A 114,470-nucleotide genomic window follows, 5' to 3' on the forward strand; every position below is an offset into this window, starting at 1 on the left:
CAGCATGTTCAGGGCCATCATCGCGCACACCTCCTGACGCACGGCCAGACTGTGGCGGGTAATACTCATCTTCACCCGCAGGGCGTGCGTTCCTTCCGGAGTTGCCAGGGCGAAGTTGAGATGCTCTTCATCCAGCCCGCCAACGAACAGCGCCAGCCCCGCGAAATGCTTCACTCTGCGCTCGGACGCCCAGCGCGCGGTCTGCGCGAGCGTCTCCTGCTGGAACGGCACCACTTCGCTGGCCAGCAGCGGCGCACCCGCCCGGGTCAGCTGGAGCGCCAGCAGCCCGCCGGTAAACTGCTCGCTTAGCGTCACGCTCAGCTGACGAGACTGCAAATGGCGGGCGATCTGCGCCGGCAGCCCTTCCGTGCCTTCGAAAATCAGGCTTTCCCCGGCGACGCGCTGCACTTCGGGCCACAGCGCCAGCATGGCGGCTTTCTCAGACGCCGGTCCGGTCAGCTTCAGTTCAATAATCGGCATCGAGGAGCGATAGCCCATCGACACGCCGGGAGGCAATTGCAGATGATCGAGGCTCTGGGCCAGATCGCTCTCCGAGCGGCCAAACGTGGTCAGACGCAGGCACAGCGGCGGTTCCGGCAGGGTAAAACGGTCGCGCAGGCGCGGCAGGATCTGCTGCTCGACCATCACCTTAAATTCCGACGGCACGCCCGGGGTGAAGAACATCAGGCAGCGGTTCAGCTGAACGGCAAACCCGCAGGCGGTGCCGACCGGGTTATCAATCAGCTCCGCGCTGGCGGGGATCTCGGCCTGCTTGCGGTTGCTGGGGGCCATCACGCGGCCACGATCGGAGAAGAAACGCTCCATCTGCGTCAGCCACGCGTCGTGGAGAACCAGGCCTTCGCCTTTGGCGGTGGCGGCAGCCAGCGCGCTGAGATCGTCACTGGTCGGTCCCAGCCCGCCGTTCACAATCAGCACGTCGCAGCGTTCGCTGCGCTCGCGCAGAACGTTGACCAGCGACTCAAGATTGTCACCCACGGTGTTGCGGCGCGTTAACGGTAATCCTTGCTCAAAGAAGAGATCGGCGAGCCAGGCGGCATTGGTATCAATGATTTGCCCATGCAGCACTTCGTCGCCAGTGGATAACATTTCCACGTTTATCATTGTGTTCTCCCATTTCAATGGTCAAAACACTATAGCGCAATCGAAGACCGGGGGAAGAGAGAAACTGGCGCGACAAAACGCCGCGCCGAGAGGATCAGAAACCTGCGCTAACGCCAACGTACGGGCCGTCTGCCAGAGCGTTGTCGCGGTTGCCGTCTTTACCGGCCAGGTTCAGATAGCGATAGCCCGCTTCGATGGTGATCGGACGCATGATGGTCCAGCGCGCGCCGGCGTTAGCTTCCTGATAGCTGTCGATACCGCTGGAGAGGGAATCCGGAGAGTAGTAGTACTCACCGAACAGGCCAAAGCTGTCGCCAATTTTCCACTGCAAGCCGCCGCCCACTGCCGCCGCGTAACCTTCGTCACCGTCGTTCGGGTTGGTGTAGATCCCTTTACCGCCAACGGTCGCCAGGAACGGGCCGAGAGGAACGTTGAAGCCGAGGCCCAGGCTTGCCGCATCGCCGTCGTCGTCGTTATGCGTCCAGCCGCCGGTCATTGCCAGACCTGCGCTGTCCGTGCCAAGACCGAAGCCCAGGTGGGTATAGTCCTCGCCCGCCGAGCCGTTGAAGGAAATAGCGTTGGCCGCCGCCGATACACACATCAGGCCTAAGCCCATTAATGCCACTTTTTTCATTGTCGTGATCCCGCACAATTTATTCAGAGATGTCCAAAAACCGCGAGATTTTAACCTGACTTTCAGGGGGATCAATGGACTCTGCGTGCGTCGGGCAATTAGTTTGTAACGATTTGATAATATCGACATTTACATCATCAACAAAAAGCGCATTTTCACGCACAGCCCGCCCAGATTTTCACTGGGCATCAGCTGGAGATGGCTGCGGTGAAGACGGGCAATGTCGTTGGCCAGCGCCAGACCAATGCCGGACCCGGCGGCATCGCCCACGTTATCCAGCCGATGAAACGGCAGCATGGCCTGGGCGATCTGATCTTCGGCAATCCCCGGTCCGCTGTCCTCCACGCTCAGCTCAACGGCATCGTTATCCGTGCGCAGGTACACCGTGACGATGCCCTGCTCAGGCGTGTATTTGATCGCGTTCTCCAGCAGGTTGGCGCAGAGTTCGCCCAGCAGCACGTCATCTCCCTCAATCATTACCGGCTGCTGTACGCCGTCATAACCGAGGTCAATAGCCTTGCTGCGCGCCTGCGCCAGCCGGGAAAAGCAGCTGTTTTGCACCACCTGAACCAGATCGACAGGGACAAACTGTCGCTCACCCTGCTCTTTTCGCTTCACCGCTGAAAGCTGTAGCAGCCTCTCGGTCAGCACGATGGTGTTATCCAGCGTCACGTTCATTGCCCGTAAACTTTCCTGCCACAGCGCCGGATCGTTACGCGTCAGGGCAACGGACACCTGGGTTTTCAGCACCGCCAGCGGCGTTTTGAGCTGGTGCGAGGCATCGGCATTGAAGCGCGCCTGCCGCGAAAGTACGCCGCGCAACCTGTCGATATAGCGGTTAAATGCCACAATCAGCAGCCGCGTTTCCGACCAGGGCAACAGCTCCGGCAGCGGGGCCAGCAGCCCTGGCTCGCGGCGCACCATCAGCGAGGAGAGCTGGCGCATCGGGCGCAGCACGCGGCGAAGCAGCCAGGCGGTTAAAATCAGCGTCAGCAGCACCAGTAGCCCCTGCGACACAAGCGAGGAAAACAGCAGCTGCGTGGCGAGATAGCGCCGCGACTGCAAGGTTTCGGCGACGTATATCTCCGCCATGCCGAACACGCTGTCTTCGTTAACCGGCTGGAGCAGCTTCGCCACGCGGATCGCCTGCCCGCGATACTCGGTATGATAAAACCAGGCCAGCGCAGGATAGTGGGTGGTGCGCGACGTGGAGGGTGGCATATTTGGCAGATCGTCATAGCCGGAGATCGTCCGCCCGTCAGGATCAACGACCTTGTAATAGAGGCGATCGTTCATGTTCAGCTCAAAGCTGTCGAGCACCACCCAGGGCACGTTTACCTGGAGCTTGCCGTTGTGCACCACCAGCCGCTCTGACACCGTGCGCGCCGAGGATAACAGCGTGCGGTCATAGGCCTGCGTTGCCGCCTGTAGCGCGCTAACGTAGCTGTTAAAGGCCGACAGCCCCCATAACAGCAGCAGCGGCAAACCCAGAAAGAGCAAAAGTTGCAGGTAAAGCGACTGCGGCTTAACCCACTTCATCGCCGCACTCCAGCACGTAGCCCAGCCCACGGAGCGTGGTGATCCGCACGCCGCTGCCGGTCAGCTTCTTGCGCAGGCGGTGAATATAGAGATCGATGCTCTCGGGGCTAACGTCGTCGTTCAGGCTGAACACCTGGTCGAAGAGCTGCTGTCGGGAAACGGGACGGGACCGGCGGTGCATCAGCACCTTCAGCAGAGAGAGTTCGCGCGGCGTGAGGGAAAGGGGTTCATCGCGCAGCAGAAAAAAGCCTTCATCATCGTACTCCAGCTCCCCCAGCCGCTGGCGCTCCTGGGTTCGCCCTTCACTGCGGCGCAGCAGCGCGCGCAGGCGGGCATCGAGTTCTTCCAGCTCGAACGGCTTCGGCAGATAGTCATCCGCCCCGGCATTCAGCCCTTTCACCCTGTCCGCCACGTTGCTGCGGGCGGTAAGAAACAGCACGGGAAGCGTCTGCCCGCGCTTTCTCAGGCGATGCACCACCTCCAGCCCGTCGAAGCCGGGCATGCCGATATCAAGAATGGCGACGGCATAGTTTTCCCCCTGCAAAAGGTGGTCGGCCGCCCGCCCGTCGTTGACGCAATCCACGGCAAATCCGTTCTGTACCAGCGCTTTCTCCAGCCAGTGAGCCAGCTCACGATTATCTTCCGCCAGTAAGAGACGCATATCACATCCTGTAAAGTTGGTGTCGCAGTGAAAGGGAAATGAAAGGTTATTGTTTTAACAATCACGCAACGGAACCGCTACAAGGTGGTTCACATAATCAGAAAAAAGACACCCGTACCCGTACTCCCGGTTCTCCGGCGTGAGGATAAACGATGAAAAAACAATTACTTTCTGCTGTTGCTGCAAGCGTATTGCTGTTGAGTGCCTCTGTCGTCCAGGCGCAGGAGGCGCCGTCCCGCACCGAATGTATCGCCCCGGCCAAACCCGGCGGCGGCTTCGACCTGACCTGCAAGCTGATTCAGGTCAGCCTGCTGGAGACGAAGGCCATCGAAAAACCGATGCGTGTCACCTACATGCCCGGCGGCGTGGGCGCGGTAGCCTATAACGCCATTGTTGCGCAGCGCCCTGCCGAACCCGGTACCGTCGTGGCCTTCTCCGGCGGCTCGCTGCTGAACCTGTCGCAGGGGAAATTTGGTCGTTATGACGTGGATGATGTGCGCTGGCTCGCCACCGTGGGCACCGATTACGGGATGATCGCCGTTCGCGCCGATTCTCCCTGGAAGTCCCTGAAAGATCTGCTGAGCGCCATGGAAAAAGATCCGAACAGCGTGGTGATTGGCGCGGGCGCGTCTATCGGCAGCCAGGACTGGATGAAAGCCGCGCTGCTCGCGCAGCAGGCCAAAGTGGATCCGCACAAGATGCGCTACGTGGCCTTTGAAGGCGGCGGCGAGCCAGTGACGGCGCTGATGGGCAATCACGTGCAGGCGGTATCGGGCGATCTCAGCGAAATGGTGCCCTACCTGAGCGGAGATAAGATCCGCGTGCTGGCGGTCTTCTCGGAAAACCGTCTGCCGGGCCAGCTGGCGGACGTCCCAACCGCCAAAGAGCAGGGTTATAACCTGGTCTGGCCGATCATCCGCGGCTTCTTTGTCGGGCCAAAAGTGACCGACGCCGAGTACCAGTGGTGGGTGGATACCTTCACAAAACTCCAGCAAACCGACGAGTTCAAAAAACAGCGCGATCTGCGCGGACTGTTTGAGTTCAACCTGAACGGCAAGCAGCTGGATGAGTACGTGAAAAAACAGGTGAATGACTACCGCGAACAGGCGAAAGCCTTTGGCCTGGCGAAATAACCGGAGGCGCTATGAGCGATCGCATTTTTGCCGGGATATGGCTGCTGCTCTGCATTGGCGGGCTGTTCGTCGCCTGGCAGATCCACAGCGAATACAGCTATGAACCCGTAGGGCCACGCCCCTTCCCCGTCGGCATTGTCGGCCTGATGCTGCTCTGCTCGGTGGCGCTACTGCTGCGCCATCCGGACACCGTAGAGTGGCCGCCACGCCGCACCCTGCAACGTCTGCTGGTGATGGTGATTGTCCTGCTGATGTACGCGTGGGGCTTTGAGTGGCTCGGCTTCCCGATTGCCACTGCCCTGCTGACGATGGTGATTGGCATGCTGTTTAACGCCTCGCTGCCCGCGGCGGGGATCTCCGGGGTCGTACTGGGCATTTTGCTCTGGTACGCCTTCGACCGCCTGCTGGACGTGACGCTGCCGCTCGGCGCATGGTTTAACTAACGGAGCACGCTATGGATACCTGGATCTATCTCTCTCAGGGGTTCGCGGTAGCGATGACCCCGGAAAACCTGGTGATCGCCCTGATCGGCTGCTTCGTCGGGACCATCGTCGGCCTGCTGCCGGGCCTTGGCCCGATCAACGGCGTGGCGATTTTACTGCCGCTGGCCTTTGCCCTGCACCTGCCTGCGGAGTCGGCGCTGATCCTGCTGGCGACGGTGTACATCGGCTGCGAGTACGGCGGACGAATTTCGTCGATACTGCTTAACGTGCCCGGCGATGCCGCCGCCATTATGACCGCGCTGGACGGCTACCCGATGGCGCAGCAGGGACGCGGCGGCGTGGCGCTCTCAATTTCCGCCGTCAGTTCGTTCTTTGGCTCCCTGATCGCCATTGGCGGCATCATTTTGTTCGCGCCGGCGCTGGCCCAGTGGTCGCTGGCGTTTGGTCCTGCCGAGTATTTCGCGCTGATGGTATTCGCCATTGCCTGCCTCGGCAGCATGATGGCGCAGAACCCGCTTAAGTCATTTTTATCTGCGCTGATTGGCCTGGGGTTAGCCACCGTCGGCGTGGATGCCAACACCGGGGTTTACCGCTTTACCTTCGACAGCGTACACCTCTCCGACGGCGTGCAGTTTATCGTCGTGGTGATTGGTCTGTTCTCCGTCTCAGAAATCTTGCTGATGCTGGAGCATACCAGCAGCGGGCAGACGCTGGTGCGTAAAACCGGACGTATGCTGTTCAATGCCAAAGAGGGGGCGCAGTGCGTGGGTGCTACCCTGCGGTCGTCGGTGATCGGTTTCTTTGTCGGCATTCTGCCCGGCGCCGGGGCAACCATCGCCAGCGCCATCACCTACATGACCGAGAAGAAGCTGAGCGGTAACAGCGACGGCTTCGGCAAAGGCGATATTCGCGGCGTGGCGGCGCCGGAGGCGGCCAATAACGCTTCGGCCTGCGGTTCGTTCATCCCGATGCTGACCCTTGGCGTGCCGGGTTCAGGCACCACGGCGGTGATGATGGGCGCGCTGACGCTCTATAACATCACCCCGGGGCCGGCGATGTTTACCGAGCAGCCGGATATCGTCTGGGGCCTGATTGCGGCGCTGCTGATCGCCAACGTGATGCTGCTGGTGATGAACATCCCGCTGATCGGCCTGTTTACGCGCATGCTGACCATTCCCCTGTGGTTCCTGGTTCCTGCCATCGCCGCCGTCTCTGCGGTTGGGGTGTACGCGGTGCACAGCACCACCTTCGACCTGGTATTGATGGTGCTGCTGGGGATCCTGGGCTACATCTTGCGCAAAATGCACTTCCCGATGTCGCCGCTGATTTTAGGGTTTGTGTTGGGGGAAATGCTGGAGCAGAACCTGCGCCGCGCGCTCTCCATCAGCAACGGCAACATGGCGATCCTGTGGGAGAGCAGCGTGACGAAGATCCTGCTGGCAATGGCGATTATGGTGATTGTCGTGCCGCCGGTGCTGCGCTGGGTCCGTCGTCGCCAGCACAAACCGCAGCCGGATATCGGCTGATTAGCCCCTTAACAGGGCATTGACCCACTGCCTTAACGCCTGGCGGGAGATTTTAATCCCGCCATTTTTCAGTTCTGACGGCAGCGCCAGCCAGTGCACCGGCTGCTCAAAGCGCGCCAGCCTGCCCTGAACCCACTCTGGCAACAGCGTGATATCCGTGCCCGGCGCACATTCCACTACCGCCACCGGCCGCTGCCCGTACTCGGCATCGTCCAGCGGAACGACAAACGCCTGGCTTACCTGCGGATGCGTAACGATGACGCGCTCCAGCGCTTCCGGCTGGATCCCTTCTCCGCCGCTGAAAAAGAGATTGTCCATGCGGCCCAGAACGGCCAGGCGGCCGTTATGCCACTCACCGCGATCGCGGGTGGCGAACCAGCCCTGCTCGTTGACCAGCGGCAGTAACGCGCCGTCCCGCCAGTAGCCCACCGCCATGCTTTCTGCCCGGATCCAGATTTCACCGTTTACCACCTGCACCTCTCTGCCCGGCAGCGCGCGGCCCACGTCCGGCGCGCCGTCAGCCTCCTTGGCGCAGACGGTGGAGGCGAACTCGGTCAGGCCGTAGCCGCAGTAGGTGCGAATACCCTGCTCGCGCGCCTGTTCGGTCAGCTCAACGGGGATTTCCGCCCCCCCGAGCAGCACGGCCTTCAGCGCGACGGGATGGTGTGAATTGAGCAGCCGCCACAGCTGCGTCGGCACCAGCGAGGCGTGGGTGCAGCCCTGGAGCGCCTGCTCCAGAGGCTGTTTTTCGCGCACGGTGAGGCGGCCTCCGCCCTGCAACCAGCGCCACAGAATCCCCTGACCGGAGACGTGAAACAGCGGCAGGGACAGCAGCCAGTCGTCATCACCGCCGTAAGGCATCAGGGACAGCACGCCTCGTGCGCTGGCAAGGTGGGCAGCACAGGTATGCACTGCCGCTTTTGGCAGGCCGGTGGAGCCGGAGGTGAGCGTCATTGAGGCCAGACGTTCAGCTCTCCACGCCACGCTGGCAAGCTCCTCGCCCTCTCTCAACGCCAGCGCGGGCAGACCGTCATACTCACCGTTAAGCACCAGCGCAAAGCGCAACGTCATCTGCGGCAGGAGAACGTCCAGCAGCGGGCGGGGAAGCTGAGGGTTTACCGGCAAAATGCGGGCGCCGCACTGAAGCAGGGCCAGCCAGGCCAGCAGCGTGCGCGGATGGTTGTGGGCGAGGAGCATGACGCCGTCGCCCTCCCTGACGCCCTGAGCCTGAAAACCGGCGGCCAGACGATCGATACGCTCGCACAGCTGAGACCAGTTGTGCGTGACTTCGTCTAAACGCAGCGCGGGTTTATCACCACTCCGGGCGCGCCAGTGCCGCCACGGCCAGTCGTTAAAGCTCATCGCAACGGCTCCAGCGCCCCGACGTCAAGGCACGGTAAGGTGCTGTCCGGCCACGGGCGAAGCAGCTGCGCCTGCATCAGGCTCAGCGTATCAAGGCCGGGTACAGTCTCTGGCGTTAACCAGGCGGCAATGCGCGCCAGCTGCGTCAGCCCGAGGCTCGATTCTATGGACGAGCTGATCACCGCCGTCATCCCCAGCGCATGGGCCGCTGCAACCTGCTCGCGCACCTTGTCGAGGCTGCCGGTCAGCGTTGGCTTAATCACCACGGCGCTGACGCCCGGCTCGGCGGCAAACGTGAAATCGGCTTCGCGAAGGCTCTCATCCCAGGCGATAGCAATGCCGGTTTCCCGGGCAAAGGCGCGGGACTCGTCGCGCGTTTTGCACGGCTCTTCGAGAAACGCGATGCGGCTGCGGTACGCCGGGTTGACGTACTTCGCAAACTGCTGCGCCTTCAGCGGCGTCCAGGCGCGGTTGGCGTCCAGGCGCAGGTGTAGATCGGGAATGGCTTCCAGCAGCAGGTTGACAACCATCCCGTCGCGCACCGCTTCGTACAGGCCGACCTTAATTTTCGCCACCTTCTCGCCCGGCATCGCGGAGAGCAGCGCGAAGAGTTCATCCGGATCGCCGGTACAGAGCGGCGCGGCGCGATAGTTCGCCGCGTCCGGCAAACTGCCGTCCAGCTCGGCCAGCGCACAGCTGATGCCGAACGCGGCGGAAGGAACGTCCGGCAGTGCCGGAGCCACTCCCTCGCGCCATTGGTGCGTCCAGGCCATCAGCGCCGCCTGCGCCTCGTCCAGCGTTTCCAGGCTAAAGCCCGGAAGCGGGGCGATTTCGCCCCACCCTTCCCGCTCGCCCTGCCGGAGGTGCACAAAAAGTCCGTCACGGGTTTTTAACCGCCGTTCACGCAGCACCACGCCCGCGTCCATCGGTATCTGCCAGCGGTAAACCTGCGCGCGACGCATTACGGGTTCCGTTTGTATTTGCTGAAGTCTGGCTGGCGTTTTTCGTTGAACGCGTTGCGCCCTTCCTGACCCTCTTCGGTCATGTAGAACAGCATGGTGGCGTTACCCGCCAGCTCCTGAAGGCCCGCCTGACCGTCACAGTCCGCGTTCAGGGCCGCCTTCAGGCAGCGCAGCGCCATTGGGCTGTTTTGCAGCATTTCGCGACACCAGCGCACGGTCTCTTTTTCGAGATCGGCGATCGGCACCACGGTGTTAACCAGGCCCATATCCAGCGCTTCCTGTGCGTTGTACTGACGGCACAGGAACCAGATTTCGCGGGCTTTTTTCTGGCCGACGATGCGCGCCATGTAGGAGGCGCCCCAGCCGCCGTCGAAAGAGCCCACTTTCGGGCCGGTCTGGCCGAAGATGGCATTTTCCGCCGCGATAGTCAGGTCACACATCATGTGCAGCACGTGACCGCCACCGATGGAATACCCTGCCACCATCGCCACGACCGGTTTCGGACAGGTGCGGATCTGGCGCTGGAAATCCAGCACGTTCAGGTGGTGCGTGCCCGCATCATCCTGGTATCCGCCGTAGTCGCCACGCACTTTCTGATCGCCGCCGGAGCAGAAGGCTTTCTCGCCTTCCCCGGTCAGAACGATGACGCCGATATTGTCGTCGTAGCGGGCATCCGCCAGCGCCTGGATCATCTCTTTGACGGTCAGTGGACGAAACGCGTTGCGCACCTGCGGACGGTTGATGGTGATTTTGGCGATACCGTCGGCGGATTTGTGGTAACGAATGTCGGTGTAGCCTTCGGAGCAGTCCTGCCATTCAACCGGCGCGTAGAGCATGTTTTCATCAGGATAGATCATAGCGTGTCCTTTGTTCGATGACGCAGTATCTGAGCCAGACTCGCGGCAACCGCATCCGGGTTCTCCCGGTGGGCGTTGTGTCCGGCATGGGGGATAGCATGGCGCGTGGCGTTGAGTTCAGCGGCAAGGGCTTTGAACTTCTCATCACGTTCGCCATAGAGAAAGTAAAAAGGAAAATCACGCGCGGTGAGCGCGGGACGTAAATCAGGCTGAACGGCAAGCGAGGTGGCTTCCAGCATATCAGCCAGCCTCGGGCCGTTGTTCCGGCTGCGCAGCGCGATCAGCGCCTTGCGCTGTTCCTCCGTAAGGGAGGAAAAGACCGGCTGTTGATACCAGTCTGTAAAGACAGCTTCCAGCGGCTCGCTGCGAAAACGTGACGCCCAGCGTCGGTCAGCGATCAGCCGCGCCTGACGCGCATCGGTATCTTGCAGGCCAGGGTGTCCACCCTCCACAATCACCCCGTCTAACCCCGCCGGGTGCTGGCAGGCATGAAACATCGCAATGCGGCCGCCGAGGGAGTACCCCACCAGCCAGTAATTTAGTATGTTGTAACTAATAAGGGTGTGCGTGAGCAACTCGCTCATCTCTGCAAACCCCGCCACGCCCGTCTCCGCGGAACCACCGTGTCCGGGCAGGTCAAGGTAGAGCCGGGGATAGTCATCCAGCGACGCCCCAACGGTCTGCCACTCGCGACAGTCGCCGGAAAAGCCGTGCAGGAAAACCAGCCAGGGGTAGCCTGGTTTTCCGCGCTGAGTGACGCCTGCGAGGATCACAGGTGGCTCACCTGCGCCAGCAGATGTTGCAGCTTCTGCGCGCCGTCCGAATCGTTAACCACCAGCTCAATCAGCGTTGCGCCGGGCTGTCGCCAGGCGGCGTTCAGCGCCGTTTCCAGCGCGTCCCAGCTTTCCGGGCGATGGTACTTAAGGCTGAACATGGCGGCGGCGTGTTCGAACTGCACGTTTTGCGGCATCAGATAGAAGCGCTCACGTTCGCTTTGCGGAGTGGGCAGTAGGGAGAAAATCTGCCCGCCGTTGTTGTTAACGACAATCAGCACGAAAGGTGCCGACGCCTGGCGCAGGAGCGCCAGCGCGTTGAGATCGTAGAGGGCTGAGAGATCGCCCACTATCGCCAGCGTGGATTTCGCGCTGGCCCGCTGTACGCCCGCCGCGGTGGAGATCAGACCATCAATGCCGCTCGCCCCCCGGTTGCTGTACACCGGGTAACCTGCGGGCAGCTTCGAGAAGGCGTCAATCAGGCGCACCACCAGGCTGTTGCCGACAAAAAGTTGCCCCTGCTCGGGAAGGTATTTGCGGATACGGTGCGCCAGACCGGCTTCACTGAACGCCTCGCACTGCGCTTTGGTGAGCTCCCACGCCTGACGCGAAAGTTCGGGGATCTCAACCGCCCAGGGCTTACGTTTTTCTGCCGGATGAAGCTCCAGCCAGCGCTCAACGTCGCTGACCAGCCTGCGACCGCGATGGTGCGCCGGGTCAAGGCGTCCTTCGAGCGGATCCACCAGCCAGTACTCTTCCGGCGTGCAGGTGGCCTGCCACTGGAGCAGGCGCTTGCCCGTCAGGCTCGATCCCAGCTGGACGACAATCTGCGCCTGCGCAAGCTCGGTGACCGCCTTCGCGTTCCCCAGCCAGAGGTCCGCGCAGGGCAGCGGCTGGCCCGTCTGGGAAAGCACGTCGCCAATCAGCGGCCAGCCAAGCGTGTGTGCCCACTCCGCCGCCAGCCTGCCTTCCGCCGCGCTCATCCGCCCGGCAATGACCACGCCGCGCTTCTGACGCCAGAAGAACCAGTCGCGCTGTTTCGCGCTTTCCAGATGCGTCTGCTCGCGCAGCCACGGTTTTTCGCTTTCCCACCAGTCGCCGAGCTGCTGCTGCCAGGCGAGGCCGGTATCGTTCATTTCGCCGTACAGCGGCTCGGCAAACGGGCAGTTGATGTGCAGCCCGCCGCTGCGCAGCGCGTTCATGGCGTGGTCGAGAGTGGAGACCAGCCAGCTGGCAGGAATATCCTGCGTGGGGCGCGGCAGCGAAACCGTCCGTGACGGATGCGAGGCAAACATGCCGGGCTGACGAATCGCCTGGTTAGCGCCGCAGTCAATAAGTTCAGGGGGACGATCGGCGGTGAGTAAAATCAGCTTTTCGCCGGTTAACCCCGCTTCAATCAGCGCCGGATAGAGGTTCGCCACCGCCGTGCCGGAGGTGACTATCACCGCCACGGGCGCTTTGCTGACTTTCGCCAGGCCGAGCGCCAGATGACCGAGTCCACGCTCGTCAAAATGGGTGTGATGAATAAAAGCCCGGTTTTCCGCCGCAGCAAGGGTGAGCGGCGTGGAGCGAGAGCCCGGGGCAATACACACGTGCCTGACGCCATGCCGGGTCAGGGCTTCAAGGATCACCGTCGCCCAGCGTCGGTTAAAAGAACTTACTGACATGAGATTGTCCAGTATCAAGAATGCGACACAGTATAAATAATAGAAAAAGTCAGAATTTTGATATGAATCGGGATTGTACGAATCAGTATTAATCCTTCAGGAGAAGGGAACGCAGCCCGGCGGCTTTGTTTTCGATCTCCTGCCACTCCTGTTCCGGATCAGAGCCGCTGACGATGCCCGCCCCCGCATAAAGACGCAGCGCGGCGTCGTGAACGCGTGCGGAGCGTAATGCCACGCAGAATTCACTTTGATCGACCGACAAATAGCCCGCCGATCCCGCGTACCACTCCCGGTCAAACGGCTCCACCTTCTCAATAAATTCTCGCGCCGCCTGACGCGGCAGCCCGGCCACCGCCGCCGTCGGTTGCAGAATATTCAAACACTGCTCGTCGTCAGCGTGTTTGAGTTCGGTCCAGATACAGCGGCGTAAATGCTGCACCTTGCGCAGACGCAGCACCTGCGCAGGCAGGATCTCCAGCGTCCGGGTCTGGTGCTGAAGACGCTGGCAGATATCTTCCACCACCAGCATATTTTCCCGCTGATTTTTGTCGTCGTTCATCAGCCAGTCCCCCAGACGCTGGGCCTGCTTATCGTCAGAATGGCTGGCAACGGTGCCTGCCAGCGCTTCGGTGCGCAGCAGCGTGCCGCGTCGCCGCCACAGGCGCTCGGGGGTCGAGCCAAGAAACGCGTTGTCGGCATCGAAGACCATGCAAAAATGATAGCAGTTGAGGTTCAGCGCGCGGCTGGCGGCCATCAGCGCAATGGCGTCTACGGGCTGCCGGCACTGCACATCGGTGGCGCGTGCGAGCACCACTTTCTCGACGTCGCCGCGAGCAATGGTATCCGTTGCCTGACGGATCAGCGCCAGCCATTCCGGTTTTTCTGGATGATGGGTTTCCTGCTCAATCTGAACGGACAGCGGGCGGATCGGCGCGGCGTCGCGCAGGTTATCGACAAAATTCAATGCCGCACGGGCATCTTCGCGCAGCGAGGTTTCGCTCCACAGTTGCAGGCGCAGCGTGGCGACCCCGGCAGACCTTCGCCAGAGAAGACGCGGTAAAAACAGCGTGCCCTGCGCTGGGTTGAAAGCGTTCAGGCCGCAGATACGGGTGTCATTTGCCACGGCATGGGTGTGCAGGAACCGGGAAGCCGAGGCCAGAGAATCAAAATGGGCGAGGCTTCCGAGCGCGGCAAGTTCTTCATCACCGCTGCGCTGTTGCCAGTAAAACTGGGGATAGCTTCGCTGCACGCCCAGCCAGGCCAGGGGATCGAAGGCATCGTTTAACGGGAAAGAGACGTCGAAATGACGGAAACCGGGTGTATCAGGCAACGCTTGCGCAAGCTGGGTGCGCAGGCTTTGCAGCGCGAGGAAAATCGAGTGCACGCGAACCTCTCCCTGTTAAAACCTTATATTATACGGGGTACTGACAATAAATAGCAGTACCCACGTGTAGGGAGGGGTTTAGCGGCTTAACGGCGGGCTAACAGCAGACCCAGCACCAGCCCTACGGCCGCACCGACGCCAATACCCTGCCATGGTTTTTCATGCACATAATCGTCGGCACGATACACCGCCTGTTTGGCGCGGTAGTAGTAGTTGTCGGACGCGTTACTGACGCGGTTTTTAACGTCATGCAGCGCCTGCTCGGCGCGGGCTTTAAGCTCAATGTACTTCTGATCGGCAGGATCGCCTGACGAGCGCAGCACTTCTTCCAGCGTTTCGCTTAGCAGCGTCAGGTCGTCGTCTGCTCGGGTTTCCCAGGATTGAAATGACATATTTTTCTCCATGTTAGTACACCAGTCCGATAACTATAGACAACGTCTCGCTATTGCGCCTGTTTCGCTTCGCGCGCCATGCCAACATGGGGGATGCCATCTTCGTCATAAATCCCGGTGACCGCGCTAAAGCCAAAATGGGCATAGAAAGATTGCAAATGCGCCTGTGCGCCCAGGTATAACGCCTTGTCTGGCCACTGTTTTTGGCATGCTTCCAGCGTCTTTTCCATCAGCTGATAGCCCAGCTTTTCACCGCGCGCGCTGCCGCTGACGATGACGCGGCCAATGACGACAGGGTCAAAATCGTCGTCGCTTTTCAGAATCCTCGCATACGCCACCAGCTCGTTATTCCGCCAGCCGAGGATGTGCCGGTTCTCGCCGATTAAGTCATCGCCGTCGATATCCTGATACGGGCAGGTTTGTTCAACCACGAAGACTTCGCAGCGCAGCTTGAGCAGGGCGTAGAGTGACTGCACGGTCAGTTCGCTGTGGTGTAGATCTTGCCACTGGATCATGTGTTTCTCCTTCCTGGGGTTCATCACGTTATACTAAACCTCTTCCCATTGGGCAAAGGGCTGATTGCGTTATGGAACTGATTTTTCTGGGTACGTCCGCCGGCGTGCCAACCCGCTCACGAAACGTGACGGCAATTCTGCTGGATCTTAAGCATCCTACCCGGGGTGGGCTGTGGCTGTTTGACTGCGGTGAGGGCACGCAGCACCAGCTGCTGCACACCTCATATCACCCAGGGAAAGTGGATAAAATATTTATTACGCATCTGCACGGCGATCATCTTTTCGGCCTGCCGGGCCTGCTGTGCAGCCGTTCAATGGCGGGTAACGCCAACCCGCTGACGATTTATGGCCCTGCGGGCATTCAGGAATTTGTTGAAACCACGCTGCGCCTGAGCGGCTCGTGGACCGACTATCCGCTGGAGGTGATTGAGATAGCCGAAGGCCAGGTGTTCGACGACGGTGATTATCGGGTGCACGCTTACCCGCTTAACCATCCGGTGGAATGCTACGGCTATCGCATTGAGGAGCACGATAAACCCGGCGCGCTGAACGCCGCCGCGTTGCGGGCCGATGGCGTCAGGCCCGGCCCGCTGTTCCAGCGCCTTAAGCTTGGTGAAACCGTCACGCTGGAAGACGGGCGCGTCATTAACGGTCAGGATTACCTCGCGCCGCCGCAGCCGGGCAAAAAACTGGCTATTTTTGGTGATACCGCCCCCTGCCCTTCGGCGCTTCGGCTTGCCGGGGGCGTGGACGTGATGGTGCACGAGGCGACGCTGGAAGCGGCGATGGAAGAGAAAGCCAACAGCCGGGGGCACAGCTCAACGCGTCAGGCGGCGCGGCTGGCGCGTGAGGCTGGCGTTGGGAAACTGATTGTCACGCACGTCAGTTCACGCTATGACGTCCACGGCTGTGAAAGCCTGCTGGCAGAGTGTCGGGAGGTGTTTCCCGCCTGCGAGCTGGCGGAAGATTTCGCTCAGGTCAGCGTTTAGTCCTTTATTTTTCCCTCAGGATGCCGATAACGATTAAAAGGCCTGCATTTCTCTTGAGGGTAGAATGGATAATTTCCAGAAAGATATTGATGACAGGGCGAATCTCACCCTGTCCAACCGTTTTGAACTGTTGCTGTTCCGTCTTGGCACCTCTCTTAACGAAAATAAATCCGAGCTGTTCGGCATCAACGTGTTCAAATTGCGCGAAATTGTGCCGATGCCGACCTTCACCAAACCGGCGGGCATGAAGTCGCCGCTGATGGGGATGGTAAACATTCGCGACCAGGTGATCCCGGTGATCGATCTGGCCGCCGTCGCTGGCTGCAAGCCAACCACCGGGCTGAACATTCTGCTGATCACCGAATATGCCCGCAGCGTGCAGGCCTTCGCCGTGGAATCGGTGGAGAACATCATGCGTCTTGACTGGAAGCAGGTGCACGCCGCCGAAACCGCCGTCAGCGGTCGCTATATCACCAGCATTGCCTGCCTGGATGACAAGACCGACACCAACGATCTGGCGATGGTGCTGGACGTGGAACAGATCCTGTATGACATCACCCCGGCGAATCACGATCTGCACGCCACCCATCTGGAAACCACCAAATTCAACATCAAGCCAGGCTCTGTCGCGATTGTTGCAGAAGACTCGAAGGTGGCGCGTTCGATGCTGGAGAAAGGATTGCAGGCGATGGAGATCCCGGCCCAGCTGCATATCACCGGCAAAGACGCATGGGAGAAAATCACCCAGCTGGCCGCGCAGGCGCAGGCTGAGGGCGTCCCCGTCACCGACAAGATCGCTCTGGTATTAACCGACCTCGAAATGCCGGAGATGGATGGCTTTACGCTGACGCGCAAAATCAAAACCGACCCGATTCTGAAGGATATTCCGGTGGTGATCCACTCGTCCCTTTCCGGCAACGCCAACGAAGATCATATTCGCAAAGTGAAGGCGGACGGCTATGTGGCGAAGTTTGAGCTGAACGAGCTGTCGTCGGTGATTGAGGAAGTGCTGGAGCGGTCGATGAAGAAAATTGACGGGCCGTTAATTAGCCGGAAGCAGCTGGCTTAGTCGGGTGGCGCTACGCTTACCCGACCTACAAAACCCGCAGGCCCTGCAAGCGTAGCGCCGCTGGGCAATAAAAAACCCGCCGAGGCGGGTTTTTTGTTTTTACATCAGCGGCATCGCGCGCTGAACAATCTCAATCAGCGGCTGCGGATAGATACCGAAGATCAGCACCAGCAGCGCGGAGATGAGCACCACAATCCCGCCGGCGCTGTACTGCCAGTTGGATGGTGCATCGCGGTTAAGCTGCTGAGGCGCGCTCAGGTACAGGCTCACCGCTACGCGCAGGTAGTAATAGAGACCAATCGCGGAGCCGATAACGACACCGGCAGTCAGCCACCACAGACCCGCCTGCACACCGACGGCCAGCACGTAGAACTTACCGATAAAGCCCAGCGTCATCGGGATACCCGCCAGCGAGAGCATCATCACGGTCATTACCGCCGACAGAATCGGACGGTGCCAGAAAAGGCCACGGTAGGAGAACAGGGAATCTGCATCCGGACCACGGTACGGGCTGGACATCAGGCTCACCACGCCGAAGGCGCCGAGGCTGCTGAACAGGTAACCGGCCAGATACACACCCACGGTTTCCATCGACATCTCACCGCTTTGCAGCGCAATGAGCGCCACCAGCAGGTAGCCCAGATGGGAGATAGAGGAGTAGCCCAGCAGACGCTTGATGTTGGTCTGGCTCAGCGCCATCAGGTTACCGAAGATGATGGACACGAACGCGATAATGCCCAGCACCACGCGAACCGCTTCGCTGTCACCCACCGGCGCGTACAGGAACAGACGCATAACCACGCCGAAGATAGCGATTTTACTCGCCGTCGCCAGGAAGGTAGAGACCGGTGCAGGCGCACCCTGGTATACGTCTGGCGTCCACAGGTGGAACGGCACCAGAGAAAGCTTGAAGCCAAGGCCAACAATCATCATGCCCAGACCCGCCAGCAGCAGCGGCTCGTGCATCATGCCGTCGCCGAGGCTCTTGCCGAGCGCCATGAACGAGAGGTTACCCGTCTGCGCGTACAGCAGCGCAATACCGAACAGCAGGAACGACGACGCGGCAGCAGACAGAATGGTGTACTTGATTGCCGCTTCCAGCGAGCGTTTCTGGCGGAAGGCGTAACCAATCAGGCCGAACAGCGGCAGTGAGATCAGCTCAATACCGAGGAACAGCGCGGCCATGTGGTTCGCGTTCGCCAGCAGAATGCCGCCCAGCGCGGCAATCAGTACCAGCAGGTAAAACTCTTCTTTGTTGTCGTTGTAACCTTCCAGCCACGGGTAGGCAAAGGTACAGGTTGCCAGGCTCGCCAGCAGCACCAGACCGGTGTAGAGCATGGCGTAGCCGTCAACGCGCATCAGCGGCGTGACGTCCATCGCGCCCGCCTGGCCAACAAACCAGAGGGAGACTAACGCAGCGTTCAGACCCAGAACGGACAGGGTCGCATTCAGGAAGTGATTGCGTCGCCACGCAATGGAGAGCATCACAACCACCACCGTCAATCCGACGATCAGCAGCGGTAGCAGCGCGATCAGTTGTTGTGGAGTTATTGTCATGGCGAATTACGGCCTTGTAGTAGAAGCAGAATTAACAAACCACTGCTGGATGTTACCCATCGCGCTGTGCGAGGTATCCAGAATCGGCTGCGGATAGAAGCCCAGCAGCACCAGCAGTACGACCAGCAGCAGGATGATGAACAGCTCACGCAGCGACATCCCCGGCAGTTCTTGTGCAGCAATTTCGCTCTTCGCTTTACCGAAGTACGCGCGGTGCAGCATCGCCAGCGAGTAAACGGACGCGAACACCAGACCGAAGGTAGAGATGACGGTAATCATCGGAACCACCTTGAAGCTGCCGAACAGGATCATAAACTCGCCGACGAAGTTACCGGTACCCGGCATACCCAGCGTTGCCACCGCGAAGAACATGGAGAGCGCAGGCAGCCATTTCATTTTGCCCCACAGGCCGCCCATCATGCGCATGTCGCGGGTATGCAGACGCTCGTAGAGCTGACCGCACAGGATGAAGAGACCGGCTGCGGACAGGCCGTGCGCAATCATCTGGATCACCGCACCCTGGTACGCCAGCTGGCTGCCGGTGTAGATGGCAATCAGCACGAAGCCCATGTGGGAAACGGAGGTGTACGCAATCAGACGTTTGATGTCGTACTGCGTGAAGGCCATCCACGCGCCGTAGAAGATACCGATCACGCCCAGCCACATGGCAATCGGCGCGAACTCTGCGGAGGCGTTCGGGAACAGCGGCAGGGAGAAGCGCAGCAGACCGTAGGCCGCGGTTTTCAGCAAGATACCCGCCAGGTCAACGGAACCCGCCGTTGGCGCCTGTGAGTGCGCGTCCGGCAGCCAGCCGTGCAGCGGTACTACCGGCATTTTCACCGCGAAGGCGATGAAGAAGCCCAGCATCAGCAGGTATTCCACGCCGTGGGACATCGGGGTCTTCAGCAGATCTTCATAGTTGAAGGTCCAGACGCCGGTGGCGTTGTAATGCACAAACACCAGCGCCAGGATGGCAATCAGCATCACCAGACCGCTCGCCTGGGTATAGATGAAGAACTTGGTGGCCGCCGTGATACGCGTTTTACCGTCGGAGGCCTTGTGGCCCCACAGCGCGATCAGGAAGTACATCGGCACCAGCATCATCTCCCAGAAGAAGAAGAACAGGAACATGTCGATGGCCAGGAACACGCCGATTACGCCGCCCAGGATCCACATCAGGTTCAGGTGGAAGAAGCCCTGGTATTTTTCGATTTCTCGCCAGGAACACAGTACCGCCAGAACGCCGAGCAGACCGGTCAGTACCACCATCAGCAGCGACAAACCGTCAATCGCAAGGTGGATCGTGATACCGAAACGGGGGATCCACGGCAGAATGAACTCAGACTGCCACTGCGGAAGGCCCGCAGACTGAGTCAGTGAGTAGCCACCCTGCAACCACAGTTGCAGGCCAAGCGCGAGCGTCAATCCCATGGTGATCAGCGCGATCCAGCGCGGCATCTTCACGCCAAAGCGTTCAGTCTGCCAGCACAGGAAGCCGCCGATGAAGGGAATTAATATTAGCCAGGGTAGTAACATGGCGATTTATATTCCTTTTTAAGGCCCCCAACAGGGGCCTGATTTTCAACGAATTCGAATAAAATTCACTTAACGATCAACGCAACACCATCAGCAGCGCCAGTACAACAACCGCACCGATGCTCATGGACGCCACATACCAGCGCAGATAACCGTTCTCGCTGAACAGCAGGCCTTTACCTGCAAAGCGAGAGAGGATCGCCGGGATATTCATCAGGCTGTTCAGTGGATCGCGCTTCAGCAGCCACGCAATGCCCAGGAACGGCTTCACGAAGATCATGTCGTACAGCCAGTCGAAGCCCCACGCGTTGTACCACCAGGTGCCCAGCAGACGGCCCGGCGCGCTGTTGGCAACGGCCGTCACCAGCGTGCGTTTGCCCAGCCACAGCCAGGCGGCAATCAGGATGCCCGCAATTGCGACCACGCCAGAGGTGATTTCAAGCGTCAGAACGCGACCGTGCTCAAGCTCGGTTGTCGCCGGCAGTACGCCCTGCAACGGTGGCACAATCATCGCGCCAACGAAGGTGGAGAGGACCAGCAGCACAATCAGCGGCAGGTGGTGGGTGATCCCCTTCCCTGCGTGAGCGTGAATTTGTTCTTTACCGTGGAATACGATGAAAATCATACGGAAGGTATACAGGGAGGTCATGAACGCACCGACCAGACCTGCAACCATCAGATTGATATGACCATTCGCCATGGCGCCCGCAAGGATTTCGTCCTTACTGAAGAAGCCCGCGGTAATCAGCGGCAGTGCCGCCAGCGCCGCGCCGCCTACCAGGAAGCAGACATAGACCAGCGGGATGGACTTACGCAGTCCGCCCATTTTGAAGATGTTCTGCTCGTGGTGGCAGGCCAGGATCACCGAACCGGATGAGAGGAACAGCAGCGCTTTAAAGAACGCGTGCGTCATCAGGTGGAAAATGGCTGCGTCCCACGCCTGAACGCCCAGCGCCAGGAACATGTAACCAATCTGGCTCATGGTGGAGTACGCGAGAACGCGCTTGATGTCGGTCTGAACCAGCGCGGCAAAGCCTGCCAGCACCAGCGTAACCGCACCGACGATACCCACCAGATGCAGAATTTCCGGGGTCATCAGGAACAGGCCATGGGTACGCGCAATCAGGTAGACACCGGCGGTAACCATGGTCGCGGCGTGGATCAGCGCGGAGACAGGGGTTGGACCCGCCATCGCGTCGGCCAGCCATGTCTGCAACGGCAGCTGCGCGGATTTACCCACGGCGCCACCCAGCAGCATCAGCGTTGCCCACCACAGCATGTTGTTGCCTGCTTCGAAGTGCGCCGGCGCCAGTTCCACCATTTCGCGGAAGTTCAGCGTGCCCAGTTCGTTGTAGAGAATGAACAGCGCGAAAGCGAGGAACACGTCACCCACGCGGGTCACGACGAACGCTTTCATGGCCGCTGCGCCATTCTTCGGATCGGTATAGTAGAAACCGATCAGCAGGTAAGAGCACAGGCCCACGCCTTCCCAGCCCAGATACATCAGCAGCAGGTTATCGGCCAGCACCAGAACGACCATGCTGGCGATAAACAGGTTGGTGTAGGCGAAGAAGCGGGAGTATCCCTCTTCACCGCGCATATACCAGGAGGCGAACATGTGGATCAGGAAGCCCACGCCGGTGACCACGGAGAGCATGGTCAGAGACAGACCATCCAGCACCAGGTTAAAACCGATGTTGAAGTTACCGACCGACATCCAGTTCCACAGCGGTACGCTGTAGGCCTGACGCCCGTTGTTAAAGAAGTCGATACCCGCATACGCTGTGACCAGCGCCGACAGGCCGATAGCGCCAATGCCCACGGTCGCGGACAGATTCTCAGACCAGCGGCCGCGAGAAAATGCCAGCAGCACGAAGCCAATCAGCGGAAAAATAATGGTTAAGGCAAGCATGTTCATCCACGCAACTCACTTACTGAATCGATGTTCAGGTTCTGGCGGCGACGATGGAGCTGTAGCAACAGCGCCAGGCCAATACTCGCTTCAGCAGCCGCGAGGCTGATGGCGAGAATGTACATCACCTGACCATCGGTCTGGCCCCAGTAGCTGCCGGCGACCACGAAGGCCAGCGCGGAAGCGTTAATCATGATTTCCAGACCGATCAGCATAAACAGCAGATTGCGGCGGATAACCAGACCGGTTAAGCCCAGAACGAATAAAATCGCAGCGAGGATCAGTCCATGTGTTAAGGGGATCATGCGCGTTCCTCCGTTTTTCTTTTCGCGCGGTCGTCAGTGCGGTTGCTCAGCACCTCGCCAGCACGCTCTTCGCGGCCAACGTGGAAGGCCACAACCAGACCCGCCAGCAGCAGCATTGAGGCCAGCTCAACCGCCAGAACGTACGGTCCAAACAGGGTGATACCCACGGCTTTCGCGCTGATTGGCGTCCCGTCGATCCCCTGGTCGTTGACGCCCAGAATGGCGTAAACAATGACCGCCAGCATAATGGCCGACAAAATTGCCGGGCCGATCCACACCTGCGGTTTCAACCACTGACGTTCCTGCTCAATTTCAGAGCCGCCCAGGTTCAGCATCATCACTACGAACACGAACAGCACCATGATGGCCCCGGCGTAGACGATGATTTCCAGCGCACCGGCGAAGTGCGCGCCCAGCGCAAAGAACACCCCGGAAATGGCCAGCAGCGAAATGATCAAGTACAGCAGCGCATGCACCGGATTGGTGTGCGTGATCACTCGCAGCGTAGCCAGGATGGCGATAAGGCCACAGATATAAAAAGCGAATTCCATTGCCCTCTCCTTACGGTAACAGGCTCTTGACGTCGATAGGCTTAGCTTCGTTCTCTGCTTCGCCTTTATCTTTGCCGTCGATTGCCATACCCGCCATCCGGTAGAAGTTATATTCCGGGTATTTGCCCGGACCGGAAATCAGCAGATCCTCTTTCTCGTACACCAGATCCTGACGCTTGTACTCACCCAGCTCGAAGTCCGGAGTCAGCTGAATCGCCGTGGTTGGGCACGCTTCTTCACACAGACCGCAGAAAATGCAGCGTGAGAAGTTGATGCGGAAGAATTCCGGATACCAGCGGCCGTCTACCGTCTCCGCTTTTTGCAGAGAGATACAGCCCACCGGACACGCTACCGCACACAGGTTACAGGCAACGCAGCGCTCGGCACCGTCCGGGTCGCGCGTCAGCACGATACGGCCACGGTAGCGCGGCGGCAGATATACCGGCTCTTCCGGGTACATCCGGGTTTCGCGTTTAGCAAACGCGTGCAGGCCGATCATCCAGATACTGCGTACCTGGGTGCCGAAACCTACCAATAATTCTTTTAAGGTCATGATCTCAAAGCCCCTTATGGCTGCTGCCAGAGAATGACAGCCGCCGTTACCAACAAGTTGACGAGCGTCAGCGGCAGGCACACTTTCCAGCCGAAGGACATTACCTGGTCATAACGCGGACGCGGTAAGGACGCACGAATCAAAATGAACATCATCATGAAGAACGCGGTTTTCAGCGCGAACCAGATGAACGGCGGTAAGAACGGGCCATGCCAGCCACCAAAGAACAGCGTTACCATCAACGCGGAAATGGTGACGATACCGATGTACTCGCCCACGAAGAACAGACCGAACTTCATGCCGGAATATTCAATGTGGTAACCGTCGGCCAGTTCCTGTTCGGCTTCTGGCTGGTCAAACGGGTGACGGTGACACACCGCCACGCCCGCGATAGCAAAGGTCACAAAACCAAAGAACTGCGGGATAACGTTCCAGATGTCGGCCTGGTTGTTGACGATGTCGGTCATGTTGAATGAACCGGCCTGCGCCACAACGCCCATCAGGGAGAGCCCCAGGAACACTTCGTAGCTCAGCGTCTGCGCGGAAGCACGCATCGCGCCCAGCAGCGAGTATTTGTTGTTACTGGACCAGCCTGCAAACAGCACCGCGTAAACCGCGAGGCCTGCCATCATCAGGAAGAACAGAATGCCGATGTTCAGGTCAGCGACAACCCAGGTCGGGCTGACGGGAACAATAGCAAACGCCAGCAGCAGCGAGGTGAAGGCGATCATCGGTGCCAGCGTAAAGATCACGCGGTCCGAGAAGCGCGGAACCCAGTCCTCTTTGAAGAACATCTTGATCATGTCCGCCACCAGCTGGAGTGAACCACCCCAGCCCACGCGGTTCGGTCCGTAACGGTTCTGGAACAGACCGAGAAGACGACGTTCACCAAAGCTCATGAACGCGCCGCAGGTGACGACCACCAGCAGAATCACAACCGCTTTCAGAATGCTCAGCAGGATATCGATAAGATCCGGTGTTAACCAACTCATGCTTTTGCCTCCTGAAGGTTATCAAGATGCGCACCCGCCAGAACCGGCGCGATGCCAGGCATCCCCATCGGCAGACCCACCTGCCCTGCTGACAGACGTTCAGAAATAATCAGCGGCAGGCTGATGGTCTGGCCGTCGTAGCTAAAGGCAATGTTCGCACCCGCGTTCACGCCAAGCTTCGCGGCATCCGCCGGGTTGAGCTTGATGTACGGCTGCGGCATACGCTGCTGGAATACCGGAGAACGCTGGGACATTTCATCGCTACCGAACAGGTGGTAGTACGGCGCAATACGCCACTGACCTTCCTGAGCCTGGAAGCTCGCCGGAACGGTAGTGAAGAAGTCCAGACCGGTTTCGGAGGCTTCAATCAGACGTACGCCCGGATCGCCGTGGCGCAGGTGACCGCCCACTTCAGCCTGGAACTTGTTCCATGCCTGCGGGGAGTTCCAGCCCGGTGCCCATGCAAACGGGATTTGCGAACGCGGCGCAGACGGCTGGTTGTTCCCTTCCATCGAGAAGGCAAACATGGTGTCTTTATCCTGCGGCTGGCGCGGTTCGTGCACGCTGATGTTGGCGCGCATCGCGGTACGACCGCTGTAGCGGTGCGGTTCACGCGCCAGTTTCTGACCGCGAATGCGGAAGCTTACGTCAGGCGCGGCGTCTTTAATGCCCGCCAGCTGAGGCAGTTTCTCAACAACCGCGTCGATAACGTGGTCGAGCTGCGTCCAGTCCACTTCACGGCTCTGCACGGTGCTGTGCAGGGAGTGCAGCCAGCGCCAGCTTTCCAGCATCACGGTGTTGCTGTCGTAGTACGCCGGGTCATAAACCTGGAAGAAACGCTGTGCGCGGCCTTCGTTATTGATAACCGTACCGTCACTTTCTGCAAAGCTTGCCGCAGAGAGTACCAGGTGCGCTTTGTCCATGATCGCGGTGCGCTGATGGTCAATGACCATCACCAGCGGCGCTTTGGAGAGCGCTGCGTCAACGCGTGCGGCAGACGCGTGGCGATGCAGGTCATTTTCCAGCACCACAACGGCGTCAGCGGCACCGGATTCCAGTTCGCTTAACGCTTCTTCCAGCGAGCCGCCGCCAATCATGCCCAGACCGATACTGTTTACCGCACGGGCAATCATGGTCACACCGACGTCAGCGCCGCGGCCTTTCAGGGCTTTGGCAACGTTCGCGGCGGCCTGAATGATTTCAGCGCTTCCGGCGTTGGTACCGGAGATGATCAGCGGTTTTTTCGCACCTGCGAGGGCCTGAACAATCACGTCGACCTTGTTTTGCAGGTCGCGATCCAGTTCAACGGCCGGAGAGTTGCTGTCCAGCGCGTGGGCAATGGCAAAGCCCAGTCGCGCCTGGTCTTCAACCGGCGCGCAGTAGGTCCACGCGGCGATATCGTCCAGACGGGTGTTGTCAACGTTAGTTACAAACAGAGGATGTTTCGCGCGCTGGCCGATGTTGAGGATCGCCGCAATCTGCCAGTCAGCCACTTTCTGCGCCGCTGCCATTTCACGTGCTTTACCCTTCACCGCCTGACGAACCGCCAGAGCCGCGCGGGCGCCGGTCTGCGTCAGGTCTTCACCCAGCACCAGAACCGCATCATAGGATTCGATTTCGCGCAGCGCAGGCGTATGAACGCCGCCTTCACGCAGCACCTTCAGCACCAGCTGGAGACGTTCCTGCTCGCCCTGAGCGATACCGGTATAGAAGTTTTCCGCACCCACCAGCTCGCGCAGCGCAAAGTTGCTTTCGATGCTGGCGCGCGGGGAGCCGATGCCGATCACTTTCTTCGACTGGCGCAGAATATCTGCCGCGCCCTGCATCGCCTGCTCGGCGTTGAGGGTGATAACGTCGTCGCCACGGCGCTGAACCGGCTGACGCGGACGGTCTTTCAGGTTCACGTAGCCATAGCCGAATCGACCGCGGTCGCAGAGGAAGTAGTGGTTAACGGTACCGTTGTAACGGTTTTCGATACGACGCAGTTCGCCGTAACGCTCGCCCGGGCTGGTGTTACAGCCGAGGGAACACTGCTGGCAGATGCTTGGCGCAAACTGCATGTCCCATTTACGGTTGTAGCGCTCGGAGTGGGTTTTATCCGTGAATACGCCGGTCGGACAGATTTCTACCAGGTTACCGGAGAATTCGCTCTCGAGCGTACCGTCTTCCGGACGACCGAAGTAGACGTTGTCGTGCGCGCCATACACGCCCAGATCCTGACCGTCTGCGTAGTCTTTGTAGTAACGCACGCAGCGGTAGCAGGCGATGCAGCGGTTCATTTCGTGCGAGATGAACGGCCCCAGATCCTGGTTACGGTGGGTACGCTTGGTAAAGCGATAGCGACGGAAGCTGTGACCGGTCATGACGGTCATATCCTGAAGGTGGCAGTTACCGCCCTCTTCACAAACCGGACAGTCGTGCGGGTGGTTGGTCATCAGCCACTCCACCACGCTTTCACGGAACTGTTTGGCTTCTTCGTCATCAATCGAAATAAAGGTGCCTTCGGCGGCTGGCGTCATACAGGACATCACCAGGCGACCACGCGTGTCTTCCGCGTTTTGATATTGCTTCACCGCACACTGGCGGCAAGCACCGACGCTGCCCAGCGCCGGATGCCAGCAAAAGTACGGAATATCGAGGCCAAGAGACAGACAAGCTTCCAGCAGGTTGTCCGCCCCGTTGACTTCGTATTCTTTGCCGTCTACATGAATCGTAGCCATTAGCATGCTTCCAGTTGGCTCAGTCGAAACCGAGCGTTAATCAAAATTCTTGTCGTTACCAGCGCGCTTTCAGCAGGTTCGGCTGAATACCATTGATCGAATGGGTATTGCTGAACGGCTGCTTGATGCCTGCTTCGAATTCGTCGCGGAAATATTTAATCGCGCTTTGCAGTGGCTCGACGGCACCCGGTGCGTGGGCGCAGAAGGTTTTACCTGGCCCCAGGAATCGACACAGTTGCTCAAGTGTCTCGATATCGCCCGGCTGACCTTCGCCACGCTCGATAGCACGCAGGATCTTCACGCTCCACGGCAGACCGTCACGGCAGGGTGTACACCAGCCGCAGGACTCACGGGCGAAGAACTCTTCCAGGTTACGCACCAGCGATACCATGCCGATCTCGTGGTCGACGGCCATCGCCAGCGCCGTACCCAGACGGCTGCCCGCTTTACCAATGCTTTCGAACTCCATTGGCAGATCAAGGTGGGCTTCGGTCAGGAAGTCCGTCCCCGCCCCGCCCGGCTGCCAGGCTTTGAATTTCAGGCCATCGCGCATGCCGCCTGCGTAGTCTTCAAGAATTTCGCGTGCGGTGGTGCCAAACGGCAGTTCCCAGACGCCAGGGTTCTTCACGCGCCCGGAGAAGCCCATCAGCTTGGTACCCGCATCTTTGCTTGAGGAGATGCCCTGATACCACTCCACGCCGTTCGCGAGGATAGCCGGGACGTTACACAGGGTTTCGACGTTGTTGACGCAGGTCGGTTTACCCCATACGCCGGAGCTTGCCGGGAACGGTGGCTTGGAACGCGGGTTCGCACGGCGACCTTCCAGGGAGTTAATCAGCGCGGTTTCTTCCCCGCAGATATAACGCCCGGCACCGGTGTGCACGAACAGCTCGAAGTCAAACCCGGTGCCCAGGATGTTTTTACCCAGAAGGCCGGCTTCGGTGGCTTCGGCAATGGCGCGACGCAGGTTTTCAGCCGCTTCGATGTACTCACCGCGCAGGAAGATGTAGCCACGGTACGCTTTCAGCGCGAACGCGGAAATCAGCATGCCTTCCACCAGCAGGTGCGGCAGCTGCTCCATCAGCAGACGATCTTTATAGGTGCCCGGCTCCATTTCATCGGCGTTACACAGCAGGTAACGGATGTTCATGGATTCATCTTTTGGCATCAGGCTCCACTTCAGACCGGTGGAAAAGCCCGCACCGCCGCGCCCTTTCAGGCCAGCGTCTTTTACTGCGTTTACGATCTCATCCGGCGCCATGCCGCCAAGGGCCTTACGCGCGCCGGCATAGCCGTTTTTGCTCTGGTATTCGTCGAGCCATACCGGCTGTTTGTCATCACGCAGACGCCAGGTCAGCGGATGCGTCTCAGCAGTACGAATTACAGTTTTCATTTGTACTGCTCCAGCAGGTCAGGAATCGCTTCCGGCGTCAGATGGCTGTGAGTGTCCTCATCAATCATCATGGTCGGCCCCTTGTCGCAGTTACCCAGGCAGCAGGTTGGCAGCAGAGTAAAGCGTCCATCGAACGTGGTCTGGCCCGGCTTGATATTGAGCTTTTTCTCAATCGCAGCCTGAATGCCCTGATAGCCGGTAATGTGGCAGACGACGCTGTCACAGTAGCGGATCACATGGCGGCCTACCGGTTGACGGAAGATCTGGCTGTAGAACGTGGCTACGCCCTCTACGTCACTTGCCGGAATGCCCAGCACTTTTGCGATCTCGTAGATCGCCCCATCCGGCACCCAACCACGCTGTTTCTGTACGATTTTCAGCGCTTCAATGGACGCCGCACGCGGGTCTTCGTAGTGGTGCATCTCGTGCTCAATAGCGGCACGCTCTGCTTCACTCAGCTCAAAAGCCTCGGTTTGTGGTTGTTGATTCTCGTGCATAATTAGCGGTCCACATCTGACATAACAAAATCGATACTACCCAGATACACAATCAGGTCGGAGACCAGACTGCCGCGAATGGCGGCCGGGATCTGCTGCAAGTGCGCGAAGCTTGGCGTACGCACGCGGGTACGGTAGCTCATGGTGCTGCCGTCACTGGTGAGGTAGTAGCTGTTGATACCCTTGGTCGCTTCAATCATCTGGAAGGATTCTTGTGCCGGCATGACCGGGCCCCAGGAAACTTGCAGGAAGTGGGTGATCAGGGTTTCGATATGTTGCAGCGTGCGCTCTTTCGGTGGCGGCGTCGTCAGCGGGTGATCCGCCTTGAACGGGCCTTCCGGCATGTTGTTGAGGCACTGCTCAAGAATGCGCAGGCTCTGGCGCAGCTCTTCCACTTTCAGCATTACGCGGGTGTAGCAGTCGGAAACGCCGCCGCCCACCGGGACTTCAAAGTCGAAGTTCTCGTAGCCAGAGTAAGGACGGGCTTTACGCACGTCGAAATCAATACCGGTCGCGCGCAGGCCTGCACCTGTGGTCCCCCACTCCAGCGCTTCTTTCGCGCCGTAGGCCGCAACGCCCTGAGAACGGCCCTTCAGGATGGAGTTACGCAGCGCGGCTTTCTCGTAAGACGCCAGACGTTTCGGCATCCAGTCGAGGAATTCACGCAGCAGGCGGTCCCAGCCGCGCGGCAGATCGTGCGCCACACCGCCGATACGGAACCAGGCCGGGTGCATACGGAAGCCGGTAATCGCTTCCACCAGATCGTAGATTTTCTGACGATCGGTAAAGGCGAAGAAGACCGGGGTCATCGCGCCAACGTCCTGAATGAACGTGGAGATGTACAGCAGGTGGCTGTTAATACGGAACAGTTCAGACAGCATCACGCGAATCACGTTAACGCGATCCGGGACGGTGATACCTGCCAGTTTCTCAACGGCCAGCACGTAAGGCATTTCGTTCACGCAGCCGCCGAGGTATTCGATACGGTCGGTATACGGAATGTAGCTGTGCCAGGACTGCCGCTCGCCCATCTTCTCAGCACCACGGTGGTGGTAGCCGATGTCAGGGACGCAGTCGACAATCTCTTCGCCGTCAAGCTGAAGAATAATACGGAATGCACCGTGCGCAGACGGGTGGTTCGGACCGAGGTTGAGGAACATGAAGTCCTCGTTTTCGGTACCGCGCTTCATGCCCCAGTCTTCCGGCTTGAAGGTCAACGCTTCCATCTCCAGATCCTGCTTGGCTTTGGTCAGCTCAAACGGGTCGAATTCGGTGGCACGTGCCGGGTAATCTTTACGCAGCGGGTGGCCGGTCCAGGTCTGCGGCATCATGATGCGCGTCAGGTGCGGGTGGCCGTCGAAGGTCATGCCGAACATTTCCCAGGTTTCACGCTCGTACCAGTTAGCGTTAGGGAAAAGTTTGGTGATCGTCGGCAGATGCATGTCGTTTTCAGACAAGGCCACCTTGAGCATGATATCCGTGTTGCGGTCTATTGATATCAGGTGGTAGAAAACGGAAAAATCCGCAGCAGGGAGGCCCTGGCGGTGCGTTCTCAGACGTTCGTCCATGCCGTGTAAGTCAAACAGCATGACGTAAGGTTTTGGCAATTTCTTGAGGAAATCGACAACTTCCAGTAATTGCTCACGCTTCACCCAAACAACGGGTACCCCGGTGCGGGTGGCCTGAACAGTAAAGGCATCCGGCCCAAAACGGTTGCGCAGTTCGCCAATGACGGGGTCATCGAGATGATCCCGGGTCTGCCAGGCAGCTTCTTGCGCGGTTAAGTCGGTCATATTGTTCACCATTGCAAATGGTCCGTGGTGACTGTTAAGCCTGGCTTCGCGCTATTTGAGTAGTGATATGCGAAGGTATTCTCCAGGCCCACAGGCGCAAATTAAATTTCGTCAGGCGTACGCAGGTTGGTGACGGCAATACGTTCACCACGTTTACGCTCGCGCTCGGACTGCATGTTCGCGCGATAGACACCCTGATCGCCAACAACCCATGAGAGTGGGCGGCGTTCTTTACCGATTGACTCCTGGAGCAGCATCAGCGCCTGCATGTAGGCCTCTGGACGCGGCGGGCAGCCCGGGATGTAAACGTCCACCGGAATGAACTTATCAACGCCCTGCACAACGGAATAAATGTCGTACATACCGCCGGAGTTTGCACATGCACCCATGGAGATAACCCATTTTGGCTCCAGCATCTGGTCATAAAGACGCTGAATAACCGGTGCCATTTTGGTAAAGCAGGTCCCGGCCACCACCATCAGGTCAGCCTGACGTGGAGAAGCACGCAGTACCTCGGCCCCAAAACGCGCAACGTCATGCACCGCAGTGAATGACGTCACCATTTCAACGTAGCAGCAAGAAAGGCCAAAGTTGTAGGGCCAGATGGAGTTCTTACGACCCCAGTTGACCATATCGTGCATAGCATGCTCGAGCTTGCCCATGTACACGCTTTTGTTGACTTCTTGCTCCAGGGGGTCAGTTACGATCTCCTGTTTTTGCAGGGGGTAACGGTCATTCTCACCGTTAGGATCTATGCGGGTGAGCGTATAATCCATCTTATTGCCTCGCTGTTACTGCTGACGATTAGAGATACTGTTTTCCGGGTTGATGTGTTCACGGCGTGAACGCACAGGTGTCCAGTCCAGCGCGCCAATACGCACCAGATAAACCAGACCGGCCAGTAACACTAAAATGAAAATTGCGGCCTCGACAAAGCCCACCCAACCACTTTCGCGAATGGAGGTCGACCACGCGAAGAGGTAAAGCGCTTCCACGTCAAAAATGACGAAGAACATGGCTACCAGGTAGAACTTGGCAGACAGGCGTAAGCGAGCGGTACCTACGGAATCAATACCTGATTCGAAAGGTGTGTTTTTGTGCCTTGCGCGGGCGCGACCGCCCAGGAACCAGCCGCCGACTAACATCAGGCAGCACAGGCCAATGGCTACAATAAGAAAGATTGCGAATGCCCAGTGATGAGCGATGACTTCTGTGGATGTTGACATACTCATTGCTTACTCATCAAAAGTGATACCGACGACACTGCTCTTGCTGGCAGATGGGCATCACATCGATTCATGGGGAGGAACAAAATAACCTTACACTAACTGTCAGAAATGAGACATAGACAGCAAAATGATGGGGTTTTTTACTCCTATCTATAACCTTTTGTCAACTTTAACAAAGGTTTCTTCACATTAAATTACATCGAGCGATTCTCATTAACATTTGGTGCCCTTTAACCCTGGTGGCCAGGTGACTTTACGTCAAATGCATCTTGTTGAATCGTGTCCGTTTTGGAAGTAAAAAAAATAACCCTCCTATTTTGACAGGATTTGCCAACGATTCCTCCCCCTAAATAGGAGTATTTTCTTGATCTGAGACACGCTTTTGTTAATTCAATCAAAAAAACAGCAACATATTTCCTGTTTTTTTAACATCGGCAGGGTATGAGGGAAGATAGAACAGCTATTGTTTACATATTAATCAAAAGTATTTGTCTTATTGATAATTAAGCGCTATTTCACTTATCCACACACCTCCCGCGGTTATGAATAGCAAAAAAAACCACTCGCATGAAAAAATCATGCGAGTGGCTCTTTTTTACACTTACATTTTGTTACGAGAATTTTGAGGAAACGATCACTCAAAATCCCCTTCCACGATCAGCGAGTCATCCCCTCCTTCAGGAGTAGCATGCGCGTACTGCCATGGATTGTGGTAGTTTTGCATTGCTTCGAATACCACCTTTGCCAGCTCGTTGTTGCTGCCGGCGTTATGGCACAGCATGTACTCCGTATCCGGCAGCGAGGGAAGCCCCTCTGATTTGCCCAGCACGCGCAGGTCGGGGCTCATCATCTCAACCGGACGGGCCGTTACGCCAAGCCCGGCCTTCACCGCCGCTCGCACTGCGGGCAACGTGGACGCCACGTACGCCAGACGCCAGGGGATACTGGCCTCGTTGAGCGCAGCAAGCACCATATCGCGGAACGGACTGGGATCGTCCAGCAGAACCAGGGGTATGGGCTCACCTTGTTGCAATACGTACTCCGCGGCACAGTACCAGTGCGTAGGAGAAGTACGCAGCGTCAGGCAGTCAAACTGACCGGGTCGATGCGTGGTGACCACCAGGTCAACCTCGTTCTCTTTCAGCATCTCAACCATGAAGGCATTGCGTTTAACGCTAACGTCCAGGGCAAGCTTCGGATAAACCGAGCTAATTCGATTGAGAAGGAAAGGTAAAATGGTATCTGCTGATTCATCTGACGCCCCTAATGTTAACACTCCCTGAAGATTGCTAAACATTAATGACATACAGGCTTCATCATTAAAGCGCAGTATCTTTCTGGCATAACCCAGAAGCTGAATACCATGTTCTGTTAAAAGCTTATTACGTCCATGGCGCGCAAAAAGCTCTTTACCAACCAGTTGTTCCAGTCGCTGCATTTGCTGACTTACGGCGGACTGGGTACGGCATACTGCGGCAGCAGCTGCTGCAAAAGTGTTGAGATCGGCGACCGCAACAAACGTTCTCAGCAGATCGAGGTCGAGATTCATTATCGGACGATTTGCATTTATCATATCTTTTCACTTTCAGGTTGCTCGTGCGGAGCTGCCCGGGTTGAAGCTGTGTGTAACGGTTAAGCAATTCCTTCTGAAGTGTTTCCCTCGCATCCCGGCCCGGCAGACTGCCTGACAGATAGTTATTGTACTGTGGTATATCAACAGTCAGAAATCACGTTTCATGACGTTATTTTTATTCTCTTGCGTTCAGGTTATTTCGTTGTGTGCAGGTAGATGTAAATTCCATAAAGAGTAAGACATGTTTTCTGCCATCTATATCGCAGCGTTGCCAACGTCGCAAGATGTGACTTACCCAATCGGCCAGAGATAACTTTAACAATAACAATCGATTAATACAGGAAAGCAGAATCCGATATACGTAACAGGCCTATCGCTCTGCTGCATTCCCGAAACACATCTTAACCCAAATCCACTATATTTATAAGTCTTATTGCACTAATACGGATTTAACGCCAATGATAAGCAACTACACTCTTTTTATTAAAATTAACGAAAGTTGCATTTTCGTCGTTAATAATAAATAAAGTTTAATTTAGATTCAGGCCAATCATTAATAACCCTTAACATTAATTTCACATGAGTAACTTTTAACCTGGCTTTGCTAATATGGCAATCTGTATCTGAGCATTCAGGTTTTACGAATGGTCACTCAGAGGGACTACTGCCTCAGCCCGGATCGTCTTTTTATTTACCCAGAATAATATTAATACTTATATGCTATTTTCAGCATAAAAAACCCAACAATAAGCGTAATCACGGTGATTTCAGGCACAAAATCACTCCGTCATTAGATTAAGCGATCACAGCGGCGCTGCCCGACTGGACAAAATCTTCTTCTGTGCGCCCTTCAAAACGAGGCGCGGTGGGAGTACATTGTTCCGTGCTGCTTCCACGGCAGGAAGTTGCAATAATAGCGAAAAGGTTAAAGGTTCATGTCCCCTATCGAAAAATCCAGCAAGCTCGACAACGTCTGTTACGACATCCGTGGCCCGGTACTCAAAGAGGCAAAACGCCTTGAAGAGGAAGGCAATAAGGTTCTGAAACTCAACATCGGCAACCCCGCGCCATTTGGTTTTGAAGCGCCGGATGAGATCCTGGTGGATGTGATCCGTAACCTGCCAACGGCACAAGGCTATTGTGATTCAAAAGGCCTTTACTCCGCCCGTAAAGCCATTATGCAGCACTATCAGGCTCGCGGAATGCGCGACGTCACCGTTGAAGATATCTACATTGGCAACGGCGTCTCGGAACTGATCGTTCAGGCGATGCAGGCGCTGCTGAACAGCGGTGACGAAATGCTGGTTCCCGCGCCGGACTATCCGCTGTGGACTGCTGCCGTATCGCTCTCCAGCGGTAAAGCGGTACATTATCTTTGCGACGAATCCTCTGACTGGTTCCCGGATCTGGACGACATTCGCGCGAAAATTACGCCTCGCACGCGTGGGATTGTGATCATCAACCCGAACAACCCGACGGGCGCGGTCTATTCAAAAGAGCTGCTGATGGAGATCGTCGAGATCGCCCGCCAGCACAACCTGATCATCTTTGCTGATGAAATCTACGACAAGATCCTGTACGACGCGGCGCAGCACCACTCTATCGCCGCGCTGGCGCCCGACCTGCTGACCGTCACCTTTAACGGACTGTCTAAAACCTACCGGGTTGCCGGTTTCCGTCAGGGCTGGATGGTGCTGAACGGTCCGAAAAAACATGCGAAAGGCTACATTGAAGGGCTGGAGATGCTGGCATCCGTGCGTCTGTGCGCCAACGTACCGGCACAGCATGCGATCCAGACGGCGCTCGGTGGCTATCAAAGCATCAGCGAGTTCATCGTCCCGGGCGGCCGTCTGTATGAACAGCGCAACCGCGCATGGGAATTGATTAACGACATCCCGGGTGTTTCCTGCGTGAAGCCAAACGGCGCGCTGTATATGTTCCCGAAAATCGACGCGAAGCGCTTTAATATTCACGACGACCAGAAAATGGTGCTCGACTTCCTGTTGCAGGAAAAAGTGCTGCTGGTTCAGGGTACGGCGTTTAACTGGCCGTGGCCGGATCACGTGCGTATCGTGACCCTGCCGCGCGAAGACGATCTTGAGATGGCCATCAGCCGCTTCGGGCGCTTCCTCTCCGGGTATCATCAGTAACTGGCCTTTCTGCCGGGTGGCGCTGCGCCTGCCCGGCCTGCACCATCCGCAAATTTGCATCTTCCCTCCCCTCCCCGCACAATGAAGTCTGTCGCAGTGAAGACATAAGGTAACCTATGAGTCAGAGTCATTTTTTTGCCCACCTCTCCCGCCTGAAACTCATCAACCGCTGGCCGCTGATGCGCAACGTACGTACTGAAAACGTGTCAGAGCACAGTTTGCAGGTTGCCATGGTCGCGCACGCGCTGGCCGCGATTAAAAACCGCAAATTCAACGGACAGGTGAATGCCGAGCGTATTGCCCTGCTGGCGATGTACCACGACGCTTCGGAAGTGCTGACCGGGGATCTGCCCACGCCGGTAAAATACTTCAATTCGCAGATTGCGCAGGAATATAAGGCCATCGAGAAGATTGCCCAGCAGAAGCTGATCGACATGGTACCCGAAGAGCTGCGTGATATCTTCGAGCCGCTGATCGACGAGCATCAGTACACGGATGAGGAAAAATCCCTGGTCAAGCAGGCCGATGCGCTGTGCGCCTACCTGAAATGTCTGGAAGAGCTGTCCGCCGGGAATAATGAGTTTCTGCTGGCGAAATCGCGCCTGGAGAAAACGCTGGAATCCCGCCGCAGCGAGGAGATGGACTACTTTATGCGCGTGTTTGTGCCAAGCTTCCATCTGTCGCTGGATGAGATCAGTCAGGATTCGCCGCTGTAATTTATTGCTCAGCGGCGCTGCGCTTGCAGAGCCTACGGCCGGGTAAGGCGTAGCCACCACCCGGCGATGTTCTCAAAACGGGAATAACACCGGAATCAGCACCACGCATACCAGCATCACCAGAACGGTGAACGGCACGCCAATCTTCACGAAGTCGCTGAACTTATAGTTCCCCGGCCCCAGCACCAGCGTATTGACCGGAGAAGAAACCGGCGTCATAAACGCCGCGGACGCCGCCATCGCCACCATCATCGCAAACGGATACGGCGAAACGCCCATGGATTTCGCCATCGCCAGCGCAATGGGCGCCATCAGCACCGCCGTGGCGGTATTGGAGATGAACAAACCAATGGTGGCACACATGACGAACAGGCAAATCATCATCAGGTACGGGCCATACCCCCCGCCCGCATCCATCAAGCCTTTAACGATCAGGTCTACCCCGCCGGTTTTCTGAAGCGCCAGGGCAAACGGCATCATCCCGACAATAAGAATAATGCTCGGCCAGTGAATCGCCTTGTAAGCGCTTTCGGCGTCGATACAGCGGAATTTGCCCATCAGCAGACAGGCAATTATCGCCGCCACCGGGTTAGGGATCTCGTCGGTCAGCATCAGCGCGACCATCAGCACCAGACAAAAAATCGCGTGGGGCGCCTGGCTGTGCGCCGGGGATGCATCGCTCTCTTCAATCGGCATGTTCAGCACCACAAAGTCGCGGCCTTTCTGCCCGAGCTGGCTAATCAGCTTCCAGTTGCCGACCACGAGGAAAATATCCCCCAGCAGGATCGGCTCATCCACAACCGCCCCTTCAAGGGCCACGCCATCGCGCTTCAGGCCCACCACGTTCAGCCCGTAGCGGGTACGAAAGCCGATTTCGCGCACGGTTTTGCCCAATAATTCTGATTCGGGGATCAGGGAGACCTCGGCCATCCCCACATCCAGCGCCTGGTCGGAGAAATACTCGCCGCGCAGCACCATCGGCTCCAGCAGCTGCTCGCTACAGAACTCTCGCAGATCTACGTCCGCCGTGGACATATCGATCAGCAGGACGTCACGCGCGCGGAACTCTGATACCCCGTTCACGTTAACGATCACCCGACGAAAACGACGCCAGCGCTCAACCCCGATGACGTTCGCGCCGTAGCGTTCGCGTAGCTTAAGATCATCCAGCCGCTGCCCCACCATCGGCGATCCCGGGCGGATGGCCAGACGCCGGGCGCGCCCGGTCAGACGGTACTCTTTAATCAGATCGCGGAAAGAGCGCCGCTTCCAGCCCTCTTTGGCTTTGTCCTGCCTCTCCCCTTTCAGCGCGAAACGGGTCAGTAGCATATAGATAATGCCCATCACCAGCACCACCAGGCCGATCGGCGTGACGCTGAAAAAGCTAAATCCTTCAAGCCCCTCACGGATCAGCTCGCTGTTCACAACGAGGTTCGGGGGCGTCGCGACCAGCGTCATCATGCCGCTGATGAGCCCGGCGAAGCTTAACGGCATCATCAGCCGCGACGGAGAGATCTGCATTCTCATGCAGACGCTCAGCACCACCGGAATAAAGATGGCCACGACCCCCGTTGAGCTCATAAACGCGCCCAGCCCGGCAACCGTCAGCATCAGGTAAATCAGCATTTTGGTTTCGCTGCTGCCCGCCACCTTAACCAGCCACGACCCCATCATTGTCGCCACGCCGGTGCGGACCAGCCCGTCGCCGATGATAAACAGGGCGGCAATCAAAATGACGTTGGGATCGCTAAACCCGGAAAAGGCTTCCGGCAGGGAAAGCGTACCGCTCAGAACAAACGCAACAATCACAAACAGGGCGACGGCATCCATGCGCACCTTGCCCGTGGCAAACAGAATGATGGCGATTAACAGCAGGCTCAGGACCCAAATCAGTTCACCGTTCACAACATGTCCTTGTCAGTGGAGGAGAAGCCATTCTGCCATAAAAAAAGCCCCGGTAATGCGGGGCTAAATCATGGGATTACATTTTTAGCGAGACGGTTACGATCCCGTCAGAGGCCTTCGAGACGTCGATGGCGGTCAGGGTGTTAATCACAAAATCCGCCTCCTCCAGCCGGGGGGAACCCGCCGGTACGTTAACGGCAATGACGTGGCTCCCGGCATTCAGACCGGCCAGAACGCCTGCCGCCGCGTCTTCCACCACCACGCACTCCGCAGGGGCAAGGCCCAGCAGTTCAGCGCCGAGCAGGAACGCATCCGGTTCAGGCTTGCCGCGCTTCACGCGCTCAGCGGTAATGAACACGTCCGGCGTCGGTAAACCGGCCGCCTTATGACGGGCATGCGCGACGGGAATCGAGCCGGAGGTGACGATAGCCCACGGGATCTGCGCTTCATTCAGGTGCTCAAGCAGTTCGCGCGCACCGGGCAGCGCGGTAATGCCGTCGGTGTCGGTGGCTTCTATCTGCTCCAGATAGCTGAACTCCGCCTGAATTTCTTCCTCAGAACGTCCCGCCAGGAAGTGCCGCAATGAGGTAATGGCCTGTTTGCCATGGATAAAATTCAGTACGTCCTGATGGTCGATGCCGTGCCGGTCGGCCCAGTGGCACCACGAGCGTTCCACCACCGGCAGCGAATCCACCAGCGTACCGTCCAGATCAAACAGAAAACCTTTACACTGCACACGCACCTCCGTCAGGCATTAATGATTTGTTGAATTTCGTTGCTGCTTAAATGGTACTGACGCGGACAGGCGTGCCACGCGCTCAGCATACGTTGATATTTATCCCACATGGGAGTCTGGGCGTTGAAGCCGTGCGTACCCGCATCAAAATGGGTGTAGCGCCCTTCAGTATTCACCATAAAGCGCACATAGCTCAGATAGCGCGCTTCCGTCGCGGCATCAAAGCCCAGGAACGTCACGCGGCGCTCGTCAATGGACTGCCGATCTTTCAGGTTGGTCCAGGACACATGCAGCGCGTGGTACATCTCCATGATGTCGATAACGATACGGCAGGTTTCCTCTTTCAGCTCGCCAAATTCGCGATCCAGTTCGCGCATTTGCAAGCCAAAGCCACGTTCGACAATGGTTTGCAGGCGGCTGTAGCGCGCAGCGTTATCGGGATCAAGCATAGTCATCATCTTGTACTGGTTAGACAAAATCAGACGTTGAGCATGGGTCATTTCCATCTTTCGACTCCTGTAGCGCATTGCACTGTAAAAAAAAGACACGGTAACTGACTGTTACTGTGCCTTCTTTTGGTCGTCGTTTCGATGATCAATCACAAGTCATCGAGGAATGTTTTATCAAGCTGTTTAAACGCGCGCTTTAACGTGTCCGCCAGCGCCTGATAGTCCGGCTTGCCTTCAACCGGGGCGAGCGCCTGCCCGGCCTCCTCCAGTTTTCCACGCACTTCATAAAACCAGTGTAAAATAGAAGGCGGAAGTGGCGTGACGGAACGTTTACCTAACCACCACAACCCCTGCATCGGCAGGCTTAACGCAAAGAGCGCCGTCGCGACGGCAGGCCCAAGCTGTCCACCTAATGCTATCTGCCAGCACAGGGTAAAGACGGCAACAGGAGGCATAAAGCGGATCGCATAGCGCGTGGCGCGGATGGTACGGTTCTCAATAAACATCGGTGCCAGGCGCTTTTCCATCGGCCACGTCTTAGCGTAATGCTGTCCCCGACGAAACAGACTAAAAAAATTTACGGACGGGATTTCGGGTGTCGACATGGCTGTACCTCAACTTCACATATAAAAATTAAAATTTTCGTGCAAAACCACAACAGGCTATGACAACGTTCAAAATATTTTGTCATCGCTACCCCGTATCGGGTATCCTGTGCCAGCCTGATAGGGCCGTAGACGAGAAGCGTTAACTCGTCAAATTATCGCATATTATGCCATTGTCTGAAAAATGTTCAAAATGGCTTAAAATCATAGGTATTTCTTCCATCCTGCCAGAATGTTCGTTTGGCATGATGTTAATCATAAACGTCTGGGTCAGCTTGCGTTACGCTTTTAGGCTCATTGACGTTTTTTTAGCCACGTATCAATTATAGGTACTTCCATGTCGAGTAAGTTAGTACTGGTTCTGAACTGCGGTAGCTCTTCACTGAAATTCGCCATCATCGATGCGCTCAACGGTGACGAGTACCTCTCTGGTTTGGCCGAATGTTTCCATCTGCCTGAAGCACGTATCAAGTGGAAGATGGACGGCAGCAAACAAGAAGCGGCTTTAGGTGCAGGCGCCGCTCACAGTGAAGCGCTGAACTTTATCGTTAACACTATTCTGGCACAAAAACCAGAACTGTCTGCTCAGCTGACTGCGATTGGTCACCGTATCGTCCACGGCGGCGAAAAATACACCAGTTCCGTGGTGATTGACGACTCTGTGATCCAGGGCATCAAAGACTCTGCGTCTTTCGCACCGCTGCATAACCCGGCTCACCTGATCGGTATCGCTGAAGCACTGAAATCCTTCCCGAATCTGAAAGACAAAAACGTGGCCGTGTTTGACACCGCGTTCCATCAGACCATGCCGGAAGAGTCTTACCTCTATGCCCTGCCGTACAGCCTGTATAAAGAGCACGGCGTACGTCGCTACGGCGCACACGGCACCAGCCACTTCTATGTGACTCAGGAAGCCGCAAAAGTACTGAACAAGCCGGTTGAAGAAGTCAACATCATCACCTGCCACCTGGGCAACGGTGGTTCTGTTTCTGCTATCCGCAACGGCAAGTGTGTTGACACCTCTATGGGTCTGACCCCGCTGGAAGGTCTGGTGATGGGTACCCGTTCCGGTGATATCGACCCGGCGATCATCTTCCACCTGCACGACACCCTGGGCATGAGCGTTGACGACATCAACAAAATGCTGACCAAAGAGTCTGGCCTGCTGGGTCTGACCGAAGTCACCAGCGACTGCCGTTACGTTGAAGACAACTACGACAGCAAAGAAGATGCTAAGCGTGCAATGGACGTTTACTGCCACCGTCTGGCGAAGTACATCGGTTCTTATACCGCGCTGATGGACGGTCGTCTGGACGCGGTTATCTTCACCGGCGGCATCGGTGAGAACGCGGCAATGGTACGTGAGCTGTCCCTGGGCAAACTGGGCGTACTGGGCTTCGAAGTCGATCACGAGCGTAACCTGGCTGCCCGCTTCGGCAAGTCTGGCTTCATCAACAAAGAAGGCACCCGCCCGGCTATCGTTATCCCAACTAACGAAGAGCTGGTCATCGCGCAAGACGCGTGCCGCCTGACTGCCTGATTCCACACCGCCAGCAATGCTGGCGGTGCTGTTTTGTAGCCCGCCCAACGCGGCGGTAACGAAAGAGGATAAACCGTGTCCCGTACTATTATGCTGATCCCTACCGGAACCAGCGTCGGCCTGACCAGCGTCAGCCTCGGCGTGATCCGCGCTATGGAACGCAAAGGCGTTCGTCTGAGCGTCTTTAAGCCTATCGCCCAGCCTCGTGCCGGTGGCGATGCGCCAGACCAGACCACCACCATCGTGCGTAAGAATTCCAATCTTCCTGCGGCTGAACCGCTGAAGATGAGCCACGTTGAGTCTCTGCTCTCCAGCAACCAGAAAGACGTGCTGATGGAAGAGATCATCGCCAACTACCACGCTAACGCGCAAGACGCGGAAGTGGTGCTGGTTGAAGGCCTGGTCCCGACCCGTAAACACCAGTTTGCCCAGTCCCTGAACTTTGAAATCGCGAAAACCCTGAACGCAGAGATCGTTTTCGTGATGTCCCAGGGTACTGATACCCCAGAGCAGCTGAAAGAGCGTATCGAACTGACGCGCAGCAGCTTCGGCGGTGCGAAAAATACCAGCATCACCGGCGTGATCGTTAACAAACTGAACGCACCGGTTGATGAACAGGGCCGTACGCGTCCTGACCTGTCCGAAATCTTCGACGACTCATCCAAAGCGAAAGTTATCAAGGTTGACCCGGCTAAGCTGCAAGATTCCAGCCCACTGCCTGTTCTGGGCGCGGTGCCATGGAGCTTCGATCTGATTGCCACCCGCGCAATCGATATGGCGCGTCACCTGAACGCTACCGTGATCAACGAAGGCGATATCAACACCCGCCGCGTGAAGTCCGTGACCTTCTGCGCGCGCAGCATTCCGCACATGCTGGAGCACTTCCGCGCAGGTTCCCTGCTGGTGACCTCCGCAGACCGTCCGGACGTGCTGGTTGCTGCCTGCCTGGCGGCGATGAACGGCGTGGAAATCGGTGCAATTCTGCTGACCGGCGGCTACGAAATGGACGCGCGTATCAGCAAGCTGTGCGAACGTGCGTTCGCGACCGGCCTGCCGGTCTTCATGGTGAACACCAACACCTGGCAGACCTCCCTGAGCCTGCAAAGCTTCAACCTGGAAGTGCCGGTTGATGACCACGAACGTATCGAGAAAGTTCAGGAATACGTTGCGGGCTACATCGACGCAGACTGGATTGAATCCCTGACCGCGACCTCCGAGCGCAGCCGCCGTCTGTCTCCTCCAGCCTTCCGCTACCAGCTGACCGAGCTGGCGCGTAAAGCGGGCAAACGCGTGGTTCTGCCAGAAGGCGACGAACCACGTACCGTTAAAGCGGCGGCCATCTGTGCTGAGCGCGGTATCGCGACCTGTGTACTGCTGGGTAATCCGGATGAGATCAACCGCGTTGCGGCGTCTCAGGGCGTTGAGCTGGGCGCTGGCATCGAAATCGTTGACCCAGAAGTGGTGCGCGAAAGCTACGTTGCCCGTCTGGTTGAGCTGCGTAAGAACAAGGGCATGACCGAAGCCGTTGCGCGCGAGCAGCTGGAAGACAACGTCGTGCTGGGCACGCTGATGCTGGAGCAGGACGAAGTTGACGGTCTGGTTTCCGGTGCGGTTCACACCACCGCGAACACCATCCGCCCACCGTTGCAGCTGATCAAAACCGCACCGGGCAGCTCTCTGGTTTCCTCCGTGTTCTTCATGCTGCTGCCTGAACAGGTTTACGTTTACGGCGACTGCGCGATCAACCCGGATCCAACCGCAGAGCAGCTGGCAGAAATCGCTATCCAGTCTGCTGACTCCGCGACTGCCTTCGGTATTGAACCGCGCGTAGCGATGCTCTCCTACTCCACCGGTACCTCTGGTGCAGGCAGCGACGTAGAGAAAGTCCGTGAAGCAACCCGCATTGCGCAGGAAAAACGTCCCGATCTGATGATCGACGGCCCGCTCCAGTACGATGCTGCCGTCATGGCTGACGTGGCGAAATCTAAAGCGCCAAACTCGCCGGTTGCAGGTCGCGCTACCGTGTTCATCTTCCCGGATCTGAACACCGGTAACACCACCTATAAAGCGGTACAGCGTTCAGCAGACCTGATCTCCATCGGGCCAATGCTGCAAGGCATGCGCAAACCTGTGAACGACCTGTCCCGTGGTGCGCTGGTTGACGATATCGTCTACACCATCGCGCTGACGGCGATCCAGTCTTCGCAGCAGCAGCAGTAATGTTAAAAAGCCCGGTGGCGCTAGCGCTTACCGGGCCTATGGTTTTGTAGGCCGGATAAGCGAAGCGCCATCCGGCAAGAAAGGCGACCACTTAACCGGTCGCCTTTTTTATTACAGCAGCTCCCGCGCCGCCGACACAATGTCATGCGCCGTCAGGCCATACTCTTTTTGCAGGAAGTCCTGCGTGCCCACCTGGCCATAACGTTCCTTCACACCTACCCGACGCATAGGCACCGGACAGGTTTCCACCAGCACTTCCGCCACCGCCGATCCCAGCCCGTTGTGAATGCTGTGGTTTTCGCAGGTCACAATACGCCCGGTTTTCTCGGCGTAGTTTTTCACCAGCATCCGATCGATGGGCTTCAGGGTAAACATGTCGATGACCGCTGCGCTTACCCCCTCCTGTTCAAGCTGGCGCGCCGCCTCCAGCGCTTCCGCCACCATAATGCCGTTAGCAATTAGCGTGATATCGCTTCCCTCGCGCAACACGTTGCCCTTGCCGATGGTGAAGGTTGAGCCCGGCGCATAGACGCTCGGCGCCTGCTTGCGGATGGTGCGCACCCAGTAGAAGCCTTCCAGGTCGATAAGCTGACGCAGCACGTCGTCGAACATCACCGCATCGGTGACTTCCAGCACCACAGAGTGCGCCAGACCGCGCACGATGCCCATATCCTCGAACGACATGTGCGTCCCGCCGTTGTGGCAGGCCGTCACGCCCGCATCCGAGGCAATCACCTTCACGTTATTGCGCTGGTAGTCCAGGGACATAAACAGCTGGTCGAAGCAGCGACGGCTGGCGAAGGCGGTAAAAGTGTGCACGAACGGCTTACGTCCGGTGAGCGACAGCCCGGCGGCCGTTCCGATCACGTTGGCCTCCATAATGCCGCAGTTGATGACGTGCTGTGGATAATCCCGCGCTACGCCGTCCATCGCCATCGAACTCATCAGGTCCGCCTCGAGCGCAACGATCTCGCTCCCGGCCTCAATCTGCCTGGCCACAAAGCCCGCGTAGACCTTCCGCATCTCAACCGAATCTTTCTGTCCTGCCGGTGCAACCTTAATCATGTGAAGCCTCCAGTTGGCGAATCGTCTCGTTGAGCGCCGCTTTGCTCTCCTCGGTTAATCGCAGGTGATGCGAATTACTGAGCTGTTCCAGGTACGGCACCCCCTGCCCTTTGATGCTGTCGAGGATCACCACCCGCGGACGCGCATCGGCCTCAGGGATCGGTGAAGTCACCTTCAGCAGTGCCGGAATGTCGTCCCCTTTGACCGTCACCACGTCAAAGCCAAAGGCGCGGAATTTGCCCTCAAGGTCGAAGGCACAGATGATTTCGTCCAGTTCACCGTCGAGCTGCTGTTTGTTCCAGTCCACGAACACGGTCAGGTTGTTCAGTCGATGGTGAGCGATAAACTGGAAGGCTTCCCAGCACTGGCCTTCGTTTAGCTCCCCGTCACCGACGATGCAGAACACGCGGTTTGGCCTTCCTGCCAGCTTGTGCGACAGCGCCATGCCGCTCGCAATCGAGATCCCCTGCCCCAGCGAACCGGTGGTGGCATCCACGCCGCAGGTTTTCAGGCGATCCGGGTGGCTGGGCAGACGCGTTCCGTTCTGGTTCAGCGTGCTCAGTTCTTCAACCGGGAAGTAGCCCTTAATCGCCAGCGTGCTGTAGAGCGCCGGGCCCGCATGGCCTTTCGACAGCACAAAGTAATCGCGCTCTGGCCAGTCCGGGTCGGCCGGATCTATTTTCATCACTGCGCCGTACAGCACCGCCAGCGTTTCAACGACTGACATGCTGCCGCCGTAGTGGCCAAAGCCCAGCTGCGTCAGGGATTTCAGGGTCTCAAGACGGATCTGACGCGCCAGTTCGGTTATCTCATTCTCATTCATGATTTGGCTCCGGGGTTTTCCTGCGCGTTACCGCCCGCAGGTTTGTTTTTAGCGAAGATGTTGTAAGCCACCAGCAGTGCGAACAACACAACAACCAGTCCGGTGATGGCAAGCGGCGACAGGAAGCGCGCAAGATTGCCGAGCACAATCCCGACCGCACCAAAATCAGCGTCCGAGAAGGTGGTATTCGCAAAGCCAATCGCGCCCAGAACAGGCAGCAGGAGGACCGGCAGGAAGGTGATCAGCAGGCCGTTGGCAAACGCGCCAATCATCGCCCCGCGACGTCCGCCGGTGGCGTTTCCAAACACGCCCGCCGTCGCACCGGTGAAGAAATGCGGCACCACGCCCGGGAGGATCAGCACCCAGCTAAACTGACCGCAGATCAGCAAGCCCACAATCCCGCCGAGGAAGCTGAACAGGAAGCCAATCAGCACCGCGTTTGGCGCATAGGGGTAGACCACCGGGCAGTCCAGCGCAGGCCGCGCGTTCGGCACCAGTTTTTCAGAGAAGCCGGTAAAGGCCGGGACGATTTCCGCCAGAATCAGGCGCACGCCTTGCAGGATGATGAAGACGCCTGCTGCGAAGGTGATCGCCATGATAATGGCGTACACCAGGTAGTTTTGCCCGCCGCTGAAGGTGGACTCCACGTACTCGCGCCCGGCGCTCACCGCCATGATCAGGTAGATAATCATCATGGTCAGGGAAATTGAGATCGAGCTGTCACGCAGGAAGCTGAGGTTCTTCGGCAGGTTCATCTCTTCGGTGGAGCGCGAGCCTTTGCCGACCCTGCTGCCAATCCAGCCGGACAGCACGTAGCCCAGCGTACCGAAATGACCGAAGGCGATCTCATCGTTGCCGGTGATACGCTTCATATAGCGCTGCGCAATCGCCGGGAAGAAGGCCATAATCAGGCCGAGGATCAGTGAACCGGTAAAGACCAGCCCTACTCCCTCGAAGCCTGCGACCGTCAGGATCACGCCGATCATGCACGCCATGTAGAAGGTGTGGTGCCCGGTCAGGAAGATATACTTCAGGCGGGTAAAGCGCGCGACGATAATATTCGCCACCATCCCGAAGGCCATAATTAGCGCAGTCGAGGCACCGTATTTTTCCAGGGCAATGGATACAATCGCTTCATTGTTGGGAATAATGCCCTGAATATTAAAAGCGTGCTCAAACATACCGCCTAACGGATTTAAAGAGCCTACCAGCACGGTGGCGCCACCGCCCAGAACAATAAAGCCAAGAATGGTTTTAATCGTGCCTTTTACCACATCAGAAAAGGCTTTTTTCTGCGCGACAAGACCAATTAAGGCAATTAACCCTACCAGGACTGAAGGGACTTTTAAAATATCAACAACGAAATTCAGCGTTTCAAGGATAAACATATCCACCTCGCCTAATCAGGATTATTGTCTTTCGAACCAGTCGCGCAGCTGCGCTTCGAGTTCGTTGATATCGATAATATTGTTGATGACTACCAGCTGGCTTTCCGGCACGCTGGCGCTGGCCGCAATGTCTTTCGCCATCACAAACAGGTCCGCCGCGCCCGGCGTGGCCGAGGAGAGGTCGGAGTGTTCCACCTCGGCCTCAATCTCCAGTTTTTTGAGCACCTTTTTAATATTCATTTCGACCATAAAACTGCTGCCCAGGCCGGAGCCGCAAATAGCCATAATTTTCATTGTTATCCCCTTTTTTAAGTAAAGTACGCCCCATCACGCTGACGCGTAATGTTGAGATGAAACGGATTAAAGAATTAAATCAGAAGCGGTCGATGATGGTTTTTATCTCCTCCAGCGTGTTCGCCCGGTGTAATTCAGCCATATCTTCGTCGCTGGAAAATAATTCCGCTAACGCCGAAATCATTTCGATATGGCTATGTTTGTCCGGCGCCGCCAGCATTACAATCACATCGACGGGGTCAAACTCACCGGCACCAAAAGAGACGCCCTGTTTCAGTTTTAATAATGACAGGCCGAGACCTTTCGCCCCCTCTTCCGGCCTTGCATGCGGCATTGCCAGGCCGGGAGCCAGTACATAGTAGGGTCCAAGCGCGTGGTGCTGCTCGATGATCGCCGTGACGTATTCCGGCGCAATCACCTGCAAATCCAGCAGCGGTTTCGCGCACAGCTCCAGCGCCTGCGGCCAGTTTTCAACGCTATCCTGTAGCGTTATGGTTGTATCATATATCCACTTTTTGAGCACTTTTCACTCTCGCTAAAGCCCAGACATGGGCAAACTCTATTCAACCCATCAATCAATGACTGCGATCGCGATCACAAAGATAGCGCTACCAATAACTAACATGCAGAACTGTGATAGCGCTATCAAATTGCTATCATGGTGTGAAATCACAGCAAAAAAAGGGATTTAAGGCGTATACTGCCTGTCACGTAAAATAAGGATGAAACTGACTCACGTCCTGTCAGCAGGAAGATGTATGTCTTTAACCCGAAAACGCCGCAGTACCGGAAAAGTAACGCTCGCGGATGTCGCGCAGCTTGCCGGCGTAGGCACGATGACCGTTTCCCGTGCTCTCCGCACGCCCGAACAGGTTTCCGATAAACTGCGTGAAAAAATTGAAGCTGCGGTGCAAGAGCTGGGTTACATGCCCAATCTTGCCGCCAGCGCGCTGGCATCAGCGTCGTCATGGACGATTGCGATGGTTGTTCCCAATCTTTCCGAAGCTGGATGTTCCGAGATGTTCGCCGGGCTACAGCATGTGCTTCAGCCTGCGGGCTACCAGATCATGCTGGCGGAATCTCAGCACCGGCTTGAACAGGAAGAGAAACTGCTCGAAACGCTGCTGGCATCGAATATCGCCGCGGCAATATTGCTTAGCGTTGAACACTCCGATACCGTGCGGCACTGGCTTAAAAACGCCTCTATCCCGGTGATGGAAATGGGTGCGATGCGTGCCGATCCGATTGATATGAATATCGGGATTGATAATGTCGCCGCCATGTATGAACTCACAGAAATGGTGATCCAGCGCGGCTACCAGAATATCGGCCTGCTGTGTGCTAACCAGGAGCAGTGGATTTTTCAGCAGCATTTGCAGGGCTGGTACAAGGCGATGCTGCGCCACCACATGTCGCCGAACAGGGTGATTAATGCCGCCATGCCGCCAAACTTCTCTACCGGCGCGGCGCAGCTGCCCGAGTTCCTGCTGGCGTGGCCGGAGCTGGACGCACTGGTGTGCGTATCCGATGAGCTCGCCTGCGGCGCGCTGTATGAGTGCCAGCGTCGGCGCATCAAAGTGCCGGACGATTTAGCGGTGGTGGGCTTTGGCGACAGCGACGTCAGCCGCGTCTGTCAGCCGCCGCTGACGACGATGGCGGTGCCGCATCGCAAGATTGGTATTGAAGCCGGGAAAGCGTTACTGGAACGACTGAACGACGGGGGCTGGCGCGACCATAAGCCCATCGCGTCCAGCCTGTGCCTGCGGGAAAGCTGTTAAGGCTTACTCAGCCTCTTCCTCTTTCTCCGCTCTATTTTCCGGTTTAGCGGATTCGTTTTTGGCGTTGCGGGTCATCCACAGCGCCAGTGCTTTTAAGGAATCCGGCGTAAACTCGTCGCAACGCGCGGTGATCTCTTCCGGCGTCATCCAGCTGACTTCGCTCACTTCCTCTTCCTGCAAGGCGAAAGGCCCATGGGAAACGCAGCTAAACAGCCCGCCCCAGACGCGGCAATGCTCATCTTCAAAATAAAACTGGCCGTGCTCGGCAAACGGCACGCCAGCGATACCTAACTCTTCTTCCGCTTCACGACGCGCGGAATCCAGCAGCACTTCATCGGCCTGCACGACGCCACCCGCTGTGGCATCCAGCATACCAGGAAGAAAATCTTTGGTGTCGGTGCGACGCTGGACCAGAATCTTGCCCATGCCGTCATGAACAACGATGTACGTCGCGCGGTGACGCAGACGCTCCGCACGCATTTGTTCGCGGCTGGCCTGCGCGATCACTTCATTTTCTTCGCTGACAATGTCAACCCATTCAGTACTTGCCAAATGATTCTGCTCCACCATCGGGAAACCTTCTCGTCTAAGCGCTCTTTCGGCGCGTTTGCAGTTGAGGTGTAACTTACGGATTAATCGCTATCTGTGCAATAACTTGCTGATCATTAAGTGCTATAACGCTTAATGTACCGTCTTCGTACATGCCGTAGCTTGCCGGGTAACCGCCCTTTGGAATGCTGACGGACCCGGGGTTGAAGTAATAAATGCCTTCACGTTTTTCCGCCACCGGAATATGAGTATGGCCAGAAACCAGGACATCGCCAGCGGCGAGTGACGGCAGGTTATCCGGGCCGAACAGGTGCCCATGGGTCAGGAACAAACGGCTGTTTTCCATCAGCACCTGTTGCCAGGGAGCGGTGATGGGAAAGTGCAGCAGCATCTGGTCAACTTCACTGTCACAGTTGCCGCGCACGGCGATGATGCGCGAAGCGTGCTGATTCAATTTTTCCGCCACCTGCGCCGGGGCATAGCCTTCCGGCAGCGCATTGCGCGGGCCATGGTTTAATACATCACCCAGGATGACCAGCCATTGCGCCCCGCTTTGGGCAAACAGCGAAAGCACGCGTTCGGTCGCGGGCAGCGATCCATGGATATCCGACGCAAACATCAGTTTCATCAGTTACTCCTCCGAAAATCAGACTGCCCCTATCATACCTCAAGCGCCTCGTCCGATCAGCCCGCGCGCTTAGCGGAGAGTGCCACATAGCGCTGCACCGACGCGCGTTGCCACTGGAACCCGGCATAATCCACCAGCAGCTGCGGGACGGCATCTCCGTTGAGGATCAGGCGATTGAGCATCAGCGCCAGATCGGCGTCGGCAATACACCACTCGCCAAACAGGTTCGGACTGCCGTGAGCCAGCAGCGAGGAGGCCGTCTCAATCAGCTTTTGCGCGCTGGCTTCCCCCTCCGCGCTGAGCGCCGGCTTTTTGACGCCGGCGAAGACCACGTCCGTGGAGCGCTCGACGCGAATCGGCACCAGATCGCTGCGCAGCCACGCCTGGATCTGACGGGCGCGGGCGCGCTTTTGCAGATCGTGAGGATAGATGCGTTCCCACTCTGGCGGAGCGAAGCGATCTTCCAGATACTCGTCAATCGCCGAGGATTCGCTCAGCTCAAAGCCGTCAATCTCCAGCACGGGAACCCGTCGGGTAAGCGCGTAGCCCTGCCACTGGGGCTTCAGATGTTCGCCGCTGTCCAGGTCAATAGTTTTCAGATTCACGGCGAGCCCCTTTTCAGCCAGCGCCACGTAAACGCTCATAACATAAGGAGAAAAGAAGTTCGCATCGGACCACAACGTTATTACAGGCTGGCTCATGACATCCTCATTAACTGATTGGTTTTCACTCAACATATAATCTCTTTGCCTCGCTGTCACCTGATGAAAACTCACGATTTTCTGCCAGCACCTATACTGTTTTTTCATGGCAACACTCTTCACACTGACAGGAGTTGAGAATGATCGATCTCTATTATGCCCCCACCCCGAATGGCCATAAGATCACCCTCTTTCTCGAAGAAGCCGAAGTGGAGTACCGGATCGTTCGCGTAGATATCAGTAAAGGGGACCAGTTCCGCCCCGTTTTTTTGGCCATATCGCCCAACAATAAAATTCCGGCCATTATTGATAACCTGCCCTCTGATGGCGGCAAACCGTTAAGCCTGTTTGAGTCCGGAGAGATTTTGCTCTATCTGGCGGAGAAAACCGGCAAGCTCCTGAGCGGTGAACTGCGCGAGCGTCACCAGACCCTTCAGTGGCTGTTCTGGCAGTCAAGCGGCCTGGGGCCCATGCTGGGGCAGAACCACCACTTTACCGCGTATGCGCCACAGACTATCCCTTACGCCATTGAGCGATACCAGGTCGAAACCCAGCGTCTGTACGGTGTTCTGAACCGTCGGCTGGAAAAATCACCGTGGCTCGGTGGTGAGCATTACAGCATTGCCGATATCGCCTGCTGGCCGTGGATCAACACCCATGAACGCCACCGGATCGACCTGGCCTCTTACCCGGCGGTGAACAACTGGTTTGAGCGCATCAGGACCCGACCGGCCACCGAACGTGCGATGCAAAAAATCCATCAGATTTGAGCCTGCGCCCCGTTGGGTACAGGTGTTCTCCTCATGTATGATGAGGCAGAAATACTGACACGGAGAAGACCTGCAATGTCCCAGCATGACGCTATTATTCGTATAAAAAACTTACGCTTACGCACGTTCATCGGTATTAAAGAGGAGGAGATCGCTAATCGCCAGGATATCGTGGTGAATGTGGTGATCCATTACCCGGCAGACAAGGCGCGCGCCAGCGAGGATATCAATGACGCGCTGAACTATCGCACGATCACCAAAAGCATCATCCAGTACGTTGAGAACAACCGTTTTGCGCTACTGGAAAAATTAACTCAGGATGTGCTCGATATCGCACGCGAACACCACTGGGTCACTTATGCTGAAGTAGAGATCGATAAACTTCACGCCCTGCGCTACGCCGACTCCGTCTCGATGACGTTAAGCTGGCAGCGCCAGGCGTAAACCTGGAGGTAGTATGAAGATTCTGCTCACCGGCGGTACGGGCCTGATTGGTCGCCATCTCATTCCACGCTTGCAGGCGTTGCATCACGACATCACCGTGGTCACGCGCAGCCCGGAGAAAGCCCGTCAGGTGCTGGGTGCCGGCGTTGAGATCTGGAAAGGCCTGGCGGAACGGCAGGATCTGGACGGCTTTGACGCCGTCATTAACCTCGCGGGTGAACCTATTGCCGATAAACGCTGGACCGAAGAGCAAAAGCAGCGTTTATGCAGCAGCCGCTGGAACATGACCGAAAAGCTGGTTGAGCTGATTCGCAACAGCGAGACGCCGCCTTCGGTGCTGATTTCCGGTTCTGCTACAGGCTACTATGGCGATCTCGGTGAAGTGGTGGTGACCGAAGAGGAGCCACCGCACAACGAGTTTACCCATAAACTCTGCGCCCAGTGGGAGCGTATCGCCTGCGCGGCGCAGAGCGATAAGACACGCGTCTGTCTGCTGCGCACCGGCGTGGTGCTTGCCCCGAAGGGCGGTATCCTCGGTAAAATGCTGCCGCCGTTTAAAATGGGGCTTGGCGGTCCTATCGGTAACGGACGGCAGTATCTGGCGTGGATCCATATCGACGATATGGTCAACGGCATTCTCTGGCTGCTGGATAACGACCTGCGCGGGCCGTTTAACATGGTGTCTCCGTATCCGGTACGTAATGAGCAGTTTGCTCATGCCCTGGGCCATGCCCTGCATCGCCCGGCGGTGCTGCGCGTGCCTGCAACGGCGATTCGGCTGCTGATGGGTGAATCGTCGGTGCTGGTGCTGGGCGGCCAGCGCGCGCTGCCAAAACGGCTGGAAGCGGCCGGATTTACGTTCCGCTGGTATGATTTAGAAGAGGCGCTGGGGGATGTAGTGCGGTGAATATGTTACAGTCATACGCCATGTCTGGATGATATGGCGTAACTATGGCAACCCTCACCACAACCCGGCTTCACCTCTCTCCTTTCAAACCCTCTGACTGGGCGTTCTTCCGCTCACTGCGTGAAGATCCCACCGTCATGCGCTACATGGCTGCTATCACGCCGGAAAAAGAGACGCGCCGCGTATTTGCCGCACGCCTGATGGCGGAGCATGTCTTCGTGATCCGTCTGCATAATGACGATATGCCGCTCGGAGATATCGGGCTGCAAATCAGCGCGGCGAACCGTGAAGAGGCGGATATTGGCTATACCGTGGTGCCTGCCGCGCAGGGAAAAGGTATTGCCAGCGAGGCGCTGCGCGCGGTATGTGATTACGCCTTTAACCCGATCGGCGTGAAGGCGATTAATGCGTATGTACTGGCGGATAACGGCGGTTCGGTACGCGTGCTGGAGAAAGCCGGTTTTGTGCGCACGCAGGTGCTGGAGAAGGCATACGAGATTAACGGGGTGCGGTATGACGACTGGGTGTACCGGCTGGAGCGTGGTGCGCCCTGAATGCGTGGCGGCGGCCTACGGTTTTTGTAGGCCCGGTAAGCGAAGCGCCACCGGGCAATTAAGCAGCACCGCCGTCTGATGCCCTCTTTATTTCAGAGATCCCTTCAGGAACTGCTGCAAGCGCGGGCTTTGCGGGTTCGCCAGCACCTCATCAGGATGCCCCTGCTCCTCAATCTTGCCCTGATGCAGGAAGATAACGTGGTTAGAAACATTACGGGCGAAGCCCATCTCATGCGTCACCACCACCATCGTTTTGCCCTCTTCAGCCAGCTTCTGCATGATGCGCAGCACCTCGCCAACAAGTTCCGGGTCCAGCGCGGAGGTCGGTTCGTCAAACAGCAGAACTTCCGGCTCCATCGCCAGCGCGCGGGCGATGGAGACGCGCTGCTGCTGACCACCTGACAGGTGCACCGGGTACTTGATCTGCTGACGCTCGTCGATACCCACTTTCGCCAGGTATTTCACCGCACGCTCGCGGGCCTCCTGCTTGCTTAAGCCGAGCACCTGAACCGGCGCTTCCATCACGTTCTCCAGCACCGTCATGTGGCTCCAGAGGTTGAAGTGCTGGAACACCATCGTCAGGCGCGTACGCAGCAGGCGCAGCTGGTTTTTATCCGCCACTTTAAGCTGGCCGTCTTTATCACGGACCATATTAATGTTCTGTCCGCTCACCACAATCGAACCTTCGCTCGGCTTTTCGAGGAAGTTGATGCAGCGCAGGAAGGTACTTTTACCCGAACCTGATGAACCGATAATACTGATCACGTCGCCCGCGTTAGCCTCCAGCGACACCCCTTTCAGCACTTCATGTTCGCCGTAGCGCTTGTGCAAATCAATTACGTTTAATTTGTTCTCAGCCATCATAAATTCTCAGTGCGTCGACGGTTTTATATGCTGCAACCAGCGTTTTTCAGCCTTACGGAACAGGCTGATCAGGACGTAAGAAATGATCAAATAGAGCACTGCCGCAATGCCAAACGCCGTAAACGGCTGATAGGTCGCAGAGTTAATATCGCGCGCAATCTTTAACAGATCCGGTACCGTGGCGGTAAAGGCCAGTGCCGTTGAATGCAGCATTAAAATCACTTCGTTGCTGTACGCCGGCAGCGCAATACGCAGCGCTGAAGGCAGAATAATACAGCGGTAAAGCTTCACGGAGGAGAAGCCGTACGCGCGCGCCGCCTCGATCTCTCCGTGCGGCACGGAACGAATGGCACCGGCGAAGATCTCGGTGGTATAGGCGCAGGTATTGAGCGTCAGCGCCAGCACCGTACAGTTCAGGCCGCTGCGGAAGAACGCGTTCAGCATCTCGGTGCCTTTCACGATCTCAAGCGTGTACATCCCCGAATAGAACACCAGCAGCTGTACGTACAGCGGCGTACCGCGAAACACGTAGGTAAACAGCCAGATCGGGAACTGAATAAATTTATTGTTCGACACGCGGCCAATGGCCAAAAACACCGCCAGAATGCCGCCCATTACTACCGAGGAAATCAGCAGCCACAGCGTGATCGCCACGCCCGTGAAGCGGTAGCCGTCCGTCCACAGCAGGGATTTCCAGTACTCCTGAATAATCTCAATCACAGGTCAGCCCTCTTCACACCCACGGAGTAGCGACGTTCGAGCAGAAGCAGCACACCATTGGAGACGGTCGTAAAGACCAGATAAATCACGCCACAGACCACCGCAAAGTAGAATGGTTCCCAGGTGCTCTTACCCGCCAGCTGCGTGGCCTTCACCACGTCTTCCAGACCCAGCAGGGAGACCAGCGCCGTCGCCTTGAGAATAACCTGCCAGTTGTTGCCGATACCTGGCAGCGCGTAACGCATCATGGCCGGGAACATGATCCGGCGAAACGTTTGTGAGGAGGTAAAACCGTAGGCAGTCGCCGCTTCAATATGTCCCTTCGGCACGGCCATGTACGCGCCGCGAAAGGTCTCGGTGAAGTAGGCGCCGTAGATAAAACCAAGGGTAATGATACCGGCCACCATCGGGTCGATATCGATCTGATCCATGCCGATAGCGTCCGTCACGCCGTTGAGTGCGATTTGCAGGCCGTAAAAGATCAGCAGCATCAGCACAAGGTCAGGCACGCCGCGAATCAGCGTGGTATAGCCTTCAAATATCAGCGCCAGCGGTCTGTTGGCGTATAACTTTGCCCCCGCGCCCGCCAGGCCTATCAGCACCGCCAGCACCACGGAGCTGATGGCCAGCTCAAGGGTGACAAGCGCGCCCTGTAAAATAACGCCAGAAAATCCGTACAGCATACCGCGTGCCCTGTCGTCTCGTGAGTGGTGGAACCGTGTCTTTTCCCCTCCCGCAACGGGAGGGGCCGCACGTTATCAGACGGGGCGATTAGCCGCCGTAGACGTTAAAATCGAAGTACTTTTTCGCCAGCTTGTCGTAGGTGCCGTCCGCGCGCATCTCGGCGAACGCTTTGTTCAGGGCTTCACGCAGTTCGTTGTCTTCTTTACGCAGGCCCATACCGGTGCCTACGCCAAAGAGTTTTTCATCCTTAATGGACGGACCGCCGAACTTGTAATCTTTACCCACAGGCTGCTTCAGGAAGCCTTCGCTTGCCGCCACTTCATCCTGGAATGCGGCATCAATGCGGCCTGCGGTCAGGTCTGCGTAGATATTTTCCTGCCCCTGGTAAGAGACAATTTCAATGCCCTTAGGCGCCCAATGCTCGTTGCCGTAGGTTTCCTGCGTGGTCCCCTGCAACACGCCCACGCGTTTGCCTTTCAGAGACTCAAGGGTTGGCTGAATGTCAGAGGATTTCGCCACTACCAGACGTGAATCAGCCGCGTAGAGTTTGTCCGTGAAGGCAATCTCCTGCTGACGTTTTTCAGTGATGGAAAGGGAGGACATGATCACGTCGATTTATTTCGCTTTCAGGGACGGGATCAGCGCATCCAGCGGGTTTTCAACGTAAGTACATTGCGCTTTAATGCGTTTGCACAGCTCGTTAGCCAGATCGATGTCAAAACCGACCAGTTCCCCCTTCGCATTCTTCGATTCGAAAGGTGCGTAGGTTGGATCAGTTCCAATACGAATTTTCTGCGGAATTGCTGCGAATGCCGCGGTGGCGCTGGAAAAGGCCAGTACCAGAGAAAGTGACAACACCAGTTTTTTCATATCTGTCCTCAACAAACTGTCTTAATACGAGATTTTACGACCACGGGGTGCCGTTAATGTGCCATTAATCGCCTCATTCAGGCAAAGATTAATGGCTCTGAACGGGAATTTTTGCATTTTAAATGCTTAACTATGCACACAGCGATCCAATACGGTGCAATAGATGCACCATACTGGAACATTACCCCGTGGGATGCACCACATCAGTGCATCCCGTTCAGGCATTAATCACCGTAGACGTTGAAATCGAAGTATTTCTTCGCCAGTTTGTCGTAAGTACCGTCTTTACGCAGCTCGTTAAACGCTTTGTCGAAGGCGGCTTTCAGCTCGGTATCATCCTTACGCAGGCCAATACCGGTGCCGTCGCCAAAGTATTTTTTATCTTTAACTGACGGGCCAGCAAAGGCGTACTCTTTACCCGCAGGCTGCTTCAGGAAGCCTTCGCTCGCGGCAACTTCATCCTGGAACGCGGCATCCAGACGGCCCGCCGCCAGGTCAGAGTAGATCAGATCCTGGTTCTGGTAGGCGACCACATCGACGCCCTTCTCGCGCCAGTTGGCGTTCGCGTAGCCTTCCTGGGTTGAGCCCTGAAGCACGCCAACATGCTTACCTTTCAGCGAGTCGATGGTCGGCTGGATTGGGGAGCCTTTCGCGGCAATCAGACGTGAATCGGCAGCGTAGAGCTTCTCAGAGAAGGCGATCTCCTGCTGACGTTTTTCCGTGATGGAGAGAGAAGAGATAATGGCATCAATTTTCTTGGCTTTCAGCGATGGGATCAGCGCATCAAAGTCACTGCCCACCCATGTGCACTTCACTTCCATGCGTTTGCACATCTCATTTCCCAGATCGATATCAAACCCCACGAAATCGCCCTTCGCATCCTTGGATGAGAATGGCGCGTAGGTTGCGTCTGTACCGATACGAACTGTCTGTGGAAGCGCTGCATAGCTGCCTGCTGCTGCACTCAAGCCCACGAGCAAAGACAGAGCCAGAACCGTCTTCTTCATACATTTACCCTCAAGAACCGTGATTTTATTATGGTTTATGTTGTGTGTTGTGTTGCAGGCTGCTCTTGCAGGTCTTATGCCACATTGTCGTCGGGTTCAGACTACGACGTTAAATATGTTAATAAAACGTTGCGATACTGCCTTAATGGTGAAAGATAGCAGGTCTGCCGAACGAACCGGAAAGAGAAAAAGGGAAAAAGCGAATTAAATGTCGAGGATATGATCGCGGTTGCAGTTTTGCCCTGAAACAGGGCAAATTGCCTTTTCATGCACCCTGATTGTGCACGGCTTCACGTCCCCTGCCAGCGGACAAAGAGATCTTCAGGCAGGTCAATATCGAACTGATCCAGTACGCGGTTAACGGTCTGATTGATGACATCGTCCAGCGTCTGCGGGCGATGATAGAACGCAGGAACCGGGGGCATAATCACGGCGCCCAGTTCGGCGGCCTGCGTCATCAGGCGCAGATGTCCCAGGTGCAGCGGGGTTTCGCGCACGCACAGCACCAGAGGGCGACGCTCTTTCAGCACCACGTCTGCCGCACGCGTCACCAGCGTGTCGGTATAGCTGTTTACAATGCCGGAAAGGGTTTTAATCGAACAGGGCAAAATAACCATGCCGGCCGTTTTAAACGAGCCTGAAGAGATGCTGGCGGCGATATCGCGGGCATCGTGCACAACGTCAGCCAGGGCCTGAACGTCGCGCAGAGAGAGATCGGTTTCAAGAGAGAGGGTCTGGCGCGCCGCCTGGCTCATCACCAGATGGGTTTCTACGCCTGCAACGTCACGCAGCACCTGTAACAGCCGGACGCCGTAAATCGCGCCGCTGGCACCGCTGATCCCTACAATGAGTCGTTTCATGATTTTTGCCCTTGCTGATTTCAGGGCAGACTGTGCAGGATTTTACGGGGAGTTGCAAGTGAGGGCGAGCGCCCTCACCTGCACAGGCATCAACCTTCGTTGTGCATCTCTAAGCTTTCGAGATCGTTTTGCAGCTGGACGGCTTTCGCATCGTCGTTACGCAGCGAATCAAGGTAGTCGAGATACTGCTGGTCAACGTCTTTCGTCACGTAGATGCCATTGAACACCGAGCATTCGAACTGCTGGATATCCGGGTTCTCGGCGCGCACCGCGTCGATCAGATCGTTCAGATCCTGGAAAATCAGGCCGTCGGCCCCGATAATCTGACGGATTTCGTCCACTTCACGACCGTGAGCAATCAGCTCGTTGGCGGTTGGCATATCAATACCGTACACGTTCGGGAAGCGGATTTCCGGCGCCGCAGAGGCGAGATACACTTTCTTCGCGCCGGCTTCGCGCGCCATCTCGATGATCTGCTCGGACGTCGTGCCGCGCACGATGGAGTCATCCACCAGCAGCACGTTCTTGTCGCGGAACTCGGCACGGTTAGCGTTGAGCTTGCGACGTACGGACTTACGGCGCAGCTGCTGGCCCGGCATAATGAAAGTACGGCCAACGTAGCGGTTTTTCACGAAGCCCTGACGGTACGGCTTGTCCAGAATGCGGGCGATCTCCAGCGCGATGTCGCAGGAGGTTTCCGGAATCGGTATCACCACGTCGATGTCGAGATCGTCCCACTCGCGGGCAATCTTCTCGCCCAGCTTCGTGCCCATGTTGACGCGCGCGCTGTAAACGGAAATCTTGTCGATGAACGAGTCCGGACGAGCGAAGTAGACGTATTCGAACAGGCACGGGTTGCTCACCGGGTTGTCGGCGCACTGGCGGGTAAACAGCTGGCCCTTCTCGGTGATGTAAACCGCTTCGCCCGGCGCAACGTCACGCAGGAACTCGAAGCCCAGCGTGTCCAGCGCCACGCTTTCGGAGGCCACCATGTACTCGGAACGGCCATCGCCGAGGTCGCGCTTGCCGAGCACCAGCGGGCGGATCCCGTTTGGATCGCGGAAGGCCACCATGCCGTGACCGATAATCATCGCCACGCAGGCGTACGCGCCGCGGATCTGGCGGTTTGTCGCGGCAACGGCGGCAAAGATGTTATCGGCTTCCAGCGGGTAGTGGCGGAAGTTATCCAGCTCGCTGGCAAAGATATTGAGCAGGATTTCAGAATCAGAGGTGGTGTTAATGTGGCGACGTTTCTCTTCAAACAGCTTTTTACGCAGCTCGTGGGCGTTGGTCAGGTTGCCGTTGTGGGCAAGCGTGATGCCATACGGGGAGTTAACGTAAAAAGGCTGAGCCTCAGAGGCGCTGGAACTGCCAGCAGTAGGATAACGAACGTGACCGATCCCCATATTACCTTGCAGACGCTGCATATGGCGGGCTTCAAACACATCGTTTACCAGGCCGTTCGCCTTACGTAAACGGAAGCAGTTGTTTGCATCAATGGTGATGATACCCGCAGCATCCTGCCCACGGTGCTGAAGCACCGTTAACGCGTCATAAATCGACTGGTTTACCGGCATGAAACCGGCGATACCGACAATACCGCACATTCGTCTTTTCCTCGTTAAGCCACATCTCAGGGTTTATGCCCTGGGCAAGAAACTCGACGAGCTTTGCAGATAGTCAAAGAACCATCTGATGATGAAGCTGAACTCCGGAATGAGCTGCGATTTCTGCCAGTCTTCACTTTTGGAGAACCCGGTAAAGGTATCCAGGAAGAACAGGATCGCGGCCACAATCAGCACGCCTCGCAACGCACCGAAACAGATGCCGAGCACCCTGTCCGTCCCTGACAGACCGGTTTTCTCGACCAGCTGGCCTATCACATAGTTGACGATAGCGCCGACAATCAGCGTCGCGATAAACAGCAGCGCGATAGCGATTCCGTTTCGGACCAGTTCATCTTCAAAGCCCGTGAACCAGACAGACAGGTAAGTGTAGTAATGACTGGCAACAAAGAAAGCACAACCCCAGGTTACCAGCGATAACGCTTCACGAACAAAGCCACGGATCAGGCTAACCAGACAGGAAAAACCAATCACCGCAATGATGGCGTAATCAATCCAGACCATATGTGTCCCACGATTTAACGCCCTGTCATCCAGTTCGGGGCGAATTCTAACAGAAAAAGAAAACGTTTGCGTAGGGATTTCCTTCCCATGCGTAAATAAAAAAGGCGCTGAAAAAATGCTCAACGCCGTTGGCTTATTACGTCTCTTTGGACGTCTGCCATTCCCCCTCACCCTAACCTTCTCCCCTTTGGGAAGAGGGCCGGGGTGAGGGGGAAAACTTATCAGTTTGCGCTGTAGTTCATCACCACGCCGCTCAGGCCGGAGATCTGCTTCAGCTCGCCAAGCGAACCTTTGAGCTTATCTTTAGACGCATCCGGCCCCACGAGGATACGGGTAATTTTACCCTGCACCGGCGTGGTGGGTGAAGTATAAACACGGTATCCCGCGCCGCGCAGTTTACTCACGATCTCATTGACCTTATCAGCGTTTTTCAACGCACCCAGCTGAACGACATAGGCTTTGCCCGTCGGGGCAGCCTCCTGCTGGGCCTGTCTGGCCGGTGGCGGCGTTTCCGTTGCCGCCGCCAGCTGCTCGGCCGCTTTGTCACGCTGCGGTTTAGGCTGCGTTTTCTCTACCGGCTTCGGTTTTTCAACCGGTTTAGGTTGCTCTACCGGTACGGGATCGATTTCAACGTTGTTATTTGCAGCCAGACGCGACGGGTCAAGAGACGGCGCGGCTGCATCGCCTGCACGCACCTCTTCCGCTGCGCCTTCAGGCGGCTGGGCAGGTAGCGCCTGCGTTGCCGCGGGCAGCATGTCGGGCTCGTCGCGGTCGCCCGGTTTTGGCACCAGCGGAATAGCCGCAAATTCATCCTGGTAATGCTTTTTCTGCCCGTCGAGCAGCCCCGGGAGAATAATCACCCCGAGCGCGACCAGCACAATGGTTCCTGTTAAACGGTTCTGAAACTTACTCGCCACCGGTTCTCCCCGCCTCCATCACTTCCATGACATGTGCCACCGTGTGGAATGACCCACACACCAGCACGGTATCTTCTGGTTTAGCTTCCGCCATCGCGGCGCGCCAGGCCGAAACCACGCTGTCGTAGATTTCGCCTTTGCCGAGATGTTCCATTAATTGCTCAGCAGTCGCGCCACGCGGCCCCTCCAGAGGAGCACAATACCAGCTATCGACCACACTCTCCATGCAGGCCAGCGTGCCGCCGATATCTTTATCATGAAGCATACCGATAACCGCCAGCACGCGCCCGGTTTTTGGTAACGATTTGAGACGTCCTGCGAGGTACGCCGCCGCGTGCGGGTTATGCGCCACGTCCAGAATCAGACGCGGTGACTCGCTCACAATCTGGAAACGCCCCGGCAGCAGCGCGTTCTGAATACCGTCGCGGATCGCCTGCTCGCTCACCGTTAACCCGCTGGCGCGCAGTGCGGCCAGCGCGGTCGCTGCGTTAGGCTGTGGCACCTGCGGCAGCGGCAGATTCTCCAGCACGCCCTGCGCATCGCTAAAGCGCCAGCCGTGGCCCTGAATCTCATACTGCCAGTCCACGCCACGACGCAGCAGCCGCGCGCCCTTCTCTTTCGCCACGTCGGCAATGGTGTGCGGCATGTCCGGCTCGCCGACCACGGCGGGCTTATTCGCCCGGAAAATACCGGCCTTCTCGCGGCCAATGCTTTCGCGGTCTGGCCCCAGCCAGTCGGTGTGATCCAGCGCGATGCTGGTCACAACCGCGACATCCGCATCCACCATGTTTGTCGCGTCCAGTCGCCCACCCAACCCGACTTCCAGGATCACCACGTCCAGCTGCGCCTGCTTAAACAGCCACAGCGCCGACAGGGTGCCATATTCGAAATAGGTCAGTGAAGTTTCGCCGCGCGCCGCTTCGATAGCGGCAAACGATGCCGTGTGGGCAGATTCCGCCAGCTCGGCGTTTTGCACCCGCACGCGCTCGGTATAGCGCACCAGATGCGGAGAGCTGTAAACGCCGACCTTATAGCCGGCAGCCATCAGGACAGATTCCAGCGTGCGGCAGGTGGTGCCTTTCCCGTTAGTGCCGGCGACGGTAAACACGAACGGCGCGGGTTTCAGCACGTCGAGACGCGCGGCAACCTGGCTTACGCGCTCAAGGCCCATGTCGATGGTTTTACTGTGCAGGTTTTCCAGATAAGAAAGCCACGCGGCCAGGGGCGACGTGGCTTGAGGAATGCTTTTATTTTCCATGATGCCCGGTTGTCATTAACGGTTTAGAAAGCAAAAGGGCAGCGCCATTCGGCCCTGCCCTTTTCAGTTATCAGGCCTCGGGTTCCTGATCCGGTACGACCACGCCTTCGCGCGGCTCGTCCGGGTTAGGCGCTGGCAGATTCATCAGCTTCGCCAGAATGCTGGCCAGCTTGAGGCGCATTTCCGGACGGCGGACGATCATATCGATAGCGCCTTTCTCAATGAGGAACTCACTGCGCTGGAAGCCCGGCGGCAGTTTCTCACGTACGGTCTGTTCGATAACGCGAGGACCGGCAAAGCCGATCAGCGCTTTTGGCTCGGCGATGTTCAGGTCGCCCAGCATTGCGAAGCTCGCAGAGACGCCACCCATGGTTGGGTCGGTCAGTACCGAGATATACGGCAGACCGCGCTCCTGCATTTTCGCCAGCGCAGCGGAGGTTTTCGCCATCTGCATCAGAGACATCAACGCTTCCTGCATACGCGCACCACCGGAGGCGGAGAAGCAGATCAGCGGGCAGTTGTCTTCCAGCGCCTGCTCAACGGCACGTACGAAACGCGCGCCGACCACGGAGCCCATTGAGCCGCCCATAAAGGAGAACTCAAACGCAGCGGCAACCACCGGCATTTCATGCAGGGTGCCCTTCATGACGATCAGCGCGTCTTTCTCGCCGGTCTCTTTCTGTGCAGAGGCCAGACGATCTTTGTATTTTTTGGAGTCGCGGAACTTGAGCACATCTTTTGGCTCCAGTTCGCTGCCCAGTTCTACCAGAGAACCTTCGTCCAGCAGGCTATGCAGGCGGTTGCGCGCCGACATACGCATGTGGTGGTCACACTTAGGACACACCTCAAGATTGCGTTCCAGCTCTGCACGATACAGAACCTGGCCGCAGCTATCACACTTCGTCCATACCCCTTCAGGAATGCTCGCTTTACGCGTCGGGGTAATGTTGCTTTTAATTCGTTCAATCCAGCTCATTGATAACCTTTCTGCCTGAACCTGGTCGTATGCCAGTTTTGCTGTAAGAGGCGAATAATGCCATTTTTGCCTCCAACAGACCATGAATGTTGCACATTAAAACATAACAGCCCGAAACTTTGGATAAAAAAGTGGTCGAACTGCCAGCGTGCATTTACTTCGCTTGTTTTGCTGCCGCGCGTTTGTGACGTATGATTTCGATAACACCCGGCAGAACGGAAAGCACAATAATCGCTACAATCAGTAACTTAAGGTTTTCCTGAACCACAGGCAGATCGCCAAACAGGTAGCCCGCATAGGTAAAGAGCAACACCCAAAGCAGTGCGCCCACCACGTTGTACATCGCAAAATGACGATAGGACATGTGGCCCATTCCCGCCACAAACGGTGCAAATGTGCGCACAATAGGCACAAAACGGGCAAGGATAATGGTTTTTCCGCCATGACGTTCATAGAACGCATGGGTCTTGTCTAAATAACTGCGGCGGAAAATCTTCGAGTCCGGATTACTGAACAACCGCTCGCCAAACACTCGCCCGATGGTGTAGTTGACCGCATCGCCAACAATCGCCGCGACGATCATCAGGACGACCATCAGGTGGACGTTCAGGTCATTGGTTGGCAGTGCAGATAACGCACCGGCCACGAACAGCAGTGAATCTCCCGGCAGGAACGGCGTAACCACAAGCCCGGTTTCACAGAACAGAATGAGGAACAGAATGGCGTATACCCAGACGCCGTACTGCGCGACCAGCTCCGCCAGGTGAACATCAATGTGCAGGATGAAATCAATCAGAAAACGTATTACGTCCATATTGTCTAAGCCTTAATTGCACCTTTGTTTAGTCCGCTAAAAACAGCGGGCCCATTGGCGGTTTTGGCAGGTCGAACCGGTCCGGATAATCCACCGAAACCAGATACAGCCCTTCCGCTTTCGCCGTTGCTGCCGCAAGCGTTCTGTCCTTCGCTGCCAGCAGTTCTGCAATCCAGCTCTCCGGCTGGTGTCCGGCGCCCACTTCCATCAGGCTGCCCACGATATTCCGCACCATATGATGTACAAAGGCATTGGCTTTGATATCCACCACCACATACGCGCCATAACGACTGACGTTAATGTGCATGACGTTACGCCACGGCGTACGGGACTGACACTGCACCGCACGAAACGACGTAAAATCATTTTCTCCAATCAGGCACTGCGCCGCGCGATGCATGCGTTCTGCATCCAGCGGTTCATAAAAATGCGTCACGCCCTGGCTTAAGACGGCCGGGCGCAGGCGCTGGTTGTAGATGACATAACGGTAGCGCCGCGCCGTCGCGCTGAAGCGCGCGTGAAAATCATCCGGCACAGCTTTCACCCAACGCACGGCAATGTCACCAGGTAAATTCGCATTTACACCCAGCGTCCAGGCCGCATCTTTGCGTACCGCAGAAGTTTCAAAGTGTACCACCTGCCCCGTGCCGTGAACCCCGGCATCGGTGCGGCCCGCACAGAAGACGTTGATCGGTTCGTTCGCTACCTGAGAGAGCGCTTTTTCCAGCTTCTCCTGGACGCTGCGCACCTCATTCTGACGCTGCCAGCCATAGTATTTACTGCCATCGTACTCAATGCCGAGGGCAATTCTGTGGACCGGCTTTTGTTCCACGTCTGACATCAGTACAGATACTCCTGCACCAGTTTTTCCGCGATTTTGACCGCCATCAGCGCGCCGCCAAAACGCACGTTGTCGGCAACGGACCAGAACTGCACCTGCTCCGGCATACCGTAATCGTTACGCACGCAGGCCACGGAGAGATGCGCGCTGCCGGTGGCATCGCCCACCTGCGTCGGGAATTCGCTCTCTTCGGAAAGGACAATGTCCTCACCGCGGCCAAACGCGTCGCGCGCTTCTTCAGCCGCCAATGGACGCAGGGCTTCAAAGCCGACCATCTGCGCATGGCCGTAAAAGACCGGAGACTGTACGACGTTCGCGGAGATCATCAGCCCGTCATCCTGCAAAATTTTGCGCGCTTCATCGACGATACGACGCTCTTCCCGCACCGAACCTTCACGATCCGGCAGCAGCGGCAGCATGTTGAACGCCAACTGGCGGCCGAAGAAATCATCTTCGTCGATCGGGATACCGTTCAGCAGCTTCGCGCTCTGCCCTGCCAGCGCGTCTACGGCTTTTTTGCCATTAGCCGAAGCCGACAGCAGGCTGGTCACGGTAATGCGCGACAGGCCACCGTCGTCGATCAGCGGCTTCAGCGCGGTCAGCAACTGGCTGGTGAGGCTGTTTGGTACCGCAATGATGTTGCGGTTGCGGTAATCAGCCAGCACAAACGGGTTAACGTCCGGCACCACCAGCGGCACATCCGGCTCAAGGGAGAACAGGCCGCTCAGGTCGATCACCAGACAGCCTGAATTGGTCGCCTCTTCAATGTAAGACGCCGTCGCCTCTGCACCTGCGGCAAAAAACGCCAGCTGAGCCTGGGTCCAGTCAAATGCGGCGGCATCCTGCACCATCACGGATTTTCCGCCGAAACGCAGATGTTCACCCGCGCTGTCGGTACGCGCCAGCGCGTAAATTTCGCCCACCGGGAACTGGCGCTCAGCAAGGGTTTCAAGCAGGGCTTCGCCCACGGCGCCAGTGGCGCCCAAAATGGCAATGTTCCAGCCTTCAGACATGGTGGTTTACTCCAGAAATAAAAACGCGTCCCTGTCGGCGTTTCCAACAGGGAGCAGAAAGACATTAACGTGCCGGGTGGTGAACGGCGTTAAATCCCAGCTGATGCAGCAGCGCCGCCGCGGAGGCGTCATCGCACATCACATACAGGGAGGACCACTCGCGGCGCTCAAGGTAATTTTTGCGCAGCTTGTCAAACTCACCCGGAATACCCGCCACTTTACGCAGCAGCGCGTCATCGCGGCGCACATCATACACCAAATGCACCAGTCTTTTTAGCGTTGCCTCATCCAGCGGGCCATGAAGGGTAATGCGGCCAAATTCCGGCGCGGGAAGCAGCGTATCCAGCGCCACCTGCTGCGGATGGCCGATAAAGGCGCTGTAGGCCTCAAATACCTGAGTCGTGCCGCGCGCCTTGCCTTCGAGGGTATAACCCGCAATATGCGCGGTCCCCACGTCCACCTTATTCAGCAATGCGACGTTAAGATCCGGCTCGGGCTCCCAGACGTCCAGCACAACGCTCAGATCTTGTCCCTCGTCGAGACATTTCAGCAGCGCCGCGTTATCCACCACCGGACCGCGGCAGGCATTTATCAGAATAGTGCCAGCCTTCAGACGGCGGAATAGCGTCTCGTCGGCCAGGTGCAGAGACCGGTACGGCCCCTCTTTGAAAAGCGGCGTGTGGAAGGTGATGACGTCGCACTCGTCGACCAGTTCGTCCAGCGTGCGGAAATCGCCTTCATCGCCGTTATCCTTGCGCGGCGGATCGCACAGCAAAGTGCGAATGCCCCAGGCTTCCAGACGCTTTTGCAGACGTCCGCCGACGTTGCCCACGCCCACAATACCTACGGTGCGGTCTTTCAGCGCAAACCCATCGCGCTCGGCCAGCATCAATAATGCGGAAAAAACATATTCCACGACGGCAATGGCGTTACAGCCTGGCGCCGCTGAAAAACCAATCCCCGCCTGCTTAAGCCACTGGTCATCCACATGATCGGTCCCGGCCGTTGCCGTCCCGACAAACTTGATCCCTTTGCCGGTGAGCAGTGCCTCATTTACTTTGGTCACCGAGCGCACCATCAGGGCGTCTGCATCGTCCAGTTCGCTGACCGGAATCGGGCGACCAGGGACAGCCTTAACCTCGCCCAGGCGGCTGAACAGCTCACGGGCGTAAGGCATATTTTCATCAACGAGGATTTTCACGTCTGAGTACCTGTTTGAGAGGAAGTAAACCTGCCAAGTGTGCCATAATCTCGCCGCCGGGCATATATCTCCGCCCGGTTACGCAGAGTTTGACTTTAAGGATTTTTGACGATGCAGCCCATTTCAGGTACGCCTCCGCGCCCTCCGGGTGAAGGCCCCGTAGCGCCCAACACGCCAGGCGAACAGCCGCTCTCCACGCAACAGCGCACCGTGCTGGAGCGTCTGATCACGCGCCTAATTGCGTTGACCTCGCAGCAAAACGCAGAGGTATGGGCCGGCGTTAAGCACGATTTGGGCGTCAGAAACGATGCGCCGCTCCAGTCGCGCCATTTCCCTGCCGCTGAACAAAACCTGAACCAGCGTCTTACCAGCGCACAGCAGCAACATACTACCCGCCAGATTGTCTCGCAACTGACCGAGCTGTTGGGCCAGGGGAATAATCGCCAGGCGGTGAGTGATTTTATCCGTCAACAGTACGGCCATACCGCCCTGAGCCAGCTTTCGTCAGAACAGCTGAAAACCGTGCTGACTCTGCTGCAAAGCAACCAGCTTTCGATCCCGCAGCCGCAACAGCGCCCGTCGACAGAACGTCCATTGCAGCCAGCGGAGCACAATACGCTCAAGCAGATGGTCACAAAGCTGGCTGCCGCCACCGGCGAACCGACAAAGCTCATCTGGCAATCCATGCTGGAACTTTCCGGCGTGAAAGCGGGCGAGCTGATCCCGGCAAAACAGTTTACCCATCTGGTCACCTGGCTCCAGGCGCGTCAGACGCTCAGCGCCCAGACCGCCCCGACGCTGCATACGGTGCAGGCGTCGCTTAAGCAGCCGCTTGAGCGGCAAGAGTTTGAAGCTGTTCGGGAATATGCCCAGCAGGCCTGGCAGGCCACGCCGCAAACGGTGCTGACCACCGCGCAGGTTCAGGATTTACTGAATCAAATCTTTATTCGCCGCGCCGAGCGGGAAGGCGGCGTGCCGGAAGTGCGTAACGTTCAGCCCATCTACAGCCCGCTGTTTGCCCCGGTTGTCGACACGTTTAAAACGCTCTCTGCCCGCCCGGGATTGATGTTTATCGCGCTGATGATTGCGCTGGCGCTTTTCTGGCTGGTTGCCTGAGGTTTTGCCCGGTGGCGCTCCGCTTACCGGGCCTACAACGGCTCGAACCGTAGGCCGGGTAAGGCGCAGCCGCCCCCGGCAACATATTACCGCTTTCGAAACGCCACCAGCGTCACCACGATCCCCACCACCGCGGAAACCGCGCCGGCGAGAAATACGGAAGGATAGCCAAACGACGTCGCCAGCACGCCCGCCAGCGGTCCGGTTATCCCGTAGGAGATATCCTGAAACGCCGCATAGCCGCCCAGCGCTGTGCCGCGCACCTGCGGTGCGACGCGCTTCACCACCTCAACGCCCAGCGCCGGGAAGATCAGCGAGCAGCCGCAGCCGGTTAACGCCGCACCCAGCAGCGCAACGTAGGCGGACGGAGCCTGCCACAGCAGCACCAGACCTACCGTCTCAATAACCAGTGACGCTACGGCCACCTTCACGCCGCCAAAGCGATCCGGCATCCAGCCAAACAGCACGCGCATCAATACAAACGCGCCACCAAAGGCCGTCAGCGTAAAGCCCGCCATCGCCCAGCCGCGGCTCATAAAATAGAGAGAGACGAAGGTGCCAATCACCGCGAAGCCTACTCCCTGAAGCGCCAGCCCCAGCCCTGGCTGCCAGATTTGCCCCACCACGCTCCACAGCGAAGGACGTTCGCCTTTATGGGCGGGCACCTTGCGTACCGAACCGTTAAACGCCCACGCCAGCAGCGGTAATACCATGGTGGTTGCTGCCAGCGCCGCAAAACCAAACTGGCTGTGGATCAGCAAACCCAGCGGCGCGCCTGCCGCCAGCGCGCCGTAAATCGCCATCCCGTTCCAGGACATCACTTTACCGGAACGCGCAGGCCCCACCAGCCCCATTCCCCAGGTCAGGGTGCCGGTCAGCAGCTGGCTTTCGCCAAAGCCGAGGATCAGGCGCCCCACTACCAGCAGCGCGAATTTATACGCTGCATCTATCGGCAACAGCGCCGCCAGCAGCCAGGCGCCCCCCGCCAGCCCACAGGCAAACATGCCCTGCAACGCCGAGCGTTTTGCGCCGTGCTGGTCCGCCAGACGCCCGGCGTAGCCCCGGGTTAACACCGTCGCTAAAAACTGAATGCCCACCGCAATGCCGACCATGGTGTTGCCATAGCCCAGCTCATGGTGAACGAACAAGGGGATCACCGGCAGCGGAAGGCCAACGGTCATATAGGTCAGAAACACCGCAAAGGCGATGCGGAAGAGGGAAAGGTTCCCGGAAGGAGCGCTCTTCTCAGGGGTAATAGCCTTCATGCATAACTCCGTGTTCAGGCATAAAAAAGGGAGCCGCGCGGCTCCCTTCTACTATACCTTCAAACGCTTACGCTTTCAGCTTGCGCATCACCAGCGTGGCGTTGGTGCCGCCGAAGCCGAAGCTGTTGGACATAACGGTCGTCAGCTCACGTTCGGTGGTTTCGGTCACGATGTTCAGGCCAGCCGCCTGCTCGTCCATCTCGTCGATGTTGATGCTCGGGGCGATAAAGCCGTTTTCCAGCATCAGCAGAGAGTAGATCGCTTCCTGCACGCCCGCCGCACCCAGAGAGTGACCGGTCATGGCTTTGGTGGCAGAGATAGCCGGGCTGTTGTCGCCGAACACTTCGCGGATCGCACCCAGCTCTTTCACGTCGCCTACCGGAGTAGAGGTACCGTGGGAGTTCAGGTAGTCGATTGGGGTATCAACGCCGTGCATCGCCATCTTCATGCAGCGCACCGCGCCTTCGCCGGATGGAGCAACCATGTCAGCGCCGTCAGACGTTGCGCCGTAGCCCACGATCTCAGCGTAGATGTGCGCGCCACGCGCCAGCGCGTGCTCCAGCTCTTCAACCACGACCATGCCGCCGCCGCCCGCGATAACAAAACCGTCGCGGTGTGCGTCATAGGTACGGGATGCTTTGTCTGGCGTTTCGTTGTATTTGGTGGACAGTGCGCCCATTGCGTCGAACTCACAGGCCATTTCCCAGCCCAGCTCTTCGCCGCCGCCAGCAAAGACGATGTCCTGTTTGCCCAGCTGGATCTGCTCAACCGCATTACCGATACAGTGCGCGGAGGTCGCACACGCGGAGCTGATGGAGTAGTTCACGCCGTGGATTTTGAACGGCGTTGCCAGGCACGCGGATACCGCAGAACCCATCGCTTTGGTCACAACGTATGGACCGACCGCTTTCAGGCCGCGCGGGCTACGCATGGCGTCAGCACCGAACACCTGCGCCTTAGAGGAACCGCCGGAACCGGCAATCAGGCCCACGCGCGGGTTGTTCTGGTAGGCGTCTTCGCTCAGACCAGAATCCTTGATCGCTTCCTGCATGGAAAGATAGGCATAGATAGAGGCATCGTTCATGAAACGAACCACTTTACGGTCAATCAAACCGGTGGTATCCAGTTTAACGTTACCCCATACGTGGCTACGCATTCCAGAATCTTTAAACTCTTCAGAGAAAGTGATCCCGGAGCGTCCTTCACGCAGAGATGCCAGGACTTCCTGCTGGTTATTACCGATGCTGGAAACGATGCCCAGGCCAGTAATCACTGCACGTTTCATTCAATACCTCTGTAAGTCGCACTATAAAAAGTTTCGAGTCGCACAATAGCGTACACTTGTACGCCGAACAAGTCCGATCAGCGATTTTCTGTGGAAATTTGCACCGACAGGCTCACATCGTTAAGATCGTGCCACTGCCTGTCGGACGAGTAACTTACGTGAAACAAAACGCCATACAACCTGCCAACCTCGAATTCAACGCTGAGGGTACACCTGTTTCCCGAGATTTTGATGACGTCTACTTTTCTAATGATAACGGACTGGAAGAGACGCGCTATGTTTTCCTCGACGGAAATCATCTCGGCACCCGCTTCCCTGAGCATCCGCGCAGTCTGTTCGTTGTGGCGGAGAGCGGTTTCGGAACCGGGCTGAATTTTCTGACTCTCTGGCAGGCATTCGATTGTTTTCGCGCTGCACACCCTGAGGCTACCCTACAAAGATTACATTTCATCAGTTTCGAAAAATTTCCGCTTACCGCGCACGATCTGCGGCTTGCCCATCAGCACTGGCCGGAGCTTGCCCGCTGGGCGGAACAGCTTCAGGCACAGTGGCCGCCTCACATCGGTGGCTGTCATCGTCTGATTCTGGACGATGGACGGGTCACGCTCGACCTGTGGCTGGGCGACATTAACGACCTGACCGATAAGCTCGACGACTCGATAAATCAGAAGGTGGACGCCTGGTTCCTGGACGGTTTTGCGCCCGCCAAAAACCCGGACATGTGGAGCCAGCATCTGTTCAACGCCATGGCGCGGCTGGCACGTCCCGGCGCGACGCTTGCCACCTTTACCTCGGCGGGCTTTGTTCGCCGTGGGTTGCAGGAGGCGGGGTTTACCATGCGGAAAACCAAAGGGTTTGGCCGCAAACGCGACATGCTGGTCGGGGTGATGGAGCAGGATCTGGCGATCCCGGCACAGGCACCCTGGTTTGCTCGCCGCCCCAGTGCGTCGCGTGAGGTCGCCATTGTGGGCGGCGGTATTGCCAGCGCCCTGCTCTCGCTGGAGCTGCTGCACCGAGGCTGGCAGGTGACGCTCTATTGCGCTGACGAGGCGCCGGCGACGGGTGCATCAGGCAACCGCCAGGGCGCACTTTATCCTTTGTTAAGTTCACACGATCCGGCACTGTTCCAGTTCTTCCCGGCGGCGTTTACGTTTGCTCGTCGCCTTTACGATAGCCTGCCAGTTGCGTTTGACCACGACTGGTGCGGCGTGACGCAGCTCGGCTGGGACGAGAAGAGCCAGCAGAAAATTACACAAATGCTGTCGCTGGGTCTGCCGGAGGCCATCGCCCATGCCGTGACGGCGCAGCAGGTTTCTGAGACCACGGGCGTCGACACCGGCTGCGGCGGGATTCAGTATCCACGCGGCGGCTGGCTGTGTCCGGCTGAACTGACTTCTGCGGCGATTGCTCTCGGGCAGTCGCGCGGCTTGACGGTACATTATGCCCACAGGGTTGAATCGCTTAGCCGGACAGCGCACTGGACGCTGCGTTTTGCTGACGGCAACGAGGCGCAGCATGGAAGCGTGGTGCTCGCCAACGGGCATAACATCAATCAGTTTACCCAGACCGAGACGCTGCCGGTTTATCCTGTCGGCGGCCAGGTGAGCCATATTCCTGCCGCGCCCGCGCTGAGCAAGCTGCGCCAGGTGCTGTGTTACGACGGCTACCTGACGCCGCAAAATCCGTCCAACGGCCATCACTGCATTGGCGCCAGCTACCATCGCGGTGAAACGGACATGCAGTACAGCGAAGCAGATCAGCAGCAAAACCGCCAGCGCCTGATCGACTGTTTCCCGGATGCGTCGTGGGCGAAAGAGGTTGACGTCAGCGAGGGCGAAGCGCGCTGCGGCGTACGCTGCGCGACCCGCGATCACCTGCCGATGGCGGGAAACGTGCCGGACTATGAAGCCACGCTTGAACTCTATCAGGATCTGGCAGACAACAAAGAAACGGCGGTGAGTGCGCCGGTTTATCCTGAACTGTTTATGCTGGGTGGTTTAGGCTCGCGGGGATTATGCTCCGCGCCGCTGCTGGCAGAGGTGCTGGCTGCGCAAATGAGCGATGAGCCGGTTCCGCTGGACAGGGTTACGCTCGCGGGGCTGAATCCGAACCGGTTGTGGGTAAGGAAACTGCTGAAGGGGAAAATGGTTAAGTAGGGTGCGGTCGAATCCCCTCACCCTGACCCTCTCCCCAAAGGGGAGAGGGAAGAGAAGGCGGCGGCTTAGCGTTTAGCCTGCTGGAATAAATTGTCCCACATGCCCAGCACTAAAGACTGGTCGCGCGGAGAGAGCTCCCCGGCCAGAATGGCTTTTTCCAGGCTGCGCGTGACTTCAGCGTGAACGGCGTCGGCAGAGTGATCGTCACCTGCTTCCAGCTCGGCTACCGCCAGCGTCAGGTGACCACGCAGATAACCGCTGGCGAACAGCTCATCATCACTGGCGTGTTCCACCATGTCATCAATTAACGCCAGAATGCGTGATTCAAATTCTGCGATCATCTTCTTTCCTCTGTTATAAATCTTCCGGCCACGGGAAGCATTCCGCCGTGATCTCCGGCGTGTGGTAATAATTCTGTAAGGCCTCGATCAGACGCGCCGGACGTTCCGGGATGCCCTTCTCAAGATACTCCATCACCTGCGCATGCACGCGGCGCTGGAAGACGATACGGTCTGGCTCGAAGTCGCCTTCAAGGTTGTCACAGCTCACGTTGAACGGGAAACCCGCCGCCACGCAGAACAGCCACTCCAGCGCCTGCGGTTTCACCTCCACATCTTCGAACCGCCCCTGGGTGGCGGCGTCGCGCCCGTCCGGGCAGTACCAGTAACCGAAGTCCACCTGCTCGCGACGCGCTTTCCCCGCGATGCACCAGTGCGAAATCTCGTGCAAACCGCTGGCGTAAAAGCCGTGGGCAAAGACGATGCGGTTATACGGAACCTCGTCATCAGCAGGAAGATAGATCGGTTCGTCGTCGCCTTTAATCAGACGGGTATTAAAATCATCAGCAAAACAGCTATCGAAGATCTCAATCAGCTGTTCGTATTTATGCGTACTGTTCATTAGTTCATCCCCAACCAGGTGAGGATCTCCTGTCCATGGCTGTCATAAAGAAGTTTGGCGCTCATCACCGCCGAGACGACAACAATCATCGGGCGGATCAACTTTTGCCCTTTGCTTAATACCAGACGCGAGCCTGCGCGCGCGCCCAAAAACTGCCCTGCCATCATCACAAACCCGGTTGCCCAGATAACCTTGCCGCCAATGATAAACAGCAGCAGGCCGCCGACGTTCGAGGTCGCATTCAGCACCTTGGCGTGGGCGGTGGATTTGGCGAGGTTAAAGCCGGCCAGCGTCACGAACGCCAGCGCGTAAAACGAGCCTGCCCCTGGGCCAAAGAAGCCGTCGTAAAAGCCGACGCAGCCACCGGCAATCAGCGCAAACGGCAGGCCGTGCAGCCGCCGCGCCCGGTCTTCCTCGCCGAGTTTAGGCATCAGCAGGAAATACAGGCCGATGCAGATAACCAGAATCGGCAGGATCTGGCGCAGAATGTCGGACTGCACGTGCTGTACCAGCAAGGCACCCGCCGTCGAGCCAATAAACGTCATCAGGATATTGAGCTTCTGATCGGCGAGATTCACCACCTTGCGGCGAACAAAATAGAGCGAAGAGGAAAGAGAGCCGCCGCACGCCTGGAGTTTATTGGTGGCGAGCGCCTGGGCAGGGCTCATGCCTGCCGCCAGCAGCGCCGGAACGGTGAGCAAGCCGCCACCGCCCGCAAGGGCATCGATAAATCCGGCTAACATCGCAACAAAAAAGAGCACCGCCAGCAGCAGCGGTGACACCATGAACAGATCGACGAAATTATCCATTAAAGTACATGCTCATCCAGTAGCGCCTGGCAGGAAGGCGGCAACGGAGGCGGTGTCTTCTTCTCAGGCTTAGAGGTTCCAGGCTTGGCCGGTTCAAACCAGCTTTGCAGTTCGTAACCGCAACCGTCGCCAGGCGGCGGGAGCGGCTGATCTTCACATTCCAGGCTGTTCGCCGGACAGCGCAGACGAACATGCATATGTGCCCGGTGCTGGAACCACGGGCGCACTTTGCGCAGCCAGTCGCGATCCGTTCCCGCATCCAGGCAGAGCTGCTGCTTGATGGCCGGGTTAACAAAGATCCGCGTGACGTCATTATCTTCTGCCGCCAGCTTGATCATGCTGGAAATTTCCGGTGACCAGCGCGAGGCGACGACCCGTTTGCCATCGGCCGACACCAGATCCAGCGCCTGCGGCTTCAGCAGCTGCGCTGAACTCCAGCGCGTTTTCGGCAGTTGCAGGAAAATATCCACATCCAGTCCGGTCTGGTGGCTGGCGTGTCCGCCGTTAAAGCGGCCACCGGCAGGCATCCCCATATCGCCAATCAGCATCGTGCCCAGCCCCAGGTTATGCACCTGGTTGCCAAGACGCTGAATAAACAGCACCAGGTCAGGATGGCCGAAATAACGGCGCTGATCGGTGCGCATCACCTGATAGGTATCCGATTGCAGCGGAAGTTCCTGCGCGCCGACGATACAGCCGTTGGAAAACGCGCCGATAGACTGCGCGCTACCCGCCACCGGGTGGGTGATTTTCTGCCACGGCGTGGCGGCCAGACTGGCTCCACTGGCAAGCAGCGCCAGCAGAGCGATTGCGGTTTTTTTCATAGTTACCAGCGTGGAATGGTGGTCGACACATCCGCATTCTGCGCGCGCTGACGCAGGAAGTGATCCATCAGCACGATCGCCAGCATCGCTTCTGCGATCGGCACCGCGCGGATCCCCACGCACGGATCGTGTCGCCCTTTGGTGATCATCTCAACGTCTTCGCCAGCGCGGTTAATCGTGTGGCCCGGTACGGTAATACTTGACGTTGGCTTCAACGCGATATTGGCCGTAATCTGCTGACCGCTGCTGATGCCGCCCAGAATGCCGCCCGCATGGTTGCTCTGGAAACCGTCTTTCGTGATTTCATCGCGGTTCTGGCTGCCGCGAAGCGCAACCACGTCAAAACCGTCGCCGATTTCCACGCCTTTCACCGCGTTAATGCTCATCAGCGCGTGGGCGATGTCGGCGTCGAGGCGGTCAAATACCGGCTCGCCCCAGCCAGCCGGCACGCCGTCGGCTACCACGGTGACTTTCGCGCCAATAGAGTCCCCCTCTTTTTTCAGGCCGCGCATCAGTTCGTCCAGCGCGTCCAGCTTGTCGGCATCGGCGCAGAAGAACGGGTTAAGCTCGACCTGATCCCAGTCTTTGATTGCCAGCGGAATGTCGCCCATCTGGGTCAGACAGCCGCGGATAACGATGCCGAATTTCTGCTGGAGATATTTTTTGGCAATCGCCCCTGCCGCTACGCGCATCGCGGTTTCACGTGCGGAAGACCGGCCACCGCCGCGATAGTCGCGGAAGCCATATTTTTGCTCATAGGTGTAATCGGCATGGCCAGGACGGAAGACATCTTTGATTGCGCCGTAGTCCTGAGAGCGCTGATCGGTGTTTTCAATCAGCAGTCCGATGCTGGTGCCGGTGGTACGGCCCTCAAATACGCCGGAGAGAATTTTGACCTGGTCCGGCTCGCGACGCTGCGTGGTGTAGCGAGAGGTACCCGGACGACGACGATCGAGGTCATGCTGCAAATCGGCTTCGGTCAGTTCGATGCCTGGCGGGACGCCATCAACGATACAACCCAGTGCCAGACCGTGCGACTCGCCAAAGGTGGTCACACGGAATACCTGTCCAATACTGTTTCCTGCCATCACGGCTCCGATGTTGTTGTTTGTGTTTGAGCGTTGTGAAACGGGCCGAAGCCCGCTGGATTAATCTTTGTAAATGCTGAAGTATTCGCGCGCGTCAAGCAGCTGCGCTTTGGTCAGCATAAAGACGCCGTCACCGCCGTTGTCGAACTCAAGCCAGGTGAACGGCACATCCGGGTACTGCTCTATCAGATGTACCATGCTGTTGCCCACTTCACAAATCAGAACGCCGTCGTCGGTCAGATAATCCGGCGCACACGCCAGGATGCGGCGGGTCAGCTTCAGGCCGTCAGAGCCTGACGCCAGGCCCAGCTCCGGCTCGTGACGGTACTCGTTCGGCAGATCGGACATGTCTTCTGCATCCACGTACGGCGGATTGGTAACGATCAGGTCGTATTGCAGCGTCGGCAGGTCGCGGAACAGGTCAGAGCGGATAGGCGTGACGTGATGGATCAGGCCGTGCTCTTCAATGTTGTGTTCGGTAACGGCCAGCGCGTCGGTGGAGATATCGACGGCGTCCACTTCCGCTTCAGGGAAAGCGTAGGCGCAGGCAATGGCGATGCAGCCGCTGCCGGTGCACATATCGAGAATGTGCTGCGGCTGGTGCGCGATCAGGCCGTCAAAATGGTTGTTGATCAGCTCACCAATCGGCGAGCGCGGCACCAGCACACGCTCGTCAACGTAGAACTCGTGGCCGCAGAACCAGGCTTTGTTGGTCAGGTAAGCCACCGGAATGCGCTCGTTCACGCGGCGGATCACGCGCTCAACGATGCGGTGTTTTTCGCTGGAGGTCAGGCGCGCGGTACGCATGTCTTCCGGAATATCCAGCGGCAGATAGAGTGACGGCAGCACCAGCTGGACGGCCTCATCCCACGGGTTATCGGTGCCGTGACCGTACCAGATATTGGCGGCGCTGAAGCGGCTAACCGACCAGCGCAACATGTCCTGTATGGTATGCAGCTCGTTTACTGCTTCATCGACAAAAATTTTATCCACTCTTTCCTCCAGGGCATGCTCGCATAATTTTCGGCGGCTAGTTTGCCATGAAGACGGGGATAAATCAGCAATGACGCGTACCGCTTGAGGTTAAAAAATGCGTTTAGTCGGGTACACTATCGGAAATACGAGATGAGAATGACGAATGAAAAAGAAAACACCGCTCAGCGAGGAGGATCAGGCTCTCTTCCGTCAGCTGATGACCGGGACGCGTAAAATCACGCAGGACACCATTGTCCATCGCCCGCAGCGTAAGAAAATCAGCGAGGTTCCGGTCAAACGTCTGCTCCAGGAGCAGGCCGATAACAGCCACTATTTTTCAGATGAATTCCAGCCGCTGCTCAATACGCAGGGGGCCGTGAAGTACGTGCGCGAGGACGTCAGCCATTTTGAGCTGAAGAAGCTGCGCCGGGGCGATTATTCGCCGGAGCTGTTTCTCGATCTGCACGGGCTGACGCAGATGCAGGCGAAGCAGGAGCTGGGGGCGTTGATCGCGGCGTGCCGACGCGAGCATGTTTTTTGCGCCTGCGTGATGCACGGTCACGGCAAACATATTCTCAAACAACAGACGCCGCTGTGGCTGGCTCAGCATCCACACGTGATGGCTTTTCATCAGGCACCAAAAGAGTACGGCGGAGATGCCGCATTGCTGGTGTTGATTGAAGTTGAGGAGTGGCAGCCGCCAGAGTTGCCCTGACAGGATGGCGGGAAGCGCTATGCCCCCGCCATATCGCACGTCACGTCAGATGGCTTTTGCCATCTTCAGGTTGCACGGACTCATTTGCCAGTTGAAGACCCCTTTGCCGGTTTCGTCGAGGGTGACGTTGGCAATGGCGGACGTTGTGAACATCGGTGGCGTTTCGCCCGGGCACAGCTCAGATACCAGATAGCCGACCAGCGGCAGGTGGGAAATGACCAGTGCGGAAGCAACACCTTCATTGCACAGCGCCTGAAGGTAAGCGCTGACAAGGCCAACATCGCCGCACGGCGTGAGTTCAGGAAGAACGTCCACGCTGGCTGGCAGGTTCATACACTCCCCTACCACATCCAGCGTCTGCTCTGCCCGCAGGAACGGACTCACCAGAACGCGTTCAATGTCCACTTTTTGACCTTTAAGCCATGTTGCCATCTGACGGGATTCGTCGCAGCCACAGACGGTTAAAGGACGTACTGAGTCACTGGCGGCATCAAGTGCCGCGTCGCCGTGACGCATGATAAAAACTTGCATATTGCACCGCTTTTGTTAACCAGAATCACCGGCGTTAACTACCCGCGATTAATGCTCTGAGGTAGAAAACCCGATGGCCGGGCATTGTGCCTGATCCATTCGGTGAATGAAACGCTGTTTTTTACCTCAATGGCGTAAGTATAGTCAATCTCTGTTTACAATTTCGCCAGAACAGGTTCCATTACCTCAGGATTTACCCTTCTTTGACTTCAGTTTACGCAATCAGTTTCCCTTGCGGGCCAGAATGTCTGGCCCCGTTCCGCCATCTGCAATAATTCGTCACAAGGTGTAAACCGTGGACCGTATTGCGAGGCCAGACGTTGCAGAATCGCAACCACTTCACCCACCCCGAGGGTATCCATGTACCGGAACGGGCCGCCAAGGAATGGCGGGAAACCGATGCCAAACACGGCGCCGATGTCGCCGTCGCGCGCGCTTTTGATCACCTGCTCGCCAAAGCAGCGCGCCGCTTCATTGAGCATCATCATTACGCAGCGCTCAGCGCACTGAACCGCCGACAGTTTTCCCTGACCCGTGACGGGAATAAGCGCATAAACCGAAGGGTCGACCTGTTTCTTGCTTTTACGCCCTTTCGCGGCGTAAAGATAGAAACCGCGTTCATTTTTTCTGCCTTTGCGATCGTCCTTCAAAATTGCAGAAACAAAGTTTGCAGGCGGCGCAAAACGATCGCCATAAGCCGCTTCCAGCACAGGGATGATTTTAGTCCCCGTATCAATTCCTACCTCATCCAAAAGCTGGATTGGGCCAACGGGGAAACCAAACTTCACCAGGGCATCATCGACGTGCTCAATTTTCTCCCCTTCCGTCAGCAGCCGCATCGCTTCGTTAATGTACGGCGCCAGAATACGGTTGACGTAGAAGCCCGCTTTGTCCGCGACCACAATGGGGGTTTTGCCCTGTTTTTTCGCCAGCTTCACCACGGTGGCAATAGTTTGCGGGCTGGTTGTGGCATGCGGGATCACCTCCACCAGCGGCATTTTTTCGACCGGGCTAAAAAAGTGCAGCCCTATCACCTGCTCCGGGCGCGCGGCTTTCGCCGCGATGTCGCCAATCGGCAATGAGGAGGTGTTTGAAGCAAAAATGGTGTGCGGCGCACAATGCTGCTCAACGTCCGCCACCATCTGCTGCTTAAGGGCCAGATCTTCGAACACGGCTTCAATCACCAGATCGCGGTGTGCGAACCCGCTGTAGTCGGTGGTGCCCGTGATCGTCGCGAGGGTTTTATCGCGCTCGCTGGCCTTAATATGGCGGCGTTTCACTTTGCGATCGAGATTCTGCCAGCTGTACTGCAACGCGTGGTTGATGCCCTTAGGGTTGATATCTTTAATACGTACGGGCAATTTGCCTTTGCTGGCGGTGACAAACGCGATGCCGCCCCCCATCAGCCCGCCGCCCAGAACGCCAATGGCGCGCAACGGAGCCGGTTCAGCTTCGCTGCCCGGATCTTTTTTGACCTCCGTGCTGGCAAAGAAAATGCTGCGCAGCGCCTGCGATTGCGGCGTCATCGCCAGCTCGCCAAACGCCTTCGCTTCTGCGGCATAGCCGCTGCTGCTGCCCTGCGATAAACCGGTTTCAATCACCTCCAGAATGCGCTTCGTTGCCGGATAGTTTCCTCTGGTTTTTTGCTCGGTTTTTTTATCCACCATCCTGAACAGCAGCGCGCGTCCCAGCGGTCCGGCAAGGATGCGCTCGCGCACCGGCAGGGGGCGTTTCGCCTGACGCCCCTTCAGCGCCCGTTCAACGGCAGCGTCAAGCAGGATGGCGTGCGGAACGACCTCATCAACCAGACCCGCCTTCAGGGCCTGACGGGCGCGCAGTTGTTTACCGGTTAAGATCATCTCCAGCGCCGTACTGACGCCCACCAGATGCGGCAGGCGCTGCGTTCCACCCGAGCCGGGCAGCAACCCAAGCTGTACCTCCGGCAGGCCGAGTACGGTTTTCGCATCGTCGGTACAAATGCGGCTGTGGCAGGCCAGCGCCAGCTCAAGCCCGCCGCCCAGGCAGGCCCCATGAATCGCGGCGACAACGGGTATCGACAGCGCATGGATCTCCGCCATCACCTGCTGACCCTGACGCGCCAGATCTTCTGCCTCCTGAGCGCTTGCAGCGCGGGCAATCATATTGATATCGGCCCCGGCGATGAAGTTATCCGGCTTTGCCGAGATAAATACCAGTCCGCGTATCGCTTTGTTTTCGCGGATCTGTCTGAGCATCGCGCGCACCTGAACGCCAAACTCGGCCTTCAGGGTATTCATCTTTTCGTCGGGCACATCAATGGTAATAACGGCCACGTTATCGAGGCGAACGGCCAGGTTAAATGCAGATGTCGTTTCCATTATTCAGCCTCCAGAACCATTGCTGCACCCAGGCCGCCCGCCGCACAGGCGGTGACGAGACCAAAACCGCCGCCACGTCGACGCAGCTCGTGCAACGTCTGGGTTATCATTCGCGCCCCTGTCGCCGCAAACGGATGACCATAGGCGATGGAGCCACCCAGCACGTTGAATTTACTCTGATCGACTTCGCCTGTGGCGTGCGCGCGGCCCAGCACGTCGCGGGCAAAACGCTCGCTCGCCATAAGCTGCACGTTTGCCAGCGTTTGGGCGGCAAAGGCTTCGTGCATATCAATCAGCGTGAGATCGGAGAGCGTCAGCCCTGCGCGATCCAGCGCCAGCGGCGTGGACCAGGCCGGTCCGAGCAGCATGTCCTGCCAGACATCAATGGCGGTAAAGGCGTAGCTGCGCAAATAGCCCAGCGGCGTAATGCCCAGCTCCTTCGCCCGGGATTCCGTCATCAGGATCACGGCGGCGGCGCCGTCCGTCAGAGGCGTACTGTTAGCCGCGGTGACCGTACCGTGCTTACGGTCAAACGCCGGGCGCAGTTTGGCGTAATCCGCCAGCGTGGAGGTGCCGCGGATGTTGTTATCTTCTGAAAGCGGTTCGCGGTAAGGCGGCACGTAGGCGGTCATTACTTCGTCGGCCAGTTTGCCCTCCGACCAGGCTTTCGCTGCCAGCTGATGCGAGCGATGCGCCAGCGCGTCCTGCTGCTCCCGGGTAATACCGTAGGTTTTTGCCATCTGCTCGGCAGTGTCGCCCATACGCAGGCCGGTGGAGTATTCCGCAACGGCAGGGGGCACGGGCATGAGGTCGCGCAGGCGTAAACGCGAGAAGAGTTTGAGCTTCGCGCCGGTGGTCCGGGCTTTGTTGGCATCCACCAGGATGCGGGCCAGCCGTTTGCTGACGCCGATGGGCAGCACGGAGGAGGAATCCGCGCCTCCGGCGATCCCTGCGCGGATGGTTCCCGCCATCAGGCTTTCAGCCACGTTCGCCACCGCCTGAAAACTGGTGGCGCAGGCGCGGCTGACGCTGTAGGCGTCGGTGTGAACGTTCATGCCGGTGCCCAAGACGATTTCACGCGCGATATTGGGCGCTTCCGGCATTTGCACGACCTGGCCGAAAACCAGCTGCTCAATAACTTCTGGCGGGATCTCGCTGCGAGCCAGCATCTCCCCCACGACCATTTTTCCCAGATCGACAGCCGGTATACCGTGAAACGCGGTTGCCTGACGCGCAAACGGCGTACGTAACCCGCTGACAATGGCAATGCGGTCACCGTGTCGGGTGATAAGCGGTAATGCCTGACTCATAACACTCCCCTGTAAAAAAATTTTGCGCGCACATTAAGTGGTCTGACCTGATAATAGTGTTAACTATTTTTTTACATTGAGCCAATCGGGGAAGCGAAAAATTGCGAGCTAAGGCACAGAGAAGAAAAAGAAAATGCCCAGGGTAAAAGCAAAACGGTAACCCGTGGGTTACCGTTTTTAGAGTTTGCGCCCTCTCCCGTGGGAGAGGGTTGGGGTGAGGGCACCAGACCGCAGGAATTAACGCAGGCCCAGCTGGAAAATCAGCGTTTCAGCTTCGCAGGCGAACACGAAGTCGATATCCAGCTGCACGCCGCCGTCCACTTCCGTAAAGGTAGATTTGATTTCGCACGGATCGGATTCCACTTCGCGCGCGCGCTGGGTCAGCGCCGCCAGCGTTTTTTCCGCTTCAGCGCGATTGCTGAAGACGCGGCTGTAAGAGGCGGTGCAATCGGTGTTGTCCATGATGGTGCCAACATCCATACAGCAGCAAACCGGGGTTTCATCAGCACTGCATTTACTCATAGCTCAATTTCCTCTGTATTCGCGCAACGCGCGAGATAAACACGATGCGACTATTTTACGCCCCCGGACGAGCCCCCTCCAGCCGTTAATGGCGCAAAATCGGATAAGTGAGCAATATCACACTAAAAAATGATCTAAAACAAAATTCACCTTTTCAGATGATTCGCACTGGTCACAATTTTGCCAACCAGATCTCGTTTCAAGAAACATATCTGAAAATATTAATAAACAAACTTGCAACATCCCAGCTGGTCAGACCTATACTCTCGCCACTGGTCTGATTTGTAAGTCATACCTCAGACCCTACACTTCGCGCTCCTGTTACGGTATGTAACAATTATTGAATAAAAATAACTCAATGAGGTTATGGTCATGAGCCAGAAAACCCTGTTCAAACAAACTGCTTTAGCAGTTGCAGTGGCAATCGTCTCAACGTCCGCCTGGTCAGCGGGCTTCCAGTTAAACGAATTTTCTTCCTCTGGCCTTGGCCGTGCGTATTCCGGGGAAGGTGCGATTGCCGATGACGCAGGCAACGCAAGCCGTAACCCGGCGCTGATCATGATGTTCGATCGCCCTACCTTCTCTGCCGGTGCGGTTTACATCGATCCTGATGTCAACATTTCTGGCAAATCACAGTTCACCGGCGCGGATCTGAAGGCGGATAACATTGCGCCAACGGCGTGGGTGCCTAACCTGCACTTTGTTGCCCCGATTAACGAACAGTTTGGTTGGGGGGCTTCTGTTACCTCTAACTATGGCCTGGCGACGGAGTTCAACAACGACTATCCGGCCGGGGAATACGGCGGTAAAACCGACCTGACCACCCTGAACCTCAACCTGAGCGGCGCCTATCGTCTGAACGATAGCTGGAGCTTCGGTCTGGGCTTTAATGCCGTTTACGCCGACGCAAAAATCGAGCGTTACACCGGCGAGCAAACCGCTGCGCTGCCGAAAAACAGCAACAAAATCGCCAGCCTGAAAGGTGATGAATGGGGCTACGGCTGGAACGCCGGGATCCTGTATGAACTGGATAAAAACAACCGCTGGGGTCTGACCTATCGCTCAGAAGTGAAAATCGATTTCGATGGCGATTACAAAAGCGGCATCCTGAGCCCAGTCAACGGTATGGTTCCGGGCGCAGGCACCACCATTCCATGGGGTACCTCGAATCAAACCGTACCGGGTTCACTGTCGCTGCACCTGCCTGAAATGTGGGAAGTGTCTGGTTACAACCGCGTTGCGCCGCAGTGGGCGATTCACTATAGCCTCGCGTATACCAGCTGGAGCCAGTTCCAGGAGCTGAAAGCCACCGGCAGCAACGGCCAGACGCTGTTCTATAAGGACGAGAGCTTCCACGACGCATACCGTCTGGCGCTGGGTACGACCTACTATATGGATGACAACTGGACGTTCCGTACCGGTATCGCGTTTGATGACAGCCCGGTCCCGGCGGATAAACGTTCTATCTCCATTCCGGATCAGGACCGCTTCTGGCTGAGTGCGGGTGCAACCTATGCGTTTAACGAGAATGCGTCCATCGACGCGGGCGTCTCTTATATGCACGGTCAGAAAGTGACCTTCCAGGAAGGCCCTTACGAGTTTACCTCTGAAGGTAAAGCGTGGCTGTTCGGTACCAACTTCAACTACGCGTTCTAATCCCAACACGATTAAAAAAGGTGAGCATCGCTCACCTTTTTTATTTATTCCGAATCAATATCTTTTAATTCGTTCTCGATGGCTTTCGCGTTCGGATTATCTTCCGGCTTCAGCTTACCGCCGTTGGCAATAAAGTCGTGGTTCTGGAAATAGGCCTCACGCACCATAATGTACGGATCCGAAGACTGACGCAGCAGACCGTCTGAGTCCAGCAGTTGCGCACGTGTTTCAATCCCTTCCACGGTCCATTTACCAATCGACAGCGGCCAGGTGAGCCATGACAGCACCGGATACAGCGTATCCACCATGTCGCCACCATCGTCACGCACGGTGAAGCTGCCGTAGAACGGCAGGTGCACATACGGACCATAACCTACGCCATAATGCCCCAGCGTACTGCCGAAACGGTGCGGCTGTTCACGCTGTAGTTTCGGGTTAGCCATGCCTGCGACATCAATTAAGCCGCCCATGCCCAGCAGGGAGTTCAGGAAGAAGCGGGTGAAATGCACCATCCCCTGATACGGGTCGCCCTGGAGGAAATAGTTCACCATCACCGCTGGCTCTTCGAGGTTACTGGTAAAGTTGCTCAGCCCGTTTCGCGCCGGCTGCGGAACGTAGTCACGCCATGCCACGGCAACCGGACGAACCAGGTACGGATCCAGCACATTATAGTTAAAGCTGTACATTGAACGGTTAAATCCTTCGAGAGGATCGGAGCGTCCGGTTTGCTCGCCAGAGCTGGCGCAGCCCACAAGCATCGTCACGCCCAGCGCAAGCGCCGACAGCCGAAGTTTCATACATTTCTCCCTGTTCAATATGGCTATCGTTGAATGCCATCTGTAACGGAGCAGGTGACGCTCCGCCTGAAACGTGCAAGTGATTGTAACAGCACGCTTACCGATGTCTACGAGGACAATGACGACCCGCTCGCGTCATCACGCTAATTTCAGCATAGCCTGTCTTTAAGAATTCGTTTCGCCGGCAATTTTATATTGGCTTTGAAAGAGATGTCTCACCTTTATTGCCATTTTCTGCAATTTAAGAGCTTCCCCACGGGCAAGGCGCTAAAAGCCGCTACGCTTAAATGAGCGATAACCCCGAAGGAGCAGTTATGAAAGACATTAACGAAGAAAAGATTGGCGAGAACAATGAAGAACCTGAGATTGAGAGCGAGGAGAAAGACCGGGGCGAAGAGATAGAAGTCGATGAGGATCGCCTGCCGTCGCGCGCCATGGCCATTCATGAACATATTCGCCAGGATGGCGAAAAGGAGATGGAGCGTGACGCGATGGCCCTGCTGTGGTCAGCCATCGCAGCCGGTCTGTCGATGGGCGCATCGCTGCTTGCCAAAGGGATATTTCACGTGCAGCTGGAAGGCGTGCCGGGCGGGTTTTTGCTCGAAAATTTAGGCTACACGTTCGGCTTTATCATCGTCATTATGGCGCGGCAGCAGCTTTTTACCGAGAACACCGTGACCGCCGTACTGCCGGTCATGCAAAACCCCACCCTCGGAAATTTTGGCTTACTGATGCGCCTGTGGAGCGTCGTGCTGCTGGGGAACCTCATCGGTACGGGCGTAGCCGCCTGGGCCTTCGAGTATATGCCCATATTTGATGAACCGACCCGTGACGCATTCGTGAAGATTGGGATGGATGTGATGAAAAACACGCCGGTTGAAATGTTCTCTAATGCCATTATCTCCGGCTGGATCATCGCCACTATGGTCTGGATGTTCCCGTCAGCGGGCAGCGCGAAAATCGTCGTGATTATCCTGATGACCTGGCTTATCGCACTCGCGGATACCACGCACATCGTTGTCGGGACCGTAGAAATCCTTTATCTGGTGTTTAACGGCACCCTCCACTGGAGCGACTTTTTCTGGCCGTTCGCCCTGCCTACCCTCGCAGGCAACATTTGTGGCGGGACCTTTATCTTTGCGCTGCTGAGCCATGCGCAAATCCGTAACGACATGTCCAACAAGCGTAAGGCCGAGCTTAAGGCTCAGGAAAAAAAGGATAAAACAGCCGAAAAATCGGCGTGAACGGTGACTCTTTGACCAGTCAGGCGGCAATGCGCTTAACGAAAAGTGTAAATAACGTTATACTCTTGCCGCTTCGTCCCCTTAGTTAAATGGATATAACGAGCCCCTCCTAAGGGCTAGTTGCAGGTTCGATTCCTGCAGGGGACACTTCCGTTTTTCCTTATGCCCCCTTCCAAAGCTCCACGCAGTTCCGGCCACGCCGTTTCGCGCCGTATAAGGCTTCATCCGCAGCCTGAATCAACCGTTCGTAATCAGGATGACCGTTAAACATCGCAGCGCCTATCGAGAGTGAGAGCGGGATAATCTCGCCGGTTGGGGAGTTAACCTTGATTTTTTCCACCCGTTTGCGAATGCGCTCGGCAATACGCAGCGTATCCACTTCCGAGATTTCCGTCAGCACAATCAGGAACTCATCCCCGCCGTAGCGAAAAACGTAATCACAGGTTCGCACGTTGTCGTAGAACGCGCCGGAAACTTTTCGCAGGATCTCGTCCCCGGTATTGTGTCCCCAGGTATCATTGATTTGTTTAAATTTGTCGACATCAATCAGCAGCGTTGAGAGCATTGTCCCGGCCCGGGTGGCGTGCAGGATTTCGCGTTTGAAGATGGTTGGCAGGAAACGGCGGTTCAACAGACGGGTCAGGACATCCACCCCCACCTCGTGCCGCGAAACTTCATCAAATAGCTCGCGCAGCAGGGTGATGATTTGCGAGAGGGTATTCCGCATTCGCTGCAAGAATTTATCCCGGTGCACTTTATCATTCAGGTCCTGCCCTGACAGACGGACCTCGTTAAAAAGGTCATCAAATTCCTGAATCAGACGAGAGATATGCCCGGCCTCAGCGATCCCGCTGAAATAGTGGCGACCTTTATGGCTAAACCACAGTCCAAATTCAGACTGACCCAGCGGAAGACTGTTGCCGATACTGGAATTAAGGGTGATTTTATACAGAAGCACCATTTCCCATGACAGTAACGCCGCGGTCTGTCTTTCCTTCTCCTCTTCTGCGTTCTCCATTAAGGAAAAGATGCGGTAATTCTCATCTTCCTTCGCCGCATTGTTTTCGCTAAAAACATAGGCCCGTGACATCACTTCCATGGCCAGATCGATACTGTTTATCGCGTAGTGATAAATATGCAGCTTCACCTCGGGCGTATGGGCGCTGGTAGTAATGACGGGTAACAGCAGCTTTTTCAGCACACGAAAGCCCATTTCGACCAAATCAACCGAAATACCAATACGGGCATGAACATCCGCAGCGCGCTGCTGCGCCCGCATCTGCTCTTCAACCTGCTCCACCCGGCATGAGAGCACATCAATAAGCCAGCGACGAAGCGCTTCCTGAAGCTGCCTTTCCACCTGTTCGGTCGTCAGGAATTCAGCCACCGAAGGGTCCGCCAGCACCACACGATAAAATTCAGCAACCAGCGGCGATGCGTTGTCCCTGGCAAGCTCAGTCGCAAGGCGATGCACGTCGGGATCGGTCTCATTAATCAGCTTCACCCACTCTTCTTTCACCGTTTGCAGGTAGGTTTCCATGATCTGCTCCTTAAGGAGTCATGCGGGTACGCAGATTTAACAATAGCAAAATCAACCCACTCCGCAATTGTCGCTTTTTTAAGCAAAAACGAGTGATAGCTCATATTGTATAACGGTGCTACATTATGCCGCCCACCCAAGTCAGCAATGGCCAGGCAACGTCGTAAAGAACGGTAAAGCCTGCAACCATGACCTCGTCCTACGGTCTTAATGGCACGTGGTATCGCGAAGTCTGCGCTACCTTCACAGGCTTTACAAAGGTTCCACTATTTTGTCTCAATCCAAATTTCAGCGGGCGTTTCTGCATCCGCGCTACTGGTTTACATGGTTCGGCCTTGGCGTACTTTGGCTACTGGTGCAACTCCCTTATCCTGTGATTCGTTTTCTGGGTTCGAAGCTCGGCAGCGCATCGCGTCACTTCCTCAAACGTCGTGAGTCCATTGCCCGTAAAAATCTCGAACTTTGCTTTCCGCATTACAATGCGCAGCAGCGCGAAACGCTGATTGCGGAAAATTTTAAATCTATCGGTATGGCGCTGCTTGAAACCGGTATGGCCTGGTTTTGGTCAGACGAACGCGTCCGTAAATGGTTCGACGTGGAAGGTTTGGATAACCTGAAACGTGCCCAGCTGCAAAAGCGCGGTGTGATGGTTGTTGGCGTACATTTTATGTCCCTTGAGCTGGGCGGCCGCGTTATGGGCCTCTGTCAGCCGATGATGGCAACCTATCGCCCGCACAACAGTGCGCTGATGGAATGGGTACAAACGCGGGGGCGCATGCGCTCCAACAAGGCGATGATCAGCCGTAACAATCTGCGCGGTATGGTGGGCGCCCTGAAAAAAGGTGAAGCCGTCTGGTTTGCCCCGGATCAGGATTACGGTCCTAAAGGCAGTAGCTTTGCCCCTTTCTTCGCGGTTAAAGATGTCGCTACGACAAACGGTACCTTTGTGATTTCACGTCTGTCAGGCGCCGCGATGTTAACGGTTACCATGGTCCGAAAAGCCGATAAGTCAGGCTATCGTCTGCACATTTCCCCAGAAATGGCGAACTATCCTGAAGACGAAAGTGAAGCCGCTACCTTTATCAATAAGGTGATTGAATTTGAGATTATGCGTGCACCTGAGCAGTATCTGTGGATGCACCGCCGCTTCAAAACCCGCCCACTGGGCGAAGCCTCACTCTATATCTGAACCCTTCCGAAGGTTAGTTTCGCTAAGAAACTAACCTTTTCAAACACCTGTCATCGCCGTGCGTAACGGTTTCTTTCAACCGTCGCTCAATACGCATTTATTGCGTACTGAAATCAAACTGTCGCCGTTCCACGACACTCGTAAGTATAGGAAATTATTTAAAAAAATGCCTCTTGTCACTCCTGAATTTTAGGCGTACATTAGCGCCGTCTGGCGACAGGAAAGCACAGAATTCAGGGCTGAAGTTAGCGACGGAACGGGATAAATCCGATTTCCCCTTTCGCATGATTTCAACTCTCTATACTCAGTTGGACTCTGTTTTTTTAATGCGTACCGGAAGATACGCGGAGCGATGAAACGTGAAATATTTCTTTATGGGCATTTCGGTTATTGTTTTAGTTTGGGCCGGAACGTTTGCTCTGATGATCTAGTTAAGAAAATGCAGTCAAAAAAACAGGCGCCGTTGGCGCCTGTTTTTTTTGGTGCCCGTTAAGACTCAGCTTGTTCCGTAACGCTCTTCGCTGCGAGCAAACCATCCGCGCGGAACATGCTTTTGATCCCCCGCACTGCCTGACGGATACGGTCGCTGTTTTCGATCAGCGCGAAACGCACGTGCGTATCACCGTAGTCACCAAAGCCGATGCCCGGAGAGACGCACACCTTCGCGTCCTGAAGCAGTTTTTTGGCAAATTCCAGCGATCCCATCGCCGCATACGGCTCGGGGATTTTCGCCCAGACGTACATGGAAGCTTTAGGCATTTCCACCATCCAGCCCGCTTCGTGAAGCCCTTTGACCAGCACATCACGGCGGCGTTTGTACTGGGCGGCAATATCAAGTACGCACTGCTGATCCCCTTCCAGCGCCGCGATGGCCGCGACCTGTAATGGCGTAAAGGTGCCATAGTCATGGTAGCTTTTAATACGTGCCAGGGCGCTCACCAGCGTTTTGTTCCCGACCATAAATCCAATTCGCCAGCCCGCCATGTTGTAGCTTTTCGAGAGCGTGAAAAACTCAACCGCCACATCACGGGCACCCGGTACCTGCATAATGGACGGCGCTTTCCAGCCATCATAAACGATATCGGCATAGGCGAGATCGTGTACCACCAGCACGTCGTAACGCTTAGCCAGTGCAACCACTTTCTCAAAGAATTCGAGTTCAACACATTGTGCCGTTGGGTTAGACGGGAAGCCGAGGATCATCATTTTCGGCTTTGGATAGCTTTCACGAATCGCCCGTTCCAGCTCGTTAAAGAAGTCGACGCCTTCCACCAGCGGAACAGAACGAACCTGCGCGCCGGCAATCACCGCCCCATAAATATGAATAGGGTAGCTCGGGTTCGGCACCAGGACGGTATCGCCGTGATCCAGCGTCGCCAGCATCAGGTGGGCCAGCCCCTCTTTCGAGCCAATGGTCACGATCGCTTCACTTTCGGGATCGATATCCACCTGATAACGATCCTGATACCAGCGAGAGATCGCCCGACGTAACCGGGGAATGCCGCGTGAGGTCGAGTACCCGTGGGTATCAGGACGCTGGGCAACGGTGCAGAGTTTCTCAACGATATGCGGCGGCGTTGGGCCGTCAGGGTTACCCATACTGAAATCGATAATGTCTTCGCCGCGCCGACGCGCAGCCATTTTCAGTTCAGCAGTGATGTTGAAAACATAAGGGGGGAGACGATCGATACGCGTAAAACGGCGTTCAGGACTGAATTCAGCCATAGATTCCTCAGAGTCACGTTAGCGCCCGGACCGTCCGAGCGACGCTGCCACCCGTGTGGCGTGCTTAGAAAATAACCTGAAGAAAAAGACGCTGTCGAGAGGGTAATGACAAAATAATATTTTGCGCTAAAACGGGAACGCGATAGCAGTGAAAAGCGGAACTCTTTTCACGAGCAGGCAGTTTTAAGCGCTACGATTTAACACGTTGTTATCAGTATTGTTACCGTACTTTTTACCTCAAACGGAAACGCACCGCCTTTCAGTCAAAATCGAACAATCCCCTTTGGGAATTATGGTTTTTCCTCATTTGATAAATCTGACTGATAGCTGGTCATCAGGCCCCATGTTTTCTATCATAGATTTTTCCCGTTTTCCCAGGCCTGACCGTGCACGAAATCTTCAATATGCTCCTGGCGGTGTTCGACCGCGCGGCATTAATGCTGATCTGTCTTTTTTTCCTCATCCGCATTCGCTTGTTTCGCGAGCTTTTGCATAAATCAGCCCACTCGCCAAAAGAGCTGCTGGCCGTCACGTTTATCTTTTCGATGTTTGCCCTGTTCAGCACCTGGTCCGGCGTGCCGGTAGAAGGATCGCTGGTAAACGTGCGCATCATTGCCGTGATGTCAGGCGGGATCCTCTTTGGCCCCTGGGTCGGGATTATTACGGGCATTATCGCCGGGACCCACCGATACCTGATTGATATTGGCGGCGTGACGGCCGTTCCCTGCTTTATCACCAGCATTATTGCCGGGATACTCTCCGGCTGGATTAACCGCAAAATCCCGAAAAAGCAGCACTGGCGTGCGGGGATTATCGCAGGGATGGTTTGCGAAACGCTGACCATGATTCTGGTCGTCGTCTGGGCGCCCACCGTTGCGCTGGGGCTGGATATCGTCTCGAAGATCGGGATTCCGATGATCCTCGGTAGCGTCTGTATCGGTTTTATCGTGCTGCTGGTGCAAAGCGTGGAAGGCGAAAAAGAGGCCAGCGCCGCGCGTCAGGCCAAGCTGGCGCTGGATATTGCCAACAAAACGCTGCCGCTTTTCCGACACGTTAACGCCGACTCTTTACGTCAGGTTTGCGATATCATCCGCCGGGACATTCATGCGGATGCGGTCGCTATCACCAATATTGACCACGTGCTGGCTTACGTTGGCGTCGGTGAGCACAACTACCGCGACAGCGACGATACCATCAGCCCGACCACCAGACAGGCAATTAATTACGGAAAAATCATTATTAAAAATAATGATGAAGCCCACCGAACGCCAGAGATCCACTCTATGCTGGTGATCCCGCTGTGGGAAAAAGGGGTCGTCACGGGGACGCTGAAAATTTACTACTGTCACGCGCACCAAATCACCTCCTCGCTTCAGGAAATGGCGATTGGCCTGTCGCAAATTATCTCTACCCAACTTGAAGTGTCGCGTGCGGAGCAGCTGCGCGAGATGGCAAATAAGGCAGAACTCCGTGCCCTGCAAAGCAAGATCAATCCCCATTTTCTGTTTAACGCGCTGAATGCGATCTCCTCCTCCATCCGTCTTAATCCGGACACCGCGCGGCAGCTGATTTTTAATCTGTCACGCTATCTGCGCTACAACATTGAGCTAAAAGACGACGAGCAAATCGACATCAAAAAAGAGCTGTATCAAATTAAGGATTACATCGCGATCGAGCAGGCACGCTTTGGCGATAAGCTCACGGTCATTTACGATATTGATGAGGAGGTCAACTGCGTGATCCCAAGCCTGTTGATCCAGCCGCTGGTGGAAAATGCCATTGTTCACGGTATTCAGCCGTGTAAAGGCAAAGGCGTGGTCACGATTAGCGTGACGGAAAGCGGTAACCGCGTGCGCATCGCCGTGCGCGATACCGGACACGGCATCGATCCGAAAGTCATCGAGCGCGTCGAGGCAAACGAAATGCCGGGCAACAAGATCGGGCTGCTGAACGTGCACCACCGGGTCAAGCTGCTGTTTGGTGACGGGCTGCACATTCACCGTCTTGAGCCGGGCACCGAGATTGCTTTTTATGTTCCGAATGAACGAACGCCCGTTAATGCCCCCATTTCCTTGTTGCCGTAGGCCGGAGTAACAGATGAAAGTCATCATTGTAGAAGATGAAATTCTGGCTCAGCAGGAGTTGAGCTGGCTTATCAAAACCCACAGCCAGATGGAGATTGCTGGCTGCTTTGAGGATGGTCTGGACGTGCTGAAATTTTTGCAGCATAACCGGGTCGACGCGATTTTTCTCGATATTAATATTCCGTCGCTGGACGGCGTCCTGCTGGCGCAAAATATCAATCAGTTCGCCCACAAGCCGTTTATTGTGTTTGTCACCGCGTGGAAAGAACATGCCGTGGAAGCCTTCGAGCTCGAGGCGTTTGACTATATTCTCAAGCCGTACCAGGAGTCGCGTATTATCAGCATGCTGCATAAGCTGGAAGCCGCATGGCAGCAGCAGACGCTGCCCGCCAGCACCAGCCCGGCAGCGCGGGAAAACGACACCATTAACCTGGTGAAAGACGAACGGATCATCGTCACGCCTGTCGACGATATTTACTATGCCGAAGCGCATGAAAAAATGACGTTTGTCTATACGCGGCGTGAATCCTACGTCATGGCGATGAACATCACCGAATTTTGCAATAAACTCCCGGCCGCCCGCTTCTTCCGCTGCCACCGTTCGTTCTGCGTCAACCTGAACAAGATCCGCGAAATCGAGCCCTGGTTTAATAACACCTATATTTTGCGTCTGAAGGATCTGGATTTTCAGGTGCCGGTAAGCCGCAGCAGGGTGAAAGAGTTCCGCCAGCTCATGCACCTGTAGTGCGTTCCCTCTCCCGCAGGAGAGGGGGACGGGCGTCAGAGGATCTGGCCAAGCACCTGGCGCAGATGCGCACCGGAGCCAAGCAAGCCTGGGTTGTCGTGGACAATCAGGTAAACTGGAATGTCCTGCACGTAGCTCCTGAAGCGGCCTTTGTCTTCGAAGCCGCCGCGGAAGCCGGAGGCGGTAAAGAAATCGAGGAAGCGCGGCACGATCCCACCCGCAATATAGACCCCGCCAAAGGTGCCAAGATTCAGCGCCAGGTTGCCGCCGAAACGCCCCATAATGACGCAGAACAGCGACAGCGCACGGCGACAATCAGTACAGCTGTCGGCCAGCGCGCGTTCGGTCACGTCTTTAGGCCGCAGATTTTCCGGCAGACGGCCATCTGATTTCACAATCGCCCGATACAGGTTCACCAGTCCCGGGCCAGAAAGCACGCGCTCGGCCGACACGTGACCAATCTCGGCGCGTAGCTCCTCAAGAATAATGCCCTCTTCTTCGCTGTTCGGCGCAAAATCCACGTGACCGCCCTCGCCCGGCAGGCTCACCCAGCGTTTGTCGACGTGAACCAGGTGCGCCACCCCCAGACCGGTGCCCGCGCCGTAAACGGCAATCGGTTTACCTTCAACCGGGGCCGTACCGCCGAACTGAATCAGATGCTCTTGCTTAAGCATCGGAATAGCCATGGAAACCGCGGTGAAGTCGTTAATGATTTCGAGGTGCGAGAAGCCGAGGTTCTTCTGCATTTCGGCAATTGAGAAGGCCCAGGTGTGGTTGGTCATCGCGACCCAGTCGCCGGTGATCGGACAGGCAATGGCGATACAACCGTCCTCAACGCTCACTTTATGCTCTTCCAGATAGACGCGTACCACCGCTTCCAGGCTTGGGTAATCCAGCCCTGAATAGGTTTTCGCCTGAGAAATTTCACCGCTGTTCACATCGCACAGGGCAAGGCGAGCGTTGGTGCCGCCCACATCACCTACCAAAGCATACTTTGTCATTCTTCTACTGCTCCGCTAAAGTCAGAATAAATCTTTGGGACACTGTAAATTCAAGGCGTGATAACAACAACGACCAGAAGGTGACTGCCCATGGATTATCGATCTTCGTCACATAATAACTTTACCGTTTCAGCACCTTTTGCACTATTGCCACAATGCTGATTGTGCAAAGTAACGTTAAGCCGTTTTGTACAAGGAAATCATCATGCTCCATCCGCGAGCCAGAACCATGCTGTTATTGGCTGTCCCGGCGCTGATTATTGGCGTGGCGTCGAGCCTGGTGCTCATCGTCGTCATGAAGGTGGCATCGGTGCTGCAATCGTTGTTGTGGTCTGCGCTACCGGCAAAGCTCGGCATCAGCATTGACTCGCCGGGTTGGATCATGATGATGCTGACCCTGACCGGGATTGCCGTAGGCCTGGTGATCCGCTATAGCCCGGGACACGCCGGGCCGGACCCGGCGCTGGAACCACTGATTGGCGCGCCCGTTTCGCCTTCTGCCCTGCCGGGGCTTATCATCGCGCTGATTATCGGCCTCGCTGGCGGCGTGAGCCTCGGGCCTGAACACCCCATTATGGCGGTCAACATCGCGCTGGCGGTCTTCCTGGGGGCGCGTCTTTTCCCGCGCGTTGGCGCGCTGGACTGGACGATTCTGGCCTCCGCCGGCACCATCGGGGCGCTGTTTGGCACGCCGGTAGCCGCCGCGCTTATCTTTTCTCAAACCCTGAGCAGGGACAATGACGTGCCGCTGTGGGACAAACTCTTCGCGCCGCTGATGGCCGCCGCTGCGGGGGCGCTCACCACCAGCCTGTTTTTCCATCCTCATTTTTCGCTGCCTATCCCCCACTACGGTCAGATGCAGCTCGCCGATATTTTCAGCGGTGCCGTCGTCGTCGCGATAGCCATTGCGCTGGGGATGGTCGCGGTATGGTGTCTTCCGCGCCTGCATCGCCTGATGCACAGGCTGAAGCATCCGGTGCTGATTCTGGGTATGGGCGGCTTTATTCTGGGCGTTTTAGGCGCCATCGGCGGGACGGTTACGCTGTTTAAGGGGCTGGACGAGATGCAGCAGCTGGCCTTCAGCCAGGTCTTTAGCGTTTCAGATTATCTGCTGTTCGCGCTGGTGAAACTGGCGGCGCTCGTGGTCGCTGCGGCCTGTGGTTTCCGGGGAGGTCGTATCTTCCCGGCGGTCTTTGTTGGGGTCGCGCTGGGGCTGATGCTGCATGAGCACGTCGACGCAGTCCCTGCGGCGATTACCGTCTCCTGCTCCATTCTGGGGCTGGTACTGGTGGTCACGCGCGATGCGTGGCTAAGCCTGTTTATGGCGGCCGTTGTCGTGCCGGATACCACGCTTCTGCCGCTGCTCTGTATCGTGATGTTGCCCGCCTGGCTCCTGCTGGCGGGCAAACCGATGCTGATGGCATGGCGAAACGACAGGTAATCAGGCGTTATTGCGCGCCTCCAGCGCTTTGGTCAGCGCGCTCAACAGCGGCGGAATATCGGCTTTCGGCAGCATCACCTCGATCAGCGACAGCCGCTCGTGGTGTGCCACTTTATCCAGCACTTCCGCCAGCGCTTCCGCTTCGCTGACCTGCCAGCACTCTGCCTGAGGCGCCAGGCTCAGCGCCTGCGGGATCTGCGTCCAGTTCCAGAGGGCGATATCGTTATAGCGCTGCTCCGGCCCGTGGATAGCCCTCTCGACCGTGTACCCTTCGTTGTTAAGCACCAGAATAATCGGGCGCTGCTTGTCGCGCAGCATTGAGCCCAGCTCCTGAATGGTCAGCTGCGCGGCGCCGTCGCCCGTCAGGACAATCACGCGTCGGTCCGGACACGCCGTTTGCGCGCCAAAAGCCGCCGCCAGCGTGTAGCCAATCGAGCCCCACAGCGGCTGGACGATAAAGTTGACGTCTGCCGGTAAACGCAGATCGATAGCGCCAAAAGCAGATGTTCCCTGGTCAGCCAGAATGATATCGCCGGGGCGAATAAACGCTTGCAGGGTACGCCAGAAACTCTCCTGCGTCAGAGACCCTTCGATAGCGGGGAACGAAAAGCCGCTGTTATCCGATGACGTTCGCGTATCACGTACATGCGTTTTACACAGGGCCGTTAGCGTTTCAATCGCCTCCCGCATCGGGATGCCCGTAAACCAGACGTCACCGACGCGGGCAGCGTGGGGCTGAACCTCTATCGTCTGGGCTGGCGTCAGCTGATGGGTAAATCCGGCGGTGAGCGTATCGGTAAAACGCGTGCCAATGCACAGCACCGTATCGGCACCCTCGATCGCCTCTTTAACCTGTTCGGCGCTTGCCGACCCGCTATAGGTACCGTAAAAGCCGCTCTGGCGTTCGTCAAAAATGCCCTTACCCATCAGCATCGTTGCGTGGGCCATTGGCACCGCTTTGACCCACTTCTGAACGGCGTCTCTCAGGCCGTGGCGCAGCACCAGGAAATCCGCTAGCAGCGCGGTGCGTTGGCTCATGGACAGACGCTTTTCGGCAGCCTCACGGAACGCCTGCAAACAGGCTGAATCAGCGGGTGCGGGATGCAAAGTGAGAGCGCTTACAGGGGGCGTAGCGGCTTTTTTCGCCACATCGGCAGGCAGCATCAGGTAGCCCGGACGGCGCTCCCGCAGCATGGTGGTAAGCACCCGGTCAATTTCATAGCAGGCGTTTTGTTCGGTGAGCACCGCCTGTGCGACGGTAATGGGTTCGCTCATATGATAGAAGTGGCGGAACTCGCCGTCGCCTAACGTATGGTGCAATAACTCTCCTCGTTGCTGTGCCGCCATACCCGGGGCCCCCACAATATGGAGCACGGGAACATGTTCGGCAAAGCTGCCCGCCACACCGTTCATGGCGCTTAATTCCCCAACGCCGAATGTCGTCAGCAGCGCGGCAAAGCCCTTACAGCGGGCATAGCCGTCAGCAGCGTAAGACGCGTTCAGTTCGTTGGCACAGCCCACCCAGCAGATGTCCGGGCTGTCTATCACATGGTCGAGAAATTGCAGGTTATAGTCGCCCGGCACGCCAAACAGATGATCGGCACCGCAATCTGTTAGTCGGTCCAGCAGGTAATCGGCGACGCAATAGGGGGTACGCATATTATAGGTGTCCTTCTGACGTTGACCTCACTCTGAGTATTAAATAAGCGTGAAGCCTGTCCAGAAATGGCGAGAAGTCGAGAATGGAAAGAATGCTTTACGAAAAAAGCTGAGCTATGCTCATTTTCTTCGGGTGAGTGTAAACGTATACACTGATTTTTCTTTTCAGCGCCAGAGGTCTCGCCAATGGGTTATCAGCCTGACAAAAATCGTTATCAGACAATGCAGTATCGCCGCTGTGGACAAAGCGGCCTTAAGCTTCCCGCCATCTCGCTGGGGCTGTGGCATAATTTTGGCGACGCGACGCTGCTCGAAAACAGCCGTCAACTTTTACAGCGCGCGTTCGATTTGGGTATTACGCATTTTGACCTTGCCAATAATTACGGCCCGCCTCCCGGGTCGGCCGAACGTAATTTTGGTCGCATTTTGCAGGAGGATTTCCTGCCCTGGCGCGATGAGCTGATTATCTCCACCAAAGCGGGCTACACCATGTGGGACGGGCCTTACGGCGACTGGGGCTCGCGTAAATACCTGATCGCCAGCCTGGATCAAAGCCTCAGGCGTATGGGGCTGGAGTACGTTGATATTTTCTATCACCATCGCCCCGATCCGCAAACGCCGCTGCGTGAAACCATGAAAGCGCTTGACCACGTGGTGCGTCAGGGCAAGGCGCTGTACATTGGTCTGTCCAACTACCCGGCAGAACTGGCACGACAGGCGATTGAAATACTGGAGGATCTCGGCACGCCGTGTCTCATCCACCAGCCGAAGTATTCCATGTTTGAACGTGCGCCTGAAGCGGGTTTGCTGGAGGTATTGCAGCAAAAAGGGGTGGGATGTATCCCCTTCTCTCCGCTGGCCGGTGGACAGTTGACCGATCGCTATCTGAACGGCATCCCGGCAGATTCTCGCGCGGCAAGCGGCAGTAAGTTCCTTAATCCGGAGCAAATCACCGACAATAAGCTGGAAAAAGTGCGTAAGCTGAACGCGCTGGCGCAAAGCCGGGGGCAAAAGCTGTCGCAAATGGCGCTGGCCTGGATACTGCGTCACGATGCGGTGACGTCAGTGCTCATCGGCGCAAGCAAAACCGGGCAAATTGATGATGCAGCAGGCATGCTTGAAAATTGTCATTTCTCCGCAGACGAGCTGAAGACGATAGAAGCGATCCTGTCCAGTTCAGATTAACATTACTTTTAGCAAAAAGTGCTCTCCTTCATGATTTAGGAGTTGAGGCGATGAAACGAATGTTTACCAACTCGTAAAATTGCGTTAACAGGTCGCACAGCGGCCCCGATCGTGAAGGAGAAGAGTATGTTCAGGTCACTGATTCTTGCAGCGGTATTACTGGCTTCGGCCCCGCTGGTCGCCAACGCTGGCGAAATCACCCTGTTGCCATCGATAAAATTACAAATTGGCGATCGCGACAATTACGGTAACTACTGGGACGGCGGCGGCTGGCGCGACCGTGACTACTGGCACCGCCATTATGAGTGGCGTAAAAACCGCTGGTGGAAACACGATAACGGTTATCACCGTGGCTGGGATAAGCGTAAGGCCTACGAACGCGGCTACCGCGAAGGCTGGCACGATCGTGACGACCACCGCGGCGGCAGAGGCCATGGTAAAGGTAGGGGCCACGGTCACGGCCATCATCATTAACAGCAAAAAGGAGCCTCACGGCTCCTTTTTCTTTTACAGCCCTGCCGCCGTGCCTATTAACAACCAGAGGTTTAACGCCACCACCACGACTACAATGGCCCAGCCGGCGCGTTTCACCCACGTTGAATTTACCAGATCGCCCATCAGTGATTTGTTGCTGGTGAAGATCAGCAGCGGCACCAGCGCCAGCGCAATACCGAAACTCAGCAGCACCTGACTCATCACCAGAATGCGGGTCGGATCCAGCCCCATCAGAATGACAATAAAGGAAGGCAGCATCGTTACCGAGCGGCGAACCCACAGCGGAATGTGGAAACGTACAAACCCCTGCATCACCACCTGCCCGGCCAGCGTTCCCACAACCGTAGACGAGAGACCCGCAGCAACCAGGCTTAAACCGAAAATAGTGGCCGCGGCATGGCTCAGCAACGGCTCCAGCGTCAGGTAAGCCTGGTCGAGATCGGCAACCCCGGTATGCCCGTTAAAATGGAACGCGGCGGCGGCGGTCGCCATCATCGCCAGGTTCACAAATCCGGCAATGGTCATCGCGATCGCCACATCCCATTTCGAGGCGGAGTAACGCTCTTTGCTCGTTCCGCCGTGCAGATTCTGGGTTAAAGAAGAGTGCAGATAAATCACGTGCGGCATGATGGTCGCCCCCAGCACCCCGGCCGCGAGAAAAACGGCTTCAGAGGTGGGTAACGATGGGATCACCATCCCTTTCGTCAGCTGCACCAGATTCGGCTGGGAGAAAACCAGCTCAACAATATAGGCGGCAGCAACGAACAGCAGCAGGCCGCCGATGACTTTCTCCAGTGGTTTTTGTCCCCGCCGCTGGAGCATCAGAATAAGGAACGTGGCGATACCGGTCAGCACGGCGCCCTGTAGCAGGGAGACCCCCAGAATAAGCTTAAAGCCGATCGCCGCCCCGATAAACTCGGCGAGATCGGTGGCCATGGCAATAATTTCCGCCTGGACCCAGTAAAACCATACCGCCGGACGCGGATAGTGATCGCGGATTTGCTCCGCCAGGTTTTTTCCGGTGGCAATACCCAGCTTCGCGGAAAGCATCTGAATCAGCATCGCCATCAGGTTGGCCCAAACCACAACCCACAGCAGCTTATAGCCGAAACTGGCCCCGGCCTGAATATTGGTCGCAAAATTACCCGGATCGATGTAGCCAATCGCGGCAATGAATGCCGGTCCCATTAATGCGAACCGCAGCTTGCGTGCCGCTCTGCCGCTGCTACTCTCTACGCGACTATTCGTCATTTCTGCCTCTGGAAATATAGCCTTTGCTATGTTTTATGCTATCAAAATGAGAATGATTATCAAGTTCATTTGTAATGGTTAACATGATTTCTCTGATAGTCAGGAACAATAGACAGGCAGGTGGAGCAAGGTCACAGAATGTGAAAATGCGCAGACATTTGTGAAGCGTAGCACACAAACTTAACTTTTCACTCATTTACCTAACATAACAAAAATGTATTGTTGATCACTATTTTTGAGACTCGTCACAGGATGTAACTATAGTGTGGGCTTGATCTCGTTTTCTTTGTGCTTGTTACATAGAATGTGCACGGAAATTAAACCTGCCTCATATTTGGAGCAAATATGGACCGCGTCCTTCATTTTGTCCTGGCACTCGTTGTCGTTACTGCACTCGCATTGCTGGTCAGCACAGACCGCAAAAATATTCGTATTCGCTATGTTGTCCAGCTGCTGGTCATTGAAGTTTTACTTGCGTGGTTCTTCCTGAACTCCAACGTAGGCCTCGGCTTCGTGAAAGGCTTCTCCGAAATGTTCGAAAAACTGCTCGGATTTGCCAACGAAGGGACAAACTTTGTCTTTGGCAACATGAACGATCAGGGTCTGGCCTTCTTCTTCCTGAAAGTGCTCTGCCCTATCGTCTTCATCTCTGCCCTGATCGGTATCCTCCAGCACATCCGTGTTCTGCCGGTGGTTATCCGTGCGATCGGCTTCCTGTTATCTAAAGTTAACGGCATGGGCAAGCTGGAGTCCTTCAACGCAGTCAGCTCGCTGATCCTCGGTCAGTCTGAGAACTTCATTGCGTATAAAGATATCCTCGGCAAGATGTCCCGCAACCGCATGTACACCATGGCGGCGACCGCAATGTCTACCGTTTCCATGTCTATCGTGGGCGCGTATATGACCATGCTGGAACCGAAATACGTGGTTGCGGCGCTGGTTCTGAACATGTTCAGCACCTTTATCGTCCTTTCGTTGATTAACCCGTACCGTGTGGATGCCAGCGAAGAGAACATTCAGATGTCAAACCTGCACGAGGGACAGAGCTTCTTCGAAATGCTGGGTGAATACATTCTGGCTGGTTTCAAGGTTGCGGTTATCGTTGCCGCGATGCTGATTGGCTTTATCGCGCTGATCGCTGCGCTGAACGCCCTGTTTGCGGCCGTTCTGGGTATCTCCTTCCAGGGCATTCTGGGCTATATCTTCTACCCGGTTGCCTGGGTGATGGGTGTACCTGCTCACGAAGCGTTGCAGGTGGGCAGCATCATGGCAACGAAACTGGTATCCAACGAATTCGTGGCGATGATGGATCTCCAGAAGATTGCCAGCACGCTCTCCCCGCGCGCGGAAGGGATCCTGTCCGTCTTCCTGGTCTCCTTCGCGAACTTCTCTTCCATCGGTATCATCGCTGGCGCAATTAAAGGCCTGAACGAAGAGCAGGGTAACGTGGTGTCTCGCTTTGGCCTGAAGCTGGTTTACGGTTCAACGCTGGTGAGCGTCCTGTCTGCCTCTATCGCAGCACTGGTCCTCTAATTCATACCGCTGAACGAAAACCGGGAGCCATCGCTCCCGGTTTTTTTATGCTTCCAGCGCCGTCAGAGGCTGTGGCTTGCCAATCAAATAGCCCTGCAAATAATCTACGCCAAATCGCAGCAACATTTCGCGTTGTTCAACCGTTTCCACATATTCAGCCACCACACACAGCGATTTCGTTTTTGCCATGTTGCAAATAGACTGCACGATCATCGCATCCATGCTGTCGGTGCAAATATCTTTCACGAAGCTGCCATCGATCTTAATGATATCGGCCTCCAGCCGCTTCAGGCGCTCAAAGTTGGCATAGCCGGTACCAAAGTCGTCTATGGCAATACGGAAGCCGTAATCACGCAGCTGCTGGATATTTTTGATGCTGCTTCCCGAGTCAGAGAAAGCCTGTTCCTCGGTGATCTCAATGATGATATCTTGCGGCGCAATAGCGTAGCGTTCAAAAAGGGGAATGATCTCAGCCGCAATCTCATTTTGCATCAGCGTCAGCGGCATCAGATTGACGGAGAAGCGCGTTCCTGCACGTCCGGACGGATGGCTGCGCATCCACATCAGCAATTTTTCCAGTACGTTCAGGTCAAACCGGTGGCTCAGGTTGAACTGAGCAATCAGCGGAATAAAGCGGTCAGGGGTGATGATCTCGCCATCGCTTTCCAGCCTGGAGAGGATTTCAAAGTACCCTTCCCCGCGCGCATTGTGGATTGGCTGGGCGTAAAGGTGAAGACCGCCGATATCCAGGGCGCGTTTTATGCGGGCCAGCATTAGCACCCTGTCCGTCGTCTGACCAGAGACATCATCCAGACTGTTGGTTAACGCCAGAACGTTATGCCCGCCACAGGATTGCTCGGACAGCCAGCTCAGCTGACCCAGCGTGTGGTGCAGGCTTTCCCCATCCGGCACTTCCCCCCAGGAGGCACCAAACTCAATGTCGAGCTCGGTCTTGTTCCAGGTGATCTTACGGCTGTTCAGTTGGTCAACCATATATTGCAGGCGCTCAGCCGTGCCCGGCCCCAGCAAAACCACCACCAGCTCGCTGCCCGGTAGCTGGAAGAGCTTCTCGTCTTTTTGCAATAGCGGTTGCAGCGACGCGGTGATCATCTTTTTACAGTGCACGCGCATGAGGATGCCGTAGTGACGACTCAGGAATTCCAGATTATCCAGGCGCAGGCAGCAGACTTTAGCCTCAGGATGGTGCTGAAGAAAAACTTCCAGCGCACGAATGTTAGGCAGACCGGTGAGCGGATCGGTAAGCGCCCTCTCCTGCCATCCCTGTTTCAGCCATTCACTTTTTTGGAAGATCCGTGACATGTAAAGCAGGCAGATGGCGAAAGAGATGAGCACCGAGAGGATAAAGGAAAGTGAGTGACCCGATTCAACGCCATTGAGAAAATTATAATTGTAGGTCAACAGCATGAGCGCCGAAGCCGCCCAGAGCAAAGAGATGAGTGAATAGCTCAGACGACCAATCCCCAGGGTAAAAAGAATAAAAACGATTGGCATCAAATAACCAGCTATAAACTGTGACTCGAAAGGCGCGCACAAAATAGCGATCATCGAGACCAACAGCATCAGCCACACAACGATAAATAATGCTTTTTTGTGACAAAAGAGAGGCTTCACGCTTCGCCGCCAGAATGTTCGGGCATACCGGGGATTAATTATCATTCTTAACGGGTAATAGAACATCATGGTGAAAATCAGGGCGGCACAAATGAGGCTTTGAATATCGATAACGTTATAAATTGCAGAGCCTTCGCCGAAATAGGAGGAGATTGTCACCGGGAAATCAAATAAATATCCAGCCAGATACATCGATAATTTGATGCCTACAGGAACCATAAATCCGAGCCAGAAAATACGTATACCGATGTACTTATTCGGCATGCTGTGTCGCCAGCGCTTGCCCAGCATCAGACGGATGACGCCACAGGCCGCAAAGACGGCAAACGTCTGACAAAGTAATAACACGGAAGATTGTAGCAATGCTAAATCAAAGTAATAAATGTTAGTAATGCTAAAACTAATCAGTAAAGGAATGATTGCCCGTCGTCCAAATAACAACACGATGGCGAGCATAGCGCTTAAGGGCAACCACGCTAAATAAACATCATTTTCGTTGACGATAGCGCGCGGGGAGATATAACGGGAAAAGGGGATCGCAATCAGGCTTAGCGCCAGGGCAATCATAAATATTTTTACATTATTGTAAATTTTTCTATTCATTAATCCGTGAGATCTATTTAACCATCGTCTTATTGACCGGATGGATAATAGGTTTATTAATTGCACGAATCAAGTTCAGGTCTATTTATAGACTTGTTTATTGATTTGGATTGAGGTGATGTATAGAAAACGACATTGCTGGCAACAAAAAGAGTCTAAACATTTTACAAGATATAAAAAAACCCCCGTCTTACGACGAGGGTTTAAATTTTGGTGGAGCTAAGCGGGATCGAACCGCTGACCTCTTGCATGCCATGCAAGCGCTCTCCCAGCTGAGCTATAGCCCCACATGTTACTTTACCTACCGCATTCTGTTGGGTTCAGAATTTGGTGGAGCTAAGCGGGATCGAACCGCTGACCTCCTGCATGCCATGCAGGCGCTCTCCCAGCTGAGCTATAGCCCCATCGTAAAGCTGTCATGTTGACGGGCGGCATAATATGAATTCCGCCGCAACGTGTCAACGGCAAATTCAGCCTCCGCCTTTCAACCGTCGAAAAATCATGCAAATGAATCACTTTGCGAGCCTGCTCGCAGCCAGGAGTTAAGCTTGTCACGTTTTCACGTAAAACGGTGCTATAAAATGAACCACTAATTAACCCCACAGATATTCAGGAAATTGTATGATCAAGGAACGAATGACGCCAGAAGAGTTAGCCCTGCTGACTGGCTATAGCCGACAGACCATCAATAAATGGGTACGTAAAGAGGGTTGGATTACATCGCCAAAACCAGGCGTTCAGGGTGGCAAGGCGCGTCTGGTACACGTCAATGAAAAAGTGCGCGACTTTATTCGCAGCGCACGCAGGGTGACAGAGTCGCCGGAAATGCCAGATAAGGCGTACCACGACGGTTCACTTCACGCCCTGCTCATGACGCTGGCGAATGAAATGACGCCGGATGAGCAAAAGCAGATGACATCGCTGTTACTGCGGGAAGGGATTACCGGATTGTTACAACGCTTAGGGATTCGCGACCAACGCTAATATGAAAAGATTACGCAGCAAAATGACCACGGAAGAGCTGGCGGACAGTCTGGGCGTAGCCCGACAGACCGTTAATCGCTGGATACGACAAAAAGGATGGAAAACGGAGGGGATTAACGGTGTTAAAGGCGGAAGAGCGCGGGTGATATGCATTGATGCGCACGTGAAGGAGCACATCATAAGCCTTCCCGCCATACGTAACCGTCAGGCTGTTTACCACGTTGCGGAAAGCCCTTCCCTCTATGGCGTAGCGACCTCACCCAGCCTGCTTCCACAAATCATCGACTCGCTGGAAAACATGACGGCAGTGGAACAGGAACGTTTGCGCGCACTGCTCGCGCGTGAGGGTTTGCAGGGTTTTCTTACGCGTCTTGGTATTGCTGAATAACAGGCAAAAAAAACGGCAGGTCACCCTGCCGTTATGTGTATTACGCGGGCATTACTGCTGGCTTTCGCGCTCAGCGATAAAGCCCAGCGCCTTGTTGATGCGCGCAACGCTACGCGATTTACCAATTGCATGTACGGTCACGTCCAGCGCCGGAGACTGGCCTGCCCCCGTTACCGCAACGCGCAGCGGCATACCGACTTTACCCATGCCAATTTCCAGCTCATCAGCAGTAGCCTGAATCGCGTGGTGCACATTTTCCGCTGTCCATTCGGTAATGGCTTCGAGCTTGTCTCGCACCACTTCCAGCGGCTGACGCGCAACCGGACGCAGGTGTTTCTTGGCCGCGTCCGCGTCGAACGCGTCAAACTCTTCATAGAAATAGCGGCAGCTTTCGGCAATCTCTTTCAGCGTTTTGCAACGCTCGCCAAGCAGTTTCACCAGATCCGCCAGTTCCGGGCCAGTACGGGTATCGATGTTTGCCTGCTCAATGTGCCATTGCAGATAAGTCGCCACATATTCTGGCTGCATGGTATTGATGTAGTGATGGTTCAGCCACAGCAGCTTATCGGTGTTGAACGCGCTGGCGGATTTGCTCACCGAGTTCAGAGAGAACAGGTTGATCATCTCTTCGCGGCTGAAGATCTCCTGGTCGCCATGGGCCCAGCCCAGACGCACCAGGTAATTCAGCAGCGCTTCCGGCAGATAGCCGTCATCACGGTACTGCATTACGCTCACCGCGCCGTGGCGTTTGGACAGTTTTTTGCCGTCGTCACCGTTGATCATCGATACGTGCGCGTACACCGGTACCGGCGCGTTCAGCGCTTTCAGGATGTTGATCTGACGCGGGGTGTTATTGATATGGTCTTCACCACGGATCACGTGCGTGATTTCCATATCCCAGTCGTCCACAACTACGCAGAAGTTATAGGTTGGCGATCCGTCAGTACGACGAATAATCAGATCATCCAGCTCCTGGTTGCTGAATTCGATCGGGCCGCGGATCTGGTCATCAAAGATAACAGAGCCTTCCTGCGGGTTAGCAAAACGCACAACGCACGGCTCATCGGCAGCATGCTCGCTGTGGTCGTGCCGGCAACGACCGTCATAACGCGGTTTTTCGCCTTTTGCCATTTGCTCTTCGCGCAGTGCATCCAGACGCTCTCTGGAGCAGTAGCACTTATAGGCCGTGCCCGCGACCAGCATCTCGTCAATGACGTCGTTATAGCGGTCAAAACGTTTGGTCTGGAAGTACGGGCCTTCGTCCCACTCCAGATTCAGCCAGTTCATCCCATCCATAATGGCTTCAATTGCTTCCGGCGTTGAGCGCTCAAGATCGGTGTCTTCAATACGCAGCACAAACTCACCTTTGTTGTGGCGTGCGAAAAGCCAGGAATAGAGAGCGGTACGTGCACCACCGACATGCAGATAGCCTGTCGGGCTCGGCGCGAAGCGAGTTTTGATTTTCATGAAATGGCCTTACGTTATAAAGATGCCGGTAATCGGCAAATCCTGGGAAGAAAACAATGGGCAATATTCTATCACTGTGGGCCGATTCCTCAATGTCGATCACTTTATCCGGTTCGAGATTGCTGTTTTTGTTTAGAAATCATGCGCCACAGTCCGTTTTGCGATCGTTTTGACTAATTTTACGACGAACGAATAAAAACTTTAGAAAATGCGTTGACTCATTTTCAACTCTCCCTATAATGCGACTCCACACAGCGGGGGTGATTAGCTCAGTTGGTAGAGCATCTCCTTTACACGGAGGGGGTCGGCGGTTCGAGCCCGTCATCACCCACCATCTACTTCGGTAGACTCGCAGTGTAGATAAGCATTGAGATTGGGCGATTAGCTCAGTTGGTAGAGCATCTCCTTTACACGGAGGGGGTCGGCGGTTCGAGCCCGTCATCGCCCACCATTCTCACCTTATCGCAGCAGTTCCGAAATGGGCGATTAGCTCAGTTGGTAGAGCATCTCCTTTACACGGAGGGGGTCGGCGGTTCGAGCCCGTCATCGCCCACCATTTCGGGTCGTTAGCTCAGTTGGTAGAGCAGTTGACTTTTAATCAATTGGTCGCAGGTTCGAATCCTGCACGACCCACCAATGTAAAAAAGCGCCCTAAAGGCGCTTTTTTGCTATCTGCGATATAGCACATCCTCATTGCAGCCAGACCGCTTGTTTTACTCAAGCTCACGCCTTCTTTGCCGATACCTCTATTTTATGGCGAAAAGGATCTCAGTATGACAACTCTTAAGCCCGTTTCTCTGTCGGCGATGGACATCGGCAGCGTAGACAACAGCTCCGGCGGAAACGACATTGCTTCCCGGATCACCCGTCTGACCAAACAGATAACGAAAGTCACTCAGCAGCTCAAAGAAGTCGCCATGGGTGATGCCACGGCAGAAGAGAAGCAAAAGCAGCAGGAATTACTCGAATCTCAGCTGGCTATGTTGCAGGCACAGCTGGCGCAATTGCTGCGTCAGCAGGCAGAAGAGGCAATGCCAAAACAGGAAAACGGTCAGGCCGTGGCGGAAGGCATCAATAAGCCCTCCGCAGACCATAAGGTTGATATCTACATCTGATCGCTGTTTTCGTTAAAGAGCGGATCGCGCGTGCGGGCCTCCATCAAACGCCCGGCCTGCATGCGCACCACATTCCAGCAGGCGTGCGCTGCTCCAGAAAGAGACCTGTTTTTACGGCGTACCAGCATCAGCTGGCGTTCAATACAGGGCAAGAAACGCTTTACCGTTAAACGACTCCCCTGCGGCAGTGGCAGTGCCAGCGCAGGCAGAACGCTGATGCCAATCCCCGCTTCGACCATGGGGAACAGCGTGGCAGGATGCCCAATTTCCTGCACAATGGTTGCCTTAACGCCCTGCGCGGCCAGTGCGGCATCTATCAGCGGACGGCTGCCAGAGGCATAATCCTGTAGCACCAGGTTTGCCCCCTGCAAGGCTTGCCAGGTCACCTGCGGCAGCGATGCCAGGGGGTCATCATCGCGGCAGAGCAATAAAAAGGGCTCCGAGAGCACCACTTCACATTCCAGGTCGCTTACAGCTCCGGGGTCAATGACAATCCCGAAATCCACCTCTCCCTGACGAATACTCTCCAGCACCCACTGCTGCGGCCTGTCGTGCAAAACAAAATCGATATCCGGATAGCGGTGATTACTTTCCGCAATGCACTGAGGAATAAGATGCGCCGAAATCGTCTGGCTCGCCGCGACTCTCACGGTGCCGGAAAGCTGTTGCCCGAGCCGCCCGACATCCCGCAGCGTACTGTTCAGTTCATCCAGCAGCCTCTCCAGACGCGTTGCCAGCTGCTGTCCCGCTTCGGTGAGCACCACTTCCCGCGTCGTGCGGTCGAGCAACTTCACCCCGGTTTGCGTTTCAAGCTCCTTAACGCTATGGCTCACCGCCGACTGGCTGAGGCCGATCATCTCCCCTGCCCGGCTAAAGCTGCGGGCCTGCGCGACGGTGACGAAAACGCGAAGCTGACGTAACGAATAATTCATCTTTTTAATTCATGAATGGATGCAATAAATCAATTTTATTTCTCAAAGGGAAGAAAGCACAATAGCGACATCTGTTTTCAGGAGTGATTATGAAACTTTTTCGTATCCTTGATCCGTTCACGCTGACCCTGATTGGAGTCGTTTTGCTGGCCTCGTTTTTCCCGGCGCGAGGCAGTTTTGTGCCCATTATTGAAGGCGTGACCACGGCAGCCATTGCCCTGCTGTTCTTTATGCATGGCGCCAAGCTTTCCCGGGAGGCCATTATTGCAGGCGGTAGCCACTGGCGGCTGCACCTCTGGGTAATGTGCAGCACCTTTATCCTCTTCCCGGTACTGGGCGTGCTGTTTGCCTGGTGGGCGCCGGTGAATGTCGACCCCGCGCTGTATTCCGGCTTCCTCTATCTGTGCATTTTGCCGGCCACGGTGCAGTCCGCTATTGCTTTTACCTCGCTGGCGGGCGGCAACGTCGCGGCGGCGGTTTGCTCTGCTTCCGCTTCCAGCCTGCTGGGGATTTTTGTTTCACCGCTGCTGGTCGGTCTGCTGATGAACATGCACGGTGCGGAGGGCAACCTGGAACAGGTGGGTAAAATTTGTCTGCAACTGCTGCTGCCGTTTGTGCTCGGACACTTATCCCGCCCCTGGATTGGGGAGTTTGTGGCGAAACACAAAAAATGGATCGGCAAAACGGATCAAAGCTCCATTCTGCTGGTGGTTTACACGGCCTTTAGCGAAGCCGTTGTAAACGGCATCTGGCACAAGGTGGGCGCCGGATCGCTGCTGTTTATTGTAGTAGTGAGCATTGTTCTGCTGGCCATTGTCATCGCGGTCAACGTCTTTGTGGCCCGCAGGTGCGGCTTCAATAAGGCCGATGAAATCACCATCGTCTTCTGCGGGTCGAAAAAGAGCCTGGCTAACGGGATCCCGATGGCCAATATCCTGTTCCCGACGTCGGTCATTGGGATGATGGTGCTGCCGCTGATGATTTTCCATCAGATCCAGCTGATGGTATGTGCAGTACTGGCGCGGCGCTACAAGGCGCAGACGGAAAAGCTGGCGCAGGAAGAGACCCGCGCCGCGAAAGCTTAAGGACGCTTCAGGGGCTGAACCAGCTGGGTCAGCCCCTCAGTTTTGATCACTAACGTGATAGCCATCAGCTCGCCCAGTCGCCCGGCGGGGAACGCATCCTTACGGGCAAACCACAGCAGATACTCTTCCGGTAAATCAATCAGCCTGCGGCCCTTATATTTACCGAACGGCATCTCCGTATTGGCGATCTCAACGAGCTGCTCTTTTTCCACGTTATTCTCCTAACAGGCGCATCATTTCGTCTTCGTCGATCACTTCGATGCCGAGCTCCTGCGCTTTGGCCAGCTTCGAGCCGGCCGCTTCCCCGGCAATCACCAGATCGGTTTTCTTCGACACGCTGCCCGCCACTTTTGCCCCCAGCGCCACCAGGCGGGCCTTCGCGTCATCGCGCGAAAGCTGACTCAGGCTACCGGTCAGCACCACCGTTTTACCGGCAAACGGGCTGTCGATCTCGTCGGCATTCACCACTACCGGGGCGGGCCAGTGAATCCCCTGCTCCAGTAATTTACCGATCACCTCACGGTTGCTCTCTTCGGCGAAGAAGTTAAAGACGTGGGTGGCGACCACGATGCCGACATCCGGGACTTTCTGTAGCTCGTCGATGCTGGCTTTCTCCAGCGCCTCCAGCGTGCCGAAATACGCCGCCAGCCCCGCCGCCGTCGCCTCCCCGACTTCACGAATGCCGAGCGCGTAGAGGAATCGGGCAAAGGTGGTGTTTTTGGCTGCCTCAAGCGCGTTGACGACGTTCTGGGCGGATTTCGGTCCCATACGATCGAGGCCGGTCAGCTTGCCTGCCGTCAGCGTAAAGAGGTCCGCTGGCGTATGGACATACTCTTTCTCAACTAACTGGTCGATGATCTTGTCACCCATTCCGTCCACGTCCATCGCCCGGCGTGAGACGAAGTGCTTCAGGGACTCTTTACGCTGTGCGCCGCAGATTAACCCGCCCGTACAGCGCGTTACCGCTTCGCCTTCCACGCGCTCCACGTCAGAACCACATACCGGACAGTGGGCCGGAAACTCGATGGCGCGGGTGTCGGCAGGACGCTCTGACTCCACAACGTTGACCACCTGCGGGATCACGTCGCCCGCGCGGCGAATCACCACTTTGTCACCGATGCGCAGGCCCAGGCGGGCAATTTCATCGGCGTTATGCAGCGTGGCGTTGCTTACCAGCACGCCGGCCACCTGTACAGGCTCCAGACGCGCTACCGGCGTAATCGCCCCCGTACGCCCTACCTGAAACTCCACGTCGCGAACGAAGGTCATCTGCTCCTGCGCCGGGAACTTAAAGGCCACCGCCCAGCGCGGCGCACGGGCCACAAACCCTAACTGCTCCTGCAACGCCAGGGAGTTAACCTTGATCACCACGCCATCAATATCAAACCCGAGTGTAGGGCGATCCTCTTCAACCTTACGGTAGAACGCCAGCACCGCCTCCGGAGAGTCGCAGAGCTGCACGCGGTTGCTTACCGGTAACCCCCACTCTTTGAACTGCAATAAGCGCCCGAGATGGGTATCTGGCAGCTCGCCGCCCTCCAGGATCCCGACGCCGTAGCAGAAGAAAGTAAGCGGTCGCTTCGCGGTGATGCGCGGATCGAGCTGACGCAGAGAACCTGCCGCCGCGTTACGCGGGTTAGCAAACACTTTTCCCCCGGTACGACGCGCTTCTTCATTGATCTTTTCAAAGCCCGCCTGCGGAAGAAACACCTCCCCGCGCACTTCCAGCCGGGCTGGAATGTTCTCGCCACGCAGCTTCAGCGGGATCGCACGTATGGTGCGCACGTTGGTGGTGATATCTTCCCCGGTGGTGCCATCGCCGCGCGTTGCGGCGCGCACCATCACGCCGTTCTCATAAAGAATGCTGACGGCCAGACCGTCCAGCTTCAGCTCGCAGCACCAGCTCAGATTGTCGACACTCTTCAGGCGATCCTGCACGCGCTTATTGAAAGCCAGAAAACTTTCTTCATCAAAAACGTTATCCAGCGACAGCATCGGCACTTCGTGACGCACCTGGCTGAAAGCGCCCAGCGGCTCGGCGCCGACGCGCTGCGTCGGGGAGTCTGGCGTAATCAGCTCCGGGTGCTGCGCTTCCAGTTCGCGCAGTTCACGCATCAGGCGGTCATATTCCGCATCCGGCACTTCCGGTGCATCCATAACATGATAGAGATATTCATGATGGCGAAGCGTGGTTCGCAGTTCAGTAAGTTGTTGTTCGATTGAGTCCATATCGCACCATCAATGAGAAAAACCCCCGACAAGCGGGGGTTGAGGAGGGGTTGACGTTAACGCGACGATTACGCGTTCGCTTCCTTAACTTCGCGGATGCGGTCCTGATATTCGCGCAGTTTCTGCGGCGTCATCATTCGACGCTGATCGTCGAGCACCACACCGCCCACTTCGTCGGCGATGTGCTGAGCGGACTGTAGCATCAGCTTAAAGTTTTGCAGTTCGTCACCGTAGGACGGCACCTGCATAAAGATCGTTACGCCTGGCGTGACGAAATCACCGGTCATTTCCGGGTCAAACGTGCCTGGATTCACCATATTGGCCAGGCTAAACAGTGCCGGGCCGCTGCCGTCAGGGCTCAGGTGGCGATGGAAAATATTCATGTCGCCGAACTTGAAGCCTGCCTGCTGGATGCTGTTAAGCAGCACGTCACCGTTCAGATGGGTGCCGTGATGGGCAGCCACGTTCATGATGATCACTGCTTCTTTACGCTGCGGCTTTTCAACAACCGGTTCTGGCGCTGCTACCGGCTCTGGCTCAACGCGCGGAGCGGGCTGTGTTGCAGGCGGTACGGGTTCAGGCTGCGGCTGCGGTTGCTGCACTGGCTGCGGCTGCTGTACCG

The 114,470-nt window shown here is 56.6% G+C and carries 107 protein-coding genes, 7 tRNA genes and 1 pseudogene (2 of these 115 cut by a window edge); 36 read left to right on the plus strand and 79 right to left on the minus strand.

What is annotated here, in order from left to right; all coding sequences use genetic code 11:
* The 4 genes from DBR02_RS01575 to tctD all read right to left on the minus strand — a co-directional run.
* Positions 1-1,122, minus strand: partial view of a nicotinamide mononucleotide deamidase-related protein YfaY gene (locus tag DBR02_RS01575; RefSeq protein WP_063868226.1) — the 5' portion only. The gene continues 78 nt to the left of window position 1, outside the view; the window shows 1,122 of its 1,200 coding nt (coding positions 1-1,122); it begins with the start codon at positions 1,120-1,122; the stop codon falls past the left edge of the window.
* A 94-nt stretch (positions 1,123-1,216) separates the two neighbouring features.
* Entirely contained in the window at positions 1,217-1,756 is a 540-nt protein-coding gene (locus DBR02_RS01580) for a YfaZ family outer membrane protein (protein WP_063450369.1), read from the minus strand.
* A 129-nt stretch (positions 1,757-1,885) separates the two neighbouring features.
* Positions 1,886-3,295: a sensor histidine kinase gene (locus DBR02_RS01585; protein WP_064910304.1), complete on the minus strand. Its 1,410-nt coding sequence runs from the start codon at positions 3,293-3,295 to the stop codon at positions 1,886-1,888.
* Positions 3,282-3,956: a transcriptional regulator TctD gene (gene tctD, locus DBR02_RS01590; RefSeq protein WP_107533414.1), complete on the minus strand. Its 675-nt coding sequence runs from the start codon at positions 3,954-3,956 to the stop codon at positions 3,282-3,284. Before tctD ends, DBR02_RS01585 begins: the two co-directional genes overlap by 14 nt.
* A gap of 152 nt (positions 3,957-4,108) precedes the next feature.
* Here tctD and DBR02_RS01595 point away from each other — a divergent pair, with 152 nt between their 5' ends.
* Genes DBR02_RS01595 through DBR02_RS01605 form a run of 3 tightly spaced genes read left to right on the plus strand, consistent with a single transcriptional unit; the run spans position 4,109 to position 7,058 of the window.
* Positions 4,109-5,089: a Bug family tripartite tricarboxylate transporter substrate binding protein gene (locus DBR02_RS01595; protein ID WP_107533415.1), complete on the plus strand. Its 981-nt coding sequence runs from the start codon at positions 4,109-4,111 to the stop codon at positions 5,087-5,089.
* Positions 5,090-5,100: 11 nt separating this feature from the next.
* On the plus strand, positions 5,101-5,532 hold the full coding sequence (locus DBR02_RS01600) for a tripartite tricarboxylate transporter TctB family protein (RefSeq protein ID WP_063450373.1): 432 nt from the start codon (positions 5,101-5,103) through the stop codon (positions 5,530-5,532).
* An 11-nt stretch (positions 5,533-5,543) separates the two neighbouring features.
* The gene (locus DBR02_RS01605; RefSeq protein ID WP_063868219.1) at positions 5,544-7,058 is read left to right on the plus strand and encodes a tripartite tricarboxylate transporter permease; all 1,515 of its coding nucleotides are present in this window, start codon (positions 5,544-5,546) and stop codon (positions 7,056-7,058) included.
* Here the strand turns inward: DBR02_RS01605 and menE are convergent, their stop codons facing one another.
* The 8 genes from menE to DBR02_RS01645 form a co-directional block, all read right to left on the minus strand.
* The gene (gene menE, locus DBR02_RS01610) at positions 7,059-8,420 is read right to left on the minus strand and encodes an o-succinylbenzoate--CoA ligase (protein WP_107533416.1); all 1,362 of its coding nucleotides are present in this window, start codon (positions 8,418-8,420) and stop codon (positions 7,059-7,061) included.
* Entirely contained in the window at positions 8,417-9,382 is a 966-nt protein-coding gene (gene menC, locus DBR02_RS01615; protein ID WP_107533417.1) for an o-succinylbenzoate synthase, read from the minus strand. The genes menE and menC overlap by 4 nt, the downstream gene beginning before the upstream one ends.
* Positions 9,382-10,239 carry a 1,4-dihydroxy-2-naphthoyl-CoA synthase gene (gene menB / locus DBR02_RS01620; protein ID WP_013098093.1) on the minus strand — a complete coding sequence of 286 codons (858 nt, stop codon included), beginning with the start codon at positions 10,237-10,239 and terminating at the stop codon, positions 9,382-9,384. The genes menC and menB overlap by 1 nt, the downstream gene beginning before the upstream one ends.
* On the minus strand, positions 10,236-11,012 hold the full coding sequence (menH, locus tag DBR02_RS01625) for a 2-succinyl-6-hydroxy-2,4-cyclohexadiene-1-carboxylate synthase (protein WP_107533418.1): 777 nt from the start codon (positions 11,010-11,012) through the stop codon (positions 10,236-10,238). The genes menB and menH overlap by 4 nt, the downstream gene beginning before the upstream one ends.
* The gene (gene menD, locus DBR02_RS01630; protein WP_063868211.1) at positions 11,009-12,679 is read right to left on the minus strand and encodes a 2-succinyl-5-enolpyruvyl-6-hydroxy-3-cyclohexene-1-carboxylic-acid synthase; all 1,671 of its coding nucleotides are present in this window, start codon (positions 12,677-12,679) and stop codon (positions 11,009-11,011) included. Before menD ends, menH begins: the two co-directional genes overlap by 4 nt.
* Positions 12,680-12,767: 88 nt before the next feature.
* The gene (gene menF / locus DBR02_RS01635; protein WP_107533419.1) at positions 12,768-14,063 is read right to left on the minus strand and encodes an isochorismate synthase MenF; all 1,296 of its coding nucleotides are present in this window, start codon (positions 14,061-14,063) and stop codon (positions 12,768-12,770) included.
* A gap of 86 nt (positions 14,064-14,149) precedes the next feature.
* Complete coding sequence (gene elaB / locus DBR02_RS01640) at positions 14,150-14,455, minus strand: stress response protein ElaB (protein WP_063450380.1); 306 nt, start codon at positions 14,453-14,455, stop codon at positions 14,150-14,152.
* A 50-nt stretch (positions 14,456-14,505) separates the two neighbouring features.
* Entirely contained in the window at positions 14,506-14,970 is a 465-nt protein-coding gene (locus tag DBR02_RS01645) for a GNAT family N-acetyltransferase (protein ID WP_107533420.1), read from the minus strand.
* 71 nt (positions 14,971-15,041) lie between these two features.
* Between DBR02_RS01645 and rbn the strand changes: the two genes are divergently transcribed.
* Both rbn and DBR02_RS01655 read left to right on the plus strand, forming a co-directional pair.
* Complete coding sequence (gene rbn, locus DBR02_RS01650; protein ID WP_107533421.1) at positions 15,042-15,959, plus strand: ribonuclease BN; 918 nt, start codon at positions 15,042-15,044, stop codon at positions 15,957-15,959.
* Between the two features lie 64 nt (positions 15,960-16,023).
* Positions 16,024-17,028 (plus strand): chemotaxis protein, encoded by a 1,005-nt coding sequence (locus DBR02_RS01655; RefSeq protein WP_063868203.1) that lies wholly within the window; start codon positions 16,024-16,026, stop codon positions 17,026-17,028.
* Positions 17,029-17,127: 99 nt separating this feature from the next.
* Here the strand turns inward: DBR02_RS01655 and nuoN are convergent, their stop codons facing one another.
* The 14 genes from nuoN to lrhA all read right to left on the minus strand — a co-directional run bounded on the left by nuoN (position 17,128) and on the right by lrhA (position 33,639).
* Positions 17,128-18,585 (minus strand): NADH-quinone oxidoreductase subunit NuoN, encoded by a 1,458-nt coding sequence (nuoN, locus tag DBR02_RS01660; RefSeq protein WP_063450384.1) that lies wholly within the window; start codon positions 18,583-18,585, stop codon positions 17,128-17,130.
* 6 nt (positions 18,586-18,591) lie between these two features.
* Positions 18,592-20,121 carry an NADH-quinone oxidoreductase subunit M gene (gene nuoM / locus DBR02_RS01665; protein WP_063450385.1) on the minus strand — a complete coding sequence of 510 codons (1,530 nt, stop codon included), beginning with the start codon at positions 20,119-20,121 and terminating at the stop codon, positions 18,592-18,594.
* A 76-nt stretch (positions 20,122-20,197) separates the two neighbouring features.
* Positions 20,198-22,039, minus strand: a complete 1,842-nt coding sequence (gene nuoL / locus DBR02_RS01670; RefSeq protein ID WP_063868199.1) for an NADH-quinone oxidoreductase subunit L — start codon at positions 22,037-22,039, stop codon at positions 20,198-20,200.
* A complete protein-coding gene (nuoK, locus tag DBR02_RS01675) occupies positions 22,036-22,338 on the minus strand; it encodes an NADH-quinone oxidoreductase subunit NuoK (RefSeq protein ID WP_003861496.1) in 303 nt (100 codons plus the stop codon). Before nuoK ends, nuoL begins: the two co-directional genes overlap by 4 nt.
* On the minus strand, positions 22,335-22,889 hold the full coding sequence (gene nuoJ, locus DBR02_RS01680; RefSeq protein ID WP_006811379.1) for an NADH-quinone oxidoreductase subunit J: 555 nt from the start codon (positions 22,887-22,889) through the stop codon (positions 22,335-22,337). Before nuoJ ends, nuoK begins: the two co-directional genes overlap by 4 nt.
* A 10-nt stretch (positions 22,890-22,899) precedes the next feature.
* Positions 22,900-23,442 carry an NADH-quinone oxidoreductase subunit NuoI gene (gene nuoI, locus DBR02_RS01685; RefSeq protein WP_002913152.1) on the minus strand — a complete coding sequence of 181 codons (543 nt, stop codon included), beginning with the start codon at positions 23,440-23,442 and terminating at the stop codon, positions 22,900-22,902.
* Between the two features lie 14 nt (positions 23,443-23,456).
* Positions 23,457-24,434: an NADH-quinone oxidoreductase subunit NuoH gene (nuoH, locus tag DBR02_RS01690; protein ID WP_022648828.1), complete on the minus strand. Its 978-nt coding sequence runs from the start codon at positions 24,432-24,434 to the stop codon at positions 23,457-23,459.
* Entirely contained in the window at positions 24,431-27,154 is a 2,724-nt protein-coding gene (gene nuoG, locus DBR02_RS01695) for an NADH-quinone oxidoreductase subunit NuoG (RefSeq protein WP_129741582.1), read from the minus strand. The genes nuoH and nuoG overlap by 4 nt, the downstream gene beginning before the upstream one ends.
* 55 nt (positions 27,155-27,209) lie before the next feature.
* Positions 27,210-28,547 carry an NADH-quinone oxidoreductase subunit NuoF gene (gene nuoF, locus DBR02_RS01700; protein ID WP_063450389.1) on the minus strand — a complete coding sequence of 446 codons (1,338 nt, stop codon included), beginning with the start codon at positions 28,545-28,547 and terminating at the stop codon, positions 27,210-27,212.
* Entirely contained in the window at positions 28,544-29,044 is a 501-nt protein-coding gene (gene nuoE / locus DBR02_RS01705; protein ID WP_006176513.1) for an NADH-quinone oxidoreductase subunit NuoE, read from the minus strand. Before nuoE ends, nuoF begins: the two co-directional genes overlap by 4 nt.
* A 2-nt stretch (positions 29,045-29,046) precedes the next feature.
* Positions 29,047-30,849, minus strand: coding sequence for an NADH-quinone oxidoreductase subunit C/D (gene nuoC / locus DBR02_RS01710; RefSeq protein WP_003861484.1), 1,803 nt, complete (start codon positions 30,847-30,849; stop codon positions 29,047-29,049).
* An 89-nt stretch (positions 30,850-30,938) separates the two neighbouring features.
* A complete protein-coding gene (nuoB, locus tag DBR02_RS01715; protein WP_003861482.1) occupies positions 30,939-31,613 on the minus strand; it encodes an NADH-quinone oxidoreductase subunit NuoB in 675 nt (224 codons plus the stop codon).
* Between the two features lie 15 nt (positions 31,614-31,628).
* Positions 31,629-32,069, minus strand: a complete 441-nt coding sequence (gene nuoA / locus DBR02_RS01720) for an NADH-quinone oxidoreductase subunit NuoA (protein ID WP_003861475.1) — start codon at positions 32,067-32,069, stop codon at positions 31,629-31,631.
* A 631-nt stretch (positions 32,070-32,700) separates the two neighbouring features.
* A complete protein-coding gene (gene lrhA / locus DBR02_RS01725; protein WP_102750747.1) occupies positions 32,701-33,639 on the minus strand; it encodes a transcriptional regulator LrhA in 939 nt (312 codons plus the stop codon).
* A gap of 935 nt (positions 33,640-34,574) precedes the next feature.
* Here lrhA and alaA point away from each other — a divergent pair.
* Both alaA and yfbR read left to right on the plus strand, forming a co-directional pair.
* A complete protein-coding gene (alaA, locus tag DBR02_RS01730; RefSeq protein WP_107533423.1) occupies positions 34,575-35,789 on the plus strand; it encodes an alanine transaminase AlaA in 1,215 nt (404 codons plus the stop codon).
* A gap of 116 nt (positions 35,790-35,905) precedes the next feature.
* Positions 35,906-36,505, plus strand: coding sequence for a 5'-deoxynucleotidase (yfbR, locus tag DBR02_RS01735; RefSeq protein WP_107533424.1), 600 nt, complete (start codon positions 35,906-35,908; stop codon positions 36,503-36,505).
* Between the two features lie 72 nt (positions 36,506-36,577).
* On the opposite strand, the gene DBR02_RS01740 is transcribed toward yfbR, so the two are convergent.
* The 4 genes from DBR02_RS01740 to yfbV form a co-directional block, all read right to left on the minus strand.
* A complete protein-coding gene (locus tag DBR02_RS01740) occupies positions 36,578-38,410 on the minus strand; it encodes an SLC13 family permease (RefSeq protein WP_107533425.1) in 1,833 nt (610 codons plus the stop codon).
* A 76-nt stretch (positions 38,411-38,486) separates the two neighbouring features.
* Positions 38,487-39,146: a sugar phosphatase gene (locus tag DBR02_RS01745; RefSeq protein WP_063450393.1), complete on the minus strand. Its 660-nt coding sequence runs from the start codon at positions 39,144-39,146 to the stop codon at positions 38,487-38,489.
* 11 nt (positions 39,147-39,157) lie between these two features.
* Positions 39,158-39,652 (minus strand): YfbU family protein, encoded by a 495-nt coding sequence (locus DBR02_RS01750; protein ID WP_023617380.1) that lies wholly within the window; start codon positions 39,650-39,652, stop codon positions 39,158-39,160.
* 92 nt (positions 39,653-39,744) lie between these two features.
* The gene (yfbV, locus tag DBR02_RS01755; RefSeq protein WP_059312846.1) at positions 39,745-40,200 is read right to left on the minus strand and encodes a terminus macrodomain insulation protein YfbV; all 456 of its coding nucleotides are present in this window, start codon (positions 40,198-40,200) and stop codon (positions 39,745-39,747) included.
* A 337-nt stretch (positions 40,201-40,537) separates the two neighbouring features.
* Between yfbV and ackA the strand changes: the two genes are divergently transcribed.
* Complete coding sequence (gene ackA / locus DBR02_RS01760; RefSeq protein WP_041908924.1) at positions 40,538-41,740, plus strand: acetate kinase; 1,203 nt, start codon at positions 40,538-40,540, stop codon at positions 41,738-41,740.
* Between the two features lie 75 nt (positions 41,741-41,815).
* Positions 41,816-43,960 (plus strand): phosphate acetyltransferase, encoded by a 2,145-nt coding sequence (gene pta, locus DBR02_RS01765; RefSeq protein WP_102750750.1) that lies wholly within the window; start codon positions 41,816-41,818, stop codon positions 43,958-43,960.
* Between the two features lie 111 nt (positions 43,961-44,071).
* Here the strand turns inward: pta and DBR02_RS01770 are convergent, their stop codons facing one another.
* From DBR02_RS01770 to DBR02_RS01790, 5 genes are all read right to left on the minus strand, one after another.
* A complete protein-coding gene (locus tag DBR02_RS01770) occupies positions 44,072-45,025 on the minus strand; it encodes a transketolase family protein (protein WP_063868189.1) in 954 nt (317 codons plus the stop codon).
* Positions 45,018-45,848: a transketolase gene (locus tag DBR02_RS01775; RefSeq protein WP_107533426.1), complete on the minus strand. Its 831-nt coding sequence runs from the start codon at positions 45,846-45,848 to the stop codon at positions 45,018-45,020. Before DBR02_RS01775 ends, DBR02_RS01770 begins: the two co-directional genes overlap by 8 nt.
* Positions 45,845-47,236: a PTS ascorbate transporter subunit IIC gene (locus DBR02_RS01780; protein ID WP_063450398.1), complete on the minus strand. Its 1,392-nt coding sequence runs from the start codon at positions 47,234-47,236 to the stop codon at positions 45,845-45,847. The genes DBR02_RS01775 and DBR02_RS01780 overlap by 4 nt, the downstream gene beginning before the upstream one ends.
* A 21-nt stretch (positions 47,237-47,257) precedes the next feature.
* Positions 47,258-47,530: a PTS sugar transporter subunit IIB gene (locus DBR02_RS01785; protein ID WP_107533427.1), complete on the minus strand. Its 273-nt coding sequence runs from the start codon at positions 47,528-47,530 to the stop codon at positions 47,258-47,260.
* A gap of 79 nt (positions 47,531-47,609) precedes the next feature.
* A complete protein-coding gene (locus tag DBR02_RS01790; RefSeq protein WP_063868183.1) occupies positions 47,610-48,053 on the minus strand; it encodes a PTS sugar transporter subunit IIA in 444 nt (147 codons plus the stop codon).
* A 235-nt stretch (positions 48,054-48,288) separates the two neighbouring features.
* On the opposite strand from DBR02_RS01790, the gene DBR02_RS01795 reads away from it, so the two are divergent.
* Positions 48,289-49,308, plus strand: coding sequence for a LacI family DNA-binding transcriptional regulator (locus DBR02_RS01795; protein ID WP_107533428.1), 1,020 nt, complete (start codon positions 48,289-48,291; stop codon positions 49,306-49,308).
* 3 nt (positions 49,309-49,311) lie between these two features.
* Here the strand turns inward: DBR02_RS01795 and yfcD are convergent, their stop codons facing one another.
* Genes yfcD through yfcF form a run of 3 tightly spaced genes read right to left on the minus strand, consistent with a single transcriptional unit; the run spans position 49,312 to position 51,186 of the window.
* On the minus strand, positions 49,312-49,878 hold the full coding sequence (yfcD, locus tag DBR02_RS01800) for an NUDIX hydrolase YfcD (protein ID WP_063450402.1): 567 nt from the start codon (positions 49,876-49,878) through the stop codon (positions 49,312-49,314).
* 55 nt (positions 49,879-49,933) lie between these two features.
* On the minus strand, positions 49,934-50,485 hold the full coding sequence (gene yfcE, locus DBR02_RS01805) for a phosphodiesterase (protein ID WP_063868180.1): 552 nt from the start codon (positions 50,483-50,485) through the stop codon (positions 49,934-49,936).
* A gap of 56 nt (positions 50,486-50,541) precedes the next feature.
* Entirely contained in the window at positions 50,542-51,186 is a 645-nt protein-coding gene (yfcF, locus tag DBR02_RS01810; RefSeq protein ID WP_102750757.1) for a glutathione transferase, read from the minus strand.
* Between the two features lie 140 nt (positions 51,187-51,326).
* Between yfcF and yfcG the strand changes: the two genes are divergently transcribed.
* From yfcG to DBR02_RS01830, 4 genes are all read left to right on the plus strand, one after another.
* The gene (yfcG, locus tag DBR02_RS01815) at positions 51,327-51,956 is read left to right on the plus strand and encodes a GSH-dependent disulfide bond oxidoreductase (protein WP_063450405.1); all 630 of its coding nucleotides are present in this window, start codon (positions 51,327-51,329) and stop codon (positions 51,954-51,956) included.
* A gap of 75 nt (positions 51,957-52,031) precedes the next feature.
* Positions 52,032-52,400, plus strand: a complete 369-nt coding sequence (gene folX / locus DBR02_RS01820) for a dihydroneopterin triphosphate 2'-epimerase (protein WP_003861432.1) — start codon at positions 52,032-52,034, stop codon at positions 52,398-52,400.
* A 13-nt stretch (positions 52,401-52,413) separates the two neighbouring features.
* Positions 52,414-53,307 carry a TIGR01777 family oxidoreductase gene (locus tag DBR02_RS01825; RefSeq protein WP_107533430.1) on the plus strand — a complete coding sequence of 298 codons (894 nt, stop codon included), beginning with the start codon at positions 52,414-52,416 and terminating at the stop codon, positions 53,305-53,307.
* Between the two features lie 44 nt (positions 53,308-53,351).
* Entirely contained in the window at positions 53,352-53,861 is a 510-nt protein-coding gene (locus DBR02_RS01830) for a GNAT family N-acetyltransferase (protein ID WP_107533431.1), read from the plus strand.
* A gap of 87 nt (positions 53,862-53,948) precedes the next feature.
* Here DBR02_RS01830 and hisP read toward each other — a convergent pair whose 3' ends face one another.
* The 15 genes and pseudogenes from hisP to pdxB all read right to left on the minus strand — a co-directional run bounded on the left by hisP (position 53,949) and on the right by pdxB (position 68,015).
* Positions 53,949-54,722 carry a histidine ABC transporter ATP-binding protein HisP gene (hisP, locus tag DBR02_RS01835; RefSeq protein WP_003861426.1) on the minus strand — a complete coding sequence of 258 codons (774 nt, stop codon included), beginning with the start codon at positions 54,720-54,722 and terminating at the stop codon, positions 53,949-53,951.
* 9 nt (positions 54,723-54,731) lie between these two features.
* A complete protein-coding gene (locus DBR02_RS01840; protein ID WP_003861424.1) occupies positions 54,732-55,445 on the minus strand; it encodes an ABC transporter permease in 714 nt (237 codons plus the stop codon).
* Positions 55,442-56,128, minus strand: a complete 687-nt coding sequence (locus DBR02_RS01845) for a histidine ABC transporter permease HisQ (RefSeq protein WP_107533432.1) — start codon at positions 56,126-56,128, stop codon at positions 55,442-55,444. The genes DBR02_RS01840 and DBR02_RS01845 overlap by 4 nt, the downstream gene beginning before the upstream one ends.
* 88 nt (positions 56,129-56,216) lie before the next feature.
* A pseudogene (gene hisJ / locus DBR02_RS01850) lies at positions 56,217-56,999 on the minus strand (histidine ABC transporter substrate-binding protein HisJ).
* 224 nt (positions 57,000-57,223) lie between these two features.
* A complete protein-coding gene (gene argT / locus DBR02_RS01855) occupies positions 57,224-58,006 on the minus strand; it encodes a lysine/arginine/ornithine ABC transporter substrate-binding protein ArgT (RefSeq protein ID WP_006811405.1) in 783 nt (260 codons plus the stop codon).
* Positions 58,007-58,296: 290 nt separating this feature from the next.
* Positions 58,297-58,866: a UbiX family flavin prenyltransferase gene (locus DBR02_RS01860; RefSeq protein WP_063450410.1), complete on the minus strand. Its 570-nt coding sequence runs from the start codon at positions 58,864-58,866 to the stop codon at positions 58,297-58,299.
* An 89-nt stretch (positions 58,867-58,955) separates the two neighbouring features.
* A complete protein-coding gene (gene purF, locus DBR02_RS01865; RefSeq protein ID WP_008502595.1) occupies positions 58,956-60,473 on the minus strand; it encodes an amidophosphoribosyltransferase in 1,518 nt (505 codons plus the stop codon).
* Positions 60,474-60,506: 33 nt separating this feature from the next.
* Positions 60,507-60,995 carry a colicin V production protein gene (gene cvpA / locus DBR02_RS01870; RefSeq protein ID WP_063868171.1) on the minus strand — a complete coding sequence of 163 codons (489 nt, stop codon included), beginning with the start codon at positions 60,993-60,995 and terminating at the stop codon, positions 60,507-60,509.
* A gap of 221 nt (positions 60,996-61,216) precedes the next feature.
* Positions 61,217-61,912: a cell division protein DedD gene (gene dedD / locus DBR02_RS01875; RefSeq protein WP_063868170.1), complete on the minus strand. Its 696-nt coding sequence runs from the start codon at positions 61,910-61,912 to the stop codon at positions 61,217-61,219.
* On the minus strand, positions 61,902-63,170 hold the full coding sequence (gene folC, locus DBR02_RS01880; protein WP_107533433.1) for a bifunctional tetrahydrofolate synthase/dihydrofolate synthase: 1,269 nt from the start codon (positions 63,168-63,170) through the stop codon (positions 61,902-61,904). Before folC ends, dedD begins: the two co-directional genes overlap by 11 nt.
* A 70-nt stretch (positions 63,171-63,240) precedes the next feature.
* On the minus strand, positions 63,241-64,146 hold the full coding sequence (accD, locus tag DBR02_RS01885; protein ID WP_003861408.1) for an acetyl-CoA carboxylase, carboxyltransferase subunit beta: 906 nt from the start codon (positions 64,144-64,146) through the stop codon (positions 63,241-63,243).
* A gap of 154 nt (positions 64,147-64,300) precedes the next feature.
* Positions 64,301-64,960 carry a DedA family protein gene (locus DBR02_RS01890; protein WP_063450414.1) on the minus strand — a complete coding sequence of 220 codons (660 nt, stop codon included), beginning with the start codon at positions 64,958-64,960 and terminating at the stop codon, positions 64,301-64,303.
* Between the two features lie 28 nt (positions 64,961-64,988).
* Positions 64,989-65,801: a tRNA pseudouridine(38-40) synthase TruA gene (gene truA / locus DBR02_RS01895; protein WP_102750760.1), complete on the minus strand. Its 813-nt coding sequence runs from the start codon at positions 65,799-65,801 to the stop codon at positions 64,989-64,991.
* The gene (locus DBR02_RS01900) at positions 65,801-66,814 is read right to left on the minus strand and encodes an aspartate-semialdehyde dehydrogenase (RefSeq protein WP_063450416.1); all 1,014 of its coding nucleotides are present in this window, start codon (positions 66,812-66,814) and stop codon (positions 65,801-65,803) included. Before DBR02_RS01900 ends, truA begins: the two co-directional genes overlap by 1 nt.
* Before the next feature lie 64 nt (positions 66,815-66,878).
* A complete protein-coding gene (pdxB, locus tag DBR02_RS01905) occupies positions 66,879-68,015 on the minus strand; it encodes a 4-phosphoerythronate dehydrogenase PdxB (RefSeq protein ID WP_107533434.1) in 1,137 nt (378 codons plus the stop codon).
* Between the two features lie 111 nt (positions 68,016-68,126).
* Between pdxB and flk the strand changes: the two genes are divergently transcribed.
* Complete coding sequence (gene flk, locus DBR02_RS01910; RefSeq protein WP_107533435.1) at positions 68,127-69,131, plus strand: flagella biosynthesis regulator Flk; 1,005 nt, start codon at positions 68,127-68,129, stop codon at positions 69,129-69,131.
* A gap of 86 nt (positions 69,132-69,217) precedes the next feature.
* Here flk and DBR02_RS01915 read toward each other — a convergent pair whose 3' ends face one another.
* Both DBR02_RS01915 and fabB read right to left on the minus strand, forming a co-directional pair.
* Positions 69,218-70,396: an MFS transporter gene (locus tag DBR02_RS01915; protein ID WP_107533436.1), complete on the minus strand. Its 1,179-nt coding sequence runs from the start codon at positions 70,394-70,396 to the stop codon at positions 69,218-69,220.
* A 67-nt stretch (positions 70,397-70,463) separates the two neighbouring features.
* Positions 70,464-71,681 carry a beta-ketoacyl-ACP synthase I gene (gene fabB / locus DBR02_RS01920; protein ID WP_022648859.1) on the minus strand — a complete coding sequence of 406 codons (1,218 nt, stop codon included), beginning with the start codon at positions 71,679-71,681 and terminating at the stop codon, positions 70,464-70,466.
* Positions 71,682-71,839: 158 nt separating this feature from the next.
* Here fabB and mnmC point away from each other — a divergent pair, with 158 nt between their 5' ends.
* A complete protein-coding gene (gene mnmC / locus DBR02_RS01925; protein ID WP_173937186.1) occupies positions 71,840-73,837 on the plus strand; it encodes a bifunctional tRNA (5-methylaminomethyl-2-thiouridine)(34)-methyltransferase MnmD/FAD-dependent 5-carboxymethylaminomethyl-2-thiouridine(34) oxidoreductase MnmC in 1,998 nt (665 codons plus the stop codon).
* A gap of 65 nt (positions 73,838-73,902) precedes the next feature.
* On the opposite strand, the gene DBR02_RS01930 is transcribed toward mnmC, so the two are convergent.
* From DBR02_RS01930 to prmB, 6 genes are read right to left on the minus strand one after another with little or no spacing between them, the layout of a single operon-like run.
* Entirely contained in the window at positions 73,903-74,178 is a 276-nt protein-coding gene (locus DBR02_RS01930) for a YfcL family protein (RefSeq protein ID WP_028013966.1), read from the minus strand.
* A 13-nt stretch (positions 74,179-74,191) separates the two neighbouring features.
* Positions 74,192-74,737: an elongation factor P hydroxylase gene (locus tag DBR02_RS01935; RefSeq protein ID WP_107533438.1), complete on the minus strand. Its 546-nt coding sequence runs from the start codon at positions 74,735-74,737 to the stop codon at positions 74,192-74,194.
* Positions 74,737-75,546: a sulfite exporter TauE/SafE family protein gene (locus DBR02_RS01940; protein ID WP_022648863.1), complete on the minus strand. Its 810-nt coding sequence runs from the start codon at positions 75,544-75,546 to the stop codon at positions 74,737-74,739. The genes DBR02_RS01935 and DBR02_RS01940 overlap by 1 nt, the downstream gene beginning before the upstream one ends.
* Entirely contained in the window at positions 75,546-76,370 is an 825-nt protein-coding gene (gene mepA, locus DBR02_RS01945; RefSeq protein WP_003861385.1) for a penicillin-insensitive murein endopeptidase, read from the minus strand. Before mepA ends, DBR02_RS01940 begins: the two co-directional genes overlap by 1 nt.
* Positions 76,371-76,372: 2 nt before the next feature.
* Positions 76,373-77,458, minus strand: coding sequence for a chorismate synthase (gene aroC, locus DBR02_RS01950; RefSeq protein WP_107533439.1), 1,086 nt, complete (start codon positions 77,456-77,458; stop codon positions 76,373-76,375).
* 60 nt (positions 77,459-77,518) lie between these two features.
* Entirely contained in the window at positions 77,519-78,451 is a 933-nt protein-coding gene (gene prmB, locus DBR02_RS01955; protein WP_063450426.1) for a 50S ribosomal protein L3 N(5)-glutamine methyltransferase, read from the minus strand.
* A 145-nt stretch (positions 78,452-78,596) separates the two neighbouring features.
* On the opposite strand from prmB, the gene smrB reads away from it, so the two are divergent.
* Entirely contained in the window at positions 78,597-79,148 is a 552-nt protein-coding gene (gene smrB, locus DBR02_RS01960; RefSeq protein WP_063450427.1) for an endonuclease SmrB, read from the plus strand.
* Positions 79,149-79,193: 45 nt separating this feature from the next.
* Here smrB and sixA read toward each other — a convergent pair whose 3' ends face one another.
* From sixA to DBR02_RS01980, 4 genes are all read right to left on the minus strand, one after another.
* On the minus strand, positions 79,194-79,679 hold the full coding sequence (gene sixA / locus DBR02_RS01965) for a phosphohistidine phosphatase SixA (protein WP_063868153.1): 486 nt from the start codon (positions 79,677-79,679) through the stop codon (positions 79,194-79,196).
* A 209-nt stretch (positions 79,680-79,888) separates the two neighbouring features.
* A complete protein-coding gene (gene fadJ / locus DBR02_RS01970; protein WP_107533440.1) occupies positions 79,889-82,036 on the minus strand; it encodes a fatty acid oxidation complex subunit alpha FadJ in 2,148 nt (715 codons plus the stop codon).
* Positions 82,036-83,346: an acetyl-CoA C-acyltransferase FadI gene (gene fadI / locus DBR02_RS01975; protein WP_107533441.1), complete on the minus strand. Its 1,311-nt coding sequence runs from the start codon at positions 83,344-83,346 to the stop codon at positions 82,036-82,038. Before fadI ends, fadJ begins: the two co-directional genes overlap by 1 nt.
* A 237-nt stretch (positions 83,347-83,583) precedes the next feature.
* On the minus strand, positions 83,584-83,868 hold the full coding sequence (locus DBR02_RS01980) for a YfcZ/YiiS family protein (RefSeq protein ID WP_107533442.1): 285 nt from the start codon (positions 83,866-83,868) through the stop codon (positions 83,584-83,586).
* Positions 83,869-84,240: 372 nt separating this feature from the next.
* Between DBR02_RS01980 and fadL the strand changes: the two genes are divergently transcribed.
* Positions 84,241-85,524, plus strand: coding sequence for a long-chain fatty acid transporter FadL (fadL, locus tag DBR02_RS01990; RefSeq protein ID WP_063868145.1), 1,284 nt, complete (start codon positions 84,241-84,243; stop codon positions 85,522-85,524).
* A 44-nt stretch (positions 85,525-85,568) separates the two neighbouring features.
* Here the strand turns inward: fadL and mlaA are convergent, their stop codons facing one another.
* Positions 85,569-86,321 carry a phospholipid-binding lipoprotein MlaA gene (mlaA, locus tag DBR02_RS01995; RefSeq protein WP_003861365.1) on the minus strand — a complete coding sequence of 251 codons (753 nt, stop codon included), beginning with the start codon at positions 86,319-86,321 and terminating at the stop codon, positions 85,569-85,571.
* Between the two features lie 314 nt (positions 86,322-86,635).
* Here mlaA and DBR02_RS02000 point away from each other — a divergent pair, with 314 nt between their 5' ends.
* Together DBR02_RS02000 and DBR02_RS02005 are read left to right on the plus strand one after the other, a co-directional pair.
* The gene (locus tag DBR02_RS02000) at positions 86,636-87,565 is read left to right on the plus strand and encodes a formate/nitrite transporter family protein (protein WP_063868143.1); all 930 of its coding nucleotides are present in this window, start codon (positions 86,636-86,638) and stop codon (positions 87,563-87,565) included.
* 75 nt (positions 87,566-87,640) lie between these two features.
* Positions 87,641-87,712 (plus strand) — tRNA-Arg (locus tag DBR02_RS02005).
* A 13-nt stretch (positions 87,713-87,725) separates the two neighbouring features.
* On the opposite strand, the gene DBR02_RS02010 is transcribed toward DBR02_RS02005, so the two are convergent.
* The gene (locus DBR02_RS02010) at positions 87,726-89,105 is read right to left on the minus strand and encodes a diguanylate cyclase (RefSeq protein WP_107533443.1); all 1,380 of its coding nucleotides are present in this window, start codon (positions 89,103-89,105) and stop codon (positions 87,726-87,728) included.
* A 268-nt stretch (positions 89,106-89,373) separates the two neighbouring features.
* On the opposite strand from DBR02_RS02010, the gene lpxP reads away from it, so the two are divergent.
* Complete coding sequence (lpxP, locus tag DBR02_RS02015; protein WP_167349523.1) at positions 89,374-90,294, plus strand: kdo(2)-lipid IV(A) palmitoleoyltransferase; 921 nt, start codon at positions 89,374-89,376, stop codon at positions 90,292-90,294.
* A 359-nt stretch (positions 90,295-90,653) separates the two neighbouring features.
* The gene (ypdK, locus tag DBR02_RS02020; RefSeq protein WP_099458937.1) at positions 90,654-90,725 is read left to right on the plus strand and encodes a membrane protein YpdK; all 72 of its coding nucleotides are present in this window, start codon (positions 90,654-90,656) and stop codon (positions 90,723-90,725) included.
* A gap of 58 nt (positions 90,726-90,783) precedes the next feature.
* On the opposite strand, the gene alaC is transcribed toward ypdK, so the two are convergent.
* Positions 90,784-92,019, minus strand: a complete 1,236-nt coding sequence (gene alaC, locus DBR02_RS02025) for an alanine transaminase (RefSeq protein WP_107533444.1) — start codon at positions 92,017-92,019, stop codon at positions 90,784-90,786.
* Between the two features lie 386 nt (positions 92,020-92,405).
* Here alaC and DBR02_RS02030 point away from each other — a divergent pair, with 386 nt between their 5' ends.
* Positions 92,406-94,103 carry a sensor histidine kinase gene (locus DBR02_RS02030; RefSeq protein WP_107533445.1) on the plus strand — a complete coding sequence of 566 codons (1,698 nt, stop codon included), beginning with the start codon at positions 92,406-92,408 and terminating at the stop codon, positions 94,101-94,103.
* A 13-nt stretch (positions 94,104-94,116) separates the two neighbouring features.
* Positions 94,117-94,848: a LytR/AlgR family response regulator transcription factor gene (locus DBR02_RS02035; RefSeq protein WP_107533446.1), complete on the plus strand. Its 732-nt coding sequence runs from the start codon at positions 94,117-94,119 to the stop codon at positions 94,846-94,848.
* 35 nt (positions 94,849-94,883) lie between these two features.
* Here DBR02_RS02035 and glk read toward each other — a convergent pair whose 3' ends face one another.
* Positions 94,884-95,849, minus strand: a complete 966-nt coding sequence (gene glk / locus DBR02_RS02040) for a glucokinase (protein WP_063868132.1) — start codon at positions 95,847-95,849, stop codon at positions 94,884-94,886.
* Between the two features lie 205 nt (positions 95,850-96,054).
* Here glk and DBR02_RS02045 point away from each other — a divergent pair, with 205 nt between their 5' ends.
* Positions 96,055-97,290, plus strand: a complete 1,236-nt coding sequence (locus tag DBR02_RS02045) for an ion channel protein (protein ID WP_107533447.1) — start codon at positions 96,055-96,057, stop codon at positions 97,288-97,290.
* Here the strand turns inward: DBR02_RS02045 and ipdC are convergent, their stop codons facing one another.
* Positions 97,291-98,949 (minus strand): indolepyruvate decarboxylase, encoded by a 1,659-nt coding sequence (ipdC, locus tag DBR02_RS02050; protein WP_107533448.1) that lies wholly within the window; start codon positions 98,947-98,949, stop codon positions 97,291-97,293.
* Positions 98,950-99,135: 186 nt separating this feature from the next.
* Between ipdC and mgrA the strand changes: the two genes are divergently transcribed.
* Together mgrA and ypeC are read left to right on the plus strand one after the other, a co-directional pair.
* Complete coding sequence (mgrA, locus tag DBR02_RS02055; protein ID WP_107533449.1) at positions 99,136-100,134, plus strand: L-glyceraldehyde 3-phosphate reductase; 999 nt, start codon at positions 99,136-99,138, stop codon at positions 100,132-100,134.
* A 126-nt stretch (positions 100,135-100,260) separates the two neighbouring features.
* The gene (gene ypeC, locus DBR02_RS02060) at positions 100,261-100,608 is read left to right on the plus strand and encodes a DUF2502 domain-containing protein YpeC (RefSeq protein WP_063450443.1); all 348 of its coding nucleotides are present in this window, start codon (positions 100,261-100,263) and stop codon (positions 100,606-100,608) included.
* A 33-nt stretch (positions 100,609-100,641) separates the two neighbouring features.
* Here ypeC and DBR02_RS02065 read toward each other — a convergent pair whose 3' ends face one another.
* Complete coding sequence (locus DBR02_RS02065) at positions 100,642-101,880, minus strand: Nramp family divalent metal transporter (protein WP_064910292.1); 1,239 nt, start codon at positions 101,878-101,880, stop codon at positions 100,642-100,644.
* Positions 101,881-102,225: 345 nt separating this feature from the next.
* On the opposite strand from DBR02_RS02065, the gene nupC reads away from it, so the two are divergent.
* Positions 102,226-103,413 (plus strand): nucleoside permease NupC, encoded by a 1,188-nt coding sequence (gene nupC, locus DBR02_RS02070; protein WP_063450445.1) that lies wholly within the window; start codon positions 102,226-102,228, stop codon positions 103,411-103,413.
* 45 nt (positions 103,414-103,458) lie between these two features.
* On the opposite strand, the gene DBR02_RS02075 is transcribed toward nupC, so the two are convergent.
* From DBR02_RS02075 to DBR02_RS02085, 3 genes are all read right to left on the minus strand, one after another.
* Positions 103,459-105,648 carry an EAL domain-containing protein gene (locus tag DBR02_RS02075; RefSeq protein WP_107533450.1) on the minus strand — a complete coding sequence of 730 codons (2,190 nt, stop codon included), beginning with the start codon at positions 105,646-105,648 and terminating at the stop codon, positions 103,459-103,461.
* A gap of 211 nt (positions 105,649-105,859) precedes the next feature.
* Positions 105,860-105,935 (minus strand) — tRNA-Ala (locus DBR02_RS02080).
* 41 nt (positions 105,936-105,976) lie between these two features.
* Positions 105,977-106,052, minus strand: a tRNA-Ala gene (locus DBR02_RS02085).
* Positions 106,053-106,269: 217 nt separating this feature from the next.
* On the opposite strand from DBR02_RS02085, the gene DBR02_RS02090 reads away from it, so the two are divergent.
* Together DBR02_RS02090 and DBR02_RS02095 are read left to right on the plus strand one after the other, a co-directional pair.
* Complete coding sequence (locus DBR02_RS02090) at positions 106,270-106,632, plus strand: YfeC-like transcriptional regulator (RefSeq protein WP_063868121.1); 363 nt, start codon at positions 106,270-106,272, stop codon at positions 106,630-106,632.
* A 1-nt stretch (position 106,633) separates the two neighbouring features.
* Positions 106,634-107,020: a YfeC-like transcriptional regulator gene (locus tag DBR02_RS02095; RefSeq protein WP_197711247.1), complete on the plus strand. Its 387-nt coding sequence runs from the start codon at positions 106,634-106,636 to the stop codon at positions 107,018-107,020.
* A gap of 51 nt (positions 107,021-107,071) precedes the next feature.
* On the opposite strand, the gene gltX is transcribed toward DBR02_RS02095, so the two are convergent.
* Positions 107,072-108,487, minus strand: coding sequence for a glutamate--tRNA ligase (gltX, locus tag DBR02_RS02100; protein ID WP_063868117.1), 1,416 nt, complete (start codon positions 108,485-108,487; stop codon positions 107,072-107,074).
* 258 nt (positions 108,488-108,745) lie between these two features.
* Here gltX and DBR02_RS02105 point away from each other — a divergent pair.
* The 5 genes from DBR02_RS02105 to DBR02_RS02125 all read left to right on the plus strand — a co-directional run bounded on the left by DBR02_RS02105 (position 108,746) and on the right by DBR02_RS02125 (position 109,602).
* Positions 108,746-108,821: transfer RNA gene (locus DBR02_RS02105), tRNA-Val, on the plus strand.
* A 41-nt stretch (positions 108,822-108,862) separates the two neighbouring features.
* Positions 108,863-108,938, plus strand: a tRNA-Val gene (locus DBR02_RS02110).
* 29 nt (positions 108,939-108,967) lie between these two features.
* A tRNA-Val gene (locus tag DBR02_RS02115) sits at positions 108,968-109,043 on the plus strand.
* A gap of 4 nt (positions 109,044-109,047) precedes the next feature.
* Positions 109,048-109,123, plus strand: a tRNA-Lys gene (locus DBR02_RS02120).
* 137 nt (positions 109,124-109,260) lie between these two features.
* Complete coding sequence (locus tag DBR02_RS02125; RefSeq protein ID WP_107533451.1) at positions 109,261-109,602, plus strand: FlxA-like family protein; 342 nt, start codon at positions 109,261-109,263, stop codon at positions 109,600-109,602.
* Here the strand turns inward: DBR02_RS02125 and DBR02_RS02130 are convergent.
* Complete coding sequence (locus DBR02_RS02130; RefSeq protein WP_107533452.1) at positions 109,593-110,534, minus strand: LysR family transcriptional regulator; 942 nt, start codon at positions 110,532-110,534, stop codon at positions 109,593-109,595. The genes DBR02_RS02125 and DBR02_RS02130 overlap by 10 nt on opposite strands.
* An 89-nt stretch (positions 110,535-110,623) precedes the next feature.
* Between DBR02_RS02130 and DBR02_RS02135 the strand changes: the two genes are divergently transcribed.
* On the plus strand, positions 110,624-111,619 hold the full coding sequence (locus DBR02_RS02135; RefSeq protein ID WP_063868112.1) for a bile acid:sodium symporter family protein: 996 nt from the start codon (positions 110,624-110,626) through the stop codon (positions 111,617-111,619).
* Here the strand turns inward: DBR02_RS02135 and DBR02_RS02140 are convergent.
* The 3 genes from DBR02_RS02140 to zipA form a co-directional block, all read right to left on the minus strand.
* Positions 111,616-111,831: a DUF3820 family protein gene (locus tag DBR02_RS02140; protein WP_063868110.1), complete on the minus strand. Its 216-nt coding sequence runs from the start codon at positions 111,829-111,831 to the stop codon at positions 111,616-111,618. The genes DBR02_RS02135 and DBR02_RS02140 overlap by 4 nt on opposite strands.
* A gap of 1 nt (position 111,832) precedes the next feature.
* Complete coding sequence (gene ligA, locus DBR02_RS02145) at positions 111,833-113,848, minus strand: NAD-dependent DNA ligase LigA (protein ID WP_107533453.1); 2,016 nt, start codon at positions 113,846-113,848, stop codon at positions 111,833-111,835.
* Between the two features lie 68 nt (positions 113,849-113,916).
* Positions 113,917-114,470, minus strand: the 3' portion of a protein-coding gene (gene zipA, locus DBR02_RS02150; protein ID WP_107533454.1) for a cell division protein ZipA. Its footprint extends 466 nt past the window's final position; 554 of the gene's 1,020 nt are visible here — the last part of the coding sequence; its start codon lies off the right edge, out of view; its stop codon occupies positions 113,917-113,919.

Origin of the sequence: Enterobacter cloacae complex sp. (assembly GCF_900322725.1) — a bacterium.
GTDB lineage: Bacteria > Pseudomonadota > Gammaproteobacteria > Enterobacterales > Enterobacteriaceae > Enterobacter > Enterobacter quasihormaechei.

Coding starts and splice junctions, on each gene's coding strand:
- DBR02_RS01580 (WP_063450369.1), bottom strand. CDS start 1,756: ATGAAAAAAGTGGCATTAATGGGCTTAGGCCTGATGTGTGTATCGGCG.
- DBR02_RS01585 (WP_064910304.1), bottom strand. CDS start 3,295: ATGAAGTGGGTTAAGCCGCAGTCGCTTTACCTGCAACTTTTGCTCTTT.
- tctD (WP_107533414.1), bottom strand. CDS start 3,956: ATGCGTCTCTTACTGGCGGAAGATAATCGTGAGCTGGCTCACTGGCTG.
- DBR02_RS01595 (WP_107533415.1), top strand. CDS start 4,109: ATGAAAAAACAATTACTTTCTGCTGTTGCTGCAAGCGTATTGCTGTTG.
- DBR02_RS01600 (WP_063450373.1), top strand. CDS start 5,101: ATGAGCGATCGCATTTTTGCCGGGATATGGCTGCTGCTCTGCATTGGC.
- DBR02_RS01605 (WP_063868219.1), top strand. CDS start 5,544: ATGGATACCTGGATCTATCTCTCTCAGGGGTTCGCGGTAGCGATGACC.
- menE (WP_107533416.1), bottom strand. CDS start 8,420: ATGAGCTTTAACGACTGGCCGTGGCGGCACTGGCGCGCCCGGAGTGGT.
- menC (WP_107533417.1), bottom strand. CDS start 9,382: ATGCGTCGCGCGCAGGTTTACCGCTGGCAGATACCGATGGACGCGGGC.
- menB (WP_013098093.1), bottom strand. CDS start 10,239: ATGATCTATCCTGATGAAAACATGCTCTACGCGCCGGTTGAATGGCAG.
- menD (WP_063868211.1), bottom strand. CDS start 12,679: ATGTCAGTAAGTTCTTTTAACCGACGCTGGGCGACGGTGATCCTTGAA.
- elaB (WP_063450380.1), bottom strand. CDS start 14,455: ATGTCATTTCAATCCTGGGAAACCCGAGCAGACGACGACCTGACGCTG.
- DBR02_RS01645 (WP_107533420.1), bottom strand. CDS start 14,970: ATGATCCAGTGGCAAGATCTACACCACAGCGAACTGACCGTGCAGTCA.
- rbn (WP_107533421.1), top strand. CDS start 15,042: ATGGAACTGATTTTTCTGGGTACGTCCGCCGGCGTGCCAACCCGCTCA.
- DBR02_RS01655 (WP_063868203.1), top strand. CDS start 16,024: ATGGATAATTTCCAGAAAGATATTGATGACAGGGCGAATCTCACCCTG.
- nuoN (WP_063450384.1), bottom strand. CDS start 18,585: ATGACAATAACTCCACAACAACTGATCGCGCTGCTACCGCTGCTGATC.
- nuoM (WP_063450385.1), bottom strand. CDS start 20,121: ATGTTACTACCCTGGCTAATATTAATTCCCTTCATCGGCGGCTTCCTG.
- nuoL (WP_063868199.1), bottom strand. CDS start 22,039: ATGAACATGCTTGCCTTAACCATTATTTTTCCGCTGATTGGCTTCGTG.
- nuoK (WP_003861496.1), bottom strand. CDS start 22,338: ATGATCCCCTTAACACATGGACTGATCCTCGCTGCGATTTTATTCGTT.
- nuoJ (WP_006811379.1), bottom strand. CDS start 22,889: ATGGAATTCGCTTTTTATATCTGTGGCCTTATCGCCATCCTGGCTACG.
- nuoI (WP_002913152.1), bottom strand. CDS start 23,442: ATGACCTTAAAAGAATTATTGGTAGGTTTCGGCACCCAGGTACGCAGT.
- nuoH (WP_022648828.1), bottom strand. CDS start 24,434: ATGAGTTGGTTAACACCGGATCTTATCGATATCCTGCTGAGCATTCTG.
- nuoG (WP_129741582.1), bottom strand. CDS start 27,154: ATGGCTACGATTCATGTAGACGGCAAAGAATACGAAGTCAACGGGGCG.
- nuoF (WP_063450389.1), bottom strand. CDS start 28,547: ATGAAAACTGTAATTCGTACTGCTGAGACGCATCCGCTGACCTGGCGT.
- nuoE (WP_006176513.1), bottom strand. CDS start 29,044: ATGCACGAGAATCAACAACCACAAACCGAGGCTTTTGAGCTGAGTGAA.
- nuoC (WP_003861484.1), bottom strand. CDS start 30,849: ATGGTGAACAATATGACCGACTTAACCGCGCAAGAAGCTGCCTGGCAG.
- nuoB (WP_003861482.1), bottom strand. CDS start 31,613: ATGGATTATACGCTCACCCGCATAGATCCTAACGGTGAGAATGACCGT.
- nuoA (WP_003861475.1), bottom strand. CDS start 32,069: ATGAGTATGTCAACATCCACAGAAGTCATCGCTCATCACTGGGCATTC.
- lrhA (WP_102750747.1), bottom strand. CDS start 33,639: ATGATAAATGCAAATCGTCCGATAATGAATCTCGACCTCGATCTGCTG.
- alaA (WP_107533423.1), top strand. CDS start 34,575: ATGTCCCCTATCGAAAAATCCAGCAAGCTCGACAACGTCTGTTACGAC.
- yfbR (WP_107533424.1), top strand. CDS start 35,906: ATGAGTCAGAGTCATTTTTTTGCCCACCTCTCCCGCCTGAAACTCATC.
- DBR02_RS01750 (WP_023617380.1), bottom strand. CDS start 39,652: ATGGAAATGACCCATGCTCAACGTCTGATTTTGTCTAACCAGTACAAG.
- yfbV (WP_059312846.1), bottom strand. CDS start 40,200: ATGTCGACACCCGAAATCCCGTCCGTAAATTTTTTTAGTCTGTTTCGT.
- ackA (WP_041908924.1), top strand. CDS start 40,538: ATGTCGAGTAAGTTAGTACTGGTTCTGAACTGCGGTAGCTCTTCACTG.
- DBR02_RS01770 (WP_063868189.1), bottom strand. CDS start 45,025: ATGATTAAGGTTGCACCGGCAGGACAGAAAGATTCGGTTGAGATGCGG.
- DBR02_RS01775 (WP_107533426.1), bottom strand. CDS start 45,848: ATGAATGAGAATGAGATAACCGAACTGGCGCGTCAGATCCGTCTTGAG.
- DBR02_RS01780 (WP_063450398.1), bottom strand. CDS start 47,236: ATGTTTATCCTTGAAACGCTGAATTTCGTTGTTGATATTTTAAAAGTC.
- DBR02_RS01785 (WP_107533427.1), bottom strand. CDS start 47,530: ATGAAAATTATGGCTATTTGCGGCTCCGGCCTGGGCAGCAGTTTTATG.
- DBR02_RS01795 (WP_107533428.1), top strand. CDS start 48,289: ATGTCTTTAACCCGAAAACGCCGCAGTACCGGAAAAGTAACGCTCGCG.
- yfcD (WP_063450402.1), bottom strand. CDS start 49,878: ATGGTGGAGCAGAATCATTTGGCAAGTACTGAATGGGTTGACATTGTC.
- yfcE (WP_063868180.1), bottom strand. CDS start 50,485: ATGAAACTGATGTTTGCGTCGGATATCCATGGATCGCTGCCCGCGACC.
- yfcF (WP_102750757.1), bottom strand. CDS start 51,186: ATGAGCCAGCCTGTAATAACGTTGTGGTCCGATGCGAACTTCTTTTCT.
- yfcG (WP_063450405.1), top strand. CDS start 51,327: ATGATCGATCTCTATTATGCCCCCACCCCGAATGGCCATAAGATCACC.
- folX (WP_003861432.1), top strand. CDS start 52,032: ATGTCCCAGCATGACGCTATTATTCGTATAAAAAACTTACGCTTACGC.
- DBR02_RS01825 (WP_107533430.1), top strand. CDS start 52,414: ATGAAGATTCTGCTCACCGGCGGTACGGGCCTGATTGGTCGCCATCTC.
- DBR02_RS01830 (WP_107533431.1), top strand. CDS start 53,352: ATGGCAACCCTCACCACAACCCGGCTTCACCTCTCTCCTTTCAAACCC.
- hisP (WP_003861426.1), bottom strand. CDS start 54,722: ATGGCTGAGAACAAATTAAACGTAATTGATTTGCACAAGCGCTACGGC.
- DBR02_RS01845 (WP_107533432.1), bottom strand. CDS start 56,128: ATGCTGTACGGATTTTCTGGCGTTATTTTACAGGGCGCGCTTGTCACC.
- argT (WP_006811405.1), bottom strand. CDS start 58,006: ATGAAGAAGACGGTTCTGGCTCTGTCTTTGCTCGTGGGCTTGAGTGCA.
- DBR02_RS01860 (WP_063450410.1), bottom strand. CDS start 58,866: ATGAAACGACTCATTGTAGGGATCAGCGGTGCCAGCGGCGCGATTTAC.
- purF (WP_008502595.1), bottom strand. CDS start 60,473: ATGTGCGGTATTGTCGGTATCGCCGGTTTCATGCCGGTAAACCAGTCG.
- cvpA (WP_063868171.1), bottom strand. CDS start 60,995: ATGGTCTGGATTGATTACGCCATCATTGCGGTGATTGGTTTTTCCTGT.
- folC (WP_107533433.1), bottom strand. CDS start 63,170: ATGGAAAATAAAAGCATTCCTCAAGCCACGTCGCCCCTGGCCGCGTGG.
- accD (WP_003861408.1), bottom strand. CDS start 64,146: ATGAGCTGGATTGAACGAATTAAAAGCAACATTACCCCGACGCGTAAA.
- DBR02_RS01890 (WP_063450414.1), bottom strand. CDS start 64,960: ATGGACGTAATACGTTTTCTGATTGATTTCATCCTGCACATTGATGTT.
- truA (WP_102750760.1), bottom strand. CDS start 65,801: ATGTCAGACGTGGAACAAAAGCCGGTCCACAGAATTGCCCTCGGCATT.
- DBR02_RS01900 (WP_063450416.1), bottom strand. CDS start 66,814: ATGTCTGAAGGCTGGAACATTGCCATTTTGGGCGCCACTGGCGCCGTG.
- flk (WP_107533435.1), top strand. CDS start 68,127: ATGCAGCCCATTTCAGGTACGCCTCCGCGCCCTCCGGGTGAAGGCCCC.
- DBR02_RS01915 (WP_107533436.1), bottom strand. CDS start 70,396: ATGAAGGCTATTACCCCTGAGAAGAGCGCTCCTTCCGGGAACCTTTCC.
- fabB (WP_022648859.1), bottom strand. CDS start 71,681: ATGAAACGTGCAGTGATTACTGGCCTGGGCATCGTTTCCAGCATCGGT.
- DBR02_RS01930 (WP_028013966.1), bottom strand. CDS start 74,178: ATGATCGCAGAATTTGAATCACGCATTCTGGCGTTAATTGATGACATG.
- DBR02_RS01935 (WP_107533438.1), bottom strand. CDS start 74,737: ATGAACAGTACGCATAAATACGAACAGCTGATTGAGATCTTCGATAGC.
- DBR02_RS01940 (WP_022648863.1), bottom strand. CDS start 75,546: ATGGATAATTTCGTCGATCTGTTCATGGTGTCACCGCTGCTGCTGGCG.
- mepA (WP_003861385.1), bottom strand. CDS start 76,370: ATGAAAAAAACCGCAATCGCTCTGCTGGCGCTGCTTGCCAGTGGAGCC.
- aroC (WP_107533439.1), bottom strand. CDS start 77,458: ATGGCAGGAAACAGTATTGGACAGGTATTCCGTGTGACCACCTTTGGC.
- smrB (WP_063450427.1), top strand. CDS start 78,597: ATGAAAAAGAAAACACCGCTCAGCGAGGAGGATCAGGCTCTCTTCCGT.
- sixA (WP_063868153.1), bottom strand. CDS start 79,679: ATGCAAGTTTTTATCATGCGTCACGGCGACGCGGCACTTGATGCCGCC.
- fadJ (WP_107533440.1), bottom strand. CDS start 82,036: ATGGAAACGACATCTGCATTTAACCTGGCCGTTCGCCTCGATAACGTG.
- fadI (WP_107533441.1), bottom strand. CDS start 83,346: ATGAGTCAGGCATTACCGCTTATCACCCGACACGGTGACCGCATTGCC.
- DBR02_RS01980 (WP_107533442.1), bottom strand. CDS start 83,868: ATGAGTAAATGCAGTGCTGATGAAACCCCGGTTTGCTGCTGTATGGAT.
- fadL (WP_063868145.1), top strand. CDS start 84,241: ATGAGCCAGAAAACCCTGTTCAAACAAACTGCTTTAGCAGTTGCAGTG.
- mlaA (WP_003861365.1), bottom strand. CDS start 86,321: ATGAAACTTCGGCTGTCGGCGCTTGCGCTGGGCGTGACGATGCTTGTG.
- DBR02_RS02000 (WP_063868143.1), top strand. CDS start 86,636: ATGAAAGACATTAACGAAGAAAAGATTGGCGAGAACAATGAAGAACCT.
- DBR02_RS02010 (WP_107533443.1), bottom strand. CDS start 89,105: ATGGAAACCTACCTGCAAACGGTGAAAGAAGAGTGGGTGAAGCTGATT.
- alaC (WP_107533444.1), bottom strand. CDS start 92,019: ATGGCTGAATTCAGTCCTGAACGCCGTTTTACGCGTATCGATCGTCTC.
- DBR02_RS02035 (WP_107533446.1), top strand. CDS start 94,117: ATGAAAGTCATCATTGTAGAAGATGAAATTCTGGCTCAGCAGGAGTTG.
- glk (WP_063868132.1), bottom strand. CDS start 95,849: ATGACAAAGTATGCTTTGGTAGGTGATGTGGGCGGCACCAACGCTCGC.
- DBR02_RS02045 (WP_107533447.1), top strand. CDS start 96,055: ATGCTCCATCCGCGAGCCAGAACCATGCTGTTATTGGCTGTCCCGGCG.
- ipdC (WP_107533448.1), bottom strand. CDS start 98,949: ATGCGTACCCCCTATTGCGTCGCCGATTACCTGCTGGACCGACTAACA.
- mgrA (WP_107533449.1), top strand. CDS start 99,136: ATGGGTTATCAGCCTGACAAAAATCGTTATCAGACAATGCAGTATCGC.
- ypeC (WP_063450443.1), top strand. CDS start 100,261: ATGTTCAGGTCACTGATTCTTGCAGCGGTATTACTGGCTTCGGCCCCG.
- DBR02_RS02065 (WP_064910292.1), bottom strand. CDS start 101,880: ATGACGAATAGTCGCGTAGAGAGTAGCAGCGGCAGAGCGGCACGCAAG.
- nupC (WP_063450445.1), top strand. CDS start 102,226: ATGGACCGCGTCCTTCATTTTGTCCTGGCACTCGTTGTCGTTACTGCA.
- DBR02_RS02075 (WP_107533450.1), bottom strand. CDS start 105,648: ATGAATAGAAAAATTTACAATAATGTAAAAATATTTATGATTGCCCTG.
- DBR02_RS02090 (WP_063868121.1), top strand. CDS start 106,270: ATGATCAAGGAACGAATGACGCCAGAAGAGTTAGCCCTGCTGACTGGC.
- DBR02_RS02095 (WP_197711247.1), top strand. CDS start 106,634: ATGAAAAGATTACGCAGCAAAATGACCACGGAAGAGCTGGCGGACAGT.
- gltX (WP_063868117.1), bottom strand. CDS start 108,487: ATGAAAATCAAAACTCGCTTCGCGCCGAGCCCGACAGGCTATCTGCAT.
- DBR02_RS02125 (WP_107533451.1), top strand. CDS start 109,261: ATGACAACTCTTAAGCCCGTTTCTCTGTCGGCGATGGACATCGGCAGC.
- DBR02_RS02130 (WP_107533452.1), bottom strand. CDS start 110,534: ATGAATTATTCGTTACGTCAGCTTCGCGTTTTCGTCACCGTCGCGCAG.
- DBR02_RS02135 (WP_063868112.1), top strand. CDS start 110,624: ATGAAACTTTTTCGTATCCTTGATCCGTTCACGCTGACCCTGATTGGA.
- ligA (WP_107533453.1), bottom strand. CDS start 113,848: ATGGACTCAATCGAACAACAACTTACTGAACTGCGAACCACGCTTCGC.